Origin of the sequence: Streptomyces sp. B6B3, assembly GCF_039871525.1 — a bacterium.
GTDB lineage: Bacteria > Actinomycetota > Actinomycetes > Streptomycetales > Streptomycetaceae > Streptomyces.
In genome coordinates this window covers 1-99,244 of the sequence record NZ_JBDPLU010000028.1, presented here as the reverse complement: position 1 = coordinate 99,244, position 99,244 = coordinate 1, and the positions used below count along the sequence as shown (strand labels likewise).

Here is a 99,244-nt window from a genome sequence, read left to right as displayed (position 1 = left end):
GGGTTGGGGGCGGGGTTGGGGGCGGGGTCATCGGTTCCTTGCCCTTCGGGATCATGGGGGCGTCACCGGCCTTCGAAGTGGGGTTTCTCGCGGTTGAGGAAGGCCCGCACGGCGTTCCGGTGGTCGGCCGTGGCGCCGAGCCGCCGCTGGGCCGCCGCCTCGCGTTCCAGCGCGGCGTCGAGGTCGCCGTCGGCCGCGGCCCGCAGCAGGGCCTTGGTCTCCGCGAAGGCCGCGGTCGGCCCGGCGGCCAGCTGGCGGGCCAGGTCCAGGCCCGCCTGGGCCGCCTGGCCGGCCGGGACGACCCGGTGCACCAGGCCCCAACGGGCGGCCTCCTCGGCGGAGAAACGGTCGCCGAGCAGCAGCAGCCCGGCCGCCCGGGACGCGCCGAGCAGCCGGGTCAGGGCCCGGCTCACGCCGGTGTCGGCGGCCAGCCCGACGCCGGCGAAGGCGGTGGCGAAGAACGCGGTGTCGCCCGCGACGCGCAGGTCGGCGCCGAGCGCGAGGCCGAGTCCGGCCCCGACGCAGGCGCCCTCCACGGCCGCGACCACGGGCTGGGGCAGCGCGTGGAACGCCGTCACCAACGGGTTGTAGTGCTGGGGAACGGTGTCGAACGCGGTGCCGGGGTCGGCGTCGAGGGCGCGGGCGTGCTCCGCGAGGTCCTGCCCGACGCAGAACGCGGGCCCCTCGGCGCGGATCAGCACCGCCCTGGCCCGTTCGCCGTCGGAGCGCTCGCCGTCAGGCCGCTCGCCGTCGGCGCCGGCCCACTGGAGGGCCACGAGGAGTTGTTCCTTCGTCGCGGCGTCGAGCGCGTTGCGCGCGGCGGGGCGGCGCAGCTCGATCACGGCGACCGCCCCGTCCAGGCGGTAGTCGACGGTGCTCACGGCCATGGGTAGAACCCCCGTCCTGTCTTACGGCCCAGGTCGCCGCGTTCGACCATGTCGCGCAGCAGCCGGGGCGGTTCGAAGCGCGCGCCGAGGGTGGCGTGCAGGTGTTCGGCGATGGCGAGCCGCACGTCGAGCCCGACCAGGTCGGTGAGCCGCAACGGGCCCATGGGGTGCCGGTAGCCCAGCCGCATGGCGTCGTCGATGGCCTCGGGTTCGGCGACGCCCTCCTCGACCATCCGGATCGCCTCCAGGCCCATGGCCACGCCGAGCCGGCTGCTGACGAACCCGGGCGAGTCCCGGACCACGACGTGCTGTTTGCCGAGCGCGCCGGTCCAGGCGCGGGCGGCCCGTACGGTGTCCTCGGCGGTGCCCGGGGCGACGACCAGTTCGACGAGCGCGGAGGCGGGCACCGGGTTGAAGAAGTGCATGCCCAGGAACCGGTCGGGGCGCTCCAGCGCCGAGGCCAGTTCGGTGACCGAGAGGCTGCTGGTGTTGGTCGCCAGCACCGTCGTCGGGCCCACCGCCCGTTCGGCCGCCGCGAGCATCCTGGCCTTGAGCGCCGCGTCCTCCGGGACGGCCTCGACGACCAGACCGGCCGTCGCGGGCAGGCCGGCCACCGACGCGATGGTGGTGACGCGGCCGAGCACCTCCTCGGGTGGCTGCCGGAGCGCGCCGCGCTCGGCGGCCCGCGCCAGCCCGGCGGCGACCCGGGTCACCGCCTCCGCGGCGGCGTCCGCGTCGCGTTCGACGACGGTGACCGACGAGCCGGCGGCGGCGAAGGACTGGGCGATGCCGGCGCCCATCCGGCCGGCGCCGAGCACGCCGACGACCGCGGGGGGTTCGGGACGAGGCTCGGGACTGGGAGGGGCGCCCGGCCCGGACGACGCGGCGGTCATGACGCGCCCGCCACGAGCATCGCCACGCCCTGTCCCACGCCGACGCACAGCGTCGCCAGCCCTCGGCGGGATGAGCCCTCCCGTTCCAGCCGGCCCAGCAGCGCGAGCAGGATGCGGGCACCCGAGCAGCCCAACGGGTGGCCGAGCGCGATGGCGCCGCCGTCGGCGTTCACCCGATCCTCGGGGAGCTTCAGCCGGCGGATCACGGCCAACGCCTGGGCGGCGAACGCCTCGTTGAGCTCAATGGCGGCCAGGTCGTCGGTCCGCCATCCGGCGCGGGCCAGCGCCTTCTCCGTCGCCGGCACCGGGCCCAGACCCATCAGGCGCGGGCGCACCCCCGCGGCGGCCGAGGCCACGATCCGGCCGCGCGGCACCAGCCCGTACCGGGCCACCGCCGCGGCGCTGGCGACCACCAGGGCGGCGGCGCCGTCGGCCAGCGAGGAGGAGTTGCCCGCGGTGACCTGGCCGCCCGGGCGGAACGCGGGGCGCAGCCGCGCCAGCCGCTCCAGGGAGGTGTCGGGGCGCGGGCCCTCGTCATGCTCCACCCGGCCCTCCGCCCGGCCCTCGGCCACGGGCACGGGAACGGGCACCGGCACGATGTCCCGCCGCGGGTGGCCGGCCTGCCGGGCGGCGACCGCCCGCCGGTGGCTGCGCAGCGCGAACGCGTCCGCCTCGGCCCGGGTGATCCCGTCCAGCGCCGCGACCTCCTCGGCGGTCTCCCCCATCGACAGGGTCACCCGCCCGCCGTCCGGGTCCCGTTTCTCGAACGACGGTGCGTTGAGGCGCGAGTCGTCGAGGCCCGGATCGTCGAGGTACGGGTCGTCAAGGCGCCGGTCGTCGAGGCGCGGGTTGGTGAAACGCCAGCCCAGGGCCGTGTCGTGCACCTCGCCCGGTTTCGCCCACGGGGTGCCGGGCTTGGCCATCACCCACGGGGCGCGGGTCATCGACTCCACGCCGCCCGCCACCACCAGGTCGGCCTCGCCGGCCCGGATCGCCTGCGCGGCCGAGGCGACCGCGGTCAGTCCCGAGGCGCACAGCCGGTTGACGGTGTAGCCGGGCACGGTGTGCGGCAGCCCGGCCAGCAGCACCGCCATCCGCGCCACGTTCCGGTTGTCCTCGCCGGCCTGGTTGGCGGTGCCGAGGATCACCTCGTCCACCGCCTCGCCCGGGATCCCGGCGCGCCGCACCGCCTCGCCGACCACCAGCGCGGCCAGATCGTCGGGCCGCACGGACGCCAGGGCGCCGCCGTAGCGTCCCTGCGGGGTGCGGCACCCGTCGACCAGGTAGACCGCGTCGGCGGCGGCAGCGGCGGCGGGTTCAGGCATCGGCCGCCGCCTCGGCGGGCTCCGCGGGCACGTGCCGGCGGGACTGGAGCATCGCGAAACGGCCGGTGACGAACGCCGGATCGGTGAGCGCGGCGCTCGCCGCCGGGTTGGCCGGCGTGCCGTGGAAGTCGCTGAACGCGGCGGACTGGTTGACGAACACGGCGCCGGTGAGGTTCTCCGACAGGTGCACGCCCGCGTCCAGGGCGGCCGACCTGGCCGCGTCCAACACCTCCTCGTCGGTGGCGTACACGGCGGCCGTCAGCGCGCCGTGCCGGCGCACGGTGTCCCGGAACACGTCCAGGCTGTGCGCGGTGGAGTCGGTGGCGATGACGAACGAGACGGGCCCGAACCACTCGCGGGTGTACGTCTCGTGGTCGGCCTCCGCCTCCAGCCGCGCCACCAGCGGGGTGCGGACCGTCGCCTCCGGGTGCTCGGGGTGGGTGAGTTCGCGGGACGGGTGGGTGGTGCGGCCCAGGCCGCCCGCCTCCGCGAGCCGCTTCAGCACGCCGTCGTTGACGATCGCGCCCAGCGTTCCGGTGGCGCGTCGTTCGTCGCCGAGCAGCGCGTCGAGCGCGCCGCCGAGGTCCGTGGCGAACTCGTCCGCCGTGCGCCGGCCCTGGTCGGTGGCGACGCCGTCGCGCGGCACCAGGATGTTCTGCGGGGCGGTGCACATCTGACCGCTGTACAGGGACAGGGAGAAGGCGAGGTTGCGCAGCAGACCCTTGTAGTCGTCGGTGGCGTCCACCACCACGGTGTTGAGGCCGGCCTTCTCCGTGTAGACCGCGGCCTGGCGGGCGTTGGCCTCCAGCCAGTCGCCGAACTCGGTGGAGCCGGTGAAGTCCACGATCCGCACGTCGGGGTGGGTGGCCAGGTCGGTCGCCGTCGGCCGCTCGCCCTCCGGCGCCAGGATCACCACGTTGCGGTCGAAGCCGGCCTCGGCCAGCACCTCGCGGGCGATCCGCACGGTGATCGCCAGCGGCAGCACGGCCCGCGGATGCGGTTTCACGACGACGGGGTTGCCGGTGACCAGGCTGGCGAACAGGCCCGGGTAGCCGTTCCAGGTGGGGAACGTGTTGCAGGCGACCAACACCGCGACGCCGCGCCCGACCGGCGTGAACGTCTTCTCCAACGCGAGTGGGTCGCCCCTGCGTTGCGGTTTGGTCCAGCGCGCCGACACCGGATGGCGCAGTTGCTCCGCGAAGGCGTACGCGACCGCCTCCAGGCCACGGTCCTGGGCGTGCGGGCCGCCCGCCTGGAAGGCCATCACGAACGGCTGCCCCGTGGTGTGCTGCACGGCGTGGGCCATCTCGAAGCTCGCCGCGTTCAGCCGGGCCAGGATCTCCGCGGCGACGCCGGCCCGGGTCTCCGGACGCGCCGAACGCCACTGGACCGCGGCGGACTTGGCCGCGGCGATCGCCTCCTCCGGGGTGACCCGCGGATAGCTGACGCCGAGCGTGAAGCCGTACGGCGACACCTCGGCGCCCGGCACGGAGCCGGTGCCGGGCTGGCCGGCCAGCGGGAACGGGGCGTCCAGGTGGGCGCGGAACGCGGCCTCTCCCTCCTCGGCCGCCTCGGCGCCGTAGGCCCTGGCGCTCGGCGCCTCCACGTACGGCGTCCAGAAGCCGCGTACCGCGCACGCCGCCACGGCCTGCTCCAGGAGTTCCCGGTGCTTCGGGTAGAAGTCGGTCGGGGCAGTCGCTGCCTGGTGCATTCGCACATCACCTTCTCGTCGGGCTCGGTGCCCTCTGGGTCACAGGTCTGCGGTCACAGGTCTGCGGTCACAGGTCGGCCAGCAGGATCGCGGGGTGCTCGACGCGGTCGGCGACGAAGCGGAGGAAGCCTCCGGCGGCGCCGCCGTCGCAGACCCGGTGGTCGAAGCTGAGGGAGAGCTGGGTGACCTTGCGGACGGCGAGGGCCCCGTCCACCACCCAGGGCCTGTCGATGATCCGGCCGACGCCGAGCATGCCGGCCTCCGGATGGTTGATGATCGGCGTGGAGCCGTCGACGCCGAACACGCCGTAGTTGTTCAGGGTGAAGGTGCCGCCGGTCAGGTCCGCGGGGGACAGCCCGCCGGTGCGGGCCAGTTCGGTCAGGCGGGCGAGTTCGGCAGCGAGCTCCGCCGTCGTCCTGCGGTGCGCGTCGCGCACCACGGGGACGACCAGGCCGCGCTCGGTCTGCGCGGCGAACCCGAGGTGGACCCGGGCGATCCTGACGATCTCGCCGCGCTCGGTGTCCACGGTGGCGTTGAGCTCCGGGAAGCGCCGCAGGCCCGCGACGCAGATCCGGGCCAGCAGCGCCAGCAGGCCGACCGGCCGGGAGGGTTCGGCGGCGCGGAGCGCGTCCCTGGCCGCGACCAGGTCGCTCGCGTCCACGTCCACCCAGGTCGTCGCGTCCGGGATCTCGGTCCGGCTGCGCGACACCTTCTCGGCGACGGCCAGCCGCAGGCCGCGCAACGGGACCCGCTCGTCGGCGGGTTCGGACGCCGACGCCGACCCCGCACGGTCGCGGGCGGCCACGGCCCGTTCCACGTCCCGGCGCAGCACGATGCGCTCGGGCCCGCTGGGCGTCAGCCGCCCCACGTCGATCCCATGCTCCCGCGCCAACCGGCGCACCAACGGCGATATCACCCGCGGCACACCGCCGCTTCCCGCGGCCGTGCTTTCCGGACCGGCGGCGCCCCCGACGAGGGCGGGGGCGCCGCCGGCGGCAGTCCCGGCGCCGGCCGGGCCGGCGCCGGTGCCGGCGGAGCCACGGGCGCCCGTACCGGCCGGGGAACCCGCGGCGGGGGCGGCGGAACCGCCCACACCAGTGCGGACATCGGCGGCCGCAACGGCGCCGGCATCGGCCGTGAGGGCCGCACCGGCGCCGGTTCCGTCACCAGCCGTACCCGCGCGGACCGCGGAGTCCGCGCCAGCACCGCCACCGGACGCGTTGGCCGCGTCGGCCGCCTTCGCGGCCGCGGGGCGGCCCGCCGTGGCGCTACCGCGTCGGCCGCGGCGGGGTGGGGCGGCCGGGCCGGTGCCGTATCCGACGAGCACGCTTCCCGAGCCGGTGTCCGGCTCGGGAGGCTCCGCAGGCTCCGCGTTCGCGCCGGAAGGCTCGCCCGGCGCGGCGCCGTTGCCGCGAACCGCGTGCGGCGCCGGGGCGGCCGTTGCCGCGCCGCCGGGCTGGCCGACGGAGATGAGGGGTTCGCCGACGGCGAGGGACGCGCCGACGTCCGCGTGCAGTCGCAGCACCACACCCGGGAAGGGAATCGGCACCTCGACGGCGACCTTCGCGGTCTCCACCTCGACCACGACCTGGTCGACCGTGACCGTGTCGCCGACGGCGACCCGCCACGCGACGACCTCGGCCCCCTCCAGCCCCTCCCCGAGGTCGGGCAGCCGGAAGAGCCGTTCCCCGACCTCGGCCACCGTGGTGCTCACGCCGCCCCCCGGACCAGGTGGTGGACGTCCGGTTCGTCGTCGTACTGGAGCCGGTCCACCGCGTCCAGCACCCGGTCCACGCCGGGCAGGTAGGCGTGTTCCAGCTTCGGCGGCGGGTAGGGGATGTCGAACCCGCTGACCCGCAGCACCGGCGCGGCCAGCGAGTGGAAGCAACGCTCCTGAACCCGCGCCGCGATCTCCGCGCCGACGCCCGCGAAGCCCTGGGCCTCCTGCACCACCACGCACCGGCCGGTGCGCCGCACCGAGTCCGCGAGCGTCTCGTCGTCGAACGGCACCAGCGTCCGCAGGTCCACGACCTCCAGGTCGACGCCCTCCTCCGCCGCCACCCGCGCCGTCTGGAGCGCCACCGGCACCGCGGGGCCGTAGGCCACCAGCGTGGCGTCCCGGCCGCGCCGGCGCACGGCCGCCCGGCCGAACGGCGGGGCCGCGCGCACCGCGACCTGGGCCTCCTCCTTCGACCAGTACTGCCGCTTGGGCTCCAGGAAGACCACCGGGTCGGGATCGGCCACCGCGTCGCGCAGCAGCCAGTAGGCGTCCTCGGCGGTCGCCGGGGTGACCACCTTCAGGCCCGGGGTGTGGGCGTAGTACGCCTCGCTGGAGTCGCAGTGGTGCTCCACGCCGCCTATGCCGCCGCCGTACGGGACCCGTATCACCAGGGGGAGGCAGACCCGTCCCCTGGTCCGGTTGCGGAGCTTGGCGACGTGCGAGGTGATCTGCTCGAACGCCGGATAGGCGAAGGAGTCGAACTGCATCTCCACGACGGGCCGGAAGCCGCCCAGCGCCATGCCCACCGCGAGGCCGACGATGCCGGACTCGGCCAGCGGGGTGTCGAAGCAGCGTTGGTCGCCGAACTCCTGGTTCAGGCCGTCGGTGACCCGGAAGACGCCGCCGAGGGCGCCGACGTCCTCGCCGAAGACCAGCACCCGCTCGTCCTCGCGCAGCGCGTCACGCAGGGCCGCGTTGAGGGCCTGCGCCATGGTGATGGTGGGCATTCACGTCCTCGCCGTCTTCCGCTCTTCTGGGTCGGCTCGTTCTGGGTCGGCTCGTTCTCGGTCGGCTCTTTCGGGTCGGCGCTTCCGGGGTCGGCGCTTCCGGGGTCGGCGCTTCCCGCGTCAGCTGTTTCGGGTCTGCAGCTCGGCGGTCAGCTGGTCGCGTTGTTCCAGCAGTTGGGGTGTGGGCTCGGCGTACACGTGGTCGAAGAGCTCCAGCGGGTCGGGTTCGGTGTCGGCGTCGGCGTCCATCCGCCGGCGCAGGTCCGCGGCGAACGCCTCGGCCTCCTCCCGCGCGGCGGTGACGTCCGCGTCGTCGAGGAGTCCCCGGCCGCGCAGGTACGTCTCCAGGCGGCGCAGCGGGTCGGCGGTGCTCCAGCGCCGCACCTCCGCCTCGTCCCGGTAGCGGGAGGGGTCGTCGGAGTTGGTGTGCGGCGCCATCCGGTAGGTGTGGGCCTCGACGAGGAACGGTCCCTGGCCCGCGCGTGCGTGCGCGACGGCCGCGGTCAGCACGGACAGCACGGCCACCAGGTCGTTGCCGTCGACCTGTTCGGAGCGGACCCCGTAGCCGATGCCCTTGTAGGCCAGCGCGGGCGCCGCGGTCTGCTTCGCGAGCGGCACGGAGATGGCGTAGCCGTTGTTCTGCACGAAGAAGACGACGGGGGCGCGGAACACCGCGGCGAAGTTGAGCGCCTCGTGGAAGTCGCCCTCGCTCGTGCCGCCGTCGCCCACGAAGGCCATCACCACCGCGTCCTCGCCCTTGCGGCGCAGCGCGTCGGCCATGCCGGTGGCGTGCGGCACCTGGGTGGCCAGCGGGGTGCACTGGGGCGCCGTCCGGGTGGCCATGGGGTCGTAGCCGCAGTGCCAGTCGCCGCGCAGCAGCGTCAACGCCTCGACCGGGTCCAGGCCGCGGGCCACCAGCGCGACGCAGTCGCGGTAGGTCGGGAACAGCCAGTCGCGCTCCCCCAGGGCCAGCACGCCGGCGACCTGGCACGCCTCCTGGCCGCGGCTGGACGGGTAGACGGCGAGCCGGCCCTGTTTGGCGAGCGCGGTCGACTGGGTGTCGAAGCGCCGGCCCACGACCATCCGCCGGTAGGCGTCGAGCAGCGACTCGTCCGGGGGTTCGGCGTACCCGGCCGGCAGTTCCGGCGGCTCGGCGGCCGTGCCGGCCTCGGTCACGAACCTTATGGGCGCGGGCGAGGGCAGCAGGTCGCCCACGGCGGTGCGGGCGGGCTTCGCGGACGGGTTCGCGGACGGCCCTGCGGACGGGTTCGCGGACATGGCGGGCGCCTCCCCATCCCTGGACGCTTGACAAGGTCATCGTTCCCAGGGACGAATAAGTGTTCAGGAAACGGCACCAACTGCCGACAGAATGCCGACAGGAACCCCCAGGGAGGGCACTGTGTCTCCCCAACCCCCGTTCGGAAGCTCGGAGCCGAGACGTTCTGCCGCAGAGCTCGACGAAACGGACAGGGCGATCATCACCGTCCTGCTGGAGGACGGCCGGATCTCGGTCCGCGCGCTCGCCGACCAGGTCCACATCTCCCGGGCCAACGCCTACACGCGGCTCGGCCGGCTGGAGTCCGAGGGCGTGATATCCGGCTTCGCCGCGCGCCTGAACCCGCAACGCGCGGGGCTGGGCACCAGCGCGTACATCCTGCTGCGGGTGGAGCAGAACGCGTGGCGGTCGGTGTCCCGGCATCTGGCCGAGATCCCGTACATCGACCACTTCGCGCTGGTCGGCGGCGACTTCGACGTCCTCGTGCTCGCCCGCACGCCGGACAACGACGTGCTGCGCCAGGTGGTCCTGGAGCACATCCAGGAGGTCCCCGAGGTCCGCTCGACCCGCACCTGGCTCGTGTTCGACGAGTCCCCGGGACGCGGCACCCGCTGGGACTGACCGGGCCAACGTGCGCCTCGCCGGGGTGGCTTGACGCGGCCGGCGGATAACCGTTAGACCTAGCGGCTAGACGGGGAGGGCGGGCCGAGGATGCAGGACGCGTTGCTGGCGATGCTGGTCAAGGAGCCGGCCCACGGGTACGCGTTGCGCGCTCGGCTGCGGGCGGCGCTCGGCGCGCTGGGCGCGGCCATGAATCCGGGCCAGGTGTACGTCACCCTGTCGCGGCTGGAGAAGGCGGGCCTCGTGGTGTGTCTCGACGCCGACGGGGCGGCCGACCGCAAGGTCTACGAGGCCACCGCGGCGGGCCGGGAACGCGCGGCGCGGTGGCTCGCGAGCCCGGCGTGGCCGAAGCCGGACCTGGCCGAGTTCCATCTCAAGCTGGTCGTGGCCGCCGCCGGCGGACTGGCCGATCCGCTGCAACTCGTCGCGACGCAGCGCCGGGAGCTGATGCGCCGGCTGCGCGACGCCCAGCGGGCGGCGTTGGCGGAGCCCGCGGATCGGGTGGCCGCGCTGCTGCTGGAGGGCGTCGTGCTGCGGCTGGAGGCGGATCTGCGCTGGCTGGACGCGTGCGAGCGGACCTGGTCCGCGAACAGGGAGGGCGCATGACCGGCAGGACGGGGACGAGTGGGGAGTCGGGCGGCGACCCGCTGCTGCAGGCGCGGGCGGTGTCCAGGGAGCACGGCGCGGGTCAGGGCCTGGTGCGGGCGGTCGACGACGTCGACCTGGAGGTGCCCGCGGGCCAGAGCGTCGCGGTGATGGGCCCCAGCGGCTGCGGCAAGTCCACCCTGCTCCAGTTGCTCGGCGGCATGGACCGCCCCACCCGCGGGCGGATCCGGCTGGCCGGCCACCGCCTGGACGCGCTCGGCGAACGGGGCCTGGCCCGGCTGCGCCGCGCACATGTGGGCTTCGTCTTCCAGTCCTTCCACCTGATGGACGAGCTGTCCGCGGTGGAGAACGTGGAACTCCCCGCCCTGCTGGCCGGCTTCCGGAGGCGCCGCGCCCGCCGCCGGGCCCTGCAGCTGCTGGAGCGGGTCGGGTTGGGCGACCGGGCGGGCCACCTGCCGTCGGCGTTGTCCGGGGGACAGCGCCAGCGGGTCGCGATCGCCCGGGCGCTCGCCAACGCGCCCTCGCTCATCCTGGCCGACGAGCCGACCGGCAATCTGGACAGCGCGGCGACGCACGAGGTGCTCCGGCTCTTCGAGACGCTGCGGCTGGCCGGCCAGACGCTGGTGATGGTGACGCACGACCCGCGGATCGCCGCCACCGCCGACCGGGTGATCACCATGCGCGACGGGGCCTTCGTCGACGACACCGCCTTCCTCGCCACCCGGGCGGAACCCGCCTCCCTGATCGACCTGGAGAGCTGACCGTGGGCCGTCTCGTCCCGACAGCCCGCCTCGTCTCGCGCGGTCTGCGCCGCAACCTGCTGCGGTCCACCATCCTGCTGCTGGCCGTGACGACGGCGTGCGCCGCGGTGGCGCTGGGCTTCACCCTGGGCGACGCGGCGGGCCAGTCCTACGCCCGGACCCGGGCCGCGACCGACGGACCCGACGTGGTGGCCATGCCGCGCAGCACCGGCGACACCGCGCTGCGCGACCTGGCCCCGCTGCTCGAGCTCCCCGGGGTCACGGGCCACGCCGGGCCGTTCCCGGTCGCCTTCACCACGCTCCGGGCGCACGGGCTGACCGTGGAGGCCGTCGTGGAGGGCCGCGACCCGACGCCCGACGCCGTCGACCATCCGCAGCTGACCCAGGGCGGCTGGGTGCGCCCCGGCGGCGCGGTGGTGGAACGCGCCTTCGCGCTCGCCCTCGGCGTGCGGACCGGCGACCGCCTCACCCTCGCCGGGCGGACCTTCACGGTGACCGGGATCGCCCTGACCGCCGCCACCACCCCGTATCCGGGCGCCGGATGGTCGCCCCCGGGCGGCGGCCCGTCCCCGATCGCGGGCCTGGTCTGGCTCACCCAGGCCGACGTGCGCGCCCTCGCCTCGCCCGAACTGCCCCTGTCCTACGTCGCGAAGCTGAGGCTGGCCGACCCGCGGAACGCCGGGGCGTTCGTGGACGCCGCGGAGGCGCAGGGCATCCAGTCGAACGTCCGCACCTGGCAGGACCTCGCCGACGACACCGGTCGCCGGCTGCGGCCCCTGCACGACGCCATCACGGTCGGCAGCTGGCTTCTGGTCATTCTCGCGCTCGCCGGGGCGAGCGGCCTGGTCGCCGGCCGGATGGCCGAACAGACCCGCTGGATCGGGCTGTTCAAGGCGGTCGGCGCCACCCCGGGACTGGTGGCCGCGGCCCTGCTGGCCGAGTACCTGGCCCTCGCCCTGGTCGCGGGGGCCGCCGGACTGGCGCTCGCCTGCCTGCTCGCACCGGCGCTCAGCGACCCCGGCGGCGGACTGCTCGACGCCGCCGTCGCCACCCCGTCCGTGAGCACGGTCGTGGCCGTGTCCGTCACCGCCCTCGCGATCTCCCTCGGCGCGGCGCTCGGCCCCGCCCTGCGGGCCGCCCAGACGACCACCACCCGGGCACTCGCCGATCCGGCCCACGCACCCCGGCGGCACCCCGCGCTCAGCCCCGCCGCCTGGCTGCCCGTCCCGCTCATGCTCGGGCTGCGCCTGGCCGCCCGCCACCCGCGCCGCGCGCTCCTCAGCGCGGTCGGCGCCTTCGTCGCCACCACCGGGCTCGCCGCGGCCCTGGCCTTCCGGGCCCAGCCGCGGTTCCGCATCGACCTGGGGGCGGCCACCCTGCCGGATCCGCGCGAGGTGCTCACCGACCACCTGGTGCAGGGCGTCCTGGTCGCGGTGGTGGTGCTGGCCGCGGTCAACGCCCTGGCCACCGCCTGGAACGCCGCCCTCGACGCGCGACGCCCCCTCGCCATCGCCCGCACCCTCGGAGCCACACCGGGACAGGCCACCCTCGGGCTCGTCCTCGCCCAGCTGCTGCCCGCCCTGCCCGCGGCCGTCATCGGCGTTCCCGCCGGCACCGGCCTGTACGCGCTGCTGCAGGTCGGCCCCGCCCCCGTCGTCGAACCGTCCACCGCGCAGGCCGCGGGACTCGTGGCCGGAACGCTGCTCACCCTGGCGGCGCTGACCAGCGCCCCGGCGCGGCTCTCCGCCCGCCAACCCGTCCACGAGGCGCTGCGCGGCGACCAGCGCTGACGCCGCGCGCACCGTCCTCAGGCACCGCAGGCGATGCGGCGGGCCAGCGTCGGGTCCGGCGCGCCCGCGACCGCCGGATGGAAGATCCCGGCCAACGCCTCGACGCCGTCCACCAGGCGCGGACCCGGTCGGGCGAACGACGCGTTCGCGTCCACCGCCCACAGCGGCACCCCGGCTGGCACCCGGTCGGCCACCTCGCCGGCCAGCCGGGCCGACTCGTCCAGGCCGAAACCGCACGGCGCGCACACCACCACGGCGGGCCGGGCGGCCGTCAGCTCCTCCCAGCCGGTGCGGAACGAGCGCTCCCCGGAGCGGCCGGCCACGGACCGCCCGCCGGCGGCCTCGACCATGTCCGGGACCCAGTGCCCGGGCGCGAACGGCGGATCCGTCCACTCCAGCACCAGCGCCGGCACCGGCTCCTGGTCCGCGACGCGTTCCCGGACCGCGGCCAGCCGGTTGTCCAACCTCGCGACCAGCGCCTCCGCCCGCTCTCCCGTCCCGGTGGCGGCGCCGATCGCGCGGACCGAGTCGAGCACCTCGGGGAGCGTCATCGGGTCCACGGTCAGCACCTCGGCGCGGCAGGCCAGGTACGTCAGCGCGTCGTGCACCGTGGACACGTCGACCGCGCACACCGCGCACAGGTCCTGGGTGACCACCAGATCGGCGTCCAGGCCCGCCAACGCGTCCCGGTCCAGGTGGTACAGGTCCTCCCCGGCCGACATCCGCTCGCCGACCACCCGGTCGATCTCCGCCGCCGACAGTCCCTCCGGCAGCGCACTGGTGGACACGATGCGCCGCCCACGCGCCTCCGGCGGATGATCACATTCGAACGTCACCCCGACGACGTCGTCCCCGGCACCCACCGCGAACAGGATCTCCGTCGCCGACGGAAGAAGAGACACGATCCGCACACCCCCACCGTAAGCCAGGTGTCCCGGGCCGGGCCGGCTGAGTGGCCAGGCAGCAGAGCGGGCCGGCAGGGAGCCAGGACGCCCGGCACGGTCGCACGCGCAGATCCCGTTCCCGCACACGCTCCGCGCTGTACGCTGTGCTGTACGCTCGGATGCATGTCGAAACACGTGACGATCCGGGTCGATGACGAGCTCCACGCCCGGCTCAAGCAGCTCGCCGAGGCAGAGGGCACCACGGTCACGGGCCTGATCACCCGAGCCGCGCAGAACGCGGTGCGCGACCCGCGGCTCGAAGGCGCCACCGAGACGTTCCGCCGCTTCATCGCCGACCACGCCGACGAGTTCGACGCCGCGTTCCCGGACGACGCCCCCGGCCACGCACCAGGGCAGGCCGCCTGATCGTGGAGCTCTTCGTCGACATCCGTTGGCTACTGGAACGCCAGGCCGACATCCTGCCCAAGCACCCAACGGTCCACGACTACACCGGCCTGGTCGCCGCGGTGGGCCGCCACCGGGTCAACACCCCCCGCCTCGGGGCCGTGACGGACAACGCCTGGCGCGCCGCCGTGCTGATGCACACCCTCGTACGGCTGCGCCCGCTCCCAGCCCGTAACGCCCTGTTCGGCGCCGCCGTGGCGGTGGCGTACATGGATGCGTCGGACGAGGGAATCGACCCGCCCTACGGGGCGTTGATCGACCTCGCCCGCGACATCGACGCCGGGCGAGCCGACGCCTACGACGTCGCCGACCGCATCCGATCCTGGCGGATCTGACCCCTGCCCGAGGAGCGCCCCGACCACTCGGCCCCCAGCGGCCCCGTCCAGCCACTCGCCCCGGCGGCGGCCTGCCGTGCCTCGTACTCCGCGGCCACGTCGATGCCCGGACGCAGCAGTCGGACGGCCCGGCTCAGGGCGTCGGGATGCCGGCCGGGCGGGACGGGTGGCCGAGGCGGACCGGGACGCCGGGTGAGTACAGCACGCTGACCGGATCGCCGACCGGCGCCGGCAGGCCGGCCGCCGCGACGAGGTCCTCCTCGCAGGCGAGCAGCTCGGCCCGGTGCAGCGGCCAGCGGGGGTGGTGGTTGCGGAGGTACGCCGCGGTGCCGAAGAACGCGTTGTGCAGGCCCCACCGGGCGGTCAGGAAGTGCTCAAGATCGGTGGGCTCCGCGACGCGGGCGCCGGCGCGGATGACGATCCGGCTACGCGCCCCGCGCGGCCCCGGCCAGCGCCGGGCGCTCGTGTACGTGATCGTGTCGCCCTCGGCCCGCACGGCCATCCGGGACCACAGGTAGGGCAGCCGGAAGCCCGCCCGTCCCATCAGCACCGGCACCAGCCGGGAGGCGTCCATCGACCGGAACACCACGCCGCGCCGGCCGCACCCGTCCACCGAGTACAGCCGCACGTTGGTCTCCGGGAACGTGCCGAGATAGGGGACGCCCGGCAGGCCGAGCCAGCCCACCCGGTGCATCCGGAAGGCGACCAGCCCGACGTACGTCACCCCGTCGAGCGTGTCCGGCACCGTCCCGGCCGGCAGCAGCCCGGCCACCGCCGCCGGGTCCACGGCCCAGTGCAGGAACGCCAGGTCGAGCCACTGCTGGGTGAGCAACGGCCGCGGTATCGCCACGGGCGCGTCCGGCGTGACCGGCTGCGGTATCGGCAGGGTGGAGGACACGAAGCCAGCATGCCAAACCGCGAACCGGCCGCGGGGCGGCCGGCAGGGACGGGCTTCTCGCCTACGATCCGCTCGTGGCCCGTTTCCGCGTCGTCCGCCGGTCGTCGCTACCCGCCGCCGAGGCGTGGCGGCGGCTCACCGACTGGCCGCGCCACGGCGACCACGTGCCGCTGACCCGGGTCACCGCCGCGCCGCCGGGGCCGACCCGTCCCGGCACGCTGGTCGTGGCCCGCACCGGGCTGGGCCGCCTCGGGTTCGACGACCCGATGGAGGTCGTCCGCTGGGAGCCGCCCACCGACCGTGCTCCGGGCCGGTGCCGCCTGGAGAAGCGCGGCCGGGTCGTCACCGGCTGGGCCGAGATCGAGGTGCGCGCCCTCGACAACAGGTCGGAGGTCGCGTGGCACGAGGAGGTCCAGCTGGGCCGAGCCGGGCGGTTGTCCCCGCTCCTCGACCCGCCCACGGCCTGGAGCGCCCGCCTGGTGTTCGGCCGCCTGCTCGGCGCGTTGCTCGACGACCAGGGCCGCACCCAGGGCTACGACCAGGGCGGCGGCTAGGCCCGGGACCCGGGCGGAGGCCCATCACGTTCGGGAACAAATCGGGCAAAGGGCTTGTATGATCGATCACTTGCGCGTAGGGTCCCGGACTGCAAGCGCTTACCGTCTTCGAGGAGCCTGGCCATGCCCTCCCCACCCGCACGCCTGCGCGCGGCCGTCGTCGGCACCGGCGGCATCGTCACCGGTCGCCATCTTCCCGCTCTCCAGGAGCACGCGGACCGGGTTGATCTGGTCGCCGCGGTGGACATCGACCAGGGTCGGCTCGACGCCTTCCGCGAGGCCGCCGACGCCGCCGGCCTGACCGGGGTGCGGGGCTTCACCGACCCGGACGCCATGCTGGCCGAGGCCCGCCCCGATCTGGTGCTGATCGGCACCCCGCCGTCGTTGCACCGGGAGCAGACGGTGGCGGCGCTGGAGGCGGGCGCGTGGGTGCTGTGCGAGAAGCCGTTGTGTCTGACACTGGCGGAGTACGACGCGATAGCCGCCGCGGAGAGGTCCTCGGGGGCGTACGCCTCGGTGGTCTTCCAGCACCGGTACGGCTCCGGCGCGGTGCACGCCCGCGAGCTGATCGACAGCGGCGAGCTCGGGGCGCCGCTGGTGGCGCACTGCCAGACCACCTGGTACCGCAACACCGCCTACTACGAGGTGCCCTGGCGCGGCCGGTGGGACAGCGAGGGCGGCGGCCCGACCATGGGCCACGGCATCCACCAGTACGACCTGCTGCTGCACCTGCTCGGGGACTGGACGGAGATCCGCGCCATGGGGGCGCGGCTGGTCCACGACGTGGAGAGCGAGGACGTCTCCACCGCGCTGGTGCGCTTCGCCAGCGGCGCGGTGGCCACCGTGGTCAACAGCGTGCTGTCCCCCGACGAGGTCAGCCGGATCCGGATCGACTGCGCCGAGGCCACCGTGGAGCTGACCCACCTCTACGGCCACCGCAACGAGGACTGGGTCTACACCCCGCGCCCAGGCCTGGACGACGAGGCCCGGGTGACCCGTTGGCGCACCCCCGCGTCCGACCTGCCCAGCTCGCACTCCGCCCAGCTCGGCGCCCTGTTGGACGCGCATCAGCGCGGGGAGCGGCCGCCCGGCAGCGGTCCCGACGCGCGCCGCACGGTCGAGTTCGCCGCGGCGCTGTACAAGGCGGCCTTCACCGGCCGCCCGGTGTTCGCCGGCGAGATCGCGCCCGGCGACCCGTTCCACGAGGCGATGCACGGAAACCACCCCGATTGGAGCCCTCAGCGATGACGATCCAGGTCAGCCACGCCCATGGAGACCGGATCACCGTGTCGTCCGGCGACGTCACGCTGCTCAGCTACGTCTACCGGCCGGACCCGGACCCGTTCGAGTCCCGCAAGCCCTACGTGCACCCGCTGCGCACCCTCGCCGGCAACCTGGTCTCCGGCTACCGGCCCAACGACCACCGCTGGCACAAGGGCCTGCAGATGACCGCCAGCCACCTGTCAGGACAGAACTTCTGGGGCGGCAACTCCTACCTCGGCCCGGACCAGGGCTACCAGCGCGTCGACGAGCGGGTCGGCTCCATGCGGCACGACGGGTTCACCGCCCTGGACGCCGGCGCGGACCGGTTCGAACTGGCCGAGACCCTCACCTGGGTGGAGAACGGCGGCGCGGAGTGGGCGCAGGAGGAGCGCGGCGTGACCGTGCACTCCGTCGATCCGGCGGCCGGGGCCTGGGCCCTGGACTGGTCGATCCGGCTCACCTGCGTCCGCGACGAGCCGTTGCGCTTCGGCTCCCCGACCACCGCGGGCCGCGAGATGGCCGGCTACACCGGGCTCCAGTGGCGCGGGCCCCGCGACTTCACCGGCGGCGGCGTCCTCACCCCCGGCGGCGCCAGCACCGACCAGGACACCATGGGCCTGCTCGCGGCCGACGTGCCGTGGATCGGCTTCACCGCCGAACACGACGACGTGGACGCGCACTCCACCCTGCTCTTCGCCCACGCCCCGGAGAACCTCGGCGAGGCGGCCGTCCATCCGTCGCACTGGTTCGTCCGCTCCACGCCCATTCCGACGGTCGCGTTCTCCTGGGCGTTCTTCGAGGAGTTCGCGCTGGCGCCCGGCGACTCGTTCGCCTACCGCTACCGCGTCGTCGTCGCCGACGGCGCCTGGGACCACGACCGCGCCGCCGCCCACCTGGCGACGCTGGCCTGGTGAGCCCCTGCTGAACGCCGCTCCCCGGGTCGACCGACCGGCCGACCCGGGGATTCGTCCCACTATCCGATAACCATTCGCCTCATCCGCCCCGCACGACTCAGCATGGGCCCATGGTCGACGCATCCCTGTACGCGGCGTTCCTCGTCGCCGCCTTCGCCCTGTGCATCACGCCGGGGCCGGACATGATGTTCATCGTGGCGATGGGCGGGCGGAGCGGCCCGACGGCGGGGGTGATGGCGGCGTTCGGCGTCGCCTGCGCGATGCTGGTGCACGCGGTGGCGGCGGTGCTCGGACTGTCCGCCCTGTTCACGCACCTGCCCGCCCTCTACCACGTGCTGCGCTGGGCCGGGGCCGCCTACCTGCTGTACCTGGCCGTCAAGGCGTTCCGCGACCGTACGCCGCTGGCCGGGGCGGAGTCCGGGAGCGCCACCGGGCCGAGCCGCTGGCGGGCGTTCTGGCAGGGCGCCGTCACCAACCTGCTGAACCCGAAGGTGATCCTCTTCAACGTCGCCTTCCTGCCGCAGTTCGTGAACCCCGACCTCGGCCACGTGCCGGTGCAGTTCCTGGCCCTGGGCATCACGATCGTGGTCATGGGCTTCTGCGTCGACGGCACGATCGGCCTGCTCGCCGGGAAGCTCACGTCCGCGCTGCGCGGCAGCCGGCGGGTGGCCCGAGCCCTCAACATCTTCAGCGGCACCGTCTTCACCGGCCTCGCCGTCCGCCTCGCCGCCGCCTCCCCGAAGTAACCGCGGCCCACGGCGTCGCTCAGCTCAGGCGCGTGCTCAGCAGGCAGAACTCGTTGCCCTCGGGGTCGGCCAGGCAGTGCCAGGACTCGTCCCCGGTCTGGCCGATGTCGGCCCGGCGCGCCCCGAGCGCCAGGAGGCGTTCGAGCTCGGCGTCCTGGTCGCGGTCGGTGGCGTTGACGTCGATGTGCAGCGGCAGCTTGCCCGCCTTGGGCGCGGTGGTGGGGTTGAACACCAGCACCGGCTGCAGCCCGCCGAACCCCTCCCGCGGTCCGATGCCGACCCCGCCGTCGTCGCGCGTGTTGAGCACGACGAAGTCGAGCACCTCGCACCAGAACGACGCCAGCCGTTGCGGATCCCGGGCATCGATCACCAGCTCGGTAACGCGACTCGCCATGATCGGCACGCTACACGCGGCGCCCTCACGCGGCCAGCCGCCGGCGGAACCACCGCGTCAGGATCTCGTCGACCGCCCTGGTCGTGGGCCGCTGCGGAGCCGGTGCCAGGCCCGGTTCGTCGGCCAGGGCGTGCGGCAGGTCCGGCACGGTGACCAACTCGACCTCGTCCGGCCGCGGGTGACCCTCGCGCAGCGCGTCGACCAGGGCGGCCGCGTCGGTGCGCAGCGCCGGATCGTCCCGCTCCCCGCTGACCAGCAGCAGGGGTGGTCGTGCGTCGAGTTCCCCGACGCGGGCGACGAAGTCCAGCTCGCCGGCGACCTGGTGAGCCTCCGCGGTCCACCGGTAGGGCCGCCCGGCGAGGCCCTCGACAAGCCCGACGGCGGACCGGATCCGCACGGCCGGGTTGACCAGCGCGACCGCCCGGACCGGGATCCGGTGCGTGGTCAGCACCCGCAGCGCCACGGCGCCGCCGAGCGAGGCGCCCAGCACGCCGACCGGCCCGTCGTCGACCGGCAGTTGCTCGCGCAGCGCGGCGAGCGCGGCCGGGAACTCCTCGGCGGCCTGCCGGATGAACGGCGCCAGGAAGGCCAGCAACGCGTCCTGGCGGGCCAGTTCCAGGACGGCGTCGACGCGGCCGTCGACCATCCGCGCGCCACACATCGGCATGCCCAGATGGACCCTCCACGCAGGCACGCCGGCCATGGGCAGCGCGGCAGCGAACGCCGCGTCCGTGCGCGGCGCGCTCAGCATGTGCCACGTCACGACCAACGGCGCGGGACCGTCGACGGCTTCGCTCGGTGGCAACGCCGTGAACGGCACCCCGGCGGCGGTACCGGTGATCGTTTCCATGTTCCTCCCTCGGCTCACGCTTGCCACCGTAGGAGGGTCAACAAGGTTCGCAGCCTCGGCTCTGCCAGCGGCGAATCCTCTGACGGCAGAACCGCCGAAGCCGTCTCAGGCCCGAACGGCTTGGCGATGTGCGCGGCCCTCCGTGCCGTACGGTCAGGGACGCCGGCCGCGTTCACACGGCGACGAGCCGGACCCGGTGGCCGCACAGCTTCGTCATGTCGTCGACGTCCGAGGTCAGCATGACCACGGGCCGTTGCTGCCGCAGCGCGGACTCGGCCACGGCCGCGTCAATGGCGTACTTGTGACCATGCGGCCCGGCCCCCACCAGCAACGCTGAGGCCGCCTTCGCCTCTTCGTCGCCCACCGGGATCACCCGCAGTCCCGACAGCAGCCAGCTCAAACTCGCCCTGTTCGTACGGGCGTGCACGGCCTCGATGATGGTGAGCGCACAGATCACCACCTCCATGCCCCGAGACCGCGCCTCCGCGACCAGGGCCACCACCGTCTCGTCATCAGCGAGCAGCTTGGAAAGCCCCTCGCTGTCCAGGATCAGCGTCCCCTCGTGGCTCAGCTTGCGGCGGGCCACTGATCTTCCTCGTCGAACACCTCGGCGAACACCTGCCGCGCGCGCTGCCGCGCCTGCTCCGACACCGGTCCCTTGCGGCTCTCGTAGTCGGCCAGGTACTCGTCCAGAACCTGCCCCCGCAGCTCCCGCTCGACGGCTGCGGCGACGAACGCGGAGAACTCCCGCTTGCCGACCCGAGCCCGGATCGCCTCCGCGGTCCCCTCGGGCAGAGACAGGCTGACCCGGGTCGCCGGCCCTTCACCAATGCTGTATTGCGCCTCAGGCATGCATCCAATGCATCAAACAAGTAGGAAACTACAGGTCACCTCTCCGTGGATCGACCCGGTCAACCGCCCCGGAGCCGGCCGGGGGCAACGAGTCCCAGCCGGACTCGACCGACCGGCGGCAGCGGGCGGGGTCGTCTCCCGCGCTGGTGAACAGTGCGGTCAGCAGGGGCACGCCATGCGCGAGCGCCTCGACGGGAAGCGGGCCCGTGGCGACGAGCGAGGCGAGTCCGTGGCCGACGGCCCAGCTCTGGGTCGCCAGTTCCAGCGGGTCGACCTCGTCACGGAAGCGGCCGCCCGCCCTGGCCCGTTCGACGGCGCGGACCAGGCAGTGCAGGCTCTCGTCGGCGGCGTCGGGGTCCTCGAGGTCGAAGTCCGCGTCGAACATGACGCGATAGAGATCGGGGCTCTCCAGGGCGTTGGCCAGGTAGGCGGACCCCAGCGCGGCGAGGTCGCGGACCGGGTCCGCGGACGTCTCGACCGCGGCGAGCTTGGCCGCCAGCCGCACGAAGCCCTCCTGCCGCAGCGCCTTCCACAGGCCGTCCATGCCGCCGAAGTAGGTGTAGACGGCCATCGTCGACACGCCGGTCCCGGCGACCAGGGCGCGGAGCGTCACGGGCTGCCTCGCCCGCACCATCCGTGCGGCTCGGTCGAGCAGCAGGGAACGGACCGCCGGATCCTTCGTCCTCGCCATGCCCCCACAATACATAGCAACGCTATGCTTTGATGGGTACCGGTCCCCGTTCGACTGTTCTGACGCCAAGAGGAAGAGGCCGTCCATGCCCGTCACGCTGGTCAACCCCGAAGGGCTGCCGAAGCCCGACGTCTACCGGCAGCTGTCCATCGCCACCGGATCGAGGCTGGTGTTCCTCGCGGGGCAGGTCGCCCGCGACGCCGACGGCCGGCGCGTGGGCGAGGGAGACTTCGCCGCGCAGGTCGAGCAGTGCTACCTCAACGTCGCCACCGCGCTGGCGGAGGTCGGCGGCTCCTTCGACGACGTGGCGAAGCTGACCATCTACGTCGTCGACTGGAGCGAGGAGAAGATGCCGCTGCTGGGCGAGGGCGTGAGTCGCGCGGCGACGAAGCTCGGCATCGACCCCGTCAAGCCGATCACGCTGCTGGGCGTCGCGGCCCTGGGAGAACCCGACCTCCTGGTCGAGGTCGAGGCCACCGCGCTCCTCGCGTAGCGGCGGCGCCCGCTGGCGCGCCGGCGGGTGGGCCGGCCGGGTCAGGCGAGGAGGAGCAGGGCGTAGTAGGCGAGCCAGTGCTCGGTCGTGTACGGGCCGCTGGTGGTGGCCGGCAGGGAGGCGTGGGTGTGGTCCCGGGCGGCGGCGATCATCGTCGGGACGCGCGGGTCGTCCGCGGGGAGCGCGTCGGCGAGTCGCTGCCAGCACCAGGCCCGGTTGAGGTTGACGCCGTGCAGGTGGCCGATCTGGGCGTCGGTGGCGTCGGACACGGTGACCGGCGTGAACAGGGCGGCCGGTCGGCCCTCCGCGAGGCCCGGGAGGAAACGGCTCAGCCAGTCGGCGAACTCGCCGGGCGGCAGCAGGGCGGCCATCAGGTCCGCCTCGACCAGTGCGGGAGAGAGGAAGTCCTGCCCCGACGGCTCCCAGTCCCCCGGGTAGTCCTCGTCCCGACCGAACCAGCGCAGGGCGGCCTCGCCGATCGCGTCCCGCAGGCGCGGGTCCCCGGCGGCGGCGCGCCGGCGCGCGTAGGGCAGCGCGCGCGACAGCCCGAACGCGCTGTTGGTGTGCACGCCGTGCCGCACCGGATAGTCGGCGCGCGGCAGCCAGTCGAGGTAGCGAGTCGCGAACCCGTCCGCGAGCCGGTCGAGCGCCGCCGCCCGGCGTCGGTCGTCCGGCGCGTCGGAGGCGGCGGCCTCGTCCGCCAGCTCCAACAGCGCCGACCAGCCGTACGGGCGCTGGGTGGTGCCCTGGTCGTCCCTGGCGAAGTACTCGGCCTCCACGGCCAGCGCCTCCGGGGTGAGATGGGCGTCGAGCACAGCCCCGATCTCGGCCACCGGCACCAACTCCGGTGCGACCCGCGGCAACCGCACCAGCACCCAGAACATCTCCACGCAGGAGTGCCAGTCGTAGCTGCCGTAGAAGCTGGGATGGCGGACCCGCGGACGTGGCGCGACGGGCTCCTCCGCGGTCTGCAGATGCGCCTCGTGGTGCGGGAACTCCCGCACCACGTTGTCCAGCGCCGCCCGCGCGAACTCCCCCGCGTGGGCGCGCAACAGCTCGCGCCGCTCGTTCCGCCACGCCGTGGCCGTTGGTTCCCGCATCCGCCCATTCTCGCTCCTGACCGGATCAGTGGTCGAAGGCGACGGACGCCGCGAGGTCCTTCTGGGTCTCGAGTGCGGTGAGGCGTTCGGTGAGCGCGGCGTGGACGGCGTCGTAGGTGTCCGAACCGAGCGGCAGGCGCAGCGGCGGGTCGGGGTGGCGGGTGGTGTCGTAGATGGCGGCGGCGAGCTTGGCCGGGTCGCCGGTGAAGGCGCTCTCGTCGGCGGTCGCCAGGTACCGCCGCGTCTGGCCGACGACGCCGTCGCGGTAGGCGGCCGTTTCGGTGGTGTAGCGCAGGGCCGAGGCGAAGCCGGTGCGGGTGGCGCCGGGCTCGACCAGGGTGAGGCGGATGTTGAAGTCGGCGACCTCGCGGCTCACGCTCTCGGTGAAGCCCTCCAGGCCCCATTTGCCCGCGTGGTACGGGCCGTGGGTCGGGATGCCGAGTTGGCCGCCCATGCTGGAGACCTGGATGATCCGGCCTCCGCCCTGCTCCCGCATCGGCTTCAGGAAGGCCCGGGTGATCAGCATCGGAGCGACCAGGAGGACCTCGATCTGGTCGCGGATCTGCTCGACGGTCATCTCCTCGACGGCTCCCACGACCGCGTATCCGGCGTTGTTGACCACGATGTCCACCGGTCCGGACCGCAGGGTCCTGCTCACCGCCGTGTCGACGTCGGCCGGCCGGGTGACGTCGAGGGTCTCGATGGTCAGCCGGTCGCCGTAGGTTCCCCACAGGTCGTCCAGGGCCGCCGGGCGGCGGACCGTGGCCGTGACGCGGTCGCCGCGTCGGAGGGCGTGCTCGGCGAGGTGGCGGCCCAGGCCGCCGGAGGCTCCGGTGATGAACCAGTGGCGTACGGCCTTGTCGGAGGGATCGGGCATGGGAACCTCCTGGAGTAGAGTCTTACCGGAATCCGTTCCGGTTACGAGTTAAGCGGAACGGATTCCGGAATGCAACCGGAGGAGTTCGCCATGCCCGCCACCCCCCGCCGCCCGAGGAGCGACGCGCTGCGGAACCGGGAGCGCCTGCTGGAGGTCGCCGCACAGGTCTTCGCCGAACAGGGGCTGGACACCGCTCCGGCCGCCATCGCCAAGCAGGCGGGCGTCGGTGTCGGCACGCTCTACCGGCACTTCCCGACCCGGGAAGCCCTCATCGACGCCGCCTACCGCCACCAACTCACCCGCGTGTGCGAGAAGGCCCCGCGCCTCCTCGCCGACCATCCGGCCGCCGACGCCACCCGGACGTGGATGGAACACTTCCTCGACTACGTCACCGCCAAGAGCGGCATGTCCGCGGCGCTCGACGCGGTCATCGCCTCCGGAGTCGACCCGTACGCCGACAGCCGGGCGCTCCTGACCGACGCCGTCGCCGCCCTCCTCGACGCCGGCGCCCGCGACGGCAGCCTGCGCACCGACATCACCTCCGACGACGTCCTCCTCCTCATGGGCGGCGTCGCCCATGCCGTGCGGCACAGCACCAGCGCGCAGGCCCGTCGGCTCGTCGACCTCCTCATGGACGCACTGACCAAGGGCTCGACCGCCAGCTGAACCAACGCGCCCTGGTGGCAGGATCGGGTCGTGAGCCAGGGCGAGGAAGAGGGATACCTGCTGGACAACCGGCAGGTCGAGGCGGGGACGCGGTTCGAGGCGTTGTCGGCGCTGTTCGACGCGTCGACGTTCCGGCACTTCGAGACCGTCGGGATCGCCGCGGGTTGGCGGTGCTGGGAGGTCGGGGCCGGCGGGCCGAACGTCTCCGGGTGGCTCGCCGCGCGGGTCGGGCCCGGCGGGCGAGTGGTCGCCACGGACATCGACGTCTCCTGGGCCGAGGCGGCCGCCGCCGACGGGGTCGAGGTGCTACGCCACGACGTCGCCCTCGACGAACCGCCGGCCGGACCCTTCGACCTGGTCCACGCCCGCCTGGTCCTCGTCCACGTCACCGACCGCGACGCCGCCCTGCGCTCCATGATCCGGTCGCTGCGCCCCGGCGGATGGCTGGTGATCGAGGACGCCGACCCGGCGTTGCAGCCGCTGGTCTGCCTCGACGAGCACGGCCCGGAACAGGAGCTCGCCAACCGGCTGCGCCACGGCTTCCGCGAGCTGATGCGACAGCGCGGCGCGGACCTCGCCTACGGGCGCAGACTGCCACGGCTGCTCCGCGCGGCCGGCCTCACCAACGTCGAGGCCGACGCCTACTTCCCGATCGCCTCGCCGCACCTCGACGTTCTCGAGGCGGCCAGCGTCCGCCAGGTACGCGACAAGCTCACCGCGGCGGGCTTCGCCACGAACGAGGAGATCGACCGCCACCTGGCCAACATCGCCGCCGGCCACCTCGACCTCGCCACCTCCCCCCTGATCTCCGCCTGGGGCCGCAAACCCGCCGACGAGGGCCCCTAGTGCGGTGACCGGAAGGGTCCACCGGGTCCATGACCTGGTCAGACGCCATGGGCCGCCGGAAAATGGGCGTGCGTTTCGTGCGTTTGATGTGAGACTGCGGGAGTGATCGACGTACCGGATGCCGTACGCAACATGGTTCGCGCTGCCGGTGTCGACGACTGGCTCGACCGCCTGCCCGCGCTTGTCTCGAGCCTTGAGGCTGACTGGTCGATCACCGTGGGGCGCCCGTACACGGGCGGGTCCGGGGCCTTCGTGGCCGAAGCGACCCGGGCGGACGGAGCCTCGGCGATTCTCAAGGTGCTGGTGCCAGGCTTGGGGAACGACTCCTCCAACGAGGCGATGGTGCTGCGCATTGTTGGCGGAGAGGGATGCCCGGCGCTCTACCGACATGACGCCGACCGGGGTGCCCTGCTCATGGAACGACTGGGGCGGCCGATGTTCGAGCTCGGCCTACCGCTCTCGCGTCGCCTCGGGATTCTCTGCGATGCCGCGGCACGCATCTGGCGGCCGGCGCCGGACTGTGGGCTGCCCACCGGTGCCCAGAAGGCCCGGTGGCTCGCCGACTTCATTGCGAGGTCGTGGGAGGAACTCGATCACCCCTGTTCCGAGAAGGCGGTCGAGCACGCCCTGGTCTCCGCCCGACGGCGGGAGCGAGCGCACCGCGACGAGAAAGCGGTACTGGTCCACGGCGACGTGCACCAGCTGAACGCGCTTCAGAGCGATGGCGGCTTCAAGCTGGTCGATCCGGACGGTCTCCTCGCGGAGGCCGAGTACGACCTGGGTGTCCTGATGCGCGGAGACCCGGTCGAGTTGCTCGCTGGTGACCCCTTCGAGCGGGCCCGTTGGCTGGCCGCCCGGACGGGTCTCGATCCCGTGGCCACCTGGGAATGGGGCGTGATCGAGCGGGTGTCGACGGCACTGCTCTGCACGCGGATTCACCTTCAGCCTCTTGGCAGGGACACGCTCCGGGCGGCGGAGGCCGTGGCTGGTTTGTCGATGTCGTAGGTGCCCGGCGATCGTGCGCGACCACCCGACCGGCGGGGCGCGGCACCGGCCGGGGCAAGGTGCCGCGTGGCACCGTGCCGTCGTCGATCCGCGTTCCGCGGTCTCCGCAGAATCTGCCACCGCCCAACGCGCCGGCATGCGGGGGCACTTCCTGTTCGCTTGCGCGCTTTCGCCCGTCACCCGCGGGGAGTCCCACTTACTGATCGTTTCAGAACGAGATCGGTGTGTCGCTGATTCGTCCCTGATGAACTGTGGGAGCGCATAGCTCCGTTACTGCCACCGCACCCGACTCCCAGGCACCGACATCCTGGGCGGCTTCGGGCACCCGACAGGGTCGCGCTGGGCGGCATCGTCTACGTCAAGCCCAAGTGCCTGTTCGCCGACCGCGGCTATGACTTCGACCCATACCGACGTCTGCTGTGGCAGCGCGGCATCAAGCCCTTCATCGCCAGGCGCGGAGCCGCCCATGGCTCCGGCTGGGCCGAACCAGGTGGGTGGTCGAGCGCACCGTTGCGTGGCTCCATCAGTTCAAACGGCTGCGGATCCGCTACGAACGCCGCGCCGACCTCCACCAGGGTCTGCTGGAGCTGGCATGCAGCATCATCTGCCTCCGCCGGCTCCGAAGGGCAGGCCCCAAAGTCGGCCGTACGAGCAGTCAGCGCGGGTTGTCCAGCGGCTCCGGTGGCAGCTCGTTGTCGCCCGGCGGGGCGGCCTGCGCGTCGGTGACGTCGACGGCGTCGTTCGAACCGCCGACCAGCTCCGGCCTCCCGGCCCCCTCCTCCGCGAGAGGCAGCGGCAGCTTGTCACGCGCGCCCATGACCCACACTCGGTGAGGATCGAGGAAGTCGATCAGGTCAATGAGCGCATTGTGCACGGCGGTCAGTCGTCCATGCATCGCCGCACCATCCGCTACGAGGCCGTCGATGTAGTCGAGTACCGGCTGGAACCGCTGGGCGTACTCCGGATCGCTCTCAAGCTTCGCACGGAACTCCATGTACCCCAGGCAGCGCCGACGTGCCTGGTCGGAGCCGTCTGGCACGACCATCAGCTCTCCGAGGAGCCGTTGTTCGCCTCCCTGCAGCACTCCCGTCCGGCCGTGGTCCTCGTGTCCCGCTATCGCGCCACTCACCCCGGCGAGCAGCTCCACCAGACGGCGGTTGCGTCGGCGGCTGCCCAGGTCGAGGAAGCCCGCCTCCTGGAAGAGGATGTGCACCCAACCCTGGTAGACGGCGAACCGGTAGAGGCTTTCGTACCGGTTGTACTCCTCCTGCCGGGCCGAATCGGGCGCGATCTGGGTGACCGGCCGCCCGGACAGCAGCGCTACGGCGTTTCCCAGCCGCGCTTGAAGGCCTGCCGCCGCCTGAAGCAGGGGATCGCGGTACCGACTCACGCGTTCACGACGGGCCTGCTCGCGGTCGGAGTGCTGGCGACGCCACTCGAACAGCCCGCCCAGTGTCACGGTCACGACCGCGCCCGCCACCGAGACAACTGCTGAGACCAGCGACACAGTATCCATCGTTGGTTCACCCCCGGCGGCATCCATCGCGTGGCTCGCCAACCTATCGCGGACCGCTGTCCCCAGGGATTCATTCTGAAACGATCAGTTAACGCCGCCCGGATCTCCGGAAACAGGGGCGGACGCAGATTCAAGCAGTGGAGCGCGCCACGTCTGTGAGCGGCCGATACGGTCCGGCGACACGAACTCGTCGACCACGTGCAGGGCTTGCGCGAGGCACGACTTCCGCTCGTCCCACAGGACCATGCTGGGGATCGTTCGGGCCTGACCAGTGTCGGGTCAAGCGATCCGGCGATTCAGGAGCGGATCGCAGAAGTCGAGGCCGACGCGTGACGAGAGGAACGACCACGGCGGCACCGACATCGAGACGGTGCCGGGCACGCCGCGGACCGGTGGGCCGCTACCCAGGTTTCCGTCTCGGTCCAGACCAGCGTCGACGGTTCGGTGTCCGTGGTTCCGGTGTGTTCACGGGGTGACCTGGCTGATCTCGTAGCACGTCTCGTCGTCTATGGCGTTGGTGTCGTAGTCGATGTCGATCAGCGTCGGGCGGCCGGCGTCGGTGTGCTCGATCTCCACGGTGTCCGCCCCGTCCTCGCGGGCCTGTTCGGCCTGCGCCAGCAGTCCGCCGATCGACGGGACGTCCGCGGACTCCGGGGTGTGGTTCTCCCCGACGGGCTCCCACCCCACGGCGTGCCCGTCCTCGACCGTGACGCGGAAGGTGCCGGTCACGGTCTGCTCGCCGCATGTCTGCGTCAGCGTGTACGCGTAGTCCCGCGGCTCGCGCCACTCCGCCCCGCTCTCGGATCCGGCATCCGCCTCGCCGCAGGCCACCAGGGTCGCCGCCAGCGATAACGGCAGCAGACAGGCCGCGATTCGGGTGATGGTGATTCTCATGCCGTTCTGACGGCATCCGCCGCCAAACCGTTCCCCCACGCGCGGTCCGGCGCTACGCGGTCCGGGGCAACGGGACGGGACGCCGTTCCGCGAGGGCGGCCAGATGGGCGGACAGCACCCACAACGCGCCCAGGTCGAAGGCGAGTTCGGTGACGGACGCGAACTGGTTCACCGTGAACTTGAAGATCTGCCCGACCAGGATGTCGGCGAGCAGCGCCATCCGGAACAGGCCGAACGCGGCCGTGCGGTCACGGGGCAGGAGCACCAGGCCGGCCACGCCGAGGAGGGCCGACACGGCGGCGCTGAGCAGGATGCCGATGGCGGCCCCGGCCTCCGGATCGCGGGCGATCTCCCCGCTGGCGATGTCCACGGGGATCCACACCGTGAGCAGCAGCGCCTCCGTGAGCAGGCACAGGACGGCGAGGGCAGCCGCGGTCCGGGTGCGGGCCAGCCGCCGCAGGGCGCGCGCGCAGTCGGTCGCCCGAACTCGCCAGCGTTCGGCGGGAGCGCGCTCCGGGACGGTCGCCAACAGCCGGACCAGGGCCCGGTCGACATCGCGCTCCGAACTCTCGAGCAACCGAAGGGCCGCTCGACGCTGCTCGGCCGTCAGCCCCGACGTGACGCCGGTCAGCGCGAGGTCAGCCGCCGTCGCCGTGCGCTCCTCCGCGCCGAGTCGTGCCGGATCGGCCGGATCGGCCGGATCGGCCCTCCGTCCGCGCAACACACGGGCCAGGAGGAGGAGTACGGCGAAGCTCGCGTAGATGATGCCCGCCGCGGGCTGGTAGAAGTACCCCGGCTCGTCCGTGACCTGCTTGCCCACCTCGTCGATGAACAGCCCGAAGCCGACGCCGCCGGCCACCGCGGCGACGCGCCTGGCGGCGCGCCCCAGGACGCAGAGCACGAGGAGGGTCGCGGCCGCCATCAGCAGTCCGCCCCACAGCATGTGGGCGATGTGCAGATGGCTGCGACCACCGCCCCCGCCGAGCTTCGGATATCCGGCGAGGGCGAGGAACGCCCGGGTGGCGAGGACCGTGACGATCCCGGACAGCGCGAAGAGGTTCGTGTAGGCGGCGGCGCCTTCGCGGAACAGCGTGCCGGAACGCGCGCCGCCAGGCCCGCCTGTGGGACCGGATACGTGGTGCCGCACGGACGAACCCCCTCCACAAGAGACTTGCGCGGATCCCACCAGCCTCGTCCGACCGCTCACCGTGGGGATCCGGGCACGCCCCTGAACCCGCCCCCATTCGCACCCCTAGGGAGAACGGTGGGTGCCCGGGTGCCCCACCATCCGGCGAATGGTGTCGCGCTCGCGGATGGCTCGGACCGGGTCGGTGACGCGGTGGTGTCGCACCACGACCCGCGCGGCGGCTGCCAGGACGTCAGCGTGGCGACGGCCGGTCGGCGCTCATGGCCCCGCCGACGGGGAGCTGGCGCCGGGAGCGGATTCGGACGGCCAGTGGAGGTGGCCGCCGAGGAAACCAGTGATGCTGTCGTCCTCCCAGCCGAACGGGGCCGTGGCGATCCCCAGCTGCACGGCTGTCGCGGCGGCGAACAGTCCCGGCGCGTTCGGATGGATGAGATGCTCGCAGGTCTCCTTCTCGCCCGGCCCGGAGAACTCGACGTAGCAGCTTCGGAGGGTCTCGTCGAGGCCGACTTCGTGGTCCACCTCCCGCAACCACACGAACACGGTGATGGCGACGGCCTCCGACGACTCCACCCTGCTGCTGATCCACACGCCGTCCTCCGTCACCTCGATGCAGGGGTACACGGAGACCGATGCCTTCCCGATGGCCGCCGGCTCGGGACGGCACTCTCGCGAGGGCTCCGTGGTCGCGGTCTCCTCCGATCGGTCAGGAGCCGCCTCGCCCTCCCACCATCGCGTGGTCAAGGAGACCACCGCGACGGTCACGACGGCGAGCGCAAGGGCGACCACGCCCCAGTTCGACGGTCCACGATGCCGGGACGCGTGGACGTGGATGTCGCCGCGCTGCGTGATGCTCTGCTGCCCACCGGACTGCGCGGTGTTGGACTGCTCATCCCGTGTCATCGTCGCGTCCCGCGGTTCCGGACGAGGGCTGGGTGACGTGGATCGTGCCACTCTGCGTGATGTACTGCGTCGCACCGCCGTGGGCGATGTTGGTCTGGGCCCCGCTCGGCGGCGGTGGCCCGGGCGTCTCTAATCGCGCGAGAACGGCCCGCAGCTCATCGGCCGCATCGGGATCCCGCTCCAGAAGGTCGGCGAACTGCGCGCTCCAGAAGGCACGCGTCGCGTCGAGGTGACGAACGCTCCGGAGGTGGCCGGGCAGGTCGTCGAGTCGGGCCCGAAGCTCCGGGCGGCCTCCGCCCTCCCGGTCCAACAGCCGGCCGAACTGGCTCCTCGCTGTCGCCCACGCGTCGGTCGCCGCCGCGGCGACCAGCGCGGCACCACCAGCGGCGGCCAACGCCATCAGTGCCTCAGGTAACACGACCCCTCCCCCTGAGTCCGCCGAGCGACTCAGCCTACGAGACAGCGGGCGGACACACACGGAGAGAACTGGCCAGATCCCCCCACTCTGTCCACCAGCGGCATCTCCACCGGCGGCGTCTCCGCCGGCCGCGGGGACGCGCGGCTGAGCCGTTCCCCGGTCAGTCGTCCGAGGCGGCGAGGAACGTGGTCAGGGTCGTGGCGAGTTCGGCCGGCTGGTCCTCGGGGGACAGGTGTCCGGCGCCGGGGATGACGCGCAGCCTCGCGTCGGGGAGCAGGGCGGCGAGCTCACGGCCCCGGTCCGGGGGGATCCAGGTGTCGTCGGCGCCCCAGCACACGAGGGTGGTGGCGGCGACGTCCGCCAGCCGGGGTCGCAGGGTGTCGGTGTAGCGCTCGTCCTGGCGGCGCGCGGTGAGCTGGCGGTAGAACGCCTCCTGCCCCTCCTCGGTCAACCACGGCCGGATCAGCGCCTCCAGGGTGACCGGATGGAGGCCGGGGCTGCTGGCGGTGTTCACGTACTCGCGCAGCACGGCCCGGTGCAGGGCCGCGGGGAGGCGGTCGAAGACCCGCGCGTGTTCCCCGACGACCTGGAAGAAGGGACTTCCCCACGGCGCGAGGGCGACGGCGTCCACCAGGGCCAGCCGGCGGTACCGGACGCCGTGCAGCAGGTGGGCGCCCAGCGCGACGGCTCCGCCGGAGTCATGGGCGACCACCCGGGGTCGGCTCAGCCCCCAGTGGTCCAGCAGCTCGGCGAAGGCCCGGCCCAGGGCGGCCAGGGAGAGGTCCTGGTCCGGCGTCATCTCCGAGAGCCCGTATCCCGGCATGTCCCACACGTACGTGTCGTACACCCCGGCCAGCCCTCGCGCGAACCCGCGCCAGATGAACGACGAGAAGGGCGTGCCGTGCAGCAGGACGACGGGTTCCGCGTCCGGATCGCCGAACCGGTCCCACCGGATCGTTCCGGCGCCGCCGCGGTAGGTCCTCGTGAGCTGCCAGTCCGTCATGCCGTCACAGGGTTCCACGAGAAGCGCCGCTCACACCCTGGGACCCGCGTGCACGAACGGGGGCTGGCCCCAGGGGGAACCGGCGGGTGGACCGGATGGGCGCGGTCACGCCCGCTTCGTAGCGTGAGGCCACCGATCCCTTCGTGCTCAAGGAGCAAACGATGCGTCGCACCCTGCCCTTCTCCTCCCCGGCCCGCCTCACCGCCACGGCCCTCGCGGTATGCCTGGGTGCGGCCGGACTCGCGTCCGCCGAAGCCTCGTCCGCCGAAGCCCGGTCCGCCGGGAGGGAAGCCATCGACTGGCGTCCCTGTTCCGCCGAGCGGCATCCCGAACTGGCCGAGGCCGGCGCCGAATGCGGGTACCTCGCCGTGCCACTGGACCACGCCAACCCCCAGGGCCAGACGGTGGAGATCGCCGTCTCCCGCATCCGCGCCACCGCCGACCCCGACGAACGGCGCGGCATCCTGCTGGCCAACCCCGGCGGGCCCGGCGGCCCCGGTCTCGACTACCCCCTCGCGTTGCGCCCCGCGCTGGGCGAGGTCGCCGACCGCTACGACCTGATCGGCTTCGACCCGCGCTTCGTCGGCGACAGCTCGCCGATCTCCTGCGCCCCCTCCGACGCGGTGGCCGCGCCGCCATGGGGGTACCCCCGGACGGAGTCCGGGGGAGGCTCGCACCGGGAGTTGTTCGAGGCGTCGGTCCGGGCCGCGCGCGAGCTGGCCCGGCGGTGCGGCGAGCCGGAGGGCAACGCCGAACTGCTGGCCCACGCCTCCAGCCGCAACGTCGCCCGCGACATGGACGCCATCAGGGCCGCCCTGGGCGAGGCGACCCTGTCGTACTACGGCGTCTCGTACGGCGCCGACCTGGGCGCCGTCTACACCCAGCTCTTCCCGGACCGCGTCGACCGCATCGTCCTGGACAGCTCCACCGACCCGGCGCTCACCCAGTACGAGCTGTTCCAGGAGTCGGGTCCCCCCGCCGAGGCGGGCCTCGACGAGTGGGCGGCGTGGGCGGCCGACCGCCACGACGAGTACCGGCTGGGCCGCACCGCCGCCCGCGTGCGGGCGGCCGTGGAGCGGTTGGTCGCCGTGGCCGAGCGCCGGCCGATCGCCATCGACGGCTACCGGGTCGACGCGAGCCAGCTGCGGCTGATCCTCCGCCAGTTCGTCCAGCACGAGGAGAACGACCCGACGCTGGCGCGCGTCGTGCGTGATCTGCTCGACGCGGCGGCCGGGCGGGACGTCGACCCCGACCCGGCGCTCGCCGCCATGCTGGAACTGCTCAACTCACCCGAACTCGACGAGTTCTTCGCCGTCTCCGCCTTCACCATGTGCGGGGACGCGGGCTGGCCGGCGGGCGGCTGGCCGGCGGACCCGGAGACGTACTGGCGGGCCACCCAGGACAGCCGGGCCACCCAGCCGGTCTTCGGCCCGTTCGCCAACGCCATCAGCCCCTGCCCGTTCTGGCCGGCCGAACCGGCCGAACCGGGCACCACCATCGACAACGACGTGCCGGTGCTCATGCTCCAGGCGCTGCGCGACAACAACACCCCCTACTCGGGCGGCGTCGCCCTGCACGAGGCGCTCGACGGCTCCCGCCTGCTGACCGCGGACATCCGCGGCCACGGCGTCTACGCCCGCGCCACCGACGGCAACCAGCCGGTCCCGTGCGCCGACCAGGCCGTCAACGCCTACCTGGCCGGCGGCCCGTTGCCCGAGAGCGACCTGCGCTGCGGGGAGTGAGCCACCGCGTCCCGGGACGGTGCACCCGCCGGGACGCCGCCCCCTACCGCGAGTGCCCGGGCCGCCGGGTGCGGCCCCAGGCGGCCAGGGGTTCCAGGGCGGCGTTCAGGCGGGTGCCGTCGTCCGTCAGGGAGTACTCGACGCGGGGCGGCACCTCGTCGTAGGAGACGCGGCGGACGACGCCGTCCGCCTCCATCTCGCGGAGGTGGGACGCCAGCACCTTCTCGGTGATGCCGGGAAGCAGGCGGCGCAGCTCGCCGAAGCGGCGGCGGGGGCGCTCGTGGAGGGCCCAGAGGATCAGCACCTTCCACTTGCCGCCGATCACCTCCATCGCGGTGTCGATCCCGCAGACGTGTCCGCCCGGTGCGCCCGGCCGGTTCAGCGTCGTCATGTCCCACCCTCCTGACCTGCTCGCTCACCCGGAGGAAAGCACCCACTCCGAAGTGGGTACTTGATCGTCTCCGGGCCCGCGACGAGCCTGATCGGCATGACACAGAACACCGGGGAGAAGACCTCCGTCACACTGCTGGGCCTGGGCGCGATGGGCACCGCGCTGGCCCGTGCCTGGCTGGCCGCCGGCCACCCACTCACTGTCTGGAACCGTACCCCGGCCCGCGCCGCCGCCCTCTCCGCCGAGGGGGCGGCGGTCGCGGACAGCGCCGCCGCGGCGGTCGCGGCCAACGCGCTGGTCGTCGTCTGCCTGCTGGACGACGCCTCCGTCGAGGAGACGCTGGCCGGCACGGACCTGGCCGGCCGGGACGTGGTCAACCTGACCACCAGCACCCCCGCCCAGGCCCGCGTCCGCGCCGAATGGGCCACCAGCCGCGGCGCGCGCTACCTGGACGGCGGGATCATGGCCGTTCCGCCGATGGTCGGTGTCCCGGAGGCGGGCGGCTACGTCTTCTACAGCGGCTCGCGGGCGTTGTTCGAGCGGCATCGGGAAACGCTGGGCGTCCCGGTCGGCACCACCTACGTCGGCGAGGACGCGGGCTTCGCGGCCCTGCACGACGTGGCCCTGCTCAGCGCCATGTACGGGATGTTCGCCGGGGCCGCGCACGCCTTCGCCCTGATCCGCGGGGAGGACATCGATCCCGCGTCGCTCGCCCCGCTGCTCGCCGACTGGCTCGTCGCGATGGCCCCGGCGGTGCACCAGACCGCCGAACAGCTGCGGAGCGGCGACTACACCAAGGGGGTCGTCTCCAATCTCGCCATGCAGGTGGCCGGCACGCCGACCTTCCTGAGCACCGCGGAGCAGCAGGGCGTCAGCCCGGAGCTGCTCACCCCGTACTTCGCCCTGATGCGCCGCCGCCTGGCCGAGGGCAGCGGCGAGGAGGACCTGACGGGCGTGATCGACCTGCTGGTGCGCTGACGGGTACGGGGGAAACGAGTGGCGGGAGGGCCGGTCCGTCGGGCAGGGTCGGGGGCATGGTTTCGGTGGTGCAGAACGTGGCGATCGACTGTGCGGACGCGTATGAACTGGCGCGGTTCTGGAGCGCGGTCACCGGTCGGCCGCTGCATCCGGAGGACCGGCCGGGCGACGACGAGACGCAGGTGATGCTGCCGGCGGGCCCGTTGCTGCACTTCAACCAGGTGCCCGAGCCGAAGACGATCAAGAACCGGGTGCACCTGTGCCTGCGCCCGGACACCTCACGCGAGGAGGAGGTCGAGCGCCTGCTGGCCCTCGGGGCCACGCTGGTCGTCGACCGCCGGGAGCCCGACGGCTCGGGCTGGGCCGTCCTCGCGGACCCCGAGGGCAACGAGTTCTGCGTCCTGAGCAGCGAGGCCGAACGCGCCGCGATGTCCCACTGACCGGGACACGGAGGAGGGCTGGGTGGTCGGGTCGGTCGGGCGGCGCTCCGAACGCTTGACCCTCACGTGGCGTCATGCCGCATCGTCGAGGGCGTGGCAGAGCATCTGACCGTGGGACGGGTGGCCGAACTGGCCGGCGTGAGCGTCCGCACGCTGCATCACTACGACGAGATCGGACTCGTGCGGCCGTCCGCGCGGACCGGGGCCGGTTACCGGGCCTACTCGGCGGGCGACGTGGAGCGGCTGCGGGAGGTGCTCGGCTACCGACGGCTGGGCTTCGGCCTGCGCGAGATCGCGGATCTGGTGGACGACCCGGCCACCGACGCGGTCGCGCGCCTGCGCCGGCTGCGCGGCCTGCTGCGGGAACAGCGCGACCGGGCCGCCGCCATGGTGACGGCCATCGACCAGGAACTGGAGGCACGGGCCATGGGGATCAGGACGCCGCCGGAGCAGCAGCTGAAGGCGTTCGGCGTGCGGCTGTACGAATCCATCGGGTCCGCCTATCCGGCGACGCGGCGCACCGAGCCGCGGATCGCCGCGAGGATCTGGGAGGCGCTCGGGGACGCCCGGACAGTGCTGAACGTCGGGGCCGGCACCGGCTCCTACGAGCCCCCGGACCGCGATGTCACGGCGGTGGAACCGTCGGCGGTCATGCGGGCGCAGCGTCCCGCGGACGCGGCGCCCTGCGTGGCCGCCAGTGCGGAGAGCCTTCCGTTCGGGGACCAGTCCTTCGACGCCGCGATGGCGGTCAGCACCGTTCATCACTGGCCGGACCCGGTCGCCGGGCTGCGCGAGATGCGGCGCGTGGCCCGCCGGGTGGTGGTGTTCACCTACGACGCCAGCACGACCGGCTGGCTCCAGCGGTTCTGGCTCACCCGCGACTACCTGCCGGAGTTCGCCGACCTGCTCGTCGGCTGGCCCTCACTGGCCGACATGACCCGCGCGATCGGGGGCCGCGCGGAGCCGGTGCTCATCCCGTGGGACTGCGCTGACGGCTTCTTCGAGGCTCACTGGCGCCGGCCTGAGGCGTACCTGGACGAACGTGTGCGCCGCGCCGTGTCGGTGTGGACGAGAGTCGGACCGCGGGCCGAGCAGCGGGCGGTGAACGGCCTCCACGACGACCTCTCCTCGGGCCGGTGGGCCGAACGCAACCGCGACCTCCTCGCCCTCGACACGGCAGAACTGGGCCTCCGCCTCCTCGTGGCCTGAACCCCCCGCACCCGGCGGCGGCGCTCGGCGGCCCGGACCGCGGTCAACGTGTAAATCACGGTTACACAACTTGCCGCAAAGCATTACCCCCGGTATCGATCCAGGGTTAACCTGACACAGGGGTCAGGGGACGATATGGGGGCATCATGGTCGCTGAACTCGCCGCCGGGCTCGCGGTCACGGCGGCCGGGGCCGCCGTCGCGGCGATGGTCACCGACGCCTGGGGCGGCACGCGGGAGCGGATCGTCGCCCTGTGGCGCCGATTACGGCCCGAGGAGGAGGCGGAGGAGGTCGCCCGGGGCCTCGACCAGTCGCGGCAGGGTCTTGGCGAGGCGGTCAACCCCTTCGATCCGGATCGGGAACAGCGGATCCGGGAGGCGCTGGCCGGGCGTTTCCGGGACCTGCTGGAGCGGCATCCCGAGGCGGCGGACGAGGTGCGCGCGCTGATCGCGGCGGCCGAGGGCGACGGGGACACCAGGGAGCGCTCCGTCACCCACATCCACGTCTCCGGCCGGCACAACTCCGTGGTCGGGAGCAACTCCGGCGTCGTCGTGAACAACTTCGGTCGCGAGTCTGGTCCCGGCTCTGGTCCCGGCTCTGGTCCCGACTCCGCTCCGCGACGCGATGGCTGAGCAGCGCCCCGAGGGGAGCGGGGCCAGACTCTCGGTCGGTGGCCAGCACAACTCGGGCGTTCTGCACAACCTCGGCGTCGTCGTCAACAACTTCTTCGGCCTGCTGGCCGGAAAGCGCTGGCCCTGGCTTCCGCTCACGCTGGCCGTGGCGGCGAGCGCCGTGGCGGTCACCGTCCGTCCCGAGTCCAGCACTTCCCAGGGCGTGAGGTGCGCTCTGCTGTTCGTCGCCGCGGTCGTGCTCGGTGCGTGGCGGTACTTCCTCCCCCTGCTCGTCCCCGGGGAGGGCGGCGAGGGCCGTGCCGGAGGCGGCGGATCACCGCGCCCCTCGCCGCTCGGCCGGCTGTTCCGCCGGCGGGAGCCGCTCGGCCAGATCCTCTCCGTGGGTGCGCTGCTGCTGGGTCTGTGTGGCTGGCTGGTCCTGCAGCATCTGGTCGACCACGGCGACCTCGACGTCACCGGCCAGTTCAGGTTCGAGGGCTCCCAGCCCCTCAAGGACGGCGAGACGGTGACGGCCACCGCCCGGCCGGAGGAGACCAGGGACCGTCTGCTGTTCACCCTCGACCTCACCGACGACGACCCCCGGCTGGGGACCTGCGTGCCCACGGCCACCGCCTCCGTGGTGTTGACGGCCGGGGAGGGACCGGCCGCGCGGGAGGTCGAGGTCGCCACCGGCGAGGAGGCCGAGATTCCGCTGGGCGGGGCGCGGACCACGCTCGGCCTCGACATCACGCTGCACGCCGACGTGGGCTGCCTCATGGACGTGGCCATCAGCAGTGCGACCCTGCGGGACTGACGGAGGTACTCGTGACGCGAAACGCTGCCCGGTCGACGCGACTCGCCACGGTGCTCGTGTGTCTGGCCGCGGCCTGCGGCTCGTCCGACGACGACATCATCTTCCCGGACACGGACCGGCTCGTCATCGCCGTGAAGAACGACCAGCCGGGCACGGGCTACGCGGAGAACACCCTGCGCAGCGGCCTCGACATCCAGCTGGCCCGGGAGCTCACCGCGGACCTGCGGGGAGAGGACGATCCGAACTGGGACGACGTGCAGTCCGAGACGCGCACCACCGTGATCACCGGGGGCCGGGCCGACCTGGTGATCGCGACCATGTCGATCACCGAGGACCGCGAGGACGACATCGACTTCATCGGCCCCTACGCGCGGACCCAGCAGGGATTCATGGTCCGTGACGAGGACGTCGACAGGATCACCTCGCTCGACGACCTCAGGGGAGAGAGGATCTGCACCTGGTCGGGGACCACCTCGACGGTCGCGCTGGACGAGTCCCCTGTCGGCAACGGGGGCTACGAGGCAGAGGACGCCTCCAACTGCATCGCCGAGCTGCGCAGCGGCGAGGCCTTCGCCATCTCCACGGACCAGCTCATCCTCTACGGCTTCGCGGAGCACTACGAGGAACTCGCGGTGGTGCCGGATCTGACGGTCGGCAGCGTCAACAACTACGGCATCGGGATCGCGGAGGACCGGAACGAGGAGTGCGAACGGATCGCCGAGTGGCTCAAGGACTACGTCAACAGCGGCGACTGGGACGCCGCCTTCACCGACAACCTCGGCTCGGCCAGCGAGGCCAATCCGCAGTGGCAGACCCTCTTCCGACCGGACGCCAGCCTCATCGACACGTACTCGTGTCAGGGAGACGACGGCTGATCACGGCCAGCCGAATCATGCCACGGCCCAGGTCAGTCCCTCGCTGACCTGGGCTCGTCGCTGGTTCGTGTGGGCGGCTCGCGCCGGGTGGGTCACATGGACTCGGCGGCGGTGGCGCTCTGGTACTCCTGCTCGGTGCCGTCCGCCCAGGTGACGATCAGCGTCTCGCCCTGGAACTCCAGCGTCGCGGTCCGGTTGGCCCACTCCTCCTCGCCGTACATGGTGCAGTACGGCAGCTCCAAGGAGGCGCCGTCCTCGGTCGTGGCGCCGTAGCAGATGTCGCCCTCGGCGACCCAGTCCTCGACGAACATGACCTCGTCCTGCTCGAAGCTGAGGGTGGCGTCCTCGGGGTCGGGACCGGTGTACCACTCGCCCTGCAGCTCGTCGTTCGTGGCGGGGGTGCGCTCCTCCTCGCCGCCGAGGAGGTCCTCCAGTTCCTCCCACGGGATGAGCGACAGGACGTCGTCCGGCACCATGCCGCCCAGGTCCTGGGGGGAGATGCCCTCCGGCAGGCTCGCCGGGTCGATCTCGGACACGTCCTCGGGCTTCGGGCCCTCCGACTCGGTGCTCTCGGCGTCGCCGCCCTCGGCGGACTCGTTGCTCTGCTCGCCGCCCTCGCTCGCCGTGTCGTCCGTCGGCTCCGCCGCCTCCTCGTCGCCCTTGCAACCGGTCAGCACCAGCGCGGCCGCGACCGCGACGGCCGGCAGCGCCGCCCGTATCATCCTCTTGCGCATGGTGTCCCCTCGTCTCGTCAAATCACCATGGATGCAGGGAGAGTAGCTGGTCAGCAGGGTGACCCGGCCGCACTGTTACGGCCCTGTACCGTTCCGCGCGGAATCGGGACACGCGTCACCTGCCGGTGGCCGGAGCCGGACGCTCCGTGGCTGCCGGGCCTCACCCGTCGCACGTGGGACCGGCCGACTCGTCGGGGAGGTAGCGGGCTCGTTCGCTTCTCGTCAGATCCCGCCGGAGCGCCTCACAGAGCACGCCGACGGCGTCCTCCGGGCTGGGCGTGCTGAGCTCCCACAGCCGCGTGTCCTGCCCCAACCCGCCGATGGCCAGGGTCGCACCGTCGGGGCTGAACTCCATCAGATGCGCGTTGCCGAAGGCGACGGTGTTGCGGTTCTCGTCCGCCAGCACGTTCCACAACCGCACCACCCCGTCGGTGCTGCCGGAGGCGAGGGTGACGGCGTCGGGGCTGAACGCCAGCGAACTCACGGCCACGAGGTGGTCCGGAAGTCGGTCGCGGAGCTCGCCCGTCACCACGTCCCACAGCTCCACCGACCCGTCCTGTCCGCCGGTGGCGAGGATCGTGCCGTCCGCGCTGAACGCCACCTCGGACACGCCGTCAACGGCGAGGGTCGTGCGCATCTCTTCCGTCCGCGCATCCCACAGCCGCAGCTTCCGTCCCACGCCGCTGATGATGGCGAGCTGGGAGCCGTCGGCGCTGAACGTGGCGGACTGGGCGACCTCCACCGTGAGGGTCTCGCGGAGCTCGCCCGTCGCCGTGTCCCACAACTCCAGCCTGTCGTCGTTCCTGGTGGCGAGGAGGGCGCCATCGGGGCTGAGGGCGAGCACCACCGCGTCGCCGACGTCGACGACGCCGCTCGCACGGGGCTCGCCGGTCGCCACGTCCCACGACTCCACCTGCCCGTCCTGCCGGGCCGTGTGCAGCACATCGCCCTCCGCACCGAACGTCACCCGCACGCCGGCGTCGACGGGCAGGCCGGTGATGAGCGTGTCGCGGACCTCACCGGTCGCGGTCTCCACCAGCCGCACGCTCCCGTCGTAGCCGCCCAGGGCGAGGACGGAGCCGTCGGGGTTGAACGCCACCGAGTACTCGCCGTCGGTGCTGGAGAAGGCGTCGCCCGGCCGACCGACCGACGCGTTCCACAGCCACACCGTCCCGTCCGCGTCGCCCACGGCGAGGGTGGTGCCGTCCGGGTTGAACGCCATGGCCCCGACGTCGGTGGCGGGTGCGTCCGTGAGGACGTCGCGCACCTGGCCGGTGGCGATGTGCCACAGCCGCGTCCGCCCGTCGAGGCCGCCGGTGGCGAGGGTGGTGCCGTCGGGGCTGAAGGCCAGCGCCGCGACATCGTCGACGCTGAGCGTCTCGTGCACGTTCGTCTCCACGTACAACAGGTGCACCATCTCCCCCGTGAAGGTGGCGAGGACGGTGCCGTCGGGGCTGAAGGCCATCATGAACGTGTCCTCGACGCCCGGCGCAAGCGTCTCGCGAACCTCGCCGGTCGCCACGTCCCACAGCCGCACCGGCTCGTCGGATCCGCCCACGGCGAGCGTGGAGCCGTCCGGGCTGAACGCCACCGTGCTCATGTCGCCCTCGTCGACGAGGGTGTCGGTGAGCTCGCCCGTCGCCACGTCCCACAGCCGCACCCGGGGCCCGAACGACCCCGTGGCGAGGGTGGCGCCGTCCGGGCTGAACGCCAACGACCCCAGCGAGTCGACCGTGAGGGTGTCGCGGAGCGTGCCGGTCGCCGTGTCCCACAGCCGGACGCTTGCCTCGTCGGCGCTGCCGGTGGCGAGCGTGTCCCCGTCGGGGCTGAACGCCACGTGGTCCACGCTCCGGGGGTGGCCGGTCAGGGTGTCGCGGAGCGCGCCCGTGGTCGCGTCCCACAGCTGCACGTCCCGCCCCTGTCCGCCGGTGGCGAGCAGGGTGCCGTCCGGGCTGTAGGCGACGGCGAACAGGTAGTCGGCGGAGGTGTCGAGCCGCTGGCGGGGCGAGAGGTCCGCGGCGGCGTAGAGGCTGGCGACGGCCTCGTCGGTGGGGCTGGTGCGGTACGCCTGGATGGCCAGCAACGAGGCCAGGTCGCGATCCTCGCCCAGCACCGCCGCGGACTGGGCGGCGAGTTGCCGGGACTCGGCGACGTGCCGCGCGTCGGTGGCGTCCCGTTGCGCGGTGCCGGAGAGCACGGCGACGCCGACCGCCACCACCAGCAGCAGCGCCAGGCCGGCGGAGAGGTTCCGCAGCCGGTTGATGATGCGCTGCTCAGGAGAGGGCGGGGACGAGGGCGACGGAGCGGTGAACCACCCCTGCGGCGCCGTCGCCCGACGCCGCAGGTCCGCCACGCGCCGGCGCCAGGACCCGGGCGCGGCGGGGACGCGTTCCGGGTCCGCCTCCGCCCGCGGGCCGAAAGGACTCTCCTGACGCTCCATCTTCGCCCCCTGGTCGGTCAGTTCGACTCATTGTCGACCCGAACGCCAGCGGTGACACGTGGCGTGGCCCGATAGTTCCCGGGGGCGGCCCTGCCTCAGTCGCTCGTCTCGGTGAGACGAACGGGGCCGAGGAGTCCCGAGGGCATCGGCTCCCATGCGGCGGGCGGCGACGCGTCGAGCCAGCTGACCCAGAAGTTCGTCACGAGTTCGCCGCGCCGGGCGAGGTCGCGGACGCGGTTGGCCGCGAGGTTGGTGACGTCGAGTTCGAGGACGTTGCGGCCGGTGCGGAGCGCGCGGCCCAGGGGGAGGCGGAAGGGCAGGGACCAGGCGGTGCCCAGTTCCCGCCCGTTGAGCCGGACCGAGGCGGTCTCGCGCACGTCGCCGAGGTCGAGCCGCCAGGTCCGGCGCGCGTCGGCGGCGGGCAGGTCGAACTCCAGGGCGTAGCGGGCGGTGCCGGAGAAGGCGGCCTCCGCGTCGCCGAGTTCGGGCCAGGAGACGAGCTCGGGGAGGGTGCGCTCGGGCGGCAGCGTCGGGCCGCCGTCGAGGAACGTCAGGGTCCACGGCCCGGTCAGCGGCCGTTCCCGCCCGGTGGGCGCGGAGGTGGTCCAGGCCGGCGCCTCGACCCGCCGCTCGTCCTGGTCGTCGAAGGTGCGGAGGATGAGGGACTCGCCCGGGTCGAGGCGCAGCCGCACCTGCCGGTCGCCGTCGCCGCCGCGGGTGCTGGCCAGCCCGCCGGTGTCGCGCAACGGGTCGAGCGCGGCGACGGAGGCGGCCCGGGTGCCCAACGGGAACCAGCCGTCGACCGGTTCGGCCGAGACGTTGGCGAGGAAGTAGTGCCGGCCCTCGTCGTGTCGCCGGCGGAGCACCGACAGGCCGGCGTCGGCCGCGGGTTCGCGCGCGGCGCCGGCGTCGGCCAGCGCCTCGTCGAGGTCGGCGCCCTGGGCGGTCACCACGATCCGGCCGCGGCCCACCCGGTGGACGCCGTTCCGGCCGTGCGCGGCGCCCAACGGCGCGTACAGCGCGACGAGTCGGGCGCGGCGCTCGTCGAGGTCGGCGAGGCCCGGCACGTCCTCGGGCAGGTCGCCGGCGAAGACCACGGTGGCCCCGGCGCTGGCCAGGGCGTGCAGCCTCTCCAGCGTGGCCAGCGGGACGAGCCGGGCGCCGGGGACCACCACGGCCCGGTAGCGGGCGTGCTCGTTGCGCACCCCGGAGGCGTCACCGGTGAACGCCGCGAGCTGCCGATCGGACACCCAGTCGAACTGCCAGCCGCGGGCCTCGAGTCCGCCGGCGACCACGTCGGCGCCCGTGGGGTGGCCGTACATCCAGGGGTCGCCGGACCAGTGGTGGTCGGGGGTCAGCTCGACGTCGTCCGAGCCGACGCCGCCGTCGGGCGCGCCCCACAGGTCGTGCTGCGGCCAGTACACCAGCACGTCGTTGTCGTGCTCGCCGGACTGCAGCACGGACTGACAGCGGGTGACGTAGCCGGTGAACTCGGGGAGGTCGCGCCAGAGGGAGGTGTTGGCGGGCTGCACCTCGGTGGCGGCGTAGAAGGAGTGGCCCGGCCAGGGGGCGTCCTCCGGCGAGTACGCCGAACCGTGCAGCACGATGTGGTTGACGCCGGCGGCGAAGAGCACGTCCACGGCGGGCTTCGCCTGGGACAGCGCCACGTGGTAGTGCTGGTCCAGCCAGGTGATCGCCTCGGCGGCGACGAGCGGCTTGCCCTGGGTGTGCGCGGGCGAGGAGGCCATCCGCCAGGTCAGCGAGGTGGGCCGGCGGGCGGTGCCCGCGCCCTGCCGCAGCCCGGGGATCGGGATGATCTCGGCGCCGGTGTACTCCGTTTCCGGGATGTCCGCCGCCGCGTAGACGTCGAGCAGATGGGCCGGGGAGCCGTGCGCCTGGTTCCTGGTGAGCCAGCCGCGCCGCGCGCTCCAGTCGGTGAACGGCCGCGCGAACCGTTCCAGGAAGAGGTCGGAGAACGTCTCGCGCACGTCGGACAGCACCCGCAGTCGGGCGTCGGAGTCGCCGGAACCGTCGGTCTCGGCGAAGACGGCGGGCAGGTGCGGGAGGAGGTCGTAGCCGCGCAGGCGGGCGAACTCGGCCACCGCCTCGCGCGTCCAGTCCGTGGCCTCCAGTTCGAAGGAGTCGTGGAACATGGCGCGCAGCCCGGGCGGCCCGTCGTCGAGCGCCTCGTCGAGGCGGTCCAGGTGGGTCCGCACGGACTCCGCCGCGAAACAGTCGGCCATCAGGCCCTTGCCCCCGGGTCCGGCGCGCTCGACGCGCTTGAGCGCCAGCCCGCTGAAGACCCCGACCAGCTCCCAACGGCCGGGCGGCGCGGTCCAGTCGAGCGTTCCGTCGGCGCCGACGCGCGACGCGAGGTCGATCGTCTCGCCGCTGCCGGCCTCCCGGGCGACGAGGGCGGCCAGCGGGGGCTCGGGCAGCGGGTCCATCGGCGGGCGCAGGTCGGGGCGGGACAGCCGTTCCTCGTCGATGAGCCCGGGGTGGGGCGGCTGTTCGGTGCGCACCGGCACGTCGAGCCGCTGCCCCTCGGTCAGTTCCCAACGCTCGACCAGCGCCCGGCCGGCGCTGAGTTCGGGGGTGATCCACGGGCCGCCGATGTTCCATCCCGAACCGGCCGTCAGGTCGACGCCCAGGCCGAGGTCCGCCGCGTGGCGGGTGGTGGCGGCCAGCGCGTCGAGCCACTCCCGGCTGAGGTAGGGCAGGATCCGGTCCTCGAGTCCCTGCGCCTCGTAGATCGGCTGGACCTCCACGCCGCCGAGGCCCGCCTCGGCGAACGCCCGCAGGTGCCAGGCCAGCCGGTCCTCGGTCACCGCGCTGCCCAGCCACCACCACCGGGTCCACGGCCGGGTCTGCGCGGTGATCGGGCCCCAGCCGAGGCGGTCGCCCGGCGCCGCCGACGACGACGAGCTCGCCGGGACGCCCGCGGCCCGGCCGACACCGGCGAGGGCCTGGGTGGTCGCCATGGTGGTCGTGACGGCCAGGGAACCGCGCAGCAGGTCGCGTCGACGCATCATCTTTCCCTCCTGGGAACGCACGGATGCCTTCCCGGCAGGGGTGCCAGGGACGGCTGGGGTGGGACGGACGGCGGTGAGGTGGCGGTGGGGTGGAGGTCGGGGTGGGGGATGGCTGGCGGGCGGGCGTGCGTATGAAACGATTCATTTCCGCGCACGGAAACGGCCTGGGCCAGCGCCTCCGAGGCACCGGGGAGTCTTCCCAACCGGGCGACGGCCTGTCAATCCTCGTGCAGCGACCGGACTGCTCGTTACGGCAGCGCCGGCAGGTGCAGGGTCTGCTGGTCCGGGGTCAGCAGGGCCTTCTCGCCCGGGGAGACGTCGGGGCGGAGGATCTCGCTGGAGCCGGGGCGGAAGAGGATGATCTGGCCGGCCGTGAGCTGGGACGTGCGGTGCGCGGCCTCGCGGCCCAGCAGGTGGCCGACCTGGTCGGCCTGAGCTGCGCTCAGGGCCACGAGGGCGTCCGGGTGGCTCCAGAACGCGGCCCGGCGGGGGGCGGTGCGGGTGACGTGGATGACGGTCCGCCAGGGTCCGTCCGCGAGGGCGGCCGACGGGGCCCGCCGGAGGTCGGTGACCAGCACCTGCGGGCCGGCGTCCACGGTGGGCGGGGCCGGGGTGGCGCGCGGCCAGGGGGCCGGGTCCTCGGTGACCAGAAGGCGCTCGCCGGCGACGTCGCGGATCGCGTTCCACCGGTACGGGGCCTTGGTGGCGGCGGTGACGTGCGCGCCGACGGCCAGCAGCCGCAGCGCGACCATCCGGACGAAGAGGGACTCGCCGAGCACGGCGACGCGGGTGCCGGCCGGACCCGGCACGGGCAGGGCGACGGGCTCGCCGTTGTCCCGCCGGCCCAGGTGCACTCCCGTGCGGGCGGGGGTGAGGCGGATGGGGGCCCGGGTGTCGTCCTTCCACTCCGCGACGGGCAGGGCGGTCAGGTCGGGGGTGACCAGGTCGGGGGTGGTCATCGTGCGGTCGCCTCCCTGAGAACGGGAACGGGAACGGGAAGGGAAACGGGGCCGGCGAAACCCGTGGCCTCGTCGAGGGGGTGGGTGCGATACGCCAGCGGGAGGGTGGCCGGCTCGTTCCTGGTCATCGTGCCGTCGCCTCCACGGGAACCGAGACCGGGACCGGACCGGCGAAACCCGTCGCCTCGTCGAGAGGGTGAGTCGGATACGCCAACGGCAGGGTGGCCAGCAGTCCTGCGGTCTGGTCGGCGGCGGGCGGGCCAGTGACGCCGGCGGCCAGCAGCCGTTCCCGTTCGCCCGCGGCGTGTTGGGCCAGGGTGCTGACCAGGCGGACTGCGGCGAGGACCCGGAGGGTGCCGCCGTGGGCGGTGAGGGTCGCCGCCGCCACCAGCCGGTCGGCGGCGCAGGCGGCCAGCCCGGACAGCAGGAGCTGCCAGTCGTTCTGGCAGGAGACGCGCGCGGTCAGGGTGCAGTGGGTGGACGCCTGGCCCGCCCAACTCGTCGGCAGCGCCCGGCCCTCGGCCTCGGGGTCGCCGAGTTGCCGCAGCAGGTCGGTCACCTCGTCGGCGCCCAACGGCGTGGTCGGCACGCCGTGCGCGGCCAGGCGGGCGCGGAGCCGCGCGGTCGCCGCCGCCACGGCGGCGCACGCGCCGGCGTGCCCGCCGCCGCGCCGCGCGGCGGCCTCGGGCGCGGGCAGCGGCTCGTACCGCACCACCAGCCAGGAGCGGACCGCGACGGGTCGGCGCCGGTAGGGCAGCTGGCGGTAGGCCGTGGCGGGTTGGAAGCCGAAGTGGAAGTCCCACGGGGGGACGCCGAACTGCTCCACGACCAGCTGGGCCGCCGCCGGACGCGCGGGGTCCTCGGCCAGCCACCGGGCCACCTGGTCCGCCGGGAGGGCGGGCAGCATCCCGCCGGGGAACGCGACGACGGCGGCATGGCCGCGGCCGTCGGACACCACGCCCAGGGCCTCGGGTTCCGAGTTGCGGTCGGCGACCTCGGTCACGTCCAGCGCGGGGAGCAGCGCCCGGACCAGGCCGAGTTCGCCGGGCTCCCGGCCGTGCGGGCCCGGCGGGGGCGGCACGGCGAGGCGGCGGCCCCGCAGCCGGGCCAGCACCCGTTGGTCCGCCCAGGCGCCGCGGCGGCGCACCAGCGCGCCGACGACGAGCAGCAGCCCCGCGCCGGCCAGTACGTAGTAGCCCCAGGGGCCGCGCAGCGCCAGGCCGACGGCCACCGCGGCGAGGCCGGTCTCGATGGCAACCAGCCGGGCCCGGCCGAACCGGAGACCTCGGAACCGCCGCCATACATTCCGCACGCTCACTGGTCCTCCTCGCCGAGGGGCTGTTCCTCCTGGGCCGCCGCGTCCGGATCGAGCACCGGTCCGGTCGGGAGCAGGTCGACGAACGCGCTGGGCATCGACGGCGCCTCGGCCGGCTGGTACCCGAGGCGTTCGACCGCCTCGGCCGAGGCGAACCGGTAGGCGGTCCCGTCGTCCGTGACCAGGACGTGGCTGCCGCCGCTGCCGCCGGAGGTGGTGGACCGCACCACGGCACCGGAACCGGCCGGCACGTAGAGGCTGTTGAGCAGGCCCAGTGGTTCGGCGCTCGCCGCGGTGACGGGCGTCATGTCCGCCGGCTCCGGCATGGACTGCGGCAGGTGCACGGTGGCCCGCCACGGCGCGTCCCCGGGTCGGCCGCCCGGCGGGGTGCTGACGCAGACCGGCTGGTCGCGCTCCAACTCGTCGACGACCGGCGTCGCGTCGGGCCAGCCCTGGTCGCCCGGCGGGCGCGCGGGGGAACGCGGTGCCTGGGCGGCGTCGAGGGAGCTGATCGCGCGGTCGGCGCCCGCCGGCGTGGCGAGCAGCGTGTACACCAGCTCCGAGACGGCGACCAGCCCGTCCGAACGCACCACGAAGTACTGCTGGTTGGGCCCGCTGACCGTGTGGGCCACGTCGCCGACCTCGGCCTCGAAGGGCAGGTCGGCCGCGGGCTCCTCACCGGCGCCGGCCACGGCGTCGGGGACGGTGATCGACGGGCCCTCGGGGACGGTGACGATGACCTCCAGGGGCAGCGGCACCGGTTCCTCGCGCAGCCCGAGCAGTTCGGCGACCGACTGGGTCAGCGCGTAGCGCCGGCCCTCCGTGAGCAGCCACAGCGCGCCGTCCTCCGCCTCGACCAGCACGGTGCCCGCGGGGCCCGCCTCCGCCGCGCTCGGCACGGCGACGTAGAGCGTGGTCTGGACCGGCGGGCCGCCGGTCTCCGAGGGCGTGGCGCACAGCGTCCAGTCCTCGTCGAGCAGGTCGTCGGCGTCCGGCAGCGCGTCGGGCGCGCCGGGGATGCCCACCGGCCGGCCGCGCGGCGCCTCGTCCAGGGTGCCCTGGCGCACCTCGGTGATCTGGCTGCCGCCGACCAGCATCGCGGAGGCGAGGTTGAGCGCGCGGTGCACCACGCCGTCCTCGACGATGTACGGGTCGCCGCCGTCGCCGACCACCACGACGCCTCGGGTCGGCAGGTCGGGGCCGTTGCCGCCGCCCAGCCAGCCGATGATGCCGAAGACGGCCGCGACGAGGACGCCGACCGCGATGCCGCTGCCCAGCGAGCGGTTCAGCCGGCGGCGCGGATCGCGGCGGGCCTCGTCGGTGCCGCGCAGGAGACTGGTCGTCATGCGGCGCTTGGCGTACTCGTACGCCTCCGCCTGTTCGCGTGTCGTGGCCATCGCTACGGTGTCCGGTTCCTGTGCGCGGCTGGGCTGGTGGATGCGGTGGTGGCGGCGCCGACGGCTCTGCTGGTGGGCCCGCTCGTGGGTCTGCCACCGGGGCCGCCGGCGGCCGTGCCGGTGGCGGCGGTCGCCGCGGCGGGCGTCGTCGCGGTGGTCGTCGTCGCGGTCGCGGCCCGGGCGTCGCCGCCGAGCCAGGCGAGGTGGTCGCCGACCGGCGGTGCGGCGCCGGCGGCGGGCTCGTCCGCGCGCTCCGGTGGCGCGGCGCCCGCCCGCCAGCCGCGTTGGATGGCCCGGCGCACCCCGGGGGCGGCCAGCAGCCCGAGCACGACGGCCAACAGCAGCCCGCCGCTCCAGGCCAGGGCGGCGGCCGCGGTCGCGGAGAGCAGCGGTTCCTCGCGGGGCAGGGTCTGCACGGCGATGGAGCCGGTCACCGCGGCCTGTTCGTCCTCGCCCGGGTCGCCCTCCCGTTCGCCGTCGAGGTGGGTCAGCGCGCCGAAGGGGTCGACGATGCCGGCGCCGGTGCGGTCGTTGACCTCGCCGCTCGCGAGCGAGGCGGAGCCGATGAGCCGGCGGGCCACCTCCGCGGCCGACAGGTCGTCGAAGCGGGACATCAGCAGCGCGGCGGCGCCGGAGACCTGGGCGGCGGCCATGCTGGTCCCGCCCTCCACCCGGTAGCCCTCGCCGTCGGGCGCGACCACGACCATGTCGTCGCCGTAGGCCGCCAGGTCCACCCAGGGGCCGAAGTTCGAGGAGTCCAGCGGCTCCCCGTTGGCGTCGACGGCGCCGACGGCCAACACCCCGTCGTAGGCGGCCGGGTACATCCGGCCGCCCGTCACGTTCTCGTTGCCCTCGTTGCCGGTCGCGGCGACGACGAGCACGTCGGCGGCGACGGCGTCGGCGATCGCCTCGCGGATCGCGTCGTGGTCGGAGGCGACGGCGAGGGAGAGGTTGATGATGTCCGCGTCGTTGGCGACGGCGTCCCGAATGGCGGCCGCGAGGGTGTTCTGCGTGGCCTGGTCGACGCCGTCGGCCATCCGCACCGGATAGATGGTGGCCCCTGGCGCCACCCCGGCGATCCGGTCGCCGTCGGCGCGCCGGCCGGCGATCAGCCCGGCGACGGCGGTGCCGTGGCCCACGCAGTCCAGCTCCGGCGGGGGCGTACTGGGGGTGAACTCGGTCTCGTCGAGGGCGCGGATGAACTCGCTGCCCCGCTCGACGGAGTCCGCCAGGTCGGGATGGTCGGCGTCCACGCCCGAGTCGATGACGGCGACGGTGACGCCGTCGCCGTCGGCCAGGTCCCAGGCGTGTCGCAGGCCGAGTCGGTCGATCAACGGGTACGCGCCGACCGCTCCCGGGATGTCGTCCATGTCCACGCCGGTGGTCTGCGTGCGGCACGGTTCCGCCGCCGCCGCCGCGGGCGGGGCGGCTCCGGGGACCACGACGGGGACGACCAGCTGGCCCAACGCCGCGACGCCGAGCGCCGCCGCGAGGGCGCGTCCGCCCGGTCGCCCCGGGCCCGCGCCGGTGTGGCGCCACCCCGGCGTGGTGCGGGGGCGAGGGCGGACGCCGTGCGGGCCGGACGTCTCCGCTCTGGTCATCTCGGCACCGGTCATCGCTCCTCACACCCTCCAGTCGAGCAGCGCGCCGTACAGGCCCCAGACCTCCAGCACCAGCGGCACCACGGCCACCAGCAGGAGCGTCTCCAGCATGTCGAGCGCCCGCGACAGCCGTGGGTTCATCCGTTGCCTGCCGGCGGCCAGGCCGACGATGCCGGCCGCCAGGGCGACCGTCAGGGTCGTCGGCAGCATCGCGCCGAGCAGCGGCGCGGACTGCGACGCCCGGTCGGCCACCGTGAACACCGCGGCGCCGGCCGCCGCGGCGAAGCCCGCGGTCATCGCCGTCGCGACCTGCACGGACTCCCGGAACAGCCGGGCCCGCAGCAGCATCAGCACGGTCAGCACGCCGGCCAGCACCGAAAGCCACAGCTCGGCGGCGGCGAACAGCACCAGCGTCGCCCCGACCGCGACCAGATGGCTGCCGAGGGTCATGCCGCCAAGCACCCGGCGGGCCATCGCGACCCGCGCGGTCAGCGTGTCGTGGGCGAGCTGGCTGGGCAGGCGTTCCAGTTCCTCGGGGGTGGCGGCGAGGTGCGGGGCCGGGAGGCGGGCGACGCGCAGCGCGAGGGTGGGCCAGACCGTGGTCAGCGCCAGCGCGAGCGGGCCGGCGATGGAGGCGGCCTCGACGGGGCTGACGTCCCAGACCGCGGTCATCACGGCGCCGACGGCGGCCAGCGGTCCCGCGACGACCAGGGTGACGAACGTGCCGTCCCCGCCGCCCACCAGCACCGGCGCCAGGGCGCCGACCACGGCCACCACCGCGCAGCCGAGCAGCAGGTGTTCGGCGCCCAGGCCGTCGTCCCCGCCGAGCAGTCGGACGGAACCGAAGACGGCGGGTACCACGGCCAGCACCGCTGCCAGGGTCCCGGCGCGCACGTCCCCGAAGCCGCGCGACATCAGCACGCCGACCCCGAGCGCGAGGACGGCGGTCCCCAGCCCCAGCCAGCCGGGAACGGCGCCCGGGGCCGCGGCCAGCGCGCCGCAGGCGGCGAGCAGGGCCAGCACCGCCAGGGCGGCGGCGCCGCGGCGGGCGGCGGGCGCCGCCCAGGCGTTGCGGACGCCGTGCTCGCCGATGACCTCGACCACGTCGTCGTAGAGCGGCGGCGTGGCGTCGTCGTCGCCGTGGCCGAGGAAGAGCAGGTCGCCCTCGGCGACGCCCTGGTCGGCCAGGGACGCGGCGGCGTCGAGGCGGGTGCCGTCGGAGCGCCGGAGCACCCAGCCGCCGTGCCGCAGGCCGCCGTCCGGGCCCAGGTCCTCGCCGGTCTGCCGCAGCAGCATCGGCAGCAGCCGGGCCAGCGGCACCGTCGCCGGCACCGCCAGGTCGGCGCGGCCGGTCGGTCCTGCCAGCCCGATGCGGACGAACTCAACGGTGCGGGGCGCCCGGTCGGGCCCCGGAGTCGGATGGGTGGAGGGAGTCGGGTTGGTCGCGGCGCGTCCAGAGCGGGAGGTGAGGGTGTCGGTCATCGGCGGTCCAGACTCGAGGAACGGGTCGTCAGGGGTGAGTCCTCGCGGGCGAGCTGCACCGGCACGTTGCCCAGCCGGCGGTGCATCAGCAGGCCGCGGCCCCGCGCGCGGCGGGCCGGCCGGACGCCCCAGATGGGCAGTTCGTCCTTGGGGATGCTCAGCAGCACGGCGGGGAAGTTGAGCTCCTTCATCCGCCCCAACACGGGCTCGACCACGGCCCGCCCGGCGCCGCCGGCCTGCCGGGCCACGACGACGTGCAGCCCCATGCCGCGGGCGTGCGGCAGGAAGTCCAGCAGCGCCGCCAGGGGGTTGCCGCGGGAGGTGGACACCAGGTCGTAGTCGTCGACGAGCAGGTAGATCTCGGGTCCCGTCCACCAGGACCGGTCCCGCAGCTGTTCCGGGGTGACGTCGGCGCTGGGCAGCCGCTTCTTGAGCCCTTCGGCCAGCCCGCCGACCACCTCCAGGGACCGCTCGTGGGTCGTCGAGTAGCCCAGCAGATGCGGCCCCTCGAACTCGCGGAGCATCGTCATCCGGTGGTCCAGCACGACGAGCTTGGCCTGTTCGGCCGTGTACCGCGTCATCACCTGGTTGGCCACGGCGCGCAGCAGGCCGGTCTTGCCGGACTCGCTGTCGCCGATGACGATCAGGCCCGCGTCCTCGCCGGGGACCAGCGAGACGGGCTCCAGGCGGTTGCCCTCGATCCCGATCACCACGCCGGGCTCGTCGCGGGGTTCGTCCGGAACGCGCCAGGTGGTGGGCAGCAGCCGGACCCGCGGCGCGCGCGGCCCCGCCCAGGCCCCGTCCACCCGCCGCACCAGGTCCTGCACGCCGTCGCCGAGCCCGTCGGCGGAGTGGACGCCGTCCACCCGGGGCACGGCGACCAGGAAATGCGCCTTCTCCTCGGCGAGGCCGCGGCCCGGCCGGTCGGCGGGCACGGTGCGCTGCGCCTTGCGGTCGATCTCGGAGTCCAGGGCGTCGCCGAGCTTGAGCTCGACCTTGGTGCCCAGCAGGTCCCGCAGGCCCATCCGCATGTCCATCCAGCGGTTGCCGGTGACCACCAGGTGCATGCCGTAGGTCAGCATCCGCCCGGCCACGCTCATCAGCACCTCCTCCAGCTCCGGATAGCTCTGCCGCAGCACCAGCCAGCCGTCCACCACCAGGAAGACGTCGCCGAAGACCTCGTCGGCCAGGCGCCCCTCGGCGCGGGCCGCGCGGTAGCCGGACATCGACTCCAGGCCCAGCTCGCGGAAGCGGTTCTCCCTGGCCTCCAGCAGCTCCAGCACCTCGGCGACGGTGCGGTTGACCAGTTCGCTGTCCGTGCGGCTGGCGACGCCGCCGACGTGCGGCAGGCCGGCGAGCGGGAAGAGCGTGCCGGAGAAGTCCAGGCAGTAGAACTGCGCCTCCTGGGGTGTGTGACGCAGCGTCAGGGAGGTGATCAGGGCGCGCACGGCGGTGGACTTGCCGCTGCGCGGCCCGCCGACGATGGCGACGTGTCCGCCGGTTCCGGACAGGTCCAGCTCCAACGGGTCGCGGCGCTGGCGGAACGGCCGGTCCACGATGCCGATCGTCGCGGTCAACGGCGGCCGGGCCGGGGAGGCGCCGAAGCCGCGGCCCTCCCGCACGGCCAGCTCGCCCACCAGGGCGTCCAGCGGCTCGGGCTCGTCCAGCGGCGGCAACCACACCTGGTGGGCCCGCGCCGCCTGGCCGGCCATCCGCTGCACCATCACGCTGAGCACGGTGGTGCTCAGCTCCTCGTCCTCGCCGAACTCGTCCGGCTCCGGCACGGGTTCGGGCTCCGGGGCCTGCTCCTCCTCGGGCACCGGCACGTAGCCGGCGGGGAACGGGCGCACGCCGAGCGCCCCGCCGAGGGCCGGGCCGCCGCCGTCCTCGCCCGATCGGTAGGGACCCGACACGTAGGCGGCGCGGAACCGCCGCAGGCTCGCGGTGCCGGTCTTGAGGTAGCCGTGGCCCGGGGCGCTCGGCAGATGGTGCGCGTCGACCACCCCGATCGCGGTGCGGCTCTCCGACTCGGAGAACGTCCGCAGGCCGATCCGGTACGACAGATGCGCCTCCAGGCCGCGCAGCCGGCCCTCCTCCAGGCGCTGCGAGGCGAGCAGCAGATGCAGCCCGAGGGACCGGCCCAGCCGACCGATCTGCGCGAACAGGTCCGCGAAGTCCGGCTTCTGCACCAGCAGTTCGGAGAACTCGTCGACCACGATGAACAGGCTGGGCAGCGGCGGCAGGTTGCCGTCGCGCTGCCGGGCCCGCTCGTAGTCGCGGATCGACACCAGGCTGCCGGCGTCGCGCAGCACCTCCTGGCGGCGGTTGATCTCCCCGGACAGCGCCTCCTGCATCCGGTCCACCAGCGCCAGATCGTCCTCCAGGTTCGTGATGACGGCCGCCACATGCGGCAGGTCCGCCATCCCGGCGAACGTCGCGCCGCCCTTGAAGTCGACCAGCACGAGGTTGAGGTGCTCGGGCGGGTGGCTGGCGACCATGCCCAGCACGAGGGTGCGCAGCAGCTCCGACTTGCCCGAACCGGTCGCGCCGACCACCAGGCCGTGCGGGCCCATGCCGTTCTGCGCCGACTCCTTGATGTCCAGCTCCAGCACCCCGCCGTCCGCGGACACGCCCAGCGGGGTCCGCAGCCGGTCCCGCACCGGGCGCGACCGCCACAGCACGTCCAGCTCCAGCTGGCCGGGGTCGGGGATGCCGAGCAGGCTGGGCAGGGTGTTGACGACGCTGGTCAGGTCCTCGCCCTCGCCGGCCGTGACGACGCTGTCCATCCGGAACCGCGCCAGCTGGGTGGCCAGCGCCTCCGCCTCGGCGACCGACAGGCCGTCGGCCCTACCCAGCTCGTCCCGGCTCTCCCTGGCGAGCACCGCGATCCGCCCGTCCACGATCTCCAGCCGCACGCCGTGCGCCTCGACCAGCGGCCCGGCCGCGGTGCCGCCGACCTCCAGCACGGTCACCGCCTGCAGGCCGCCCGGATCGAGCAGCGCCTCGCCGCCGGTGACCAGGCCGCCGTCCAGCACGACGAGGAGATGCGGCAGTTCGGGGTCCGGCTCGGCGTTGCGGTTGAACCGGGTGCGCCGGGTCAGGTCGGCGCCCAGCCACTCCTCCAGCACGCCCAGCGAGGCGTGCGTCATCCGCACCGGTCCCACGTGGTCCATCTCCCCCGGATGCTGGACGTGCGGCAGCCACTTCACCCAGGCCCACTCCGGGGCCTCGACGTCGCGGGTGCAGACCACGACGCGCAGATCCTTCGGTGAGTGGAACGCCACCGCGTGCGCGACGACCGCGCGGGCCATCGACCTGGCCGCGTCGTGGGTGTCGGCCTCCTCCCCCTCGCCGGCGGGTCCGCCGACCGCGACCGCCGCGAAGCGCCGCAGCGCCACCTGCAGCGGCAGGTCGGGCACCACCGCGTGGGTGTCGATGAACCGCCGCAGCGCGACGGAGCTGAGCGGGTCGAGATCCTCCACGGGCAGGGTCTCGGCGGCGACCAGCGGCGTCGCCAGGTACCGCGTCCCGGACCCGACCCGCACCATGCCGAAGTCGGCGTCCCCGCCGCGCCGTTCCCACAGCCGCCGGCTCTCCGCCACGGCCCACAGCGCCCGCGGATCCGGCGCGCCCCACTCCAGCGCCTCCCGCTGCGCCTTGGCTGTCCGCCGCACCTCGACGCGGGTGCGCTCCAGGTACCGCAGGTACTCGCGGCGCTCGTTGCGCATGGTGGTCTTGGCGCTGGACCGGTGCCGGACGAGCGAGGCGATGACCATCGCGATGCAGGAGATCAGGAACACGCCGCCGACGATGTAGCCGAGGACGCCGCGGCCCAGCACCAGCATGTACATCACGGACCCGAGCCCGCTGAGCGCGGGCAGCGCCATCAGCCACCCGTTCGCGTCCTCCGGCTGCGGCAGCGGCGGCGGCGCCTGGACGACGAGTTCCTGCGACGGCACGGTGGGTTGCGCCGCGCGCGGAGGGCGGCGGAAGACGGTGGTGGGGGCGGCGGTGTGGGTGGTGCTGGGGATGGTGGGGGTGGTCACGCTTCTCACCCTCCGTTCTCTTCTGCGGCCTCGGCGCGGCGTTCGGCGGCGAAGGGATGGTGTTCGGTGAACGGTGCGATGTTCCTCGACCCGGCCTGGACCGCCCCGACGTCCGCCCTGATGGACTCGTCCTGGGCGGACAGTTGCCCGAGCAGGGAGTTGGCGTCGTCGTTGAGGCCGTGGGCGGCTGCCAGGGATTCGGACACGGTGGGGTCGGGCGCGACGTCCGGCAGGGTGATGTCGGCGACGCCGTTCGCGTTGTACGCGTCGGCGGCGCCCGAGAGGAGGGCGTACTCCATCAGCTGGTTGTTGAGGGGGACCTCTCCGGCCTGGTAGTCAGCCAGATCCTTGGGAGCCTGCGCCTCGTACTCGGAGAAGGCCGGTGTCGCCATGGACCAACCCGCCCCCGCCACCGCCCCGGCCGCGGCACCGGCGGGGCCGCCCATCAGCCCGCCGATGGCGGCCGCGGCGCCGACGGACGCGATGGCCTGATCCTGTGACAGCTTGTCCTGCTTGTCCTCGTCCCCCGCGTAGTGCTGGAGGGCGTCGGCCTCGCCCCAGTTGACGTACTGGGTGAGATCGCCGATGTCCTCCAGCACGCCCTGGCGAGCCGCCGCGTCGACGTTGCCGGCGTAGACGTCGTAGGCCAGGTCGTGCTGTTCGGCGCCGATGCCGGTCTTGAAGTACTCGTTGACCGTCGGATCGGTGGCGCCCATGAGGCCGAACACCCCGTACACGTCGTCCGAGGGGCGGGCGTCCCCGTAGCCGACGAGGGCGTCCATGCGGTTCAGCGCGGCCTCCGCCACGGCGCCCTGGAGGGGGACGTTGTCGTACTCGGGGAGCGCGGCGTCGTCGGTCTCCCAGTCGTGGATCAGCTCGTCGGGGTTGTCGGCGTAGAAGCCGAGGACCTCGTCCGCGACGTACTCCTGGTCCGGGGTCATCGACCCGTCCTCGGCGGGGCGGGTGGAGCTGTTGATGAGGTCGGCGATGCCCTGGCTGTCCTGCCAGTCGGCCGCCAGCATCCGGTTGCGAGCGTCCGACCCCATGAGGATGTCCGTCGAGGCGGCCGCGTTCGTCGACACGTGGGAGAGCAGGTCGCCGCTGCCGGTGAGTGCCAGCGGAGGCATCATCGACGTGGACTCGGGGTTCCACTCGGAGCCGGCCGACGCGATGTTCGCGGCGTCGACGGCCTCCTGCACCTCGAGACCGGCCGTCGCCAGGTTGGCGGCGAAGTCGTCGCCGGGCGCGACGGTGGCGCTCTCCATCAGGGACCCGAAGCCGTTGAACCGGTCGACGCTGGCCTGGCCGGCGATCTGGTCGCCGTAGCCGTTGAGGTACTCGCCGATGGAGGCGGGCACCTGCTCCGGCGAGACGGCGGTGTCGATGCCGCCGAGCTCCGGGTTCATCAGGGTGTCGATGCCGTTGGCGACGGTGGTCGCGGCGCCGCCGAGGCTGTCGTTGTTGCCCAGCGCCGCGAGCGTGTCCGCGCTGACCGTGCCGTAGAAGGAGTCGAGATAGGCGCGCTCTTCGGGCGTCATGGCGCGATCCGCCTCGTTGGGCCCCGTGGTGCCGGGGCCGGTGGGGCCGTAGACGCCGGAGTTGACCGACTGGAGGCCGTCCAGGTAGCGGTCGATCTTCCCCTGGTCGGGGTTCTCCTTCTGCGCCTCGGCGTTCAGGCCCGCGGCGGCCCACTGCCCCATCTCGGGGGTGGTGAACAGCTGGAAAGGTCCCTCGGACGGCTCGTAGCCGAGGTACTGGAGCTCGTTCGCCTGCGCCATCATGTCCATGCGGTACGCCTCGACCGCCGCGGTGATGTCCGCGTCGGCGGTCCTGGCCGCCGTTGCCGTCTGCTCTATCCACCTCTGCCGGATGCCCTCGGCCATCGCCTCGGCGGTCCCGGGTTCGAGGGGAACCCCCTGCACCGAGGTCACCCAGGCGTTGTACTCGTCGACGGCCGCCTGGATGTTGGTGGTGTGCGTGGTGTCCAGCGGGGGGATCAGCGCGAGGACCTGGTCGTGGGCCCCGATCGCCCGGTTCATCGCCCGGTTCAGGGTTTCGCCCACGGCCGCGATGTCGGCGCCGCCCTGCTGCATCCCGTCGGCCGTCTGCTGGTCGCGGTCCGCTCCGTCCACCAGCGGGGCGCCGTCGTTGCCTCCGGCGCCCTGCGAGATCTGGGTGGCCTGGGTCGCGATGTCCTGCACCGACGTGGCCTGTTCGGCGGCCCGGAGGTAGGTGTCCCTGGTGGCGGCGATGTCGTTGGGGTTGATCTCCTGCTGGAACTGGGCCTGCCTGGTCCAGGGGTCCACGCCGGCCGCCGCCACCACCTCCTCGCGCGTGAAGCTGAGGTTCGGTCCCACGGTTCTCTCCCCCTCCTACACGCCGTCGGCGATGGTCTGGTCGGCCGCCGCCGTCTGTGCGGACGCGCCGCCGAGTGTCTGCTCGGCGGCGGCGTCCATGTCGGTGCCGATTCCGGCGACGGCGTTGTCCGCGCTGGCCATGCCCTGCCTGCCCTCGGCCGCCATGGCGACGCCGCGGGCCTGCGTGTCACGCGTGGTGATCAGCGCGTTGACGAACGCGTCGGCCCCGCCGAAGCTGGCGGCGTTGACCTGGACGGAGGCGAGCGCCTGGTGGGTGGCCTCGGCCGCGTCGGCGGCGGAGACGTTGGCCCGGGCGCCCTCCTGGAAGCCCTCGGGCAGGTAGTACAGGCCGTCTGCGGACATGGGAACTCTCCCTTCTGTTCGGTCAGGCGAGGACGCCGCTGGAGGCGCTCTGGCTGGGCGCCCACACCTCGGGGTCCTCGGTCAGTTCGGTCGGCCGGCCGAGGCGGCCCGATTCGGCGGAGCCGCCGGTGCGCGCCGTGCCGGCGGCGTGGGCCGCGCCCGGCGGCGGGGCGAACGGACGGCCGCCCTGGGCGGCCTCCCGCATCGCCATGCCGGTGGCCACCCGCGCCTTCGTGCCCATGTTGCGCGCGGCCTGCGTCGCCATCTGGCCGCGGGCCGCGCCGGCGGCGCCGACGCTGGGCGGCATCACCCCGCCGTACATGCCCGCCAGCCCGGCGGCGCCCATGACGCCCGCGCCGCCGGCCAGACCCGCGCCGCCCACGGCGCCGACACCGCCGAACCCGCCGGCGCCGCCGATGGGGGCGCCGGTCAGGCCGCCGGGCGAGGCGATGCCGCCCGGTCCCGCGCCGACGCCCGAATAGCGGGCGGCGTAGTCGGTGACGTCGCCGAACGCCTCGCCGGTGACCGGGTCGATCCACCTGCCGGACGCCGGGTCGTACTCGCGTCCGGTCTCGGGGTCGACCAGGTAGCCGGTGGACGGGCTCTCCACCCATCCCTCGAAGTCGCCCGCCTCCGCCCCGGCGACGCTGGAGTTGGGGTACTCCGCCGCCTCCGCGGCGGCTGCCGCGTCGGCCGCCGCGGACTCCGCCGCCGCCGCCTCGCTCGCGGCGACCGCCCCCGCACTGGCCGACCCGGCCGAGGACGCGGCCGCCGCCCCGCCGCCGGACGCGGCGGCCGAGCTGGAGCCGCTGACCGGCATCGCCGAGGGGCCGGTGGTGGCGCCGGGGCCGCCGCCGGGCGGAGCCGCCGGCGCGTTACCGCCGACGACCCCGGCGAACGTGCCGCCCAACGCCTCCAGTTCCGCCAGTGCCTCGTCGGCGAGTGCCTGCATCTGGGATTCCATGCCGTCCCCGACCAGGGGCAGCACGGACACGGCCTCCAGGGCGCGGAACTCCTCGGCGAGTTGCAGCGCCTTCTCGTTGGCCTGCGCGGTGCGCTGGCCCGCGGTCTGCAGTTGCTCGGCGATCTGCCGGGCCACGGCCCCGCCCTCCGTCGCCCAGTTGCTGGTCTCCTCCAGCCGTTCGGCGAGTTCCAGCAGGCCGACGCCCGGCTGTCCCGCGGCCTGCGAGGCGGTGCTCGACAGGGCCCCGCTCTCCGTGTCCGCGGCGGAGGCCAGCGCGAGCCAGGCCCCGGCCGCCGCCTGGATGGTGTGCTCCTGGGCGCTCTGGATCCTGCCGATCGCGTCCCAGAACTGTCCTGCCGCCGCGCTCATGCCGTCACCACCCCACGCCGAACGTGCCGGCGAGCTGGTTGTCCAGATCGGCGTTGAACTGCTCGACGTTGTGCACCTGCACGGACGACAGGGTCTGCTGGGCCGCGACGTCGGTGTCCTCGCCGATCCCGGCCGCCGCCTTCGCGCTCGCCTGGATGTCGGCGACGGACTGCCCGGCCGCCTCCAGCTGGTCGAGCATGCCGCGGGCCGACTGCTCCAACGCCGCCGCGGCCTGCGCCCCGTTCGGCACGTCACCGAACACGGCGGGGGCCGAGGCGATCCCGGCGAACACGCCCTTCATCTGGGCGAGCGAGTCGCGCTCACCCGCCCCGCTCTCGACGTCACCCAGGGCCGCGAGATTGATCGTCGTGTCCATGGTTGCGATGTCTCCTTAAGGGGATCCGCGGTCAGCGTCCGCCGCCCGCCGCGGCTCGCACCATGGCGGCGCCGCCCTCGTTGCCGATGTTCTGGACGTTGCGCATCGCCGTGTTCTGGGACGTCACGCTCTCGTCGTAGCCGGCGGACTCGCGGCGGAAGATCTGGTCGCGCTCGGTGAGCACGGTGCCGATCTGGGCGTCCACCTGGCCCGTGTTGACGAGCCCCATGAGCTGGGTGGTGACGTTGTTCCAGATCTCGATGTACTGCTCCTGCTGGCTGGCGGTCTGCGACTGGATGGTGTCCAGACCCTCGTTCCTGAACTGGATCAGCCCGTTGTACGACATGGCTCGTCTCTCCTCTTCTGGCCTGCTGCCGGACGGTTGGGGCGGTCAGATCGCCGCGGCGACGGACAGGTCCACGGACGTGTTGGGCGCGACGACGTTCCCCAGCGCGCCGTGCGCGGCGTCGTCGGTCTCGCGACCGGTGTTGGCCGTCAGGCCCAGGTCCTGGGACAGGCCGTCCAGGGCGGTGGCCAGGGCCTGGCCGGCCCGGCCGAGGTTGTCGTAGGTCTCCACGGCGGTCGCGGTGCCGGCGCCGTTGTAGGCGCCGGGAACGTTGCCCGCGTGGCCGCCGATGCCGGTGGCCACGCTCCCCATGTCGGTGTACGCCTGGCCGATGATCGCCATGACGCGGTCGACTTCCTCCGGTGCGAGCTTGATCTCTTCCATCGGTGCCTCACCTTCGAACTGTTGGAACCCGAAGCGACGTGTGCTGCCAGGGCGACGAGGCCGCACGGTCGTGCCAGCCAGCCCGGGCTGAAGGTGAGTGAAGCAGGGGGGTGTGGGGAGGGGTCCCGGGCCGGGATCGGCCGGGTTCCAGCAGGTCCCGCCGGTTACACCGGCCCGCTCGTGAGGGGTCCGCGGCGACGCCCCCTAGCTTGCCGCGCGTTGGCCGACGGCGATCCGAACGCGGGCCAGGGCCTGTCCGGTCGAGCCCGAGCGTCCGCCTGTCCCAACCGGTCCCCCCAGACTCCTAAGGAAGAAACCCAACATGACACGCAGGCGCACCATCGTCCTCACCAGCATCACCGCCGCGGCCTCGGCGGGCGTCCTCGCGCTCCCCGCGCAGGCCGCCACACCCGCCCCCCGGGACGGCCAGTGCCAGTACCCGGCCGAGGTCCTCGACCTCGCCAACTGGAAGATGACCCTGCCCACCGGCGGGGACGAGGACCCGACCGAGATCACGCAGCCCGAGCTCGCCACGTTCTCCGCCGACCCGTACTTCCAGGTCAACGAGGACTGCACCGCGGTGATCTTCCGATCCCCGGTGGACGGCGTCACCACCGGCGGCTCCAGCTACCCGCGCGCCGAGCTGCGGGAGATGACCGACGGCGGGCAGGAGGAGGCCGCGTGGTCCGCCTCCGAGGGCACCCACACGATGGTGGTCACCGAGGCGTTCGTCGCGCTCCCGAACGACAAGCCGCACCTCGTCGGCGCCCAGGTGCACGGCGGGGACGACGACGTGACGGTGTTCCGCCTGGAGGGCAGCAGCCTCTACGTCACCAACGGCGACGACAGCACGTACCACCTCGTCACCGACAACTACCAGCTGGGCACCGAGTTCGAGGCCAAGTTCGTCGCCTCGGGCGGCGAGATCGACGTGTACTACAACGGGCAGCTGGAGACCACGATCGCCGCGGACGGCGACACCAACTACTTCAAGGCCGGCGCCTACACGCAGGCCAACTGCGACAACTCCGAGCCGTGCGACGGCGGCAACTTCGGCGAGGTGCACATCTCCGACATCGAGGTCAGCCACTCGGACTCGGAGGACGACGGGACCGGCGACGGCGGCTCCGGTGACGAGGACTCGGGTAACGACGACGGCGACAGCGGCGACGACGCCGGGAACGAGGACGGCGGCGACACCGGGGACGACGAGGACGCCGGCGACGGGGACTCGGGCGACGCGGGCGCCGGTGACTCGGACGCCGGTTCCGACGACGGTGCGGACGACGGCTCGGAGCCGAGCACCCAGACCGGTGACGGCGCCGACCTGGCCGAGACGGGCGGCAGTTCCGCCACGCCGCTCCTGGTGGCCGGCGGCCTCGGCCTGGTCGCCGCGGGTGGCGCCGCCCTCGTCGCCCGCCGCCGCGCCGCCGCGCGCACCGTCGCGTAGCCCGGGGGACGGGAACGCGGTGCCGGGCCTCCCGCGGGGGGAAGCCCGGCACCGCGCCGCGTCCGCCGGCAGCCGGCCGGCGTTGGCCCCGGCGCGGCGGCAGTGGTGACGTGTGCCCCCGTTCGGCTCCGGCCGGGCGGGGGCGCTTCGTCGTGCCCAACGACGACGGCCCCGCCGAGTGATGGCGGGGCCGCGCGAATGCTCTCCCCGCAACGCGGGGGTACGGTTTAGGTGTCTGAGCCAAACCGAATGGGAGTCAGTATGCCTGACACCAACGACACTCGCATCGGTGCGCGCCTGCAAGACCTCCGCAAGCGCCGCGGCCTCTCGCAACAAGATCTCGCGCGCGCCTCGGGCGTATCCGTATCCACCATCAGGAAGCTGGAGCAGGGCGAGCAGCGGGACACCAGGATGGAGACGGCGCGCAAGTTGGCCGCAGCGCTGCGCGTGCCGACGACGCGTCTGCTGGACCGTGGCGACGCCGAGCCCAGCATCCACCCGAGCGACGTCTGGCGCCCCGTGCAGTGGGCAGTCGAACGGCCGCGCCTGGACGACGACCTGCCGGAGCCCACGCTGACCGGGGTCGAGCACGAACTGGATGCCGCCCGAGCCCTGTACTTCGCCGACGACTTCGCCGCCCTCGCCGCGGCTCTCCCATCCCTGCTTCGTGATGCTGACGCGCTCGGCGACGCCCAGGACGCCCGAGACGTTCGCGCCCGCCTGCTGCATTTCACCGGGTCCGTCCTGACCCAGGTCCGCCAGTGGGAGGGGGCCGAGAGCGCCCTGGAACGCGCGCTGGACAACGCGCCTGACACGGCGACGGCCGCCGGCATCGTCAACACCCGCTGCTGGTTGCTACTGCGGCAGGGGTTCCTCGCGGAGGCCCGAGAGCTGGCGACCCGCTGGGCAGACGACGTAGAGCCGCGGCGCGTCTCGCGGGCCACGCCCGATGATCTGGCGGCGTGGGGATTCCTCCTGCTCAAGGTGTCCGCGGCCAGCATCCGCGACAACCGACCGGGGGAGGCGGCTACCGCGATCAAGATGGCGCAGGGAGCGGCGGTGCTGACTGGCAGGGACCTCGGGTACGGCCGCCGGATGAACCGGTGGAGCAACACCATCGTGGCGCACAAGCGTGTGGAGAACTTCGTACTGACGGATCAGCCTGACAAGGCGCTCGCGTTGGCGGATCACGTGGCGAAGGGGGCCCCTGCCCGGCGTCTCCCGTCGGATGGCAACTCGAACCGGCACTTGCTGGATGTGGCGAACGCGCAGATGAAGCTCCGGCGCTACGGCGAAGCGATGGACACGCTGCTGGATGTTCGCGGCCGGGCGCCTTCGTGGTTGGCCAACCAGCGGTACGCGCAGGACATCCTTGGCACGCTCATCTCCGGGCGCCGAACGCTGACGCCCGAGATGCGGCAGTTGGCAGATGACATCAACCTGCCGTTGTAACTACCCGTAGCCGGGCAGTTCTTCCTAACTCTGCGTCAAACTACCATTGCCCCATGTCACAAGGCTCCGTAGGTTCCAGGCATTGACGGCCAGTTAACCCCCCGTCACCGGAGCCGCACATGCCCGAGCCTGCCGCACCGTCCACCCACCCCGAGTGGCTGCCCTCACCCGCCGCCGGCATCCAAACGGTGCCGTGCGGCCGATGGTGGGACGGCGTCCGCGTCGACAGCTACGACGGGATCCGCGCCCTCGCCCACCTCCAGGCCGACACGGGCCCGATCATCGAGGACGTCGCGGACCGAACGTTCATGTGGCTCGTGCCGGTCGGCGCGGCGGCCGGATGGCGTCTGCCCTGCGTGCACGTCCTCGGCTCCGGCCGGTGGGTGTCGGTGCCGCCGGCGGCGGCGGACGGCGTGCTGGTCTGGCGCGGCCGGCCCCCGACCTCCGGGAGCGGTCTGACACCACCCGAGAAACTGCGGGACGCGCTGGCCATGATCTTCCCGCCGGTCCCCGGCGCGGCACGCCGTGGCCGGTGAGCCGTACCGCCCGGAGATCGACTGGCCGGTCGGGACGCCGGAGCACATCAAGGTGCCCATCGGCTACTGCACCTGTAGCTGCCGCCGGCCGTTATCCGAATGTGAGCAGGCGCCCGCGCCCAAGCCGCAGCCGGAGTCGGAGTCGGAGTCGGAACGGTGACCGCCATGGCCGAGCGCCGCACCACGCCTCAGCCCGCGATCACCCGGTCGGTACTCCCGCGAACGAGGTGTGGGTGATGAGCCTGGACCGGTACGACCTCGACGAGGACTCCGTCAGCCCGGTGCTCGGCGTGCCAGGGGCGGGCCACCACCCACCGCCAACGACCGCGAGAGGAGCCCTCCGTGCCGCGCAAGCCGATGCCCGACATCCCCCGCGACGAAGCCGTTGGCCTGTACCGCGACGGCCGGTCGATGGCCGCGCTCGGCCGCCGCTACGGCGTGTCCGCGATGTGGCTGGCCGCCCGGTTCCGGGAGTGGGGTGAGCCCGTGCGCGGCCGGCGGGAGGCGCAGCGCGTCCGGATGGGCATGAGCCCGGAGGCGTACCGGCGGCACGTCGACCTGCCGCCGTAACCCCTCAGCTCCCTGCCGTGCCGCCGCGAGCTGATGACGGCTCGGCAGGGTCCGCCCGCGCCGTGGCGTGACGCGGCCGCCGGCGCGGGTCAGGGTGCCGGCAGGCGGTCCGCGGCCGAGGCGGCGAGGTCCCTTGCCCAGTCGCAGAGCCGGTCCTCGGGTCGGCCCTCGCCCTCGACCCAGACGCGGACCCGTTCGACCGCCGTCTCCTCGTACTCGTCGACGTAGTCGCGGTGTTCCACCCAGGCCGTGCAGGTGTCCGGGCCGTCCGCCTCCGCGCGGACGAAGCCCTGCCGGTCGCCGAACCGCACGGGCGTTCCGTCGTCCTCGGTCATGGCGTCCCCCCGGTCGTAGACGAGGCCCACGTACGTTCCGCCGTCCTCGCTGGACCAGTCGCACCGCCAGTCGCCGAAGTACGTGTAGGGGTCCTCGGCGTTGACGCCGGGCACGGTGGCCAGGGCGTCGGCGTCGAGCAGGCCGCAGGCGTCCTGCCAGAGCAGCGAGTCCTCCGGGAACGCCGGCGGCGCGGTGCGGCGCGGGATCTGTTCGCCGTCCCTGATCAGCGCGTCGAGCCGCTCGGCGGCGCCGGTGGCCGCCGCGTCCGCCATCTCGCACAGCGGCCGCGAGCCGTCGTCGTCGGTCGAGGCGCTGATCCACACGACGGTGTCGGCGTCGGCCTCGCCGGGCAGCAGCAGCGCCCGGTCGCAGTCGTCCGGCTCCTCCTCCGCCGCCTCGGCGATGCCGATCTCCCCGATCCGCCTGCGCGGCGCCCCCTCCCGCAGGTCCTCGGCGACCTCGGCGTGCCGGGTGAAGGAGACCTCGACGTCGACCCAGACGTCGTCCTCCGGTTCGACGAGCACGTCGCACCGGTCGAAGTTCCCGTAGTCGTTGTCGAGATCGGTGTAGCCGAACGCGTCGAGCGCCGACCGGTCCGCCAGGGCGCAGGGGTCGGCCGTGCGGTGGTCGCCGATCAGCGAGGCCGGGCCCGGCCCGTCGTTCGGCCCGGCCGACGGCGAGGGCGGCGGCCCGGTCCCCTCCCCCGCCTCCGGCCGGGACGGGTCGGAGTCGCCGGAGCCGACGGCCCAGACGACGCCGACGGCGACGACGGTCAGCGCCGCTGCCCCCGCCGCCGCGACCAGCCACGGCCGTGGCCGCCGGCGCGGCGCCGCGGGGGCCGGCCCGGGCGGGGCGGGCGGGGCGGGGGGCCGCCGCGGGGCCGGGGGCACGACCGGCAGGTCGGGCGCGCCCGAGGGCCGCGAGGCCGCCCGGTCCGTGACCGGGTGGCGGGCCCGGGCCGGAATGCCGTTCGCCACGGCCGTCAGCAGCCGTTTCGCCTCGGCGGCGTCGGGCCGGTCCCTCGGATCGGGCTGGAGCATCGACCGGAGCGCGCCGTGCAGCAGCCCGACGGCCTCCGCGTCCGGTTCGACGACGCCCCACTCGTCCCGCCGCGGCGGGAGGCCGGTGACCAGCGCGTGCAGCGTCATGCCGAGGCAGAAGACGTCCGAGGGCGGGATGGGGATGCCGCGGACGAGTTCGGGGGCGGCGTAGTCGGGGGTGTAGCTGATCGGGCCGTCCAGGGCGAGCGTCTGGTGGCCGCCCCACTGGAACGTGGCGCCGAAGTCGAGCAGCTTGGCGGTGCCGCGTGCGGTCAGGCCGATGGCCGCGGGTTTGACGTCGCAGTGCACCAGGCCGGCCGCGTGCAGGGCCGCCAGCGCGTCGGCGACGTGGGCGCCGACGCGCGCCGCCTCGCCCGGGGACAGCGGCTGCCGCGGGTCCAGGACCCCGGGCACGTGTTCCATGACCAGCCAGAGGCCGTCCTTCTCCAGGGTGGCGTGGAGGGTGGCCACGTGCGGATGGTCCCGCAGGTCGGCCAGGGCGCGCGGCACGGCCCGCAGCCGGGCGGCGGCGGCCCGGTCGTCGCCCGTTCCGCGGACCGGTTTGAGCACGACGTCCCGCCCGGTCCGCTCGTCGTGAGCCAGCCATGCCTCGCCGTTCCTCCCGACGCCGACGACCTCCCTGAGGACGTACTGACGGCGGATCTTCTCTCCGGAGTGCACCGTGCTCCCTCTCTCACTCGTTCCGTACGAGCGGTGATGATCACGGCGCAGACCGTAAGGCCGACCCCCGGGGAGGGGTCCCGCGCGCGGGGGTGTCAGCGCAGGGTGTCGGGCAGCCGGTCCGCGTGGGCCGCGAACAACTCCTCGCAGAGCGCCTCGATCGCGGGCATCGGCAGCGTCGCGGAGGTGTTCGGGTCGAGCAGCGCCGCCTGCCGGAGGTGGTCGCGGCTGCCGGTCAGCACCCCACGCACCGTCAGCTCGGTCACGTTGAGGAACGTCCGGTTGAGCGCCGCGAGTTGCGGCGGCAGTGGGCCGACGGCCGTCGGCGTCGCGCCGGCCGCGTCGACCCGGCAGGGCACCTCGACGCAGGCGTCGTCGGGGAGGTTCGGGATCAGCCCGCCGTTGCGCACGGTGGCGTGGATCTCCCGCTCGGTGCCGGTCTCCAGCGAGTGGATGAAACGGGCGGCGAGCTCGTCGGTCGGGTCGAGCGGTCCGGCGTCGCCCGCGGCGACGTCGCGGGCCAGGGTCTCCCACTGGCGACGGTGGTCCGCGGCCCGGTCGGTGCCGTTGTCGATCCGCGCGCCCAGCCGTTCCGTCTCCCGGTCGTGCCGCATGATCCACGGAAAGTACTCGGCGGTCCCCTCGGGGGACGTGGGGAAGTAGCCGAACCGCCGGTACAGCTCGGCCGCCAGCCGCATTCCCGGTGTTTTCTCGGCCGCCGCGGACAGCGCCTCCTCGATCAGCGGATACAGCGACCGTCCCGCGTGCTCGAAACGCAGGACGAACGCCTGGTGATTGAAACCGGCGGTGAGGAAGTCGATATCGCCCGCCGGTTTCCCGGCCAGCCCGGCCAGCAGCTCGTGGGTCTCCCGCACCGAATGGCAGAGCCCGAAGACGTTCCGCAACGGGGTGGCCTCGTGCACCGCCGACACCGACATGGCCATCGGATTGGTGTAGCTGAGCAGGCAGGCTTCCGGGCAGTGCTCGGCCATGTCCCGGGCCAGCTCGATCATCACCGGAAGGGTCCGCGCCCCGCGGAAGATCCCGCCGATGCTCAGCGTGTCGACGGACGGCTGGCGCACGCCGTACCGCGCCGGGAGGTCGAGATCGACGCAGGTGGCGGCGACGCCGCCGACCTCCAGCTCGGTGACGACGTAGTCGGCGCCCGCCAGCGCCTCCGCCCGCTTCTCGTGGGCCCGGACGACGGCGGTCGCGCCCGTGCGCTCGACGGTCAGGCGGGCGAGTTCCGTCACGCGGCCGAGTAACTCGGCATGCGTGTCGAACAACGCGAATTCCAGCTCCCCGAGCTCGGACAGGCCGCAGAGATCCACGAGATCGGACCGACAGAACTCGATGCTGTTGGCCCCGACGAAGGCTATTTTGATCATAGTTCGAGTCTCCGGACGTCCCGGCGGCGGCGCCACCCCCGTCACCCGCCGACCCAACGGTCCTGTATCGGGAGCGTATCGGCGGGGGCCAGCATGCGGCCATCAATTCCGTGAACGCCCGCCCGACGGGCATCTCGCCGCACGCGGAGGCAGGAACAGTGAACACGAGACCCGTGACGTATCCCCTGTTTGCCCGTCAGGAACTCCTGTGCGAGCTGATGCGGGCGCCGTCCCCCGATGATCCCGGTGGCGGAGGAGCTGCGTGTCCGGCAGGTCCAGATCGACGAGCCGGACGCCGGCGCGGCGGGCGGCGCGCTCCCGGCCGGCGCCGTTCCGGCGTCCCGCCTGCCGGTGGGGAACAAGAAGGGCGCGCCGATCATGATCGTCGACGACGACCGGCGCGGCGGCGCCCTGATCTGCCATCCCGGGTTCTTCGACCCGGGCCTGGCCGGGGACCTGGTCGCCGAGTACGTGGAGATCGTCGAGGCGCTCGCCGCCGACCCGACCCGCCCGGTGGCCGCGTTCCTGGGCGCCGCGCACCGGCCCGGACGCGGCGGCACGGCGGCCTAGCGACCCTGGTGGCCCTGGTGGCCCTGGTGGCCCTGGTGTCCTAGTGGGCGGTCTGCAGCTGCTCCCGAAGTTGCGCGCGCAACAGTTTGGGCACCTCGTAGCGGGTGCGCTCGGCCGCGCCGGCGACGACGGTCAGCAGGTTCTCCCGGACCAGGCGAACGAGGATCCGGGAGACCTCGGGCGGGGAGGCGCCCGTGAGGCGGATCGCCTCGGCCTCGGTGAAGTTCCGCGAAGAGTCGCACGCGAGTGTGGTCAGGATCCGCCGGTCGCCGGAGCGCAGCGACATGTACTCGTGGCTGAGCCGCCGCCTGATCGACTCGTCGCCCGCCGCGAGTTCGTCGAGGATCATGGACTCCTCCTCCAGCTGGTCGGCCAGCTGGGTGAGGCTGGTGCCCGGGCAGAGCACGAGGCGTCCGGCGACGATGCGCAGGCCGAGGGGCAGCCCGCCGCAGGCCACGACGATGCGGGTCGCGGCCCGGCCGTCCTCGTCGAGCAGGGTGCGCCCGGCGGCGCGGGCGAGCAGCCGCGCGCCCTCGTCGGGGCTCAGCGGCTCCAGGTTGCAGTGCCAGGTCACGTCGAGGTCCACCAGCCGCGGCCGGCTGGTGATGATCGTCATCGCCCAGCCGCTCCACACCAGCGGGCGCACCAGTTCGGCGTTCGGCACGTCGTCGAGCACCAGCAGCATGCGGCGGGCGTCCAGGACCCGTCGCAGCAGCGCGATGCGCTGCGAATCGCCGTCCGGCACGCTGTCCGGGCCGACGAGGATGATCAGCAGCTCCTCCAGCACGTCCGACAGCGACTTGGGGTGTCCGGAGGAGTTGTCGAGGCTGACGTAGATCTGCCCGTCCGGGGAGTGCTGCCGCAGCTGGTGGGCCAGGGTCACCGCGAGCGCCGTCTTGCCGATCCCGGAGGTGCCGGTGAGCGACACCGTGACCGGGACGTCGGCGCCCGGCCGGCGGAGGCCGGCCGTGCCGCACAGCGCCAGCACGGAGTCGCGCTCGCGTTCCCGACCCACCAGATGCGCGGGCCGCGGCGGAAGCGCGGTGACCGGCGTCGTGACCGGCGCGGCGACCGGCGCGGTCGCCGGCCCGCCCGGCTCGGCCTCCGGCCGCGACGCGGCGCGCGGCCGCGGCGGCCCGAGCCGCGTCCGCGCCCCGACCGCGACGGCCACGGTGCCGCCGGTCTGGCGGCGCCCGCCGGCGTGGGCGCGGCCGTTGCCGTTCGGCTCGGTCCCTCCGGGGGCGGGCGGCGCCGGTACCGCCTGCGGCGGGGCCGTCGGGGCGCGCAGTTCGTGGGCGCCGCTGGCGAGGATCTCCGCGTGGATGCGCTGCAGCGACTCACCCGGCTCGACGCCGAGTTCGTGGACGCAGATCCGGCGGACGTCGCGGTAGGCGCGGAGCGCGTCGGCGGTCCGCCCGGCGGCCCTGAGCGCCGCGATGAGCTGGAGCCAGCCGCGTTCGTCGAGCGGCCGCTCGGCCACCACCTGCCGCAGGTGCGGCAGGACGGCCGCGTGGCGGCCGACCGCCAGCTCCGCGTCGACCCAGTCCGCCGCCACCCCCCAGTACTGCTCCTCCAGGGCGAGGATGTCCGCGGCCAGGTTGGGTTCGAGGTCGGGGAACTCCTCGAGCGGGCGTCCCCGCCACAGCCGCAGCGCGCGCTGCAGGTGGTCCGCCGACTCCTCGCGACTGCCGGACCTGGCCGACGACCGGCCCCGCGCCGCGAGCGCCCGGAACTCGTCGAGGTCGAGCTCCTCCTTCGCCACCCGCAGCTCGTAGCCGTGCGGATGGCTGATCAACCTGCCGTCGTGGTCACCGGCCTGCCGGAACAGCTGGCGCAACTCGTACACGTAGGTGCGCAGGTTGGCCACGGCGGACTTCGGCTGGTGGGCCCCCCACATGCGTTCGACCAGCGGTCCGACGCCGATGGCGCGTCCGGGGTTCAGTAACAGGATGGAGAGCAGCAGTCGGCGTTGCCGGCCGCTCACCGCGAACGAGCCGCGGGGGCCGTCGATCGACAACGGGCCGAGTATGCGGAAGCGCATTCGCCCCTCGGTGGCCACTCGGGGAGGGCGCACGATCCCTGTCGACGTGGTGTCCATTCTTCTTCACGCGTCTCCTGGTCGACGTCGAAGAGCCACTGCGGCGGGGTGCGTTGCTCCGCGTTGACCCCCGCTGCTGGGAGCGGTTCCACTCACAGTGGCATATTTCCTACGATTACCGCCCCTCGCCCGGCTCGCCGTCCGACTGAGGAAATTCCGCAGTCAGACAACGGGGGTCAGGCATCGTCCGCCGCGTGGCGGGGCGGAGCAGTGCGGGTCCCGCCCGACGGCCGCGACCGGGCGGGACCCTGGCTGCTCACGTGTTCTCACCGCTCCGGCGTTCCAGCCGCGTCGCGATCTCGTCCCAGCTGGTGGCGCACGCGCGCGCCATGGCGGCCAGCTTCGTCGCCTGGTGGACGGGGGCGCGCAGCACCAACTCGACGTCGTGCTCGCGGACCAGCCGCGCCTCCAGACAACGGAGGATCGAGCGGCCCTCGTTGTTGTACTTGAGGGCCGGATCCCGCCTCAGCAGGGCCAGATACGAGGATGGTTCGACATGTGACACGACCCGGCGGGACCGGCCGGACCGGGCCGCGCGGACCGTCCGCTCGCCGTGCCGGTCCGGCAGCGGGCTCTCGCCGCGGCTCAGCCGCTCCCGGACGTCGCGCGCCGTCTCCACCGAGACGCCGGCCGCGGTGGCGACCTCCCGCAGCGAGGCGTCGAGTTCCCTGGTGAGGATGGCGCCCGCCCGCAGCCGCCCCTCGACCGGGCTGAGCGGCCGGGCGCGCCCGTCCCGGCCGATCCTGACCGGCGCCTGGGCGGGCCGCAGCCCGGCGTTCCGGCGCAGCACCCCCACGGTCTTGCCGGACAGCCCGACCCGGGCCGCGATCGCCCGGTCCGACCATTCGGGGAAGTCCCGCAGCACCCGCCGCGCGGACTCCCTCCGCTCGGACAGGGTCAGCGGGAGGCCGTGCGACACGTTGGCCTCGACGGCCAACAGGAACGCCTCCTCCTCCGATCCGTCGAAGAAGACGGCCTCGATGGTCTCGCGGTGGTTCAGCCTGGCCGCGTGCAGCCGGTGCATGCCGTCGATGACCCGCATGGTCGGGCGGTGCACGATGATCGGCGGGAGTTCGTCCTCGGTCTCGGCCAGGGTGCGCACGTGGCTGTGGTCGACGCCCGCCAGCCGGGGCGAGTCGGCGTCGCCCAGCGCGTCGGTCGCGACGGGTACCGGGCCGGCACCCGGCCCCCGGGGTCTGTCGCCGGCGGGCGGGTGCGGCTCCTCGGGACGTGCGGTCTCGGCGACGGTCACGTCGCTCGTACGGCTCATCGCTACGGCTCCTTCTGTCACAGGTCGCGGGGCTGGACTGGACGTACGGATCGGTAGGAAACGCCGCGGGGCAGGGGCGAAGCAGCGGGTGGGGTGGGGATGCGGAGGGGCACGGAACGCGCCCGCCAGCGGCGTCACCCGAGGGGGGGTCAGCGTGGCGCGGCTCGTCGACGGCGACACCCCAACCGGGCGCCGGAACACGTCGATTCCGAACGGTGCGTGTCGGTGAACCGGCTGCCGGTCATCGCGCTACCCCCTGTCCGGAGCAAGCAGAACGCTCGCTATGTTTCTATCACAAAGAGAGCGCTCGCTTTGTTCTTTTGCCAGGATTCTCTTACGGAAGTGCGGCCGGGTGGCGACCGGCGGGTGCCCAGATGTGGAGCTGACGATGTCGAAGCAGGAGCGAGCGGGAAGAACTCGGAGGCTCCTCATCGAGGCGGCCGCCGAGGAGTTCGCGTGTCACGGCTACGCGGGAACGTCGTTGCACCGGATCAGCTCCGTGGCGGGCGTCACCATCGGCGCGCTGACCTTCCACTTCTCCGTGAAGTCGGCGCTGGCGGACGCGGTGTGCGAGCACGGATGCGAGCTGACCAACCTGGCGGTGCGGCACGCCATGCGCCGCGGCCGACCGCCCCTGGAGACGGTCGTGGACATCACCCGCGCCCTCGCCCGGCTGCTCAACGGCCGGTCCGCGGTGCGGGCCGCGGCCCGGTTGTCCCGCGAACGTCCCGGGCTGCACGTCGGCTGGTACGAGTCGTGGATCGACGAGGTGCGGCAGCTGCTGCTGCGGGCCCGCCGCGAGGGCTCGTTGCGCCCGGACCACGATCCCGAGGCCGTCACCGTCCTGGTGTGCTGTCTGGCCGCGGGCCTGGAGGTGACGACCACGCCGGCGTGCGCGCCGACGGAGCCCGGGAGTTGGAACGCGCCGGACCGGCTGGACGAGGTGTGGACCGTGGTCGCCTCGGGGATCACGCCGCCGGACGCGACGCCGAACGGCGTTCGCCGGGGCAACGCGGGCTGACCCGGGGGTCGTACCCCGGCCACGCGGCCCGGTACCAGGGCGCGGCGTTGTCGAGGCGGGCGAGGGGGCCGGGGCCAGGCGGGCAGCCGAGCGTCTCCCAGACGGCGTCGCTGCGGTAGTGGTGGTCCCGGGCGAGCAGCGCGAACTGCCGCTCGCTCACCCGTCCGCGGCTGGCCCGGAGCCGCCGCAGGCACGCGTCCCAGGGCAGGTGCTCGGCGCCGTCCGCGCCGCCCGGCGGCGGCAGGATCCGGCGCTCGACCAGCGCGGCCAGCAGGTCCCCGCAGCGGACCGGCTCGGGATGGGCGGCGTGGTACACGCCCGCCGGCACGGCGTCCGCGGTGGCCGCCGCCGCGACCAGCCGGCCCAGATCGTCCACGGCGACCAGCGACAGCAGCCCGCGCCCGCCGTCCCAACGGCCCGGCACCCGCCGCACGAGCTCGGCCAGGGCCGGCACCACCCAGCGGTCCCCCGCCCCGAGCACCAGCGGCGCCCGGAGCACGAGGCCGGCCGCGTCCCGCACGGGTCGCTCCGCGGCGAGCCGGGCGCGGCTGGCGGCGGACACCGGGGCCGGGGTCAACTCGCCGACGTCGGGACCGTGATGCGGGCCCGGACCGTACACCGCGGTGGTGGACACCTGCACGATCCGCCGCACGCCCGCGGCTCGGGCCTCCGCGACCAGCGCGCCGGTGCCGCGCTCGTTCACCGCCACGCAGCGCGCCGCGTCCCCGCCCACGTACGAGGCGGCGTTGACCAGCACGTCGGCGCCCCGGCACAGGCCGCGCAGCGTCGCCGGCGCGGCGAGGTCGGCCCGGACGTACTCGACGCCGGGCACCCGCCGGGACCCGGCGGGCTCCGCCCGGCAGACGGCCCGGACCCGGACCGGCGCACGGCCCAACCCCCGCGGCGTGCCCAGCGCGCGCAGCACGGCGGAGCCGACGAAACCGGTCGCCCCGGCGAGGACGACCGTGGTCATGCCGTCGAACCCTCGGGGGCCGCCTCGATCCGCAGCCGGGCGATGGTCTCGGGCGAGGCGATGCCGGGCAGCAGGTAGCGCCACATGGCGGCGATGCGCTCGATCAGGTCCGCGCGGCCGGTGGAGATCTCGGAGAGCAGCTGGGTGCCGCTGTACGCGCCGACCAGCGCCCGGGCGAAGTCCGCGACGTCCACCCCGGGCAGCAGGTCGCCGCTCTTCTCCGCGGCCACCAGCTGCTCCGTGAACCGTTTGATCCACAGCTCGTACGGCGCGGACTCCCGCATGTTGAAGTCGCCCTGTTCGACGGCGAGTCGGACGCCGGCCCGGAAGAGGACGCTGGTGCGCAGCTGGCGGGCCAGCTCCATGCTGATGTCCAGCAGCCGCTGCAGCCCGTCCTCGCCGGGCGGGAAGTCCAGGTCGGCGTCCTGCTCGGCCATCACCGCGCGGGCCACGTCCTCCTTGGAGGAGAAGTGGTGGTACATGGCGCCCATCGTGGTGCCCGCCCGGTTGACGATCTTGCTGATGCTGCCGCCGGAGAAGCCGGACTCGTCGAACACCTCGGCCGCGGCGCGGATGATCCTCTCCCGGGTGCGCACCGCGCGTTCCTGTCTGGGCCGGGACATGTCCACTCCACTACCTCCCCCGCACGAAGGGGTCCACGTCCGAACACATTCGGACACCCCTTGATGGTACGCATCCGCGAAACCGCCGGACCAGCACCCGAGAAGGGCCGGCCACTGTCGACAAGGAACCGTCGACAAAGAAAGAGAACACTCTTTACGTTGGAGGACCGGGTCGCGACCTTGCACCACCCCGTTCCGTGCGCACGTCCTTCCGAACGTCCACGCACACACAGGGAAATCAGATGAACTCCACCATCTGCAGTCCTGCACCGCCGCTGCCCTCCCTATCCGACGAGCCGCCGACGACGCTGGGGCACCTCACCAGCGCCGTTCCACGCGAGTACGTGCACAAGGCAGCCATCGCGGAGGTGCTGCTCACCGACTGGAACCACACCGGCGGCGAGACGTTCGCCATCGCCGCCCAGTGGCCCAGGGAGCACAGCTTCTACACCGACGGCAACCACCGCTACGATCCGCTGCTCTTCGCCGAGACGGTGCGGCAGACCCTGCCGCTGCTCTCCCACGTCGCCTATCGCGTCCCGATCGGTCACCACCTGATCTGGGACCACCTCCACTACGACATCCACGGGGCCGACGCCCTGGCCATCGGCCCCCGGCCGGCCGATGTCGCCCTGCGCGTCAGGTGCTTCGACATCGCGCGACGCGGGGGCCGGATCGCCGCCCTCTCGCTGCGGGTGGAGGCGCTGCGCGACGGCGCCCCGCTGGGCACCGCCGAGACCCGTTTCACCTGCCACACGCCCGCCGTCTACCGGCGGCTGCGCGGCGGCCGCGCGGGCTTCGACCCGACGCTCGGCGGCATGCCGCCCGCGCCCGCCCCGGTGCCGGCGCGGCACGCCGGCCACGAACGGCGCCGGAACGTCGTGCTCTCCGCGACCGACGCGCCACGTCGCTGGCAACTGCGCGCCGACACCAGCCACCCCGTGCTCTTCGACCACCCGGTCGACCACGTGCCGGGGGCGCTGCTGCTGGAGGCCGCCCGCCAGGCGACGCTGGTGCTGACCCGGCCGGCGGCCGCCGTGGTGGTCGGCATGCGGACGACGTTCCGGAGGTTCGTCGAACTGGACGCCCCCTGCTGGATCGAGGCGGCGCCGGGGCCCGACGACCGCACGGTGCACGTCACCGCCCGGCAGTCCGGGGAGGAGCCGTTCAGCGCCGTCGTCACGACCGAGCTGACCGGCACGGCGGCGAGGGAGTCCGAGCCGCTCGCGGAACCGGAGACCGGCTGAGGTCGCCCGCCGACCACCGCGTCCCGGGCCGTCGCGAGGCGACGGCCCGGGACGCGCGCGGTTCCGGTTCCGCCCCCCAGCTACGTGCCCGATACGCCGCCCGTGGCCCGCGGCCAGAACGCCGCCCGGCGGCGGTCGCGGGCGGCCCTGGCGGTGAATTTCCGAGCAGTATCGTGGCCGCTCTTCTCGCTGAGGAAGGACGCGCATCATGCACGAAACGCAGGAAGTGCAGGAAGTGCCGGGAATGCAGGGAATACAGGGAATACCGGAGATCCGCGATCTCCGTACGCCGCAGCAGGGTTCCGCCGACCTCCTGCGGTCCGTCTTCCGGCAGCATGCGGCGGGCGTGGCCGTGATCACCGCCACGGGCGAACGGCCCGTCGGGCTGACGGCCGGATCGCTGTGCTCCGTCGCCCTGGAGCCCCCGGTGATCTCCTTCAACATCAGCACCGGCTCGTCCTGCTGGCCCGTCATCAGCCGCGCCGAGCACGTCGTCGTGCACCTGCTGGGCGAGCACCAGCAGGGGCTGGCGACGACCTTCGCGCGGCGCGGCGCCGACCGTTTCGCCGAGCACACCGGATGGGCCCCGGGCCCGCGGGGGATCCCCGTGCTGGACGACGTGCTGGCCTGGCTGCTGTGCCGCGTGACCGCCCGGGTGCCCGCGGGCGACCACCGGATCGTGGTGGCCGGCGTGGTGTTGGGCGACCTCCCCGGCGTCGGCCGTCCGCTCCTCTACCACCAGGGCCGCTACAACGCGCTCAAGTACTGAACCGCCCCGGCACGATGTATGCCGCCCGTATCCACGTCTTCCAGTCTCACTCTCGGAACGAGCCGAGAACGACCGGAAAGCGAGGAGAGACATGGCTATCACGCCCGGGGGGGCCGACCACGGAACCGGGGTGACCGTTCCCCCCGCCGACGTCCCGACCGGCATCTGGTTCAACGGCGCTCGTGGATCCGTCGCGACGACCGCGGTGACCGGCCTGCTGGCCCTGCGCGAGAACCTGGTCGCGCCGATCGGATGTGTCACCGAGGGTGCCGCGTTCGAGAACGTGCGGCTGCCCCGGTGGTCGCAGATCGTCGTGGGTGGGCACGACGTCGTCAACGATCCGATCGAGAAACGGGCCGAACATCTCGTGGGCACCGGTGTCATTCCACCGGAGGTCTACCGTGCGGTCCGGCCCGGCTTCGCCGCCGTCGAGGCCGAGTTGCGCGAGGGCTGCCAACTGGCCTCCCTCACCGGGACGCAGCACGAGGCCATCGAGCGGATGGCCGCCGACATCGCCGAGTTCAGGGAGCGCAACGGCCTGGCCCGGGTGGTGGTCGTCAACGTGGCCTCGACCGAACCCCCGGTGCCGCTGGTCGACGACCTCCGGGACGCCGACAGCCTGGACCGGGCGCTGCGTGATCCCTCCTCCCGGCTGCTGCCGCCCAGTTCGATGGCCGCCCTGGCCGCGTTCCGGGCCGGCTGCGCCTTCGTGGACTTCACGCCGTCCGCCGGGGCCCGGCTGCCCGCGCTGGAGCAGACGGCCGAGCGCCAGCGGGTGCCGTACGCGGGGTCGGACGGCAAGACCGGCGAGACCCTGCTGCGGACCGTGCTGGCCCCGATGTTCACCTCGCGCGCGCTGCGGGTCCTGTCGTGGGCCGGAACGAACCTGCTGGGCGGCGGGGACGGCGCGACGCTGGCCGACTCGGTGACCGCGGAGAGCAAGATGCGCTCGAAGTCGGGCGTGCTGCCCTCGCTGCTCGGCGAGGACGTGCCGGCGCCGCTGCACATCGACAACGTGCCCGACCTGGGCGACCACAAGACGGCCTGGGACCACATCTCCTTCGAGGGCTTCCTGGGGATCCGGGGGACGCTCCAGTTCACCTGGCAGGGCGTCGACTCGTCGCTCGCCGCCCCGCTCGTCCTGGACCTCGTGCGGCTGATGGCCGCCGCCCAGGCGGCGGGGAGCGTCGGTCCGGTCCCCGAGCTGGCCTTCTTCTTCAAGGACCCGGTCGGGCTGGACTCGCACGATCTGGCGAAGCAGCAGCGGCAGCTCGTCGAATGGGCCGGCTCCCTGCCGACGTCGACCAGCTGAACGCCGCCGGCCGGTCGGAGCCCGGTGCCGCTCAGGCGCCTCCCCGCGTGCCAGCGAGTGCTGGACGCCGGGCTCCGACCGGCCGACGCGGCGCCGTCAGGAACGCCCTCGGGCGGGGGGCCCGCAGCACGCTCGGAGACACGCTCGGAGAGACGAATGACCCTGGACAGGGAAGACGACGTGGAAGCGGACATCGACACGGACGGGCACGAGGAACGGGAGGAAGGGGAACCGGATCTGACGGGGTGGGAACGCCTGCTGGCCCAGGTGCGGGCCGACGCGCTCGACTGCCTCCAGTCCAACGTCGCCGTGCTCGCGGACCGCTGGCACGGACCGGGCACCCATCTGGCGCTGGGCGCGACCTGGGGGTTCCGGACGGGCGCCGACAGTGGCGTCGACGGTGGCGTCGAACGCCCGCCCGCGGAACGGCTCGCGGAGGCGGCACGGGCCCTCGGCCTGCGGGGGGCGCAGCGGTGGCGGACCACCGACGAAACGTTGCTGCGCCGGGCGGCACGGGAGCGGGGACCGCTCTACGTCGTCGGCGACGCCCATCTGATGCCCTGGCTGCCGTACGCGGGCCACGAGCACATGACCCACAGCTTCCTGCTGTGCGCCGGGCCCGACGACGACCGGACGACGGTCGTGGACGCGTACCACAACGACACCCGCTGGGGACCCGCGCGACCCGGCGCCTGGACGCTGCCGGCGGCCGAGACGGCGCCGCTGTTCGGCGCCGGCGTCACCGCCCACCTGCTGGCGCCCGCGGCCGTCCCCGAGGCCCGGCCCGGCCAGGTCCTGGCGGACAACGCCGCCCGGCTGGACGCCGCCGGACCCGACCGGGAGCGCTATCTGGCCGCCGCCCGGCGGCGCTGCACGGACGAGGACGCGGTGGGCCGCCTGATCCTGGACATCTGGCTGCTGGTCCGGGAACGGGCGCTGCACGAGGCGTGGTTGCGGCACTCGGGGCTGCCGGCCGAGGCCGTGCGGCCGATGGCCGACCTCGTCGGCGAATGGCGGGCCCTGGCCACGCACAGCTACGTGGCCGGGCGGCGCCAGCAGCGCTCCGGCGTCTGGGACGCCTCGGTGCCGGACCGGATGGCCGACCTGCTGCGCCGCGAGGCCGACGTCGCCCACCAGCTGACCCGAGCTCACACACAGGCGCAGGCGCCGGGCAACGGCGGCGCCGGGCCCGAGGACGAGGCCGTGGCGGCGATCCGGCGCGCGCTGATGGAGGCGCTGTCGGTCGACGCGGAGGCGCTGGACCGGGCGCCGCACCTGACCGAGCTCCCCGGCTTCGACTCCTACCGCCTCGTCGAGGTGCTCGACTCCGTCGAGCACGACCTGGGCCGTCCCTACGATCCGGCTGGCCTGTCGGCGCGTTCGGTGCGCAACGCCGTCTCCCTCGCCGAGCTGTTCTCCGCGGCGGCGACGGCGACGAGGGAGACGGCGGCGACGGGTAACGCGGGCAGCGGGGTGCCGTCATGAACGCGGCCGTCCTGCACGACCTGCTGGACGCCGCGGCCGTCCGGCACCCGGACCAGACCGCCGTCTCGGACGGCACCGACGCGCTGACGTACGCCGAGGTGCGGGCGGCCAGCGTCCGGATCGCGACCTGGCTCCGGCAGCGGGGCGTCGGGCCGCGGGACCGGATCGTGGTCAGCGAGGCGGCGGGCCCGTGGCTGGTCCCGCTGCTGACGGGCGCCTCCCGGGTGGGCGCGGTCTCGGTCCCGCTCAGCGCCGCGGCGCCCGACGTCGTGGTGCGGCACATCCTCGACGACGCGGGACCGACGCTGGTGGTCGGCGGCGCGGTGACCGCCGGCGAGGCCGCGCGGCGCGGCCTCGCCCACGCCGACCTCGACGAGCTGCGGGACGCCGCCCGCTCCTGGCCGCCCGACGCCGGCGCCCCGTCCCCGACCCTGCCGGTGGATCCCGCCTGGTTCATCTACACGTCCGGCAGCACCGGCGCGCCGAAGGCCGTCGTGTCCACCCACGGCCAGATCGTCTTCGCGGCGCGGGCGATCCACCACGAGCTGGGCTACGGCACGGACGACGTGGTCTACAGCCCGCTGCCGCTGTCCTTCGACTACGGCCTCTACCAGGTGCTGCTGAGCACCCTCGGCGGGGCCCGGCTGGAGCTGGGCTCGGCGAAGGACGCCGGCCGGGTCCTCGTGCACCGGCTGCGCGACACCGGGGCCACGGTGTTCCCCGCGGTGCCGTCGCTGGCCGCCACCCTGGCCCGGCTGGTGGAGCGGCCCGGCGTCCGCGCCCCCGCGCTCCGGCTGCTGACCAACACGGGCGCCGCCATGCCCGCCGACGTTCTCACCACGCTGCGCAAGCAGATCTCCGGGCTCCGGGTGCAGCTGATGTACGGCCTCACCGAATGCAAACGGGCCACGATCATGCCGCCCGACGGCGACCTGCTGCGGCCGGGCTCTTCCGGACGCGCGCTCCGGAACACCGAGGTGTTCGTCGTCGACCAGGACGGGAACCGGCTGCCGCCGGGCCGGATCGGCGAGATCGTGGTGCGCGGGCCGCACGTCATGTCCGGCTACTGGCGCCAACCGGAGCTCACCGCGCGGCGGTTCCGCCGGGCCGAGGGGCTCTTCCCGCAGCTGCACACCGGCGACTACGGCAGCGTGGACGCCGAGGGCTACCTCTACTTCGACGGCCGGCACGACGACGTCTACAAGGAGCGCGGCACCCGCGTCAGCTCGCTGGAGGTCGAGGCCGCCGCCGACCGGATCCCCGGCGTCCGGGCCGCCTGCGCCGTGCCGCCCCGCGACGCGACCGCCGGGGCGACGCTGGTCGTGGCCTCGGAACTCTCCCCCGGGCGGGTGCTCGCCGCGCTGACCGGCCAGCTGGAGGAGACGAAGATCCCGCGCAGCTGCGTGACCCTGCCCGCGCTGCCGCTGACCGCCAACGGAAAGATCGACCGGTCGCGGCTGGCCCGTCTCGTCGAGGAGACCCGCGATGCCTGACGCCCACCCGCCGAACCCGCCGGAACGCGCGCCCGAGCTCGGCACGCCGGCGTACGCCACCCTGCCGAACCCGCCGGAACAGCCGAACCCGCCGGAACTCCCGAACCTGCCGGAACGGGTGCACGAGGTCGGCACGCCGGCGTACGTCTACGACCTGGACGAGGTCGAACGCTGCCACCGGACGCTGGTGTCCGCGCTGCCCCGGCCGAGCCGCCTCTACTACTCCCTGAAGGCGAACCCGCACCCCGCCGTGGTGACCCGGCTGAGCGGCCTCGGCTGCTCCCTGGAGGTCAGCTCGCCCGGCGAGCTCGCCACCGCGCTGAAGTCCGGCGTCCCGCCCGAGACGATCCTGTACACCGGGCCCGGGAAGCGCGACGCGGAGGTCCGCGACGCGGTGGCGGCCGGGGTGCGCTGGTTCTCGGTGGACTCCCCGCACGGCATCGACCAGGTGGACCGGGCGGCGGAGACGGCGGCCGTCACGGCCCGCTGCCTGCTGCGGCTCAACGGCCACGAGAAGACCGCGGGACAGGGCCTGACGATGACCGGCGTCGCCTCGCAGTTCGGCGCCGACGTCGAATGGCTGGTGGCGGAGCCGGCCGCGTTCGCCTCCCGGCCCCGGGCCCGGGTGTCCGGGCTGCACCTCTACCTGGGCTCGAACCTGCTGGACGAGGACGAGCTGGTCGCGCAGTTCGCGGCCGCGCTGCGCACGGCCGAGACCGCGCACGCGGTGCTGCCGGACCGGATCGAGGTGCTGGACCTGGGCGGCGGCTTCGGGGCGCCGTTCGCCCGCTCGGGACGGCTGCCCGACCTCCCGACGCTGGGGGTCCGGCTCGCGTCGCTGCTCGACGACGCCTTCGCCGGCTGGCGGGGCGGGCGGCCCGTGGTCGCCTTCGAGTCCGGGCGCTTCCTCACCGCCACGTGCGGCAGCCTGCTCACCCGGGCCGTGGACGTCAAACGGTCGCACGGCACCCAGGTGGTGGTGCTCGAATCCGGCATCAACCACCTCGGCGGCATGTCGGGCCTGCGCCGGCTGCCGCCGCTGCTCCCCGAGCTGGTGCCCGGCCGCGGGGCCGCCGGACGGGACACCGGGCAGGACAGCGGGCAGGGCGAACGGTCGCTGGTCACCGGCCCGCTGTGCACACCGCTGGACACCTGGGCGCGCGCCGCGGTGCTGCCCCCGGTGCGTCCCGGCGACGTGCTCCGGGTGCCCAACGTGGGGGCGTACGGCCTGACGGCCAGTCTGACCGGATTTCTGGGCCATCCGGCACCGCTCGAGGTGATCGTCGAGGGCGGCGAGATAGCCGAGGTGTCGCGGCTCGTATGGGAACGCAACGCAGTCAACCGCGCTGAGGTGAGTTGAACCATGGACGCACAGTTCGTCGACATCCTGCGGCCGTACCTGAAGTACGCGGGAGACCAGGAGATCACTGACACCGCACGGCTCCGCGACCTCGGGCTCGACTCCATGCGCGAGATCGAGCTGCTGTTCGCCATCGAGGACGCCTACGACATCGTCTTCCCCGAGGAACGGATGGTGGACCGGACCTTCGAGACCAGCGGCGTCCTGTGGGCGGCGGTCCAGGAGATCCGCGGCCACGAGATCCCCGGCCAGAAGATCCCCGGCCAGGAGATCCACGACGCGTCGCGGGCGGCGTCGTGAGCACCGGGACGCTCACCAGGGAGCCGACCCGCGGCGAGGCTGAGCCGGCCTGGCGGGAGGCCGCCGCGTCGGTCGCGGCGGTCGCGGCCGAACACGCCGACCGGACCGACCGGGACGCCGCCTTCCCCGTCGAGGCCCTCGCGGAGCTGCGCGACACCCGCCTGCTCGGCCTGCTGGTGCCCGCGGAGCACGGCGGGTTCGGCGGCGACCTCGCGGACCTGGCGGACGCCACCATCGCGCTGTCCCGGGCCGACATGACGGTCGGTCTGGTCTTCGCCATGCACTGCCAGCAGGTCGCCGCGGTGGTCCGGCACGGGGACCCGCGGCTCACCGCGACGCTGCTGCCGGCGCTGGCCCGCGGCGAGGTCTACCTCGGCTCCGTCACGACCGAACCCGGCACCGGCGGCGCGCTGCTGGCCTCCGAGTCGCCGCTGCGCGAGGACGAGGGCACGCTGCTCGTCGACCGCGTGGCGCCCGTCGTCACCGGCGGCCGGCACGCGGACGGGTTCCTGGTCACCATGCGGTCCGCCGGCGCCACCTCGCCCACCCAGGTCGATCTCGTGTACGCGGCGCGGGACGCGCTCGACGTGCAGGTCACCGGCGGCTGGGATCCGCTGGGCATGCGCGCCTCGGAGAGCGTGCCGCTGCGGCTGCGCGGCGCCGTCCCGGCCTGGCATCTGGTCGGCGGGCCCGGCGGCTTCCCCGGCATCGCCGCCGGGCTGTTCGGCCCGGTCGCGCACATCGGCTGGTCCGCCGCCTGGCTCGGCACCGCGGCCGGCGCGCTGGAACGGGTCCTGGCCCACGTGCGCGGGCAGAAGGGGCCGCGCCGGCTCGACATCGCGTCACCGCTGGTGCTGACCAACCTGGCCCTGGTCCGGGAGCGCCTCGACACGGTGCACGCCCTGCTCCGGCACACCCTGCGGGTCGTCGCCGACGAGGAGGCGCGGCACGGCGCGGTCAGCGGCACGCCGGCCCGGCTCCTCGTCAACACGCTCAAGACCCGGGCCTCGGAGGACTGTTTCGCGGCCGTGAACGGGCTGGTGGAGCTGGTCGGCCTGGGCCACGGCTACCTCAGGGGCTCACCCACCGGCCTGGAGCGGGCGTTCCGCGACCTGCGCTCGGCGTCGTTGAACTTCGCGAACGACCGGCTGCGCACCGCCGACGGCGCCCTGGCGCTGCGCGACCCGCGGGTCCGGCTCGGGTGAACGGAGAGCTCGCCATGTCCGGTCGGATCGACGTCCCCGACCCGGTGCCGGTCGTCGGCCGCGCCGGCGTCCCCGTGCGGGTGGCCGCGTGCCGGATCGCCGAGGCGCCCGTGGACCGTTGCCCGCCCGACGATCTCGCCGCGGCCGACGGGCTGCCCGCGCCGCGCGCCGCGGAACGGCTCGCGGCGCGCGGCCTGCTGCGCCGGCTGCTGGCGGAGACCACGGACGGCGAGGCGGCGGCCGCCCCGCTGCGCGCCGAGCCTTCGGGGCGTCCCGTCCTCGCCGGGCACCCCGACCTCGCCGTCAGCCTGTCGCACGCCGACGGCTGGGTCGCCGCGGCCGTCGGTCGCCGCCGGGTCGGGGTGGACGTCCAGCCGCCGCGCTCCGGTATCGCGGCGGCGGGACGTCCGCGGTCGGCCCGCCGGCGCGGTCCTTGCCGGCTGCCGGACGCCCCGACGGATCTGGAGGCGGCCTGGATCTGGTCGGTGCAGGAGGCGTGCGTGAAGGCGACGGGCGACGGGCTGGCCGGGCTGCCCTGGCGGATCCCCGTCGCGCCCGGCGCGGTCGCCGGCCGCTGGGGCGGGCTGCGCTGGGCGGCGCTCCGCGCGCACTTCCCACTCCCCGTCAGCTGCGCCTGGGACCCGGGCCCAGGCACGGACCCGGAGACGGACGACCCGGGCACGGACGTGGAGGTGATCCCATGACCTCGGCCACGCTCACCGACTACCGCGGGCTGAGCTGCTACACCGCCAACCTGACCGCGTATCTCGACGCCGAGTTCGACGCGGGCGAGCTGGTGTTCCGGAGCGTGCGCACCGCCGTGCGGACCGATCTGGTGCCCGGGCGGCTCGCGTTCTCACACCACCGGGTCCGCCTGGAGCGGCTGCCCGACGGCAGCCGGCTGCGGCACCGCGCCGCGCGGACCGCCGCCGACGCCCTCGACGCGGTGGCCGACCAGGTGCGCCGGTACGGCCGGGCCCTCGTCGTGGTCGACAACCGCCGGCTGCCCTGGTCCCCCGCGGTCAGGACCGCGCCGCACTGGCTGCTCGTCGACGGGCCGTGCGGGGCCGCGGGTTGGCCGGTGCGGGACGAGTTCAGCGGCCTGCTGCCGGCCGGCGAACAGCTGCCGTTCGCCGGCCGGCTCACGTCCCGCCAGCTCGCCGACGCGATGGACGCGCCCGAGTGGAACGAACAGCAGCGGGTGCGGAACCGGCTGGCGTGCGGGTTTCCGCTCGCCGTCCCCGACGCGCCGGGCCGGTGGTGGCTGGAGCGCACGACGGAGCCCGCCGGGGCGGCCGAGCCGCTGCCAGGGCGGTGGCTCACGGACGAGCTGCCCGCCCTGGCGTTCCTCGGCGACCGGCTGGCCGATTCGGCCGAGGCGCTCGCCCGCCATCTCGACGACTGCTGGGCGCTCGCCGGACACCACTGCTTCGCGCTGCGGCACGCGCTCGCCGGCGCGGCGGCCGGGGAGCCCGCCCGAACGGACCTGGAGACCGCGGAGGCCCGGTGGGCGGCGCTGCCCCGCATGCTGCGGATGGCCGCCGAATCCGCCGAGCGCGGCCGGCCACGCCCCGGGATCGTCCGGCGCGCCTTCGCCGAGGTGGGTGCCGCCCAACACGCTGCCCAACGCGCCGTGCCCGATCCCGTGCCCGCCCCCATCCCCGTGCCACGGAGCACCACCCCCCAACCGAGCACAGGAGACCAGCCGTGACCACTACCCCGGGACTCGCGAGGTCCCGCACCGACACCCTGTGGGACCTCTTCCTGTCCACCGCGGAGCGGGTCGCCGACGAGACCGCCCTGGAGATCGGCCCGCACGCGCTGACGTACGCCGAACTGCACGACCGCGCCGAGCGGCTCGCCGCCGTGCTGGAGTCCCGGCTGGCCGACCCCGCCGCGGCCGTCGGGCTGCTCGCCGCCCGCGACCCGCGGACCTACGTGGGCTACCTGGCCGCGCTGCGCACGGGCCGTCCGCTGGTGCCCCTCAACCCGCGGTTCCCCGCGGAACGGCTGGCGCGGATGTGCCGGGCCGCCAACGTCGGCGTGCTGCTGGCCGACCCGGGCTCCGCCGAGGTCGCGGGCGAGGTCGCCCAGGCCGTCCCGGGCACCGGGGTGTACGTGGCCCCCGACGCCGGCGACCCGGGCGCGGCCGGGTCCGCGATCCCGCCGGGCCGCGCCGCCGCCTACCGCGGCACCGCCCAGGACGTCGCCTATGTCCTCTTCACCTCGGGATCGACCGGACAGCCCAAGGGGGTGCCGATCCGGCACCGGAACCTCTCGGAGTACCTGGCGGCCGGCCTGGAGCGGTACACAACGCTCACACCGGGGTGCCGGATGTCCCAGCACTACGCGCTGACCTTCGACCCCTCGGTCCTCGACATGTTCCTCGCCTGGGGCTCGGGCGCGACCCTGGTCGTGCCGCTCCGCGAGGAGGAGATGACGCCCGTCTCGTTCGTCAACGAGCGCCGGATCACCCACTGGAGCTCCGTCCCCTCGGTGATCTCGCTGGCCCGTCGGATGCGGACGCTGACGCCGGGCGCGATGCCGAACCTGCGGGTCAGCCTCTTCATGGGCGAGCAGCTGACGCTCGACCAGGCCGCGGCCTGGGCCGACGCGGCGCCCGGCAGCGTCATCGACAACCTCTACGGGCCGACCGAGCTGACCGTCACCTGCACCGGCTACCGCCTCCCGGCCGACCGGGCCGCATGGCCGCGCACCCCGAACGGGACGGTGCCCATCGGCCGGCCGCTGCCGCATCTGGAGGCCGTCGTCCGGGCGGACGACGACGGCGGTGCGAACGGCGGCGACGCGGAGGGCGAGCTGTGCGTCCGCGGCTCGCAGCGCTTCCAGGGCTATCTGGATCCGCGGGACGACGCGCACCGGTTCCTGCGCGGCGGGCCGGCCGGGCTCGCCGAGGTGGTGGGCCGCCCGGCGGACGGCGACTGGTACCGCACCGGCGACCAGGTCCGCTGGTGGCAGGGGGAACTCCTGCACCTGGGACGGGTCGACGACCAGGTGAAGGTCCGCGGACACCGCGTCGAACCGGGCGAGATCGAGGGCCTGCTGCGGCGGCAGCCCGGCGTGCAGGAGGCCGTGGTCGTGCTGGTCGACGGCGGCGGCCGGAGCGAGCTGCACGCCTGCTACCTCGGGCGTCCTGGCCTCGACGGCGAACTGCGGGCCGCCGTCCGGGCCGCCCTGCCGCCGTACATGGTGCCCGCCGGCATCCACCACCGGCGGACGTTGCCGGTGAACGAGAACGGCAAGACCGACCGCCGCCGGCTCGCGACGGAGCTGCGGCGCCGCCCGCGGCCGGGAGCGGACGACCAGCGGCACCGGCCCGCCGGGCCCGCGGAGTCGGCCAGCCCCGGCCTCGGGGAGCTGGCGCTGGCCGCCGCCCGGGCCGGCGCCGACCAGGTGCTCGCCCGGCTGGACGTGGCCCGCGAACGCCGGGCCGCCGGCGGCCGGGACCGGCACGACCGCGACCCCGTGACGGCCGCCGATCTGGCCAGCGACCGGGCCATCAGGGACGCGCTGCGCGCCGCCCGTCCGCACGACGCCTCGCTCACCGAGGAGTCCGGCCACCAGGCCGGCACGTCGGGACTGCGCTGGATCGTGGATCCGCTCGACGGCACGGTCAACGTCACGCACGGCATCGACCGGTGCGCGGTCAGCGTGGCGGTGGAGTCCGAACGGGACGGCGCGGCGCTGGCCGCCGCCGTCGTGCTGCCGCTGACCGGGCACTGGGTCGCCGTGGCCGACGGCGTCGCGACCAGCAGCCTCGACCGGCCCGTGCGGGTCACCGACCGCGATCCGGGGTCCGCGCTCATCTCCTTCGCGGTGCCCAGCTCCGCCCCGGCCCGCGCGACGGCGTACCGCCGCCTCACCGAACTCGTCGGCCGGGTCCAGGACCTGCGCAACCTCGGCTCCACCGTGTGCGATCTCGCGGGCGTCGCCACCGGCGAGCTCGACGGCTTCGTCACCTTCGATCCGAAGCCGTGGGACGTCGCGGCCGGCGTGGCGCTGGTCGAGGCCGCGGGCGGCGGCTGCCAACGCTGGCGGCTGCCCGAAGGACACCAGGTTCTCGTCGCCGGCGGCCCCGCCGTGGTCGCCGCGGTCAGGAGGTGGCTCGATGTCTGAACCAACGAACCGGACGAACGGGCGCGTCGCGCGGGGCCGCGACGACCGGTTCCGGCTGGCCCTCGTGGGCGCGGGCCGGATGGGGCGCACCCATCTGGCGGCCCTGGGCCTCAGCACGCGGGTGACGGTGACGGACGTCGTCGAACCGGTGGCGGCGACCCGCGCGGTGCTGAGCGACGCCGGCCTGCGCGTGCACGCCGACCTCCGCCAGCTGCTCGACCGCGAGGCGCCCGACGGCGTCCTGGTGGCCGCGCCCACCCGGGACCACGCGCGGCTCACCCGGCAGGCGGTCGAGGCCGGCGTGCCCGTGCTGTGCGAGAAGCCCGGCGGCGGTTCCGCCGCCGAGCTCCGCGAGACCGCCACGATCGCGGCCCGGCACCGGGTCCCGGTGCAGGTCGCCTACTGGCGCCGGCACCTGCCCGCGCTCGTCGCGCTGCGGGACCGGATCCGCGCCGGCAAACTGGGGTCCCTGTACCTGGTGGCGGCGTCCCAGTGGGACGGCGAACCGCCGGCCGCCGCGTTCCGGGCCACCAGCGGCGGCGTCTTCGTGGACATGGGCGTCCACGAGGTGGACCAGATTCGCTGGCTGACCGGGGAGGACGTCGTCGGGGTGCACGCCCTGGCCGCCGGCCACGTCGAGGATCCGGAGGTCCGCGACGACGTGGACGCGGCCTTCGCGTCGCTGCGGCTGTCCGGCGGGACGCTGGGCACGGTCGACCTCGGCCGCTACTTCCCCGCCGGCGACACCGTGTGGGTCGAGGTCTTCGGCGCCCGCGGGCACGAGCGGCACGAGCTCATCGGCCGCACCCAGCCCAGGGCGTTCGAGGAGGCGCTGGTCCGGCAGGCGGAGTCCTTCGCAGAGCTGGTCAGGACCGGCCGGTCCAGCGGGGCGAGCCTGCTGGAGGCGATCCGGGTGCTGGAGGTCGCCGAGGAGGCGACGGCCTGGCTGACGCAGGCGGCGGCGACGCCGTCCGGATAGGAGACGAGGGCCGGACGGCGTGCTGTTCACCCGCCGTTCCGGCCCTCGCTGTTCCGGCCCTCGCCGGTCCGTTCGAAGGCGGCCGCGACGGCGGACATCCGACACCTCAGATAGGCGTCGTTCAACGAGTCCGTCCGGCCGCCGGCCAGATGCGGGCTGATCAGGTGGGAGGCGTACGCGGTCGGGTGGCCCTCGCCGCCGGGCGCCCTGACGGCGTGCCGGGCCCGGCCCTGGGCGAGTCCCACGCCGCGCGACGACGCCGGGAGCACCGGCTCCGCCCCCACCGCCGTGACCGCCCTCCCTTCGGGCGCGGGGCCGCCGTCCGCGAGCCCCAGCGCCTCGTCCAACCAGCGCTCCCTGGCGTCGAGTTCCGGAAGCGCCGCGACCCACCCGTCGGGCGGGCCGTGGCCGAGGAGCCGCACCAGCGCCGCGGCGCGCGTCAGCACGGCGCCCGGCGCCCGGCCGGTGGCCGCGCCCTGGGCCAGCGGCCACAGCGAACGGGCGGCGAGCCACTCGCAGGACAGCGCCGTGAGCGTCACCGAACCGGCGCGGGGCCGCTCGCCGCGCCCCAGCGGCTCCGCGCTGGCGATCGGCAGCAGCCCCGCCTGGGTCCGCGGCGCCCGGCACCCGGGCCACGGGCACGGCACGGTGCGGAGCGACACGGTGACGGCGGGATGGGTGACCCAGGTCTCCAGGCGCGGGTGCCGGAGCAGCGCGGCGGCCTCCCGGCGCGCCATGGAGCTGATCACCGAGAGCGGGGTTCGCGTGCTCTCCTCGCGCGGGTCATCCCGCATGAGCGGCCTCCCGTCCGGTCTCCGGGCTGCGTTCCCCGTTCGGCACCTCGTTCGGCACCGCGTTCCGGTTCCCGTCGCGCGTCCCGCGGCCGGCGGTCGCGCCCGCGAGGGCGAGGTCGACCAGCGCGGTGACCTCCTCGGGCGTCAGCGCCTTCCGGTCCGCCGCCGACAGGCCCATCTCGATCCAGGACTCCAGCGCGCGGCGCCGGACCAACTCCCCGAACCCGGTGTCGCCCGGCGGCCCGGCGGCCGTGGGCGCGGGCAGCAGCGCGCCGAGCAGGAACGCCGCGGCCCACACCTCGAGGGAGAGACAGGGCGCCAGCGCGAACACCCGGCCGACCGGTTCGCCGCGCCGCGCCGCCGCGCCGCCGGCCCGCTCCCATTCGGCCACCACCCGGTCCGCGTCGAGGTCGAGCAGCGCCGCCCAGTCGTGCCAGTCCCAGACGTAGGGATGCTCCAGCGGCTCCTCGGTGCCGGGCAGCAGGAACCGCAGGCCGCACCGCGACTCGCGCAGTTCGACGGCGGCGCCGCCCCGTCCGGCCTCCGCCAGCCCGGGCGCCGGCCGGCGCGCCGGATCCGCCCAGTGGCCCGCGGGGATGGACCACCGCGGGTCGTAGACCGTGACGGGCCGGTGGCCCTCGGCCTCGTAGCCGGACAGGCTGGGCAGTCCGGCGTGCTCCACCAGGTTCGGCACCGTCGCGAAGACCCGCCGGCCGCGGCCGACGCAGAACGGCGTCACGAAGTCGTCGTCCTCCAGCAGTTCGTCAGGAAGCTCGGCGAAGTACGCGGCGAGCGCCAGGGCGTCCGCCGCCGGCAGCGCGAGCCCGAGCGTGGACGTCCACTCGACCACGGACATCGGCGCCCACGCCTGGCCGGCCAGCGCCGCCCGGCGCACCGCGTAGGAGTTCCGCGGGCTGGTCTGCTGCACCGAGAGCGTGACGCCGTCGTGCGGCCGGGCCGCGATCGCCCGGGTCAGCTGGTCGGCGAAGCCGCGCACCGGCACCGCGTCGTCCTGGAGCACGACGTGGTGGGTCGCGCCCTCGGCCACCGCGGCCCAGGCCCGTTTGGCGGTGCGCAACGGGCTCGGCGGCCCGTCCGGATCCGGATCCGTCACCACCCGCACCGGCAGCGGCTCGCAGGCCGCGAGCAGCGCCGGCAGGGCGTCCCGGCGTTTCGGATGGTGCATCACCACGACGCTGAGCCGGATGCCGTCACCCGAGGCCATGCGCGCTCGCCTGGCCCTCGACCACCGGTCCTCGGGCGGTGACGATCTTGGCGATCGCGTCCGCGATGTCCCGCATGTCCCGCTCGTCGCCGAGGAAGGCGCTGTGGTGCGTCTGCACGCAGTGGTTCGCCCAGTAGTCGGCGTTGGGGTAGGAACGCCCCGCGTGCAGGTCGACGAACCGCTTGGCGAGCGGCGCCAGCGTCGGCTTGGTCCACGGCGCCAGCAGCGGGCTGCGGTGCAGCGGGGTGTCGGTGGCGTAGAACCGCCGGCCGAGCTCGGCGGACAGCGCGCCGGCGACCTCCTCGATGGTCATGGCCCCGGGCAGCTCGTCGAACACGATGGTGGCCTCGTACATCGACATCCGCGTCTGCTCGGGACGCGGTTCCAGCAGCCGCACCCCGGGCACGCCGGCCAGCAGTTCCCGCAGCCTCCGCCAGTTGCGGGACCGCACCTCGCCCTCCCGGTCGAGCACGGCCAACTGGGCGCAGAGCACCGCGGCGTTGAACTCGCTCATACAGTGGTTCGCGCCCTGGATGGTGGCCGACTCCTCCAGGTCCAGGTCGCCGGGCGGGGCGGACGTGCCGCGGTAGCGGCGGGAGTCGGCCCGCAGCTCCTCCAGGCGCGGCGCCAGCGTGGGGTCGTCGGTGACGACGGCGCCGCCCTCACCGGCGGTGAGCGGCTTGCCGTTCTGGAAGCTGAAGCAGCCGAGCCGGCCCATGGAACCGGCCTGCCGGCCGCGCCACTCGCCGCCGTGCGCCTGGGCGGCGTCCTCGATGACGACCATGCCCCGCGGCTCCGCCGCGGCGGTCAGCGCCGGCACGTCCGCCATCGTGCAGGCCCAGTGCACCGCGACCAGCGCCCGCGCCTCGACGTCCTGGTCGAGGAACTCCGGGGTCACGCAGCCGGAGTCGGGGTCCACGTCGACCAGCAGCGGGACCAGTCCCGCGCGGAGCGCGGCGGTCGCGCAGGCGGTCCAGGTGAGCGCCGGGACGAGGACGACGTCCCCGTACTGGAGGTCGAGCACCTCCATGGCCACGACGAGCGCGCTGGAGCCGTGGTCCACGGGAACGCAGTGCCGCACCCCGAGATAGCGCGCGAACTCGCGGGCGAACCTGCGCTCGAACAGCTCGCTGCCCTCGGGGCTGGTGATCGCCCACCGGCCGCTGTGCAGGACCTCGCGGAGCAGGGACTCGGCCTCCGGCGCGGGGATCGGCCAGGTGGGCCAACGACGGGTGGATGGCCTGATGGGTGTCCCACCGGCCACGGCCAGTTCGGCCGGTTGGGTCATTGAGTACGTCATGCTCCCAGGGTTGGCGGCCCCGATACGGTCGCGATACACGCGGCACCCCGTTCGGCGGCACGGCATGTCACGGGAGTTGGCGGCCCCGATACGGTCGCGATACACGACCGCATACGTCCGGGAGCGGCGGCGGGTCGGTCACCCGTCCCAGGTCAGCGCCAGGCTGCGCCCGGAGAGGTCGGCCAGCCGCTCGGCTTCCCGCTCCGCGGCCCGCACCGCCCAGCGCGGCAGCCCGCGCCCGAGGCCCTCCAGCGTCAGCCGCAGCCGGTTCCCCTGCCGGGTCGAGGCCCAGACCCCGCGGATCCGGTGGCCCACCAGGATCACCGGCGTGAGCCAGCCCTGCGGCCGGTAGACGCGCGGGCGGTGCGCGAGCGGCAGCCCCGCGCCGCCGGTCCTGGGCAGGGTGATCGTCCACTGGTCGAACGCCGGCAGCAGCCGCACCGTGCGGGGCTCCGACGCGTCCCGCAGTCCCGGCAGCTGGGCCGCGAGCGCGTAGCCGGGCTGCCCGTCGATCGTCACCGTGGCGACCTCCGGGCCCAGCGCGTCGAGCAGGCCCTTGGTCTGGCGCGCGCCGGCGCCCAGCCAGCGGGTGAGGTCCTCCAGGCTGGCGGCGCCGTGCATGGCCAGCGCGCGGCGGGCCACCGCGAGGCGGGCGTCGGCCAGGGACACGGACGACGGGTCCGCGCCCACCCAGGTGCCGGGGTGGGTGAAGCGCACGGTCGTGCCCTCCCCCGGCGCGAAGCAGAGCCGGCCGCTGAACGACACGGGCTTGAGCGCGGTGCCCCAGCTCTCCGTCAGCAGCCGCCCGTACCCGGCCCCGCCGGGCAGTCCCTCCACGGCCCGGGCCAGCTCGGTCCTGCCGAGGTGCTTTCCGTGCAGCGCGCGGCCGGCCAGGTCGACCAGCCGGCGGGTGTCCTGGTCGGTCATCCCGTAGGTGCCGAAGGTGCCGAAAAGCGCGAGCCACTCGTCGAGTTCGGCCGCCGGAAGCAGGTGCAGGGTGCCGCGCACCGCCCACAGCTTGACCAGCTCCCGCCGGGTCCAGAGGGCCTCCGCCAGGTCGCCGTCCCGCGGTTCGTCCAGCCGCGCGGCGACGGAGAGCTCGGCGGAGGACATCACCTGGGCGTGCAGTCCGCAGAGCGCGGACGCGACGTCGACGGCCGTGCCCGTCGGCAGCCGGGGCACCAGATGCTGCCGCACGAGCCGCCAGTTCAGCACCTGCGCCCAGGTCAGGTTCTCGGCCGCCCCGCCCCCTGGTGGGGCCCCGGATACGGTCGCCGGTCCCGCCACCCGTTCAGTGACCGGATCGGGCGCCTTGCCGGCGGTCGGACCACTGGCCCGATCCGCCGCCGACGTACTCACCCCTGGACGCGCCTTTCCGACCGCCGGTGCGCTCGCCGGGGCGGCCGTCGGATCACTCGCCGGATGTGCCGTCGCTGCGCGCGCCGGTGTGCTCGCCCGCTCCGTGGGCGGATCGCTCGCCGGTGTGTTCAGCGCCGCGGTCGTCGGATCCGCCGGATCAGTCGCCGGCACGTCCCCACCTCGCCATCTCGCGTGCCCTGCCGCCATTTCGGGCGTCCGCCCACCCTAACGGGCCGTGAGTGACCGGGCGATCACGGTCGCAGCAGATCGTCGGCGTGGTCGGCGAGACCGGTCAGCAGCGCCCCGGTGGCCCCGCCGGCGACCGCGAACATGGCCGCCTGGGCGCTCAGCAGCGCCAGCCCGCCGTCCCGGAACGCGTCGGCGCCGCGCAGGTCCGCGCACTCCCGGAGGACGCGCAGGGTGCCCTCGCCGACCGCGGCCTTCAGCGCCATGGCCCGCGCGGGAGTCGGCGGTCCTTCGGACGTCGCCCAGCCGCAGAGGGCGTCCAGCCGGGCGAACTCCACCAGGCAGGCCGCGAACCGCTGCCGGATCGCCGCGTCGTCCCACAGGGTGCCGTCGCCGGACGGCCGGCCGGTCAGCCACTCCCGGGTCCCGGCGAGCACCCGGCGGCAGACGGCCCGCGACCACAGCGCGCCGGCCAGCCGTTCGGTCGCGACGTGCCGGGCGAACAGGGCCAGGCCGCGTCCCGACGGGCCGACGAGCCCGGGCTCCCGGGCCCGGGCGGACGCGAAGTCCACGTCCGCCAGCCCGGCTCCCGGGAACACCTGCCCGCCGACCGGGCGCACGGTGACCCCGTCCGCCCGCGCCGGCACGACGACCCAGCCGAAGCTCGTGAAGTGCCGGGCGGCGCGCCGGCGGGCCAGCACCAGGAAGTGGTCGCAGTGCGCCGCGTTGGTGATCCACTGTTTGGTGCCCGTGACGGCCGGCGGATCGCCCGCCACCGCGGTCCGCGCGCCCATCACGTCGGAGCCGGCCGACGCCGCGTCGGTCACCGCGAACGCCACCACCGCGTCACCGCGGAGCGCCGCGTCCAGCAGGCCGTCCCCGGCTGTGTTCCCGGCGTCCCGACCCAGGGTCTCGGCCAGCAGCGGCACCACCGAGGCGGCCTGGACGCAGACCGAGAGCACCAGGCCGACGGGCAGCCGCGCGTCCAACTCCTCCAGCAGGGCGGCGAGCCGGCCGGGCTCAGGAACCCAGGAATGGGGGTCCCCCCGGCCGAAGGCTGGGGGACGGTCCGACGAGAGCGCCGCGACCAGTCCCCGGGAGCCGAGCGAGCGCCACAGGCCGCGGGCGTCGAGCCCGGCGTCGGCGGCCTCGGCGGCGGCCTCGGCCACGGCGGAGCGGTAGGACACGAGCGTCTGTGGAGCCTGACGAGTGGTCACCCGGTGATGGTCGGGGCACCCGATACGGGGCCGGTACGCGGCCGGCGCGGGCGCTGGCGGGCCCGGCGTACCCGCCGCGTATCGGCCGGCGCGACGCTCGCCTGGATCGCCCGGTCTCCGCGTCCGCGTCCGCGGCGCGGCGGGCCGACCACGTGCTTGAGAGGACGGAGACGACGAGTGGGAGAGCAGACGCACGACCCGACGACGGGACCTCGCGTCATCGTCCTCGGCGGCGGCATGAGCGGACTGGCCACGGCACAACGGCTGGCGGCCCACGGAGTGGGCGAGATCGTCGTCGCCGAGGCCGGCGAACGGAGTCTGGACGACCACATCAACGCGGTCATGTCGGAGGAGGAGATCGAGAACCGCTGGCGGGTGCCCGGCGAGGACCCCGTGCTGTGGCGGCCCTGGAGCAGCACCCTCCCGCCGCACTACGACGGCGCCACCGGGCTGCGCCGCCAGTTGGGCGGCCGGTCCCTCTACTGGCACGGCGTGGTGCTGCGGATGGATCCGTGGGCGCTGGCGGACTCCGCCGCGTGGCCGGACGTCCTCGGCGCCGACCAGCGGCTGTACCAGGAGGTGGAGCGCGAGCTGACGACGTGGTGTGGCCAGCCCCTGCAGGCGCCGCGGTCCGACACCGAGGAGTCGTTCCTCGACTGGTTCCGGACCGCCGGCCACGCCGAGGTCGAGCGCACCCCGCTGGCCGCCCAACGCTTCGAGACCGACGCGGGACCGCGCTGGCGCGCCTTCAGCCCGCTCTACGCCGGCTGGGGCCCGGCGGCCACCGCGGGCGACTGCCCGGCCGTCAGGATCCGCACGGGCGTCCGCGCGATCGGCATCGCGGCGGATGCCGGCGGCGTGCGGGCCCTGCTCCAGGATCCCGGCGCGGGAGCGCCCCGGTGGACCCGGGCCGACGCGCTGGTGCTCGCGGCGGGCGCGCTGGAGAACACCCGCCTCGTCGCGCAGGCGCTCGGCGAACGCGACCCGCGGCACCACGAGTTCCCCGGCCTCAGCGACCACATCCTGCAGGGCTTCGTGGTGCACCTGCCGCGGAACCCGTGGGGCACCGGCGGTGGCGACGGCGCGTGCCTCCTGCTCCGCGGCGACGCCGACAGCCGCAGCAACCTCTTCGTCAAGCTCATCGACGTGCCGGGCGTCGACGGCGTGGTGGTCGACGCGTGGGAGATGGGGGAACAGGAGCCCTCCGAGCTGAACGCCGTCGAGTACCGGGACCGCGCCCGCGCGCCGTGGCCCGCCACCGTCCGCACCGGCCTCACCGCCCGCGACGCCGATCTGGTGGCCGGTCAGCAGGCGCGGCTCCAGCTGCTGTGGGAGCGGCTGGCCGGCGCGCTGGACCTGCCGGCGACGCGGCTCGACTTCGGGGACTACCTGACGGCCAACCGGGAGGTCACCGGCTACCTCGACCGCGCCGTCGGCACCCCCGGCACGGCCGAGAGCTACGTCAACACCCTCGGCGGCACCGACCACGAGAGCGGCACCCTGCCCTACGGCCGGATCCTCGACCCGACCGGCCAGGTCCGCGGCGCGCCGGGGGTCTTCGTCGTCGGGCCCGCGGCCTTCCCGCGCCCGGGCGCGGCGAACCCCTCGCTGACCACCCTCGCGCTGGCCCGGCACACCGCCGACCAGGTCGTCCGGCACCTCGACGGTCCTGACGTATCGGCGACGTACCGGCGACGTACGGAAGGGGAGGACCGTGTCCGCCATGGCATCCATTCCGCAACGCCCTGACGGCGCGGTCGGGACACGTGACCGCACGCCGTCCGAGGCAGTCATCGCCCTGTTGCTCGCCGAGGCCTGTCCCCCCGACGACGTGGTGCCGACGCCCGAGACACCGCTCACCGACGGCGGGCTCGAACTCAGCTCGCTCGACCTGGTGCGCGCCATCGTCGGCATCGAGGAGTCGCTCGGCATCGAACTCGGCGACGAGGAGGTCATGGACGCGGACCTGCGCACCGTGGCGGACGTGCTCGCGCTGGTGGCGCGAGCGACCCCGCCGCATCCGAACCCGCCGTACCCGAACCGTTGAGGAGTGACGACGTGGCCGCCGACACCGCACCCTCCGAGGTCCTCGTTCCGGACCGGAACACGCCCAGCGCCAGCGACCGGCGCGCGCGGCTCGCGGTGCTCCTGCTGTTCGTCATCGAGGGGATGACGCTGGGCGGCTGGACCTCCCGCGCACCCGACGTCAGTCACGGGGTCGGCCTCTCGGACACCGGCTGGGGTCTCTCCTACTTCGCCGCGACGGCGGGCGAGGTGGTGGCGCTCTCCGCGATCACCCTGCTGATCGGGCGGGTGCGCACCTCGCGCCTGTCGCTGGCCGGCGCCGTCTGCGTGCTCGCCAGCGCCCCGCTGGCGGCGTCGGCGCCGACCATCATCGCGCTGCTGCTCGGCATCCTGGTGTACGGGTTCGCCGCCACGCTGCTGTCCGTGCCGTCCAACGCCCAGGCCGCCGAGGTGGAACGCCGGTACGGCCGGCCGGTCATGTCGGCCTTCCACGGCGCCTTCAGCGTCGGGATGCTGGCCGGCGGCGGGCTCGGCATCGTGGCCGTCTCGGCGGGCGTCCCGCCCGGCGCGCAGATCGCCGCGTCCAGCGTGGTGCTGGCCGTCCTGCTGGTGGCGACCTACCGCTGGCACCCCAACGACGCGCCGTCCGAGTCCGAGGCAAAGGGCCCGCGGCGCCGCCTGCGCGACCGGTTCACCCCCCAGCTGCGGCTGCTCGCCGTGCTCGCGTTCCTGGTGTCCTTCACCGAGGGCGCGGGCGCCTACTGGAGCGCCATCTACACGGCCGACGCGATCGGCGCGGGCGCGGCCATGGGGGCGGTGGCGTACACCAGCCTGTCCGCAGGACTGGCCATCACCCGCCTCGTCGGGGACCGGGTGACCGCCCGCGTCGGGCGTCGCCGGGTCATCAGGAGCTCGTCGGTCGTGGCCGCGCTCGGCACGGTGACCGCCCTGTCCGTGGCCCATCCGGCGGCCGCGATCGTGGGGTTCGCGCTGCTGGGCATCGGGGTCGCCTGCGCCATGCCGATCATCTTCGGCCTGGCCGGCGACCAGCCGGGCGTCAGCACGGGCGAGGGCGTGTCCGTGGTGGCGCTCGGGCAGTGGCCGGCGTTCCTGGCCGCGCCGGCGCTGATCGGCGCGCTCACCGGCGTCGTCGACCTGCGGGTCGCCCTGCTGCTGGCGGTGGTCGCGGCGGTCGCCATGGCGGCGCTCGTCGGTCGGGTGCGGAGCGGGGACGGCACCCCGGCCTGACACCCGGCTGTCCCACCGGCTGAACGACCGCGCGCCCGGCGTCGCGCGAGCCCTCGAGCTCG

At 74.2% G+C, this 99,244-nt stretch carries 92 protein-coding genes and 1 pseudogene; 43 read left to right on the top strand and 50 right to left on the bottom strand.

Annotated features, from left to right (window positions below; translation table 11 throughout):
* Positions 1–62 precede the first annotated feature (62 nt).
* The 7 genes from ABGB06_RS35490 to pdhA all read right to left on the bottom strand — a co-directional run bounded on the left by ABGB06_RS35490 (position 63) and on the right by pdhA (position 8,821).
* The gene (locus tag ABGB06_RS35490) at positions 63–887 is read right to left on the bottom strand and encodes an enoyl-CoA hydratase-related protein (protein ID WP_347598367.1); all 825 of its coding nucleotides are present in this window, start codon (positions 885–887) and stop codon (positions 63–65) included.
* Positions 878–1,780, bottom strand: coding sequence for a 3-hydroxyacyl-CoA dehydrogenase family protein (locus tag ABGB06_RS35485; RefSeq protein ID WP_347598364.1), 903 nt, complete (start codon positions 1,778–1,780; stop codon positions 878–880). Before ABGB06_RS35485 ends, ABGB06_RS35490 begins: the two co-directional genes overlap by 10 nt.
* Positions 1,777–3,105, bottom strand: a complete 1,329-nt coding sequence (locus ABGB06_RS35480; RefSeq protein ID WP_347598361.1) for a thiolase family protein — start codon at positions 3,103–3,105, stop codon at positions 1,777–1,779. Before ABGB06_RS35480 ends, ABGB06_RS35485 begins: the two co-directional genes overlap by 4 nt.
* Positions 3,098–4,816, bottom strand: coding sequence for a phenylacetic acid degradation protein PaaN (gene paaN, locus ABGB06_RS35475; protein ID WP_347598359.1), 1,719 nt, complete (start codon positions 4,814–4,816; stop codon positions 3,098–3,100). Before paaN ends, ABGB06_RS35480 begins: the two co-directional genes overlap by 8 nt.
* 67 nt (positions 4,817–4,883) lie before the next feature.
* A complete protein-coding gene (locus ABGB06_RS35470; protein WP_347598356.1) occupies positions 4,884–6,530 on the bottom strand; it encodes a dihydrolipoamide acetyltransferase family protein in 1,647 nt (548 codons plus the stop codon).
* Entirely contained in the window at positions 6,527–7,543 is a 1,017-nt protein-coding gene (locus ABGB06_RS35465; RefSeq protein WP_347598353.1) for an alpha-ketoacid dehydrogenase subunit beta, read from the bottom strand. Before ABGB06_RS35465 ends, ABGB06_RS35470 begins: the two co-directional genes overlap by 4 nt.
* 120 nt (positions 7,544–7,663) lie before the next feature.
* Positions 7,664–8,821: a pyruvate dehydrogenase (acetyl-transferring) E1 component subunit alpha gene (gene pdhA / locus ABGB06_RS35460; protein WP_347598350.1), complete on the bottom strand. Its 1,158-nt coding sequence runs from the start codon at positions 8,819–8,821 to the stop codon at positions 7,664–7,666.
* 121 nt (positions 8,822–8,942) lie between these two features.
* Here pdhA and ABGB06_RS35455 point away from each other — a divergent pair, with 121 nt between their 5' ends.
* From ABGB06_RS35455 to ABGB06_RS35440, 4 genes are all read left to right on the top strand, one after another.
* Complete coding sequence (locus ABGB06_RS35455) at positions 8,943–9,440, top strand: Lrp/AsnC family transcriptional regulator (protein ID WP_347598347.1); 498 nt, start codon at positions 8,943–8,945, stop codon at positions 9,438–9,440.
* A gap of 90 nt (positions 9,441–9,530) precedes the next feature.
* Positions 9,531–10,046 carry a PadR family transcriptional regulator gene (locus ABGB06_RS35450; protein WP_347598344.1) on the top strand — a complete coding sequence of 172 codons (516 nt, stop codon included), beginning with the start codon at positions 9,531–9,533 and terminating at the stop codon, positions 10,044–10,046.
* Entirely contained in the window at positions 10,043–10,807 is a 765-nt protein-coding gene (locus tag ABGB06_RS35445) for an ABC transporter ATP-binding protein (RefSeq protein ID WP_347598341.1), read from the top strand. The genes ABGB06_RS35450 and ABGB06_RS35445 overlap by 4 nt, the downstream gene beginning before the upstream one ends.
* A gap of 2 nt (positions 10,808–10,809) precedes the next feature.
* On the top strand, positions 10,810–12,597 hold the full coding sequence (locus tag ABGB06_RS35440; protein WP_347598338.1) for an FtsX-like permease family protein: 1,788 nt from the start codon (positions 10,810–10,812) through the stop codon (positions 12,595–12,597).
* Positions 12,598–12,614: 17 nt separating this feature from the next.
* Here the strand turns inward: ABGB06_RS35440 and ABGB06_RS35435 are convergent, their stop codons facing one another.
* Positions 12,615–13,499, bottom strand: coding sequence for an ABC transporter substrate-binding protein (locus ABGB06_RS35435; RefSeq protein WP_347598335.1), 885 nt, complete (start codon positions 13,497–13,499; stop codon positions 12,615–12,617).
* A 165-nt stretch (positions 13,500–13,664) separates the two neighbouring features.
* Here ABGB06_RS35435 and ABGB06_RS35430 point away from each other — a divergent pair, with 165 nt between their 5' ends.
* Entirely contained in the window at positions 13,665–13,907 is a 243-nt protein-coding gene (locus ABGB06_RS35430; protein WP_347598332.1) for a ribbon-helix-helix protein, CopG family, read from the top strand.
* The gene (locus ABGB06_RS35425; protein WP_347598374.1) at positions 13,904–14,281 is read left to right on the top strand and encodes a toxin Doc; all 378 of its coding nucleotides are present in this window, start codon (positions 13,904–13,906) and stop codon (positions 14,279–14,281) included. Before ABGB06_RS35430 ends, ABGB06_RS35425 begins: the two co-directional genes overlap by 4 nt.
* Positions 14,282–14,414: 133 nt before the next feature.
* On the opposite strand, the gene ABGB06_RS35420 is transcribed toward ABGB06_RS35425, so the two are convergent.
* Complete coding sequence (locus ABGB06_RS35420) at positions 14,415–15,167, bottom strand: DUF2071 domain-containing protein (protein WP_347598372.1); 753 nt, start codon at positions 15,165–15,167, stop codon at positions 14,415–14,417.
* Positions 15,168–15,253: 86 nt separating this feature from the next.
* On the opposite strand from ABGB06_RS35420, the gene ABGB06_RS35415 reads away from it, so the two are divergent.
* The 4 genes from ABGB06_RS35415 (at position 15,254) to ABGB06_RS35400 (ending at position 18,656) form a co-directional block, all read left to right on the top strand.
* Positions 15,254–15,733 carry an SRPBCC family protein gene (locus ABGB06_RS35415; RefSeq protein WP_347598329.1) on the top strand — a complete coding sequence of 160 codons (480 nt, stop codon included), beginning with the start codon at positions 15,254–15,256 and terminating at the stop codon, positions 15,731–15,733.
* A gap of 123 nt (positions 15,734–15,856) precedes the next feature.
* Complete coding sequence (locus tag ABGB06_RS35410; protein WP_347598326.1) at positions 15,857–16,981, top strand: Gfo/Idh/MocA family oxidoreductase; 1,125 nt, start codon at positions 15,857–15,859, stop codon at positions 16,979–16,981.
* Positions 16,978–17,910: a PmoA family protein gene (locus ABGB06_RS35405; RefSeq protein WP_347598323.1), complete on the top strand. Its 933-nt coding sequence runs from the start codon at positions 16,978–16,980 to the stop codon at positions 17,908–17,910. Before ABGB06_RS35410 ends, ABGB06_RS35405 begins: the two co-directional genes overlap by 4 nt.
* A 110-nt stretch (positions 17,911–18,020) precedes the next feature.
* Positions 18,021–18,656: a LysE family translocator gene (locus tag ABGB06_RS35400; protein ID WP_347598320.1), complete on the top strand. Its 636-nt coding sequence runs from the start codon at positions 18,021–18,023 to the stop codon at positions 18,654–18,656.
* 19 nt (positions 18,657–18,675) lie between these two features.
* Here the strand turns inward: ABGB06_RS35400 and ABGB06_RS35395 are convergent, their stop codons facing one another.
* The 5 genes from ABGB06_RS35395 to ABGB06_RS35375 form a co-directional block, all read right to left on the bottom strand.
* Positions 18,676–19,050 (bottom strand): VOC family protein, encoded by a 375-nt coding sequence (locus ABGB06_RS35395; RefSeq protein WP_347598317.1) that lies wholly within the window; start codon positions 19,048–19,050, stop codon positions 18,676–18,678.
* A 25-nt stretch (positions 19,051–19,075) separates the two neighbouring features.
* The gene (locus ABGB06_RS35390) at positions 19,076–19,900 is read right to left on the bottom strand and encodes a prolyl oligopeptidase family serine peptidase (protein ID WP_347598314.1); all 825 of its coding nucleotides are present in this window, start codon (positions 19,898–19,900) and stop codon (positions 19,076–19,078) included.
* Between the two features lie 172 nt (positions 19,901–20,072).
* Complete coding sequence (locus tag ABGB06_RS35385) at positions 20,073–20,486, bottom strand: DNA-binding protein (protein ID WP_347598311.1); 414 nt, start codon at positions 20,484–20,486, stop codon at positions 20,073–20,075.
* Positions 20,468–20,752 (bottom strand): hypothetical protein, encoded by a 285-nt coding sequence (locus tag ABGB06_RS35380; protein ID WP_347598308.1) that lies wholly within the window; start codon positions 20,750–20,752, stop codon positions 20,468–20,470. The genes ABGB06_RS35385 and ABGB06_RS35380 overlap by 19 nt, the downstream gene beginning before the upstream one ends.
* 28 nt (positions 20,753–20,780) lie before the next feature.
* On the bottom strand, positions 20,781–21,443 hold the full coding sequence (locus ABGB06_RS35375; RefSeq protein ID WP_347598305.1) for a TetR/AcrR family transcriptional regulator: 663 nt from the start codon (positions 21,441–21,443) through the stop codon (positions 20,781–20,783).
* A gap of 85 nt (positions 21,444–21,528) precedes the next feature.
* Between ABGB06_RS35375 and ABGB06_RS35370 the strand changes: the two genes are divergently transcribed.
* Positions 21,529–21,936 (top strand): RidA family protein, encoded by a 408-nt coding sequence (locus tag ABGB06_RS35370; RefSeq protein ID WP_347598302.1) that lies wholly within the window; start codon positions 21,529–21,531, stop codon positions 21,934–21,936.
* A 41-nt stretch (positions 21,937–21,977) separates the two neighbouring features.
* On the opposite strand, the gene ABGB06_RS35365 is transcribed toward ABGB06_RS35370, so the two are convergent.
* Positions 21,978–23,036, bottom strand: a complete 1,059-nt coding sequence (locus ABGB06_RS35365) for a DUF2891 domain-containing protein (RefSeq protein WP_347598300.1) — start codon at positions 23,034–23,036, stop codon at positions 21,978–21,980.
* Positions 23,037–23,061: 25 nt separating this feature from the next.
* The gene (locus tag ABGB06_RS35360; protein ID WP_347598297.1) at positions 23,062–23,913 is read right to left on the bottom strand and encodes an SDR family oxidoreductase; all 852 of its coding nucleotides are present in this window, start codon (positions 23,911–23,913) and stop codon (positions 23,062–23,064) included.
* A 90-nt stretch (positions 23,914–24,003) separates the two neighbouring features.
* Between ABGB06_RS35360 and ABGB06_RS35355 the strand changes: the two genes are divergently transcribed.
* From ABGB06_RS35355 to ABGB06_RS35340, 4 genes and pseudogenes are all read left to right on the top strand, one after another.
* The gene (locus ABGB06_RS35355; RefSeq protein WP_347598294.1) at positions 24,004–24,579 is read left to right on the top strand and encodes a TetR/AcrR family transcriptional regulator; all 576 of its coding nucleotides are present in this window, start codon (positions 24,004–24,006) and stop codon (positions 24,577–24,579) included.
* A gap of 30 nt (positions 24,580–24,609) precedes the next feature.
* On the top strand, positions 24,610–25,425 hold the full coding sequence (locus ABGB06_RS35350; protein ID WP_347598291.1) for a methyltransferase domain-containing protein: 816 nt from the start codon (positions 24,610–24,612) through the stop codon (positions 25,423–25,425).
* A gap of 102 nt (positions 25,426–25,527) precedes the next feature.
* Positions 25,528–26,430 (top strand): aminoglycoside phosphotransferase family protein, encoded by a 903-nt coding sequence (locus ABGB06_RS35345; RefSeq protein ID WP_347598288.1) that lies wholly within the window; start codon positions 25,528–25,530, stop codon positions 26,428–26,430.
* Between the two features lie 360 nt (positions 26,431–26,790).
* Positions 26,791–27,038, top strand: a pseudogene (locus ABGB06_RS35340) (transposase); the annotation flags it as partial.
* 47 nt (positions 27,039–27,085) lie between these two features.
* On the opposite strand, the gene ABGB06_RS35335 reads toward ABGB06_RS35340, so the two are convergent.
* The 6 genes from ABGB06_RS35335 to ABGB06_RS35310 form a co-directional block, all read right to left on the bottom strand.
* The gene (locus tag ABGB06_RS35335; RefSeq protein WP_347598285.1) at positions 27,086–27,937 is read right to left on the bottom strand and encodes a hypothetical protein; all 852 of its coding nucleotides are present in this window, start codon (positions 27,935–27,937) and stop codon (positions 27,086–27,088) included.
* A 474-nt stretch (positions 27,938–28,411) separates the two neighbouring features.
* Positions 28,412–28,840 carry a DUF6174 domain-containing protein gene (locus ABGB06_RS35330; RefSeq protein WP_347598282.1) on the bottom strand — a complete coding sequence of 143 codons (429 nt, stop codon included), beginning with the start codon at positions 28,838–28,840 and terminating at the stop codon, positions 28,412–28,414.
* Positions 28,841–28,892: 52 nt separating this feature from the next.
* Positions 28,893–29,987, bottom strand: coding sequence for a hypothetical protein (locus tag ABGB06_RS35325; protein WP_347598279.1), 1,095 nt, complete (start codon positions 29,985–29,987; stop codon positions 28,893–28,895).
* A 258-nt stretch (positions 29,988–30,245) separates the two neighbouring features.
* Positions 30,246–30,887 carry a hypothetical protein gene (locus ABGB06_RS35320; protein ID WP_347598276.1) on the bottom strand — a complete coding sequence of 214 codons (642 nt, stop codon included), beginning with the start codon at positions 30,885–30,887 and terminating at the stop codon, positions 30,246–30,248.
* A complete protein-coding gene (locus tag ABGB06_RS35315; protein WP_347598273.1) occupies positions 30,874–31,305 on the bottom strand; it encodes a hypothetical protein in 432 nt (143 codons plus the stop codon). The genes ABGB06_RS35320 and ABGB06_RS35315 overlap by 14 nt, the downstream gene beginning before the upstream one ends.
* Positions 31,306–31,465: 160 nt before the next feature.
* Complete coding sequence (locus ABGB06_RS35310; RefSeq protein WP_347598270.1) at positions 31,466–32,308, bottom strand: alpha/beta hydrolase; 843 nt, start codon at positions 32,306–32,308, stop codon at positions 31,466–31,468.
* A 161-nt stretch (positions 32,309–32,469) separates the two neighbouring features.
* Here ABGB06_RS35310 and ABGB06_RS35305 point away from each other — a divergent pair, with 161 nt between their 5' ends.
* On the top strand, positions 32,470–34,050 hold the full coding sequence (locus tag ABGB06_RS35305; protein ID WP_347598267.1) for an alpha/beta fold hydrolase: 1,581 nt from the start codon (positions 32,470–32,472) through the stop codon (positions 34,048–34,050).
* Between the two features lie 43 nt (positions 34,051–34,093).
* Here ABGB06_RS35305 and ABGB06_RS35300 read toward each other — a convergent pair whose 3' ends face one another.
* Entirely contained in the window at positions 34,094–34,441 is a 348-nt protein-coding gene (locus ABGB06_RS35300; RefSeq protein ID WP_347598264.1) for a helix-turn-helix domain-containing protein, read from the bottom strand.
* Positions 34,442–34,537: 96 nt separating this feature from the next.
* Here ABGB06_RS35300 and ABGB06_RS35295 point away from each other — a divergent pair, with 96 nt between their 5' ends.
* The 6 genes from ABGB06_RS35295 to ABGB06_RS35270 all read left to right on the top strand — a co-directional run bounded on the left by ABGB06_RS35295 (position 34,538) and on the right by ABGB06_RS35270 (position 39,368).
* Positions 34,538–35,419, top strand: a complete 882-nt coding sequence (locus ABGB06_RS35295) for an NAD(P)-binding domain-containing protein (RefSeq protein ID WP_347598261.1) — start codon at positions 34,538–34,540, stop codon at positions 35,417–35,419.
* Between the two features lie 56 nt (positions 35,420–35,475).
* Positions 35,476–35,859 (top strand): VOC family protein, encoded by a 384-nt coding sequence (locus tag ABGB06_RS35290; RefSeq protein WP_347598258.1) that lies wholly within the window; start codon positions 35,476–35,478, stop codon positions 35,857–35,859.
* A 120-nt stretch (positions 35,860–35,979) separates the two neighbouring features.
* Positions 35,980–37,068, top strand: a complete 1,089-nt coding sequence (locus tag ABGB06_RS35285; RefSeq protein ID WP_347598369.1) for a MerR family transcriptional regulator — start codon at positions 35,980–35,982, stop codon at positions 37,066–37,068.
* A 146-nt stretch (positions 37,069–37,214) separates the two neighbouring features.
* Positions 37,215–37,700, top strand: coding sequence for a hypothetical protein (locus ABGB06_RS35280; protein WP_347598255.1), 486 nt, complete (start codon positions 37,215–37,217; stop codon positions 37,698–37,700).
* A complete protein-coding gene (locus ABGB06_RS35275) occupies positions 37,693–38,493 on the top strand; it encodes a hypothetical protein (protein WP_347598252.1) in 801 nt (266 codons plus the stop codon). The genes ABGB06_RS35280 and ABGB06_RS35275 overlap by 8 nt, the downstream gene beginning before the upstream one ends.
* 11 nt (positions 38,494–38,504) lie before the next feature.
* Positions 38,505–39,368: a transporter substrate-binding domain-containing protein gene (locus tag ABGB06_RS35270; RefSeq protein ID WP_347598249.1), complete on the top strand. Its 864-nt coding sequence runs from the start codon at positions 38,505–38,507 to the stop codon at positions 39,366–39,368.
* A gap of 92 nt (positions 39,369–39,460) precedes the next feature.
* On the opposite strand, the gene ABGB06_RS35265 is transcribed toward ABGB06_RS35270, so the two are convergent.
* From ABGB06_RS35265 to ABGB06_RS35190, 16 genes are all read right to left on the bottom strand, one after another.
* Positions 39,461–40,102: a hypothetical protein gene (locus ABGB06_RS35265; RefSeq protein WP_347598247.1), complete on the bottom strand. Its 642-nt coding sequence runs from the start codon at positions 40,100–40,102 to the stop codon at positions 39,461–39,463.
* Positions 40,103–40,262: 160 nt separating this feature from the next.
* Positions 40,263–42,542, bottom strand: coding sequence for a WD40 repeat domain-containing protein (locus ABGB06_RS35260; RefSeq protein WP_347598244.1), 2,280 nt, complete (start codon positions 42,540–42,542; stop codon positions 40,263–40,265).
* Positions 42,543–42,637: 95 nt separating this feature from the next.
* Positions 42,638–45,574: a glycosyl hydrolase gene (locus ABGB06_RS35255; RefSeq protein ID WP_347598241.1), complete on the bottom strand. Its 2,937-nt coding sequence runs from the start codon at positions 45,572–45,574 to the stop codon at positions 42,638–42,640.
* Positions 45,575–45,822: 248 nt separating this feature from the next.
* The gene (locus ABGB06_RS35250) at positions 45,823–46,533 is read right to left on the bottom strand and encodes a hypothetical protein (RefSeq protein WP_347598239.1); all 711 of its coding nucleotides are present in this window, start codon (positions 46,531–46,533) and stop codon (positions 45,823–45,825) included.
* A complete protein-coding gene (locus ABGB06_RS35245; protein ID WP_347598236.1) occupies positions 46,530–46,661 on the bottom strand; it encodes a hypothetical protein in 132 nt (43 codons plus the stop codon). Before ABGB06_RS35245 ends, ABGB06_RS35250 begins: the two co-directional genes overlap by 4 nt.
* The gene (locus tag ABGB06_RS35240; protein WP_347598233.1) at positions 46,658–47,851 is read right to left on the bottom strand and encodes a type VII secretion protein EccE; all 1,194 of its coding nucleotides are present in this window, start codon (positions 47,849–47,851) and stop codon (positions 46,658–46,660) included. Before ABGB06_RS35240 ends, ABGB06_RS35245 begins: the two co-directional genes overlap by 4 nt.
* A complete protein-coding gene (eccB, locus tag ABGB06_RS35235) occupies positions 47,848–49,245 on the bottom strand; it encodes a type VII secretion protein EccB (protein ID WP_347598230.1) in 1,398 nt (465 codons plus the stop codon). Before eccB ends, ABGB06_RS35240 begins: the two co-directional genes overlap by 4 nt.
* Positions 49,246–49,247: 2 nt before the next feature.
* Positions 49,248–50,861 (bottom strand): S8 family serine peptidase, encoded by a 1,614-nt coding sequence (locus ABGB06_RS35230; RefSeq protein WP_347598227.1) that lies wholly within the window; start codon positions 50,859–50,861, stop codon positions 49,248–49,250.
* A gap of 6 nt (positions 50,862–50,867) precedes the next feature.
* Positions 50,868–52,328, bottom strand: a complete 1,461-nt coding sequence (gene eccD / locus ABGB06_RS35225) for a type VII secretion integral membrane protein EccD (RefSeq protein ID WP_347598224.1) — start codon at positions 52,326–52,328, stop codon at positions 50,868–50,870.
* The gene (eccCa, locus tag ABGB06_RS35220) at positions 52,325–56,374 is read right to left on the bottom strand and encodes a type VII secretion protein EccCa (RefSeq protein WP_347598221.1); all 4,050 of its coding nucleotides are present in this window, start codon (positions 56,372–56,374) and stop codon (positions 52,325–52,327) included. Before eccCa ends, eccD begins: the two co-directional genes overlap by 4 nt.
* Before the next feature lie 5 nt (positions 56,375–56,379).
* Positions 56,380–58,731, bottom strand: coding sequence for a hypothetical protein (locus ABGB06_RS35215; RefSeq protein ID WP_347598218.1), 2,352 nt, complete (start codon positions 58,729–58,731; stop codon positions 56,380–56,382).
* Between the two features lie 15 nt (positions 58,732–58,746).
* Positions 58,747–59,094 (bottom strand): hypothetical protein, encoded by a 348-nt coding sequence (locus ABGB06_RS35210; RefSeq protein WP_347598215.1) that lies wholly within the window; start codon positions 59,092–59,094, stop codon positions 58,747–58,749.
* 22 nt (positions 59,095–59,116) lie between these two features.
* Positions 59,117–60,427: a hypothetical protein gene (locus tag ABGB06_RS35205; RefSeq protein WP_347598212.1), complete on the bottom strand. Its 1,311-nt coding sequence runs from the start codon at positions 60,425–60,427 to the stop codon at positions 59,117–59,119.
* Positions 60,428–60,431: 4 nt separating this feature from the next.
* Complete coding sequence (locus ABGB06_RS35200) at positions 60,432–60,803, bottom strand: hypothetical protein (RefSeq protein ID WP_347598209.1); 372 nt, start codon at positions 60,801–60,803, stop codon at positions 60,432–60,434.
* Positions 60,804–60,834: 31 nt separating this feature from the next.
* The gene (locus tag ABGB06_RS35195) at positions 60,835–61,149 is read right to left on the bottom strand and encodes a hypothetical protein (RefSeq protein ID WP_347598206.1); all 315 of its coding nucleotides are present in this window, start codon (positions 61,147–61,149) and stop codon (positions 60,835–60,837) included.
* A 45-nt stretch (positions 61,150–61,194) separates the two neighbouring features.
* A complete protein-coding gene (locus ABGB06_RS35190; RefSeq protein ID WP_347598203.1) occupies positions 61,195–61,533 on the bottom strand; it encodes a type VII secretion target in 339 nt (112 codons plus the stop codon).
* A 322-nt stretch (positions 61,534–61,855) separates the two neighbouring features.
* On the opposite strand from ABGB06_RS35190, the gene ABGB06_RS35185 reads away from it, so the two are divergent.
* The 4 genes from ABGB06_RS35185 (at position 61,856) to ABGB06_RS35170 (ending at position 65,541) form a co-directional block, all read left to right on the top strand.
* Positions 61,856–62,983 carry a polysaccharide lyase family 7 protein gene (locus tag ABGB06_RS35185; RefSeq protein WP_347598200.1) on the top strand — a complete coding sequence of 376 codons (1,128 nt, stop codon included), beginning with the start codon at positions 61,856–61,858 and terminating at the stop codon, positions 62,981–62,983.
* Positions 62,984–63,244: 261 nt separating this feature from the next.
* On the top strand, positions 63,245–64,435 hold the full coding sequence (locus tag ABGB06_RS35180) for a helix-turn-helix transcriptional regulator (RefSeq protein ID WP_347598197.1): 1,191 nt from the start codon (positions 63,245–63,247) through the stop codon (positions 64,433–64,435).
* Between the two features lie 119 nt (positions 64,436–64,554).
* Positions 64,555–64,971, top strand: a complete 417-nt coding sequence (locus ABGB06_RS35175) for a hypothetical protein (protein ID WP_347598194.1) — start codon at positions 64,555–64,557, stop codon at positions 64,969–64,971.
* A 342-nt stretch (positions 64,972–65,313) separates the two neighbouring features.
* Complete coding sequence (locus ABGB06_RS35170; protein ID WP_347598191.1) at positions 65,314–65,541, top strand: hypothetical protein; 228 nt, start codon at positions 65,314–65,316, stop codon at positions 65,539–65,541.
* A gap of 89 nt (positions 65,542–65,630) precedes the next feature.
* Here ABGB06_RS35170 and ABGB06_RS35165 read toward each other — a convergent pair whose 3' ends face one another.
* Complete coding sequence (locus ABGB06_RS35165) at positions 65,631–67,598, bottom strand: protein kinase (protein ID WP_347598188.1); 1,968 nt, start codon at positions 67,596–67,598, stop codon at positions 65,631–65,633.
* A gap of 95 nt (positions 67,599–67,693) precedes the next feature.
* Positions 67,694–68,986: an alpha-glucosidase/alpha-galactosidase gene (locus tag ABGB06_RS35160; protein WP_347598185.1), complete on the bottom strand. Its 1,293-nt coding sequence runs from the start codon at positions 68,984–68,986 to the stop codon at positions 67,694–67,696.
* A 237-nt stretch (positions 68,987–69,223) separates the two neighbouring features.
* Here ABGB06_RS35160 and ABGB06_RS35155 point away from each other — a divergent pair, with 237 nt between their 5' ends.
* Positions 69,224–69,556, top strand: coding sequence for a hypothetical protein (locus ABGB06_RS35155; protein ID WP_347598182.1), 333 nt, complete (start codon positions 69,224–69,226; stop codon positions 69,554–69,556).
* Between the two features lie 40 nt (positions 69,557–69,596).
* On the opposite strand, the gene ABGB06_RS35150 is transcribed toward ABGB06_RS35155, so the two are convergent.
* Both ABGB06_RS35150 and ABGB06_RS35145 read right to left on the bottom strand, forming a co-directional pair.
* On the bottom strand, positions 69,597–71,597 hold the full coding sequence (locus ABGB06_RS35150; protein WP_347598179.1) for a BTAD domain-containing putative transcriptional regulator: 2,001 nt from the start codon (positions 71,595–71,597) through the stop codon (positions 69,597–69,599).
* Positions 71,598–71,910: 313 nt separating this feature from the next.
* A complete protein-coding gene (locus ABGB06_RS35145) occupies positions 71,911–72,924 on the bottom strand; it encodes a ParB N-terminal domain-containing protein (protein WP_347598176.1) in 1,014 nt (337 codons plus the stop codon).
* 388 nt (positions 72,925–73,312) lie between these two features.
* Between ABGB06_RS35145 and ABGB06_RS35140 the strand changes: the two genes are divergently transcribed.
* On the top strand, positions 73,313–73,945 hold the full coding sequence (locus ABGB06_RS35140; protein ID WP_347598174.1) for a ScbR family autoregulator-binding transcription factor: 633 nt from the start codon (positions 73,313–73,315) through the stop codon (positions 73,943–73,945).
* On the opposite strand, the gene ABGB06_RS35135 is transcribed toward ABGB06_RS35140, so the two are convergent.
* Both ABGB06_RS35135 and ABGB06_RS35130 read right to left on the bottom strand, forming a co-directional pair.
* Positions 73,893–74,918: an NAD(P)-dependent oxidoreductase gene (locus ABGB06_RS35135; RefSeq protein WP_347598171.1), complete on the bottom strand. Its 1,026-nt coding sequence runs from the start codon at positions 74,916–74,918 to the stop codon at positions 73,893–73,895. The genes ABGB06_RS35140 and ABGB06_RS35135 overlap by 53 nt on opposite strands.
* The gene (locus ABGB06_RS35130; protein ID WP_347598168.1) at positions 74,915–75,541 is read right to left on the bottom strand and encodes a ScbR family autoregulator-binding transcription factor; all 627 of its coding nucleotides are present in this window, start codon (positions 75,539–75,541) and stop codon (positions 74,915–74,917) included. Before ABGB06_RS35130 ends, ABGB06_RS35135 begins: the two co-directional genes overlap by 4 nt.
* Before the next feature lie 242 nt (positions 75,542–75,783).
* On the opposite strand from ABGB06_RS35130, the gene ABGB06_RS35125 reads away from it, so the two are divergent.
* From ABGB06_RS35125 to ABGB06_RS35070, 12 genes are all read left to right on the top strand, one after another.
* Positions 75,784–76,788 carry a ScbA/BarX family gamma-butyrolactone biosynthesis protein gene (locus tag ABGB06_RS35125; RefSeq protein ID WP_347598165.1) on the top strand — a complete coding sequence of 335 codons (1,005 nt, stop codon included), beginning with the start codon at positions 75,784–75,786 and terminating at the stop codon, positions 76,786–76,788.
* Between the two features lie 244 nt (positions 76,789–77,032).
* Complete coding sequence (locus tag ABGB06_RS35120; protein ID WP_347598162.1) at positions 77,033–77,557, top strand: flavin reductase family protein; 525 nt, start codon at positions 77,033–77,035, stop codon at positions 77,555–77,557.
* A gap of 130 nt (positions 77,558–77,687) precedes the next feature.
* On the top strand, positions 77,688–78,869 hold the full coding sequence (locus ABGB06_RS35115; protein WP_347598159.1) for an inositol-3-phosphate synthase: 1,182 nt from the start codon (positions 77,688–77,690) through the stop codon (positions 78,867–78,869).
* A 156-nt stretch (positions 78,870–79,025) separates the two neighbouring features.
* Positions 79,026–80,354 carry a hypothetical protein gene (locus tag ABGB06_RS35110; RefSeq protein ID WP_347598156.1) on the top strand — a complete coding sequence of 443 codons (1,329 nt, stop codon included), beginning with the start codon at positions 79,026–79,028 and terminating at the stop codon, positions 80,352–80,354.
* Entirely contained in the window at positions 80,351–81,847 is a 1,497-nt protein-coding gene (locus tag ABGB06_RS35105) for a class I adenylate-forming enzyme family protein (protein WP_347598153.1), read from the top strand. Before ABGB06_RS35110 ends, ABGB06_RS35105 begins: the two co-directional genes overlap by 4 nt.
* Positions 81,840–83,207, top strand: a complete 1,368-nt coding sequence (locus ABGB06_RS35100) for a type III PLP-dependent enzyme (protein WP_347598150.1) — start codon at positions 81,840–81,842, stop codon at positions 83,205–83,207. Before ABGB06_RS35105 ends, ABGB06_RS35100 begins: the two co-directional genes overlap by 8 nt.
* Positions 83,208–83,210: 3 nt before the next feature.
* The gene (locus ABGB06_RS35095) at positions 83,211–83,507 is read left to right on the top strand and encodes a phosphopantetheine-binding protein (protein WP_347598147.1); all 297 of its coding nucleotides are present in this window, start codon (positions 83,211–83,213) and stop codon (positions 83,505–83,507) included.
* Entirely contained in the window at positions 83,504–84,712 is a 1,209-nt protein-coding gene (locus ABGB06_RS35090; RefSeq protein WP_347598144.1) for an acyl-CoA dehydrogenase family protein, read from the top strand. The genes ABGB06_RS35095 and ABGB06_RS35090 overlap by 4 nt, the downstream gene beginning before the upstream one ends.
* 14 nt (positions 84,713–84,726) lie before the next feature.
* The gene (locus ABGB06_RS35085; RefSeq protein ID WP_347598140.1) at positions 84,727–85,416 is read left to right on the top strand and encodes a hypothetical protein; all 690 of its coding nucleotides are present in this window, start codon (positions 84,727–84,729) and stop codon (positions 85,414–85,416) included.
* A complete protein-coding gene (locus tag ABGB06_RS35080) occupies positions 85,413–86,423 on the top strand; it encodes a hypothetical protein (RefSeq protein WP_347598137.1) in 1,011 nt (336 codons plus the stop codon). Before ABGB06_RS35085 ends, ABGB06_RS35080 begins: the two co-directional genes overlap by 4 nt.
* Entirely contained in the window at positions 86,420–88,849 is a 2,430-nt protein-coding gene (locus ABGB06_RS35075) for an amino acid adenylation domain-containing protein (protein ID WP_347598134.1), read from the top strand. The genes ABGB06_RS35080 and ABGB06_RS35075 overlap by 4 nt, the downstream gene beginning before the upstream one ends.
* Positions 88,842–89,828 (top strand): Gfo/Idh/MocA family oxidoreductase, encoded by a 987-nt coding sequence (locus ABGB06_RS35070; protein ID WP_347598131.1) that lies wholly within the window; start codon positions 88,842–88,844, stop codon positions 89,826–89,828. The genes ABGB06_RS35075 and ABGB06_RS35070 overlap by 8 nt, the downstream gene beginning before the upstream one ends.
* A 26-nt stretch (positions 89,829–89,854) precedes the next feature.
* Here ABGB06_RS35070 and ABGB06_RS35065 read toward each other — a convergent pair whose 3' ends face one another.
* From ABGB06_RS35065 to ABGB06_RS35045, 5 genes are all read right to left on the bottom strand, one after another.
* Positions 89,855–90,622, bottom strand: coding sequence for a hypothetical protein (locus tag ABGB06_RS35065; RefSeq protein ID WP_347598128.1), 768 nt, complete (start codon positions 90,620–90,622; stop codon positions 89,855–89,857).
* Complete coding sequence (locus tag ABGB06_RS35060) at positions 90,612–91,847, bottom strand: hypothetical protein (protein ID WP_347598125.1); 1,236 nt, start codon at positions 91,845–91,847, stop codon at positions 90,612–90,614. Before ABGB06_RS35060 ends, ABGB06_RS35065 begins: the two co-directional genes overlap by 11 nt.
* Positions 91,834–93,147 carry a DegT/DnrJ/EryC1/StrS family aminotransferase gene (locus tag ABGB06_RS35055; RefSeq protein WP_347598122.1) on the bottom strand — a complete coding sequence of 438 codons (1,314 nt, stop codon included), beginning with the start codon at positions 93,145–93,147 and terminating at the stop codon, positions 91,834–91,836. Before ABGB06_RS35055 ends, ABGB06_RS35060 begins: the two co-directional genes overlap by 14 nt.
* A gap of 138 nt (positions 93,148–93,285) precedes the next feature.
* The gene (locus tag ABGB06_RS35050; RefSeq protein ID WP_347598119.1) at positions 93,286–94,506 is read right to left on the bottom strand and encodes a crosslink repair DNA glycosylase YcaQ family protein; all 1,221 of its coding nucleotides are present in this window, start codon (positions 94,504–94,506) and stop codon (positions 93,286–93,288) included.
* 251 nt (positions 94,507–94,757) lie between these two features.
* On the bottom strand, positions 94,758–95,909 hold the full coding sequence (locus ABGB06_RS35045) for an acyl-CoA dehydrogenase family protein (protein ID WP_347598116.1): 1,152 nt from the start codon (positions 95,907–95,909) through the stop codon (positions 94,758–94,760).
* Positions 95,910–96,086: 177 nt separating this feature from the next.
* On the opposite strand from ABGB06_RS35045, the gene ABGB06_RS35040 reads away from it, so the two are divergent.
* From ABGB06_RS35040 to ABGB06_RS35030, 3 genes are read left to right on the top strand one after another with little or no spacing between them, the layout of a single operon-like run.
* A complete protein-coding gene (locus tag ABGB06_RS35040) occupies positions 96,087–97,658 on the top strand; it encodes a GMC oxidoreductase (protein ID WP_347598113.1) in 1,572 nt (523 codons plus the stop codon).
* Complete coding sequence (locus ABGB06_RS35035; protein ID WP_347598110.1) at positions 97,633–97,956, top strand: acyl carrier protein; 324 nt, start codon at positions 97,633–97,635, stop codon at positions 97,954–97,956. Before ABGB06_RS35040 ends, ABGB06_RS35035 begins: the two co-directional genes overlap by 26 nt.
* 11 nt (positions 97,957–97,967) lie before the next feature.
* Positions 97,968–99,182 (top strand): MFS transporter, encoded by a 1,215-nt coding sequence (locus ABGB06_RS35030; protein ID WP_347598107.1) that lies wholly within the window; start codon positions 97,968–97,970, stop codon positions 99,180–99,182.
* The last annotated feature ends 62 nt before the right edge of the window (positions 99,183–99,244 follow it).

Coding starts and splice junctions, on each gene's coding strand:
- ABGB06_RS35265 (WP_347598247.1), bottom strand. CDS start 40,102: ATGCGCAAGAGGATGATACGGGCGGCGCTGCCGGCCGTCGCGGTCGCG.
- ABGB06_RS35305 (WP_347598267.1), top strand. CDS start 32,470: ATGCGTCGCACCCTGCCCTTCTCCTCCCCGGCCCGCCTCACCGCCACG.
- ABGB06_RS35395 (WP_347598317.1), bottom strand. CDS start 19,050: ATGGCGAGTCGCGTTACCGAGCTGGTGATCGATGCCCGGGATCCGCAA.
- ABGB06_RS35250 (WP_347598239.1), bottom strand. CDS start 46,533: ATGACCACCCCCGACCTGGTCACCCCCGACCTGACCGCCCTGCCCGTC.
- ABGB06_RS35060 (WP_347598125.1), bottom strand. CDS start 91,847: ATGGCCTCGGGTGACGGCATCCGGCTCAGCGTCGTGGTGATGCACCAT.
- ABGB06_RS35105 (WP_347598153.1), top strand. CDS start 80,351: ATGAACGCGGCCGTCCTGCACGACCTGCTGGACGCCGCGGCCGTCCGG.
- ABGB06_RS35055 (WP_347598122.1), bottom strand. CDS start 93,147: ATGACGTACTCAATGACCCAACCGGCCGAACTGGCCGTGGCCGGTGGG.
- ABGB06_RS35430 (WP_347598332.1), top strand. CDS start 13,665: ATGTCGAAACACGTGACGATCCGGGTCGATGACGAGCTCCACGCCCGG.
- ABGB06_RS35410 (WP_347598326.1), top strand. CDS start 15,857: ATGCCCTCCCCACCCGCACGCCTGCGCGCGGCCGTCGTCGGCACCGGC.
- ABGB06_RS35175 (WP_347598194.1), top strand. CDS start 64,555: ATGCCCGAGCCTGCCGCACCGTCCACCCACCCCGAGTGGCTGCCCTCA.
- ABGB06_RS35205 (WP_347598212.1), bottom strand. CDS start 60,427: ATGAGCGCGGCGGCAGGACAGTTCTGGGACGCGATCGGCAGGATCCAG.
- ABGB06_RS35390 (WP_347598314.1), bottom strand. CDS start 19,900: ATGGAAACGATCACCGGTACCGCCGCCGGGGTGCCGTTCACGGCGTTG.
- ABGB06_RS35095 (WP_347598147.1), top strand. CDS start 83,211: ATGGACGCACAGTTCGTCGACATCCTGCGGCCGTACCTGAAGTACGCG.
- ABGB06_RS35180 (WP_347598197.1), top strand. CDS start 63,245: ATGCCTGACACCAACGACACTCGCATCGGTGCGCGCCTGCAAGACCTC.
- ABGB06_RS35465 (WP_347598353.1), bottom strand. CDS start 7,543: ATGCCCACCATCACCATGGCGCAGGCCCTCAACGCGGCCCTGCGTGAC.
- ABGB06_RS35275 (WP_347598252.1), top strand. CDS start 37,693: ATGGCTGAGCAGCGCCCCGAGGGGAGCGGGGCCAGACTCTCGGTCGGT.
- ABGB06_RS35480 (WP_347598361.1), bottom strand. CDS start 3,105: ATGCCTGAACCCGCCGCCGCTGCCGCCGCCGACGCGGTCTACCTGGTC.
- ABGB06_RS35185 (WP_347598200.1), top strand. CDS start 61,856: ATGACACGCAGGCGCACCATCGTCCTCACCAGCATCACCGCCGCGGCC.
- ABGB06_RS35330 (WP_347598282.1), bottom strand. CDS start 28,840: ATGAGAATCACCATCACCCGAATCGCGGCCTGTCTGCTGCCGTTATCG.
- ABGB06_RS35380 (WP_347598308.1), bottom strand. CDS start 20,752: ATGCCTGAGGCGCAATACAGCATTGGTGAAGGGCCGGCGACCCGGGTC.
- paaN (WP_347598359.1), bottom strand. CDS start 4,816: ATGCACCAGGCAGCGACTGCCCCGACCGACTTCTACCCGAAGCACCGG.
- ABGB06_RS35445 (WP_347598341.1), top strand. CDS start 10,043: ATGACCGGCAGGACGGGGACGAGTGGGGAGTCGGGCGGCGACCCGCTG.
- ABGB06_RS35190 (WP_347598203.1), bottom strand. CDS start 61,533: ATGGAAGAGATCAAGCTCGCACCGGAGGAAGTCGACCGCGTCATGGCG.
- ABGB06_RS35145 (WP_347598176.1), bottom strand. CDS start 72,924: ATGAGCCGTACGAGCGACGTGACCGTCGCCGAGACCGCACGTCCCGAG.
- ABGB06_RS35065 (WP_347598128.1), bottom strand. CDS start 90,622: ATGCGGGATGACCCGCGCGAGGAGAGCACGCGAACCCCGCTCTCGGTG.
- ABGB06_RS35155 (WP_347598182.1), top strand. CDS start 69,224: ATGATCCCGGTGGCGGAGGAGCTGCGTGTCCGGCAGGTCCAGATCGAC.
- ABGB06_RS35405 (WP_347598323.1), top strand. CDS start 16,978: ATGACGATCCAGGTCAGCCACGCCCATGGAGACCGGATCACCGTGTCG.
- ABGB06_RS35370 (WP_347598302.1), top strand. CDS start 21,529: ATGCCCGTCACGCTGGTCAACCCCGAAGGGCTGCCGAAGCCCGACGTC.
- ABGB06_RS35085 (WP_347598140.1), top strand. CDS start 84,727: ATGTCCGGTCGGATCGACGTCCCCGACCCGGTGCCGGTCGTCGGCCGC.
- pdhA (WP_347598350.1), bottom strand. CDS start 8,821: ATGTCCGCGAACCCGTCCGCAGGGCCGTCCGCGAACCCGTCCGCGAAG.
- eccD (WP_347598224.1), bottom strand. CDS start 52,328: ATGACCGACACCCTCACCTCCCGCTCTGGACGCGCCGCGACCAACCCG.
- ABGB06_RS35280 (WP_347598255.1), top strand. CDS start 37,215: ATGGTCGCTGAACTCGCCGCCGGGCTCGCGGTCACGGCGGCCGGGGCC.
- ABGB06_RS35160 (WP_347598185.1), bottom strand. CDS start 68,986: ATGATCAAAATAGCCTTCGTCGGGGCCAACAGCATCGAGTTCTGTCGG.
- ABGB06_RS35255 (WP_347598241.1), bottom strand. CDS start 45,574: ATGATGCGTCGACGCGACCTGCTGCGCGGTTCCCTGGCCGTCACGACC.
- ABGB06_RS35035 (WP_347598110.1), top strand. CDS start 97,633: ATGGCATCCATTCCGCAACGCCCTGACGGCGCGGTCGGGACACGTGAC.
- ABGB06_RS35365 (WP_347598300.1), bottom strand. CDS start 23,036: ATGCGGGAACCAACGGCCACGGCGTGGCGGAACGAGCGGCGCGAGCTG.
- ABGB06_RS35320 (WP_347598276.1), bottom strand. CDS start 30,887: ATGACACGGGATGAGCAGTCCAACACCGCGCAGTCCGGTGGGCAGCAG.
- ABGB06_RS35490 (WP_347598367.1), bottom strand. CDS start 887: ATGGCCGTGAGCACCGTCGACTACCGCCTGGACGGGGCGGTCGCCGTG.
- ABGB06_RS35260 (WP_347598244.1), bottom strand. CDS start 42,542: ATGGAGCGTCAGGAGAGTCCTTTCGGCCCGCGGGCGGAGGCGGACCCG.
- ABGB06_RS35485 (WP_347598364.1), bottom strand. CDS start 1,780: ATGACCGCCGCGTCGTCCGGGCCGGGCGCCCCTCCCAGTCCCGAGCCT.
- ABGB06_RS35300 (WP_347598264.1), bottom strand. CDS start 34,441: ATGACGACGCTGAACCGGCCGGGCGCACCGGGCGGACACGTCTGCGGG.
- ABGB06_RS35230 (WP_347598227.1), bottom strand. CDS start 50,861: ATGACCGGTGCCGAGATGACCAGAGCGGAGACGTCCGGCCCGCACGGC.
- ABGB06_RS35355 (WP_347598294.1), top strand. CDS start 24,004: ATGCCCGCCACCCCCCGCCGCCCGAGGAGCGACGCGCTGCGGAACCGG.
- eccB (WP_347598230.1), bottom strand. CDS start 49,245: ATGGCCACGACACGCGAACAGGCGGAGGCGTACGAGTACGCCAAGCGC.
- ABGB06_RS35245 (WP_347598236.1), bottom strand. CDS start 46,661: ATGACCAGGAACGAGCCGGCCACCCTCCCGCTGGCGTATCGCACCCAC.
- ABGB06_RS35210 (WP_347598215.1), bottom strand. CDS start 59,094: ATGTCCGCAGACGGCCTGTACTACCTGCCCGAGGGCTTCCAGGAGGGC.
- ABGB06_RS35375 (WP_347598305.1), bottom strand. CDS start 21,443: ATGGCGAGGACGAAGGATCCGGCGGTCCGTTCCCTGCTGCTCGACCGA.
- ABGB06_RS35140 (WP_347598174.1), top strand. CDS start 73,313: ATGTCGAAGCAGGAGCGAGCGGGAAGAACTCGGAGGCTCCTCATCGAG.
- ABGB06_RS35120 (WP_347598162.1), top strand. CDS start 77,033: ATGCAGGGAATACAGGGAATACCGGAGATCCGCGATCTCCGTACGCCG.
- ABGB06_RS35125 (WP_347598165.1), top strand. CDS start 75,784: ATGAACTCCACCATCTGCAGTCCTGCACCGCCGCTGCCCTCCCTATCC.
- ABGB06_RS35310 (WP_347598270.1), bottom strand. CDS start 32,308: ATGACGGACTGGCAGCTCACGAGGACCTACCGCGGCGGCGCCGGAACG.
- ABGB06_RS35110 (WP_347598156.1), top strand. CDS start 79,026: ATGACCCTGGACAGGGAAGACGACGTGGAAGCGGACATCGACACGGAC.
- ABGB06_RS35135 (WP_347598171.1), bottom strand. CDS start 74,918: ATGACCACGGTCGTCCTCGCCGGGGCGACCGGTTTCGTCGGCTCCGCC.
- ABGB06_RS35450 (WP_347598344.1), top strand. CDS start 9,531: ATGCAGGACGCGTTGCTGGCGATGCTGGTCAAGGAGCCGGCCCACGGG.
- ABGB06_RS35200 (WP_347598209.1), bottom strand. CDS start 60,803: ATGGACACGACGATCAATCTCGCGGCCCTGGGTGACGTCGAGAGCGGG.
- ABGB06_RS35360 (WP_347598297.1), bottom strand. CDS start 23,913: ATGCCCGATCCCTCCGACAAGGCCGTACGCCACTGGTTCATCACCGGA.
- ABGB06_RS35195 (WP_347598206.1), bottom strand. CDS start 61,149: ATGTCGTACAACGGGCTGATCCAGTTCAGGAACGAGGGTCTGGACACC.
- ABGB06_RS35100 (WP_347598150.1), top strand. CDS start 81,840: ATGCCTGACGCCCACCCGCCGAACCCGCCGGAACGCGCGCCCGAGCTC.
- ABGB06_RS35080 (WP_347598137.1), top strand. CDS start 85,413: ATGACCTCGGCCACGCTCACCGACTACCGCGGGCTGAGCTGCTACACC.
- ABGB06_RS35400 (WP_347598320.1), top strand. CDS start 18,021: ATGGTCGACGCATCCCTGTACGCGGCGTTCCTCGTCGCCGCCTTCGCC.
- ABGB06_RS35130 (WP_347598168.1), bottom strand. CDS start 75,541: ATGTCCCGGCCCAGACAGGAACGCGCGGTGCGCACCCGGGAGAGGATC.
- ABGB06_RS35295 (WP_347598261.1), top strand. CDS start 34,538: ATGACACAGAACACCGGGGAGAAGACCTCCGTCACACTGCTGGGCCTG.
- ABGB06_RS35290 (WP_347598258.1), top strand. CDS start 35,476: ATGGTTTCGGTGGTGCAGAACGTGGCGATCGACTGTGCGGACGCGTAT.
- ABGB06_RS35150 (WP_347598179.1), bottom strand. CDS start 71,597: ATGCGCTTCCGCATACTCGGCCCGTTGTCGATCGACGGCCCCCGCGGC.
- ABGB06_RS35070 (WP_347598131.1), top strand. CDS start 88,842: ATGTCTGAACCAACGAACCGGACGAACGGGCGCGTCGCGCGGGGCCGC.